The organism is Tsuneonella troitsensis (assembly GCF_001441535.1).
Classification (GTDB): domain Bacteria; phylum Pseudomonadota; class Alphaproteobacteria; order Sphingomonadales; family Sphingomonadaceae; genus Tsuneonella; species Tsuneonella troitsensis.
In genome coordinates this window covers 339231-454573 of record NZ_LMAU01000002.1, presented here as the reverse complement: position 1 = coordinate 454573, position 115343 = coordinate 339231, and the positions used below count along the sequence as shown (strand labels likewise).

The window sequence follows — 115343 nt, the reverse complement described above, 5'->3', positions numbered from 1 at the left end:
CTGGCTGTGGCAGCTGGAGGGTGCGAGCGAGGATGCGCGCCGTGTGGCGCTGCTGCGCACGCTGCTGGTCGATTACACCCAGACCACGCCGGAAGCGATGCAGGCGCTGGCCGGCAAATACCTTGCGGGGCAGTCATTCCGCCTGGCGATCATCCCCGAAGGGCAGCAGCTCGCGACCGTGGTCCCTGCCGCTCCGATGGGTGCGCCAGTCGCGACTGGCGGGCGCTGAGACCGACGCCTCGACACGCAGGCTTGGCCGTAGCCAAGATTATCGCGCTTGGCCGCGCGCCCGCTTTGCAGTTCGGTGGGAAGGCGCTTAAGCGTCAATTCCCGCAACGATCGACGAAGAGACAGTGGCAAGCAACTGGACCCCTGAAAGCTGGCAGTCGCACGAAGCGCGGCACCTGCCGCGATACGAGGACCCCGCCGCACTGGCGGAGGCCGAGGCGACGCTTGCGAATTACCCCCCTCTGGTGTTCGCGGGCGAAGCGCGCGCGCTGAAGGCCGATCTGGCCGCCGTTTCCAACGGCCACGGTTTCCTGCTGCAAGGCGGGGACTGCGCCGAAAGCTTTGCCGAGTTCCACCCGAACAACATCCGCGACACGTTCCGCGTGCTGCTGCAGATGGCGGTCGTCATGACTTTCGCCAGCAAGCGGCCGGTGGTGAAGGTTGGCCGCATGGCAGGCCAGTTCGCCAAGCCGCGCAGCTCGGACACCGAAACGCAAGGGTCGGTCACCCTGCCGAGCTACTTCGGCGATAACGTCAACGGGATCGAATTCGACCCCGAGACGCGCCGCAACGATCCGCAGCGCATGGTCCGCGCTTATTCGCAAGCGGCCGCCACCCTCAACCTGCTGCGCGCGTTCGCGGGCGGCGGCTATGCCAACTTGCGTCAGGTGCATCGCTGGACGCTGGACTTCATGGGCCGCAGCCCCTGGGCCGACAAGTTCAAGGACGTGGCCGACCGGATCGGCGAATCGCTCGACTTCATGGAGGCGTGCGGGGTCGATCCCGAGGTCCTGCCGCAGCTTCAGCGGACTAGCTTCTACACCAGCCACGAGGCGCTGCTGCTGCCGTACGAGCAGGCGCTTACCCGCCAGGACAGCCTTACCGGCGATTGGTACGATTGCTCGGCGCACATGGTGTGGATCGGCGATCGCACCCGCTTTCCGGGCAGTGCACACGTCGAATTCTGCCGCGGCATCGGGAACCCGCTGGGGATGAAGTGCGGACCGAGCCTGGAGCCGGACGACATGCTTCGCCTGCTCGACACGCTCAACCCGGCGCGCGAGGCCGGGCGCATCACCCTCATCAGCCGGTTCGGCCACGACAAGGTGGAATCGGGCCTGCCGCGCCTCGTGAGGGCGGTGGCTCGCGAGGGTCATCCAGTGGTGTGGAGCTGCGACCCCATGCACGGCAACGTCGTCAAATCGGACAGCGGGTACAAGACCCGCCCATTCGACCGCATACTGAGCGAGGTGAAAGGCTTCTTCGCGGTCCACCGTGCCGAGGGCACCCACGCCGGCGGCATCCACATCGAGATGACCGGGCAGGACGTGACCGAATGCGTCGGCGGCGCTGTCGCTATCACCGACGAAGCGCTGGGCGACCGTTATCACACGCATTGCGACCCACGGCTCAATGCCGCGCAGTCGCTCGAACTGGCGTTCCTGCTGGCCGAAATGCTCAACCTGGAAGCGCAAACCCGGCCCGCAGCGGCGGCCTGACGCCCCCTCAAGGTTTCAGGAGCGTCGATCCGGTCGTGCGTCGCCCCTCGAGGTCGCGGTGCGCGGTTTCGACCTGGTCGAGCGGGTAGGTCTGGCCGATCTCTAACTTTACGTTGCCGCTGTCGATCATCTGCCACAGCCTGGCGGCGCCGGCTTCGCGCTCGGCGGGGTCGCGGTAATAGTCGAACAGGGTGGGGCGGCTGACGAACAGCGAGCCGGCCGCTGCCAGCGAGCCGAGGTTCACTCCAGCCACCGGCCCGCTGGCATTTCCGTAGCTGGCGACGATCCCCCGCCGACCAGTGGCCGCTAGGGATGCTTCCCACGTCGCCTTGCCGACACCGTCGTAACTGGCGCGCACGCCCGCGCCGGCAGTGATCTCGCGCACCTGCTGGGCCATGTCTGGCGCATCGGCATCGATGGCGTGCTCGGCTCCCAGGGCCAGGGCGCGGCTCCGCTTTTCGGGCGATCCTGCGGTAGCGATCACGCGGACACCCCGCGCGACGAGCCACTGGAGCAGCAACTGGCCCACGCCGCCCGCCGCCGCGTGAACGAGTGCCCATTCGCCAGGCGCGAGCGGTGCAACCCTCTCGGCCAGCATTTCGGTGGTCAGGCCTTTCAGGAGGGCAGCGGCAGCCACATCCAATCCGATGGATTCGGGCACGGCGAACAGGTCATTCTCTCCCGTCACCTGGTAGTCGGCATAGGCTGCCCGATTGGGTCCGAAAGTGGCTACACAATCTCCAACCTGGAAGCGTGTCACGCCGTCGCCGACGGCCTCGACCGTCCCGGATGCCTCAAGCCCCAAGGTGCCCGGTAGCTCGATCGGATAGAGACCGGAGCGATGGTACGTATCGATAAAATTGAGGCCCACGGCTGCGTGACGGACGAGCACCTGACCCGGACCGGGCGGAGGCAAATCCACCTCCCGCCAGGCGATCACTTCCGGGCCGCCGGTAGCTTCGATCACCGCTTGTCTCGTCCGCATCGCCGTCTCCTTGTCGCTGCGGTGTAACGCGAACCGTCCATGCCGCAAGTCTCTGGAACAAAGTTCGAACGACGGGGTTCACATAGTGCACCGGGTCGCTCATCATGGACCCCTGGACGACACGAAGGGTGGGCGATTGTCGCTGGCACAGGCAACAGAAGAACAGACGAATGGCGATCTCGCCGCTCGCTTTTTCGCGACCCGCGCACTGAGTGAGGCGTTGGCCGCTCCCCTCAGCGATGCCGACGCGACGATCCAGTCGATGGACGATGCCAGTCCCGCGAAATGGCACCTGGCGCATACGACTTGGTTTTGGGACACCTTCCTGCTGCGCGATCACCTGTCCGGCCATCGTCCGTGGCACCAGAAGTGGCCGTTCCTTTTCAACTCGTACTACGAGGCGGAGGGCGAACGCATGGCGCGGCCGAGCCGTGGGCTCCTGTCGCGGCCGACGCTCGAGGAAATTCTCGAATGGCGGGAGCACGTGACTGCTTCAATGGCCCCGCTGCTCGATGATCCGAAGCTGGCGCCCCTGATCGAATTGGGCATCGCGCACGAGCAGCAGCACCAGGAATTGCTGCTGACGGACATCAAGCATGCCATGTTCCAGAATCCGCTCGGTCCGGCGATGTGTGAGGGTACTCCGTCCGTTTCCTCGGCATCTCCAGGAGAAGTTCAATGGCGCTCACACCCCGGCGGGATTGCGATGATCGGCCACGGCGGCGAGGGGTTCGCCTTCGACAACGAAGGACCGGCGCATCGGGTGTTGGTCGAACCGTTCGTTTTGGCCGATCGCCTCGTGACCAATTGCGAATGGCAAGCCTTCGTCGATGATGGTGGATACCGCAGTGCGGCCCTTTGGCTGTCGGACGGATGGGCCTGGGTGAACGCCGAACGTATCGAGGCGCCGCTATATTGGCGGGGGTCCGATCAGTTCACTCATGCAGGGTGGCAGGAGCGTGACCCCCACGCGCCGGTCACGCACATTTCGTATTTCGAGGCGGACGCTTTCGCGACCTGGGCCGACGCCCGACTTCCCACCGAGTTCGAGTGGGAAGCTGCGGCGCATGGCCAGGATTCCGCGGGCGGTAATCAGCTCGATGCAGCGGGTTCGCCCCTGCCAACGGGCGGCACCGAACTGTTCGGAGACTGCTGGCAATTCACGCGCTCGGCCTATCTGCCCTATCCTCGGTTCAAGCCGGCGGCAGGCGCCGTGGGCGAATACAACGGCAAGTTCATGAGCGGGCAGGTCGTCCTGCGCGGCGCGAGCTGCGCCACCGTTCGCGGTCACTCGCGCGCTAGTTACCGCAATTTCTTCTACCCCCACCAGCGCTGGCAGTTCACCGGCTTGCGACTGGCAAAGGACGCCTGATGCGATCTTCCGAAGGACTGAGCCTCGTCGAAACCGACGAGAATGGCGTCGCCACCGCGTTTCGTGCCGATGTGCTGCAAGGGCTGTCCGAGCCGCAGAAGGCGATCCCGGCGCGTTGGTTTTACGACGACATCGGGTCCGAGCTTTTCGAAGACATCACGCGCCTGCCCGAATATTATCCAACGCGAGCCGAGACCGAGATCCTCTCGCGACATGGGGAGGAATTCCGGCAGCTAATCGGGGAAGGGCGCGCGGTCGTCGAGTTCGGGTCAGGCAGCTCGGTCAAGACCCCGCTGCTGCTCGATGCGATCGCTCCGGCCGCTTACGTTCCCCTGGATATAGCCGGCGACTTTCTGCGCGCTTCGGCTGAGACGCTTGCGACCAAGTTTCCGGACCTCCCCGTCCACCCCGTCGAGGCCGACTTCATGCGGGAAGTCGCGCTGCCCGCTGCCGCGGCGCACCTGCCGAAGCTGGGTTTCTTTCCGGGCTCTACCATCGGTAACATGGTCGCTCGCACCGCGACGGATCTGTTGCGAACGATGCGCGCGACGCTGGGCGAAGGTAGTCTTCTGCTGATTGGCATGGACTTGATCAAGGGCCCCGCCGTGCTCGAAGCGGCATATGATGACGCGGCGGGAGTGACCGCGCGGTTCAACCTCAACCTGGCCGAGCGGATCAATCGCGAACTGGACGGCACCATCCCCGTGGATGCCTTGCGACACGTCGCGCGCTGGAACGACGACTTCGCCCGAATCGAAATGCATCTGGAAGCGTCGCGGGACATTGCTTTCGATGTCGCCGGGCGCAGGTTTGCCATGGGGGAAGGGGAAACGATCCACACTGAGAACAGCCACAAGTTTTCGCGTCGGAGTGCCACCTTGCTGCTATTGGCCGGAGGCTGGACACCGCGCGCGCGTTGGCTCGACAGCGAAGGCCGGTTCTCGATGATCCTTGCCGACGCGACGATCCCGCGCAGCGCCCCCTGACAAGATCCGGGACGAGTCATGGCGCGCTCATCCACTGCGATGTAAGGTTGCATCAGGATGGACCTCAAGACCTTCATCGATGCCGCCGCGGACCTCATCAGGGAGATTCCGCATTCGGGCCTGCTAATGGCGACCGTCGCTGCGATCGTCGGCAGTTTTCTGGGTGGCGCCATCGCGCGACGCGGGATCGCAGGTGGACGGGCTTTGGCGAGCGTCAGCACGTTCGCGCTGGCCGGGATCCTGGTCGTCGTGGTGCTGCAGGTGTCGCGTTTCGACCCGCGGCTCGACGTTGCGGTACCACGCTTCGGGCTGCCTGCGCAGACGGTTTCGGGTGGTGAGACTCGCGTGAAGATGGCCTCGGACGGCCATTTCTGGATCGAGGCCGAGGTGAATGGTGTCACGGCCCCGTTCCTCGTCGATTCGGGCGCGACGCTGACTGCGGTATCCGTTCCTTTCGCCGAGCGCGCCCGGCTCGAGCCGCGAGCAGGCGGCATGCCGGTGCGCATTTCGACTGCCAACGGCACGGTGTCGGCCGAACTCACGACCATCGAGGCTTTGCGCTTCGGCAACGTGCTCGCCGGAGGACTCGATGCCGTGATCGCGCCGAATATCGGCGAAACGAACGTCATCGGGATGAATCTGCTCAGCCGTCTCGCGTCATGGCGGGTAGAGGGTGACACGATGATCCTGCGCCCGAACAATCCGCAGCCGCCCGTCGAGTAGGGCATTGCCGCAGGCAACCGGCGCTGGCACGGGCTCCGCATGACCGAAATCGCTGCTCCCACATTTGAAGGCATTCACAATTTCCGCGACTACGGTGGCTACCGCGCTGACGGCGGCACCGTCCGGCGGGGGCTTCTCTACCGGTCGGGTCAGCACGTGGGGGCGAGCGATGCCGACCTTGCGTCACTCGCCGTGCTCGATATCCGCACCGTAATCGACCTGCGTGGCATCACCGAGCGCGAGCTGAACCCCTGCCGCCGACACGACGGCTGGGAGGGCGAGGTCATCGCACACGATGGCGAGACCACTTCGAGTCCGCCGCACATGGATATCGGCCCGGAGGTTACGACTGCCGACTATGCCCGCGACCGGATGCTTGCGGTCTATACCCGGATGCCGGAAAACCCGGCGATGCAGGCGATGTTCGGACGCTACCTGAGAGCGCTGGCCGAACGAGAAGGAGCGAGCCTGGTCCACTGCTTCGCCGGCAAGGATCGCACCGGCGTTGCCGCCATGCTCCTGCTACACATCCTCGGCGCGTCGGAAGAGGACCAGTATGCCGAGTTCCTGCTGACGAACGCCGCTCCGACGCTACATGTACTCCGCGCGCAATCGGTGCCGGGGATCGAGGCGCGGCTGGGCCGTAGTCTCGACGAGGACGCCATTCGCGCATTGCTCGAGGTGCATGAGGATTACCTTACACGTTTCCGTGAAACCGCGTCCGCAATGGCAGGATCGCTCGACGACTGGATAGCGCAATCGGTCGGCGTCGATGACGACCTGCGGAGCAAACTGCGGATTCGCTTCATCGCCTGACGGGGATAGCGATGCGCGGCGACTCGCTTTCGCGGGCGTCGGTTCCTATCTGGCCGCCTGACGGAGGAAATCGATGGCCACTCACAAGACGCGCATGCTTATCATCGGCTCGGGCCCGGCGGGCCTCTCGGCGGCGATCTACGGCGCGCGTGCGATGATGGAGCCGATCGTGGTGCAGGGCCTGCAGCCTGGCGGCCAGTTGACCATCACCACCGACGTGGAGAACTATCCTGGCTTCAAGGACGTGATCCAGGGGCCGTGGCTGATGCAGGAAATGGAGGCCCAGGCCGTCCATGTCGGCACGCGGATGATGTGGGATACCATCGTCGACGTCGATCTGTCCGGCTCGCCGTTCCGCGCGATCGGCGACAGCGGCGACATCTACGAGGGCGACACGCTGGTGATCGCGACCGGCGCGCAGGCCAAGTGGCTTGGCGTACCTGGCGAGATGGAACTGGGTGGGAAGGGCGTATCGGCCTGCGCGACGTGCGATGGGTTCTTCTATCGCGGCAAGAAGGTCGCGGTCATCGGCGGCGGCAACACCGCGGTCGAGGAAGCGCTGTACCTGACCAATCATTCCGACGACGTGACGCTGATCCATCGCCGCGACGAGCTGCGGAGTGAGAAAATCCTGCAGGAGCGCCTGTTCGCCAATCCCAAGATCAAGGTCCTGTGGAACAAGGCGGTCGACCGGTTCGTGGGCGATCCGCTGTCCGGTGGCCTCACGCACCTTGCGCTGCGCGACACGGTTACCGGCGAGACGAGCGACTTTGCCGCCGATGGCGCATTCGTCGCAATCGGCCACGCGCCTGCGACCGAACTTTTCAAGGGCAAGCTGCCGGTAGACGAAGGCGGCTATCTGATCGTCGAGCCGGGCACGCCGAAAACCGCGATCCCCGGCGTTTTCGCCTGCGGTGACGTGATGGACCACACTTATCGTCAGGCTGTCACCGCAGCGGGAACCGGCTGCATGGCGGCGCTCGATGCCGAGCGCTTCCTTTCGGGGCTTAGCATCGATCTGATGGGACACGCCGAAAAGGCCGAGGCGATTTGAGCGCCCCGGCCATTCGCATCGATCAGCCGTGAAATATCGCCATCGCGGCGTGCAGGATCAGCGCGATCAGCGCGAGCGATGAAAGCGAAAACAGCGCGAAGCGCACCATCACGCGGTTCACCGTCGCCTGCCATATCGAGTGGACAATGCGCAGGAAAACATAGATCCACGCGATCGTCGCGTTGAGCCCGTCGCCCTGGCCGATGATCGCCAGCACGAGCGCCACCGCATAGAACACCGTAGGCGCCTCGTGCAGGTGGTTGTAATTGTGCGCCTTCCACTGAATTTTCGGATCGAGCAGTCCTTCCAGTTTCGCGCCTGTCCAGCCCTGGTCGGCTCCCGGCTCGTTCGACTTGGGAAGCTTGTTGATGGCCGGGATTCGGGTCGCATACATCCAGACCCACATGATCATCGTCCAGGCCAGCAGGACGACGACAGGCTTGAGAATTTCCATACCGATCATGAGACAACTCCCGGATTGGCGAACAGGGTGAGTTCTATGCCCCTCAGCGCCAATACGCCGAGGGCGAGGGTCGACAGCGCAAACAACGTGAAGCGGATGGACACGACGTTGACGGTCGCCTGCCAGAACGAATGCACGATGCGCAGGGCCACATAGATCCACGCTGCAAGGATCGCGGTCGGGCTTGCGCCAAGAAGCGCGATGATGAGCGATACGGCATAGAACAGGGTCGGCTGTTCGAGCAGGTGGCTGTAATTGTGCGACTTCCAGTTGGCCCGCTCGTCGATCACCCCTTCAAGGTTCTGTCCGCGACCGCCGCGAGCGGCGTTCTTGAGATCGATACCGGCGCGCCTCATCGCCGGAAAGCGCGTGACGGCTGTCCACACCAGCATGACGAGCGTCCAGGCGACCAGCACCGCTGCCGGCGCAAGCATCTGTGCCTGCATTGTCGATTTCCCCCATAACCCTGTTGCCATGCAAACTGCGCGCGGCCCGGTAGGTTGTCAAACGGGACTATTCGTCCGTCAACAGGCTCCGGGCGAACGCGTCGGCATCGGTATTGCCGCCGGTGATCGTCACGACGGTCCACTCGTCGAGCGGCACCTTGCCCGCCAGCGCGGCCGCCAGCGCCGCGGCGCCTCCCGGTTCGACCACCACCTGGAGCTTGGCGAACGCAAAGCGTTGCGCAGCCCGAACCTCAGCATCTGACACCGTAACGCCTGGAGAAGCGCGCTCCCTGAGTACGCGGAAGTTGATCGGCGCGGTGCTCGGGGTCTGGATGGAATCGCAGATCGTGCGCGGTGGATTGGGGCCGACCCGCTGGATTTCGCCGGTGGCGAGGCTTCGAGCGACATCGTCCCACCCTTCCGGCTCGACCGGATGGATCGCTGCACTCGGGCAGGCGAGGGCTAGGCCCGCGGCAAGACCACCGCCTCCGCAACACACGATGATATGTGACGGCTCCCGGCCAAGCTGCGCGGCTATCTCGATTCCCATGGTCCCTTGGCCCTCGATCACCCAGGGATCCGCATAGGCATGGACCAGCGTGCGCCCCCGTTCGTCGCAGAGCGCGTTGGCGATCGCGTCGCGATCCTCGCCCCCAGCACGGTCGTAGAGGATGATTTCGGCACCCAGCGCGCGGGTTGCATCCAGCTTAACCCGGGGCGCATTGGCGGGCATGACGATCGCGGCCGCTATGCCCAGCTCTCGCGCCGCCCAGGCGACGCCCTGTGCATGGTTGCCGCTCGACACGGCGACGACGCCAGCAGCGCGCTCCTTAGGCGTTAGGTCCGTGAGGCGATGCCATGCGCCGCGGATCTTGAAGGCGCCGATGGGCTGAAGATTGTCGCACTTGGCGTGAATACGCGTGCCGCCGATGTCGATCGGCAAAAGCGGGGTGGGCGGAAGGAGCGCCGCAATCTTGCCGGCTGCACGCATGACCCCGTCTTGGGTCGGCTCTCGGGGGCTTTCGCGAAACATCTGTCCCGACTAGGGCGTTCGTCATCCAGCGCCAATGGGCGCCAGCAGAGTTCTCGGAGAAATCATGTCGACAGTTCTGGTAATCGGTGCGGGCGGGGTCAGCTCGGTCTGCGTTCACAAGATGGCGCTGAACGCCGATATCTTCAGCGACATCCATCTGGCCAGTCGCACCAAGTCGAAGTGCGATGCGATCGCCGCCAGCGTGAAGCAGCGCACCGGTCGTGACGTGGCGACCTATTCGATCGACGCCGAGGAAGTGCCGGCGATGGTCAATTTGATCCGTCAGGTGAAACCCAGCCTCGTGGTCAACCTGGCCCTGCCGTACCAGGACCTGCCGATCATGGACGCCTGCCTCGAAGCCGGCGTCGATTATCTCGATACCGCGAACTACGAACCCAAGGAGGAAGCGAAGTTCGAATACAAGTGGCAGTGGGCCTATCATGATCGCTTCAAGGAAGCGGGGCTGATGGCATTGCTCGGTTCGGGGTTCGATCCGGGCGTGACCAGCGTGTTCACGATGTGGCTCAAGAAGCACAAGCTGAAGACCATCCGCCAGCTCGACATCCTCGACTGCAACGGCGGCGATCACGGCCAGCACTTTGCGACCAACTTCAACCCGGAAATCAACATCCGCGAAGTCACCGCGCCCGCGCGCCATTGGGAAAACGGCGAGTGGGTCGAGACTCCGGCGATGCAGGTGAAGACCGAGTTCGACTTCGAGGCGGTGGGCAAGAAGAACGCCTACCTGATGTACCACGAGGAACTGGAAAGCCTCGCGAAATTCGTGCCAGAGCTTGAGCGTGCACGGTTCTGGATGACGTTCGGCGATGCCTACATCACGCACCTCACCGTGCTGCAGAACGTGGGCATGACCTCGATCGAGCCGATCCGTTACCAGGGCAAGGAAATCATCCCGCTGCAATTCCTGGCTGCGGTCCTTCCCAAGCCCGAAACGCTGGGCGAGACGACCAAGGGCAACACGAACATCGGCGTGATCGCCACCGGCGAGGCGTTGGACGGTTCGGGCGAGAAGACGTTCTACATCAAGAACATCTGTAGCCACGAAGCGGCGTACGAGGAAACCGGCAACCAGGCCGTCAGCTATACGACCGGCGTCCCCGCGATGATCGGCAGTGCGATGGTCGTTACCGGCAAGTGGTCGGGCGACGGCGTATTCAACATGGAAGAAATGGACCCCGATCCGTTCATGGATATGCTCAATTCCGACGGTCTGCCGTGGACGGTCGAGGAGTTGAGCGGCCCGGTGGAATTCTGAGCCATGAGTTGGGCGGCGCTGGTTCCGGTGTTGCTGTTGGCGGCATCGAACGTCGTCATGAACATCGCGTGGTACGGTCACCTCAAGGTTCCGCATCTGGCGCTGTGGCTCGCCGTCCTGGCCGCATGGGGAATCGCCCTGTTCGAATACAGCCTGGCCGTTCCGGCGAATCGTATCGGATCCGCGACCTATTCGCTCGCAGAGTTGAAGACGATCCAGGAAGTGCTCTCGCTCGCGACTTTCGTGGTCGTGGCATGGGTATTGTTCGACCAGCGGCCGGGACCGAGCCAGATTGCGGGCTTCACGCTGATCGCGGGTGGCGCATGGCTTGTTTTCAAGGCGCCGTTCGGCTGACGAGGAAACGATAATGGAAACCAAGGCCGGCGATCCTGGCGCTTTTGCGCATTTCGATCTCCAACGGGTCGATAGCCCGGCATTCGTGGTCGACGCGGCGAAGCTGCGCTCGAACCTCCAGATTCTAGCCGACATCCGCGACGAAGCGGACATCAAGGTGCTCGCGGCGCTCAAGGCGTTCTCGATGTGGTCGGTCGCACCGATCATCGGCGAGTATCTCGACGGCGTATGCACCAGCGGTCTGTGGGAAGCGCGGCTGGCGAGCGAATTTTACGATGGCGAAATCGCGACCTACTGCGCCGCCTACAAGCCGGACGAGCTGGTCGAGGTGTGCCGGCTGTCCGACCACGTCATCTTCAATTCGCCGGGCCAGCTTGAACGATATCGGCCGATCCTGGACGCGGCGCGTGCGGCGGGCCAGACCTTCGACGTCGGCCTGCGGATCAATCCGCTGTGCCCGCAGGGAGAGGTGCCGCGCTACGATCCATCGAGCCCGGGCAGTCGGCTCGGCTTCCCGATCGACCAGCTCACGCCCGAAATCATGAGCCAGGTGCACGGCATCCATTTCCATAACCTGTGCGAACAGGATTTCGAGCCGCTGAAACGCACCTGGGATACGGTTTTCGACGCCATCGAACCGTGGTTTGGCGACCTCAAGTGGATCAACATGGGCGGCGGCCACCACATCACGCGCGCCGACTATCAGCGCGAGGAACTCGTGGAGTTCCTGCGAGATGCGAAGGACGATACCGACGCCGAAATCTATCTCGAGCCGGGCGAGGCCGTGGCGCTGGACGCAGGCATCCTGGTCGGCACTATCCTCGATTCGCACTGGAACGGGCAGGACGTGGCGATCATCGATATTTCGGCAACTTGCCATATGCCCGACGTGATCGAGGCGCCCTATCGCCCGGCGATGTTGCACGAGCGGAAAGATGGGGAATCCGTTCGCCTCGGTGGCCCCTCATGTCTCGCCGGAGACGTGATCGGCGATTACTGCCTGCCGGTCCCGAACGAGCCGGGCGAGCGCATTGCCTTCCTCGATCAGGCGCACTATTCGATGGTAAAGACCAACACTTTCAACGGGGTGCAGCTTCCATCCATCTGGCTGTGGGACAGCGACAGCGACGCGCTGGAGCAGGTCAAGGCCTTCGGATACGAGGATTTTCGCGACCGGTTGAGCTGAGCGTCTTCGACAAGGCGCGCCTTCGCTTTCCAGGCGAGGAGGCGCGAACGAAGTGGTCCGAAACGCGCAATTTTCACTTGCGGTTCACCGACCGGACCTTATAGCCCGCCCCCGCAGCCCCAAGGGGACTTCCTTAACCGCAAGGCTGCCTCGTTCAAACTTGCCGTTTGGGGGTCCCTTGAGTTGCACATCCATCCTGACGCACGGTCTGTAGTTCGCGCGCTCGCGCCGGACGAACCGGTAATCCTCAATCGCCCGCACGCCGCTGCGCGCGCTGCCCGCTTCTTTGTCGAGAAGTTTCCGGGCAAGTCGCTCTACGCAGTGAAGGCCAATCCTTCGCCTGAACTCGTCCGCATCCTGTGGGACAACGGTGTCACGCATTTCGATGTGGCCTCGATTGCAGAGGTGCGCCTGGTCCGCGCCGAGCTGCCGCAAGCCGAGTTGTGCTTCATGCACCCGGTCAAGACGGCGCGCGCGATTCGCGAGGCCTATTTCCAGCACGGCGTGAAGACCTTCAGCCTCGACACGATCGAAGAGCTCGAGAAGATCGTCGATGCGACCACCAGCGATGAAGGCGAGCGCGCGGGAGATCTGCGCCTTCTCGTTCGCCTGCGTGTGTCGTCGGAATATTCCGAGCTGAGCCTTGCATCGAAGTTCGGCTGCGACCTCGCCGACGCGGCGGAACTGCTCCAGACCACCCGTCAGCATTGCGACTGGCTGGGCGTATGTTTCCACGTCGGCAGCCAGGCCATGACGCCGTTCGCCTATGTGCAGGCTATCGAGCGCGTGCGCGCGGCCGTGGCCGAGGCGTCTGTCGTGATCGACGTCGTCGACGTGGGCGGGGGCTTCCCGAGCGACTACCCAGGCATGGAGCCGCCGCCGCTCGAAGATTACTTCGCGATCATCCACCGCCATTTCGAGGCGCTGCCGATCGCCTACAACGCCGAACTGTGGTGCGAGCCCGGCCGTGCGTTGTGCGCCGAGTATTCATCGCTGATCGTGCGCGTCGAAAAGCGCCGGGGCGAAGAGTTGTACATCAACGACGGTGCCTACGGGGCGCTGTTCGATGCCGCGCACGTGGAATGGCGCTTTCCTGTCAAGGCGCTGGAAGACGATCTCGAGCAACCGCTCGCGGAATTCGCGTTCTATGGCCCTACCTGCGACGATGCCGATTACATGAAGGGTCCCTTCATGCTTCCTGCCGATATCCAGGCGGGCGACTACATTGAGATCGGGATGCTTGGTGCCTATGGCGCGGCGATGAAGACCGGGTTCAACGGCTTCGGAAATGCCGCGCAGATCGTGGTCGAGGACGAGCCGATGGCGAGCCTCTACCGCGGCGACCGTGTCGACCCGCGCGCGAGCGACAACGTGGTGAGCCTTCGCTGATCAGGTATATTGTCGTCGGTGCGCATCTAGCACCGACGACACACGCCCGAGCGCCGCGCCGAGCAATTCGGGAAATTGGCCGCGTTCCATTTCGACCACGGAGTTGTGAGCTGTCGCTACGCGTACGGCGTCCGACCAGTCTACGCCCAGTTCGATTGCCCAATCGCGAAACTCGTCTGCCGCGCCGGCCCGAGGCTCCAATGCCTTTGCCAGGGTCGGATGAAAGTCGAGCCGTCCCGTCACGGGCAAAAGCGACACCGGAAATGGTGCGGTCAGGTACGACAGGGTGTCATCGACGTGTATCGTGCGGCTGGCCCGATGATAGGCGAGTACGGAGCTGAAATGCACTGCCTCGTCATCGCAAACAAGCGCGACCCCGGGCGGTAGCGAGAATTCGAGCAAGTCGCCGAAGTGATCGGCCAGTTCGCCGCTTTCGCAGCGGCTGCTCTCCCAGGGAAGGGAGGGCCACTTTTCGTGATGCCGGCGCGTGCCGTACAGCTTCGCTGCGGGAAAAGTCCGGTGCATCCATTCGCAATGGATCGTGTGAAATGGATGCAAGTTGATGATGGCCGCGACGTTGGCTGGTCCGCCGGTTATCCGGTTGACCTGGGCCAGCGTCGACTCCGGCAGAGTGTAGGAATCGAGAAAGACGAATGAGCCGTCAGATCGACTGATCAGTCCGCATTGTGTGCCGATGTTGACGATACCGCCAATACGGAAGCTGCCCCTGATCGACCAGAAGCCTTCCCCGCATTCGAGGATCTCCTCGGTCACGATGGAAAGCCGACGAATCGCGCCGCTTCTCCGATCGGCTTTCGATTGGAAACTACAGCATTCGCCGGAAAACTCTCGTCCGGCCATCCCATCGCAACGGCCTTCATGATCACTTCGTCGTCCGGGATGCCTGCGTGCTCACGCACCACCGGGGATTGCATGATGCCCTGCGAGTTGATCACGCAGCCGAGCCCTCGCGACCAGGCCGCGTTGACCAACGCGGTGGTCACCGCGCCGCAATCGAACTTGCTGTCGTCGCCGTCATCCAGTTCGCGATCGTAAGTTATGATGACGCACACGGGCGCGTCGAACTGACGGAAGCCTCGCAGCACCCAGTCCTGTCGACCATCCTTGTCGTCGCGTTCGATTCCCATGGCTCCGAAAAGCTGTTTGGCGACTTCGACTTGCCGGTCGCGGTGGATTCCGCCGAATGCGCTTCCACGGCGGAACTCCCGGCTATCGGGCACGCCGGCGAGAATGTTTTCGGTATTGCCGCGGCGAATCCGGTCGAGGGGTTCGCCGGTTATGACATGGAAATGCCAGGGCTGGGTATTCATCGACGACGGCGAGCGCATGGCGAGACCGATGACTTCTTCGATCAGCGCGCGCGGCACCGGTTTGTCCAGGTATCCGCGGATCGACCTGCGCCCCAGGACCACTTCGTCATATGTCGGGAGAGAAGCGTTTTGCATGGCAACCGACATAACCGGTCGCTGCCACGAGTAAAGCGATCAGCCGCCGCTGCCGACCTGGACCTGCATGAACTGGGGCGGGCTGGAGGGCGCTTGTTGTCCGAGCGGGGTCGCTCCACCCGCAGCAAACGAGGTCAGCGGCATTCCGGCCGCAGCGAGCGCATAAGGACTGACGCGGTGACGCGTGCAGAGGCCGCCCGCACCGTCGCTGACCAGCGGTGTCTCGAATTCGACGCCCAACTGCGCGCCTTCCGAACGCATCACTTCGCAGACGACCAGCTGGCCGCCCCCGAGATCAAGCACGAACGGAGTGCCCTTTGGAACGCCTACGAGACCTTCGATGAAGGCACCGTTCTTGGACAGATCGCGGATGACCACATCGTAACGATGGTCGCCGTGGATGATTCCGACCTTGCGGAACATCGAGCGACGATCGGCACGGTGCTTGTCGGGACCATTGGGCTCGATCTTGAACTCGCCCGAATGGATGTTGGCCAGCACCACCGCCTGCGGCATCGCCTTGGCGTAGAGCCAGCCCTGGATCAGCTCGGCACCGCGCGCTTTGACGATTTCGAGCTGGTCGAACGCTTCGACGCCCTCGACCGTGGTTTCCATGCCGAGTGCCTTCGACAGTCCGATGATCGCCGTGATGATCTTGGCGCTGTTCTGGTCCTTCTGAGTGCACGAATCGACGAAGCTCTTGTCCACCTTCAGCTTGTCGAAAGGGGCGGAGCGAAGGTAGCTCAGCGACGAATATCCCGTGCCGAAATCGTCGAGCGCAAGGCGTACGCCGATCTTCTTAAGGGCGGCGAACGTCGCGTCGGTCGTTTCACTATCGCCCATGAAGACGCTTTCGGTCAGCTCGAGTTCGAGCCGGTCGGGTGCGAGGCCGCTGGATTCCAGCGCTGCGGCAACGATGTCGACGAAGCCGTTGGCGGTGAACTGGCGCGCGGATACGTTGACCGCGACGCGGACCGTTTCCGGCCATTCGGTTGCGTCCCGGCAGGCGCGGTTGAGCGCCCACTCCCCAAGCGGACCGATGAGGCTCGATTCCTCGGCGACGGGAATGAATGTGCCGGGAGGAACCCAGCCACGTTCCTCGTGCTCCCAGCGCATGAGCGCTTCCATGCCGACGACGTGGTTGTCTGCGATCCTCACCACCGGTTGATAGTGGAGTTGCAGTTCGTCTGCCGCCAGCGCCTCTCGCAAGTCGTCGAGAAGGAGCGCGCGCTCTTCTTCCTCGTCCCTGAGGTCGGCGGAATAGAACCGGAACTGGCCCCGGCCGCCATTTTTCGCGGCGTAGAGCGCCAAGTCCGATGCACGGACCAGCTCTTCCGATTCGAGCCCGTCGTAGGGCGCGATCGCCACGCCGACCGATGTCCCGATGATCGCCCGCTTGTCGTCGATAGGGTAGGGCTGCGAGATGATCTGGATGACCTTGTCCGCCAGTTCGCCAAGCTTGCCACGATCGTCCATGTCCGGAAGGATGATCTGGAATTCGTCGCCGCCCAGTCGGCCGATTTCACCGCGATCTCCGATCACGTTGCGCAGGCGTTCGGCCACCTGCTGAAGCAGGTTGTCGCCCGCCTGGTGGCCCATCGTGTCGTTGACCTGCTTGAAGCGGTCGAGATCAAGCATCATCAGCGCGCAGACGCGCTTGGCCGCCTTGTAGGCCGCCAATACGCTTTCAAGCCGACGATTCATCCGGTGCCGGTTGTAGAGCCCGGTCAGAGAATCGAATTCCGCCAGCCGCTGGTCCTCGATCTTGCGCTGGTATTCGACCGATACGTCCTTTGCCGCCCCGCGATATCCATGGAATTTTCCTGAGGAATCGATCTTCGGTTGGCCGGACAAAGACAGCCAAACCGGCTTTCCGGTTCGGGCTTCGGGCAGGGCGCAACGCACTACGACGTCGGCGATCCGCCCGCGGGTTTTGAGCTGGAAACCGAGCGGCCGACCCGAGCGGTTGTCTGGATCGTCGGGATCGGTCTCGAACAGATTTGCGACTGGTTGGCCGAGCAACGAAGGCAGAGCTACATCGAGCGCCGTGGCGGCTGCCGGGGAGAGGTAGCTTAAAACGCCATCGGCATCGGAAGCCCAGATCCAGGCGATGCCCGTCTGCTCGAAGTCGTCGAGCACGGACGCACGCAGACCATCACTGGTGAGGTTCTCCGCGGAGCCCGCAAAACCCTTGAGAAGATTCCTGACTGCCATGTCCGCCCGTATTGCGCGCCTTCCGGCCATCGGAAAGGTGCATAAAGTCTAGGATGGAATGGTTTACATCAACCTAAGTAAAAGCCCCTATCGACCAACCGCCCCAACCGTTAGCCGGATGGCGGACCGACCTCTGTCAGGCGGCCTCTGCGAGGTCCAGTTCGAGCCGATCCCAGACTTCGAGCAGCGCACTTGTCAGCTCGCGCATCATGGCCTCATCGTGCGAGGGGCCTGGAGTGAAGCGCAACCGCTCGGTCCCGCGGGGCACCGTCGGAAAGTTGATCGGCTGGACGTACATCCCGTACTCGGCGAGCAGGATATCGCTGATCTTCTTGGCGCGCACCGGATCGCCGACCATCAGCGGCACGATATGGGTCACGCTGTCCATCACCGGCAGTCCGGCATCGCGGAACATGGTCTTCAGCATCGCGGCCGCAGCCTGCTGGCCCTCGCGCTCCGCGCTCGATTCCTTCAGGTGACGCACCGACGCAAGCACCCCGGCGACCAGCACCGGCGATAGCGACGTCGTGAAGATGAAGCCCGGCGCATAGCTGCGAATGCAGTCGACGATCTTGCGGTCGGCCGCAATGTAGCCGCCCATCACACCGAACGCCTTGCCCAGCGTGCCCTCGATGATGTCGATCCGGTCAGCGGCTTCGTCGCGCTCCGAGATACCGCCGCCGCGCTTGCCGTACATTCCGACCGCGTGGACTTCGTCGATATACGTCAGCGCGTTGTACTTTTCCGCAAGATCGCAGATCGCATGAATCGGCGCGACGTCTCCGTCCATCGAATAGACGCTTTCGAACGCGATGAGCTTCGGAGCGTCGGAATCTTCCGCTGCCAGCAGTTCTTCCAGGTGCGCGATGTCATTGTGACGGAACACGCGCTTTTCGGCGCCGGAGTTGCGGATGCCCGCGATCATGCTGGCGTGATTGAGTTCGTCGGAGAAAATCACGCAGCCGGGCAGCAGCTTCGCGAGGGTCGACAGGGTCGCGTCGTTCGAAACGTAGCCGCTGGTGAAGATCAGCGCGGCTTCCTTGCCGTGAAGATCGGCGAGTTCGGCTTCGAGCTGGATGTGGTAATGCGTGTTGCCGCCGATGTTGCGGGTGCCGCCGCTGCCTGCGCCGACATCGTGCAGGGCATCTTCCATCGCGGAGATGACTTTGGGGTGCTGCCCCATCGCCAGGTAGTCGTTCGAACACCATACCGTGATCGGCTTGGGGCCGTTGTGACCGTGGAAGCAGCGCGCGTTGGGATAGGCGCCCTTATTCCGTAAAATGTCGATGAATACGCGATAACGGCCCTCGGCGTGGAGCCGGTCGATCGCCTGGTCGAAAACGTGATCGTAATTCACAGGGCTATCCCGTTAGACAGCATTGCCGGCGCCCTACTAGCGCCGTCGCAATATTTCCACCTCGATCTTTGCGAATCGTTCGCGATTAGACGGGAGTGATGGTCGGCAGGCCGTAGCTTGCGAGCACCTCAACGAGCGTCTTCGAAGGGGCGCGATCCCCGGTGAATACGAACCTGTCGGCGGATGTCCGGTCGAATGCGTGTCCTTCGGTCAACGCAGTGATGCGCCGAGCAATCCCGGCGGCACCGTCAACAAACCGGATACCAGCCCCGAAGGCGGCCCGAAGCTCGTCGGTTAGGAGCGGAAAGTGCGTGCAGGCGAGCACCACCGTGTCGATGGCACCGTCACCAGCCTTCGCTTTCAGAGCCTCGACTGCGCCCGTGATCGCGCCCCGGTCGAAGGCGTCGCCCCGCAGCTTGGCTTCGGCCGCCGCGACAAGTTCGGGCGCGCCGTGCCGGACCAGTCGCTTGTCGGCAGCGAATTCTGCTTCGAGTCGGTCGACGTAGACCTGCCGGATAGTTGCCTCGGTGCCCAGCAGGCCGATGACCCCGGTTTTCGTCAGCGCGGCGGCCGGCTTGATCGCGGGCACCGTGCCGACGATCGGTATGTTGAGCACGTCGCGTACCATGCCCAGGGCTATCGTGCTGGCGGTGTTGCAGGCGATGCAGGCGAGGCGCGGTTTGTATCGCTCGCTCAGCACCCCGAGCAGCCCCGCCACCCGCGCGGCGATCTCGGCCTCGGTCTTGCTGCCATAGGGGAGGCCGGCGGTATCGGCCGCGTAGATCACCGGCGCTTGCGGAAGCATTTTGCGCAGTTCGGCCAGAACGGTGAGCCCGCCGACACCCGAATCGAAGAGCAATATCGGTGCGGATGCGTTCAAGTCCGTTCAATCCCTTCGCCGAGCGCTTGTCGCGGTTCCGCTTTTGCTCTTTACCCGCGCTAGATGAATTCGCGTCGGTCGGGCAAGGCCGCTGCCGAAATGCATGGGGTCGCCGATGGAAAACCTGTTCGCCGCAATTCTCAGTTACCTGGCAGGGTCGATCCCGTTCGGCCTGTTGCTGGCAAAGGCGGCCGGTCTGGGCGACGTGAGGACCATCGGTAGCGGTAACATCGGTGCCACCAACGTTCTGCGTACCGGCAACAAGGCGGTGGCGGCCGCAACCCTGCTGCTTGATCTTGCCAAGGGACTGGTTTCGGTTCTTCTTGCCAAGACCTTTTGGCCCGGCTCCGAAGGCATCGCGGCGGTTGCGGTGGTAATAGGCCACTGCTTCCCGGTCTGGCTCGGCTTCAAGGGCGGCAAGGGCGTCGCGACCAACGCGGGTGTCAGCTTTGGTCTCGCTTGGCCGATCGGGCTGGCATACGCGCTGGTCTGGCTCGGGGTCCTCGCACTCGGACGGATCAGTTCGGTCGCCGGCATGAGCGCTGTCGTTGCTGCTGCCATCGCCGCTGCGATACTCGGGTTTACGGGCTACGTGTTTCCCTTGGCGATCATTGCGGCGCTCATAATCTGGCTTCACCGCGCCAATATCCGGCGGCTTATACGCGGGGAGGAACCGCGCGTCGGTAGCAGCAAGAGCAAGGCGGACGCCGAAGCGTGATCGCTCAGGAAGAGGCGTTCGCCCGCATCCGACTGCTGCGCTCCCCGAACATCGGGCCGGTTTCCTATCGCCAGTTGCTTGCTCGTTTCGGATCGGCGGAGGTAGCCATCGAAGCGCTGCCCGATCTCGCGCAGCGCGGTGGCCGCGCCTACGTCGCCGCCCGTCCGGAGACAATCGCCGAGGAGATATCGCAGGTCCGCCGCGCGCGGGCCAAATACCTGTTCCACGATCAACCCGGCTACCCGCGCCTTCTGGCCGAAGCCGCGGGCGCACCGCCGATCCTAACGTGGCGGGGCGATCTTTCGATTGCGGAGCGACCCTGTGTGGCGATCGTCGGGGCCCGCAACGCTTCGGCAGCGGCAGTCAAGTTGGCGCGCGACTTTTCGGCGGCCCTGTCCGCCGCCGGCTTCACCGTGGTGTCGGGTCTGGCGCGGGGTATTGACGGCGCGGCGCATTGGGGTGCCTTGCCGGCGACCGTGGGCGTAATCGCGAGCGGGATCGACGTCACCTACCCGCCCGAACACGCCGAGTTACAGGAGCGGGTCGCAAAGGAAGGCCTGTTGCTGGCAGAGCAGCCACCGGGGACCGAACCGCTGGCGCGCCATTTCCCCAGCCGCAACCGCATCATCGCCGGGCTCGCCGCAGGTACGCTGGTGGTCGAGGCCGCGCCGAAGTCGGGCTCGCTCATTACGGCGCGGCTGGCGGCTGAGTCAGGCAGGGAAGTCATGGCGATCCCCGGAAGCCCGCTCGAAGGCCGGGCGACCGGGTGCAATCAGCTAATCCGGGACGGGGCCGTGCTGGTGCAGACACCTGACGATGTCATCGAGGTGATGACGGGTTTCGATGGTTCGCCAAGATCTATTTTCCGCGAGAGCACTCCGGCTTATGTGTTTGCCGACGATGAACTGGCCGACGCCGAACCCGCAGACGTCACGGCGCTGCTGACTTCCGCTCCCGTCTCGGCCGACGAACTGATCCGCCAGTCCGGAACGAGCGCTTCGGCGGTGCAGATGGCTCTGCTCGAGCTGGAAATCGCGGGCCGCTTGACCCGGCATGCCGGCGGCCGCGTGTCGTTGACGGCTTGACGCGGCGCGCTGCGCCGCACCACCCTCGCGTACACGTATACGCGTAGGGGCATCACGAAACCACAATGCAGCTTGTCATCGTCGAATCGCCGGCAAAGGCGAAAACCATCGAGAAATACCTGGGTTCGGACTACAAGGTCCTGGCCAGTTACGGCCACGTCCGCGACCTGCCGCCCAAGGATGGAAGCGTTCGCCCGGACGAGGATTTCGCGATGGACTGGGAGGTCTATCGGGACAAGCAGGGCCGTGTGAAGGATATCGCGGAACTGGCCAAGAAGGCCGACCGACTGATCCTGGCCACCGACCCCGACCGCGAAGGCGAAGCCATTTCGTGGCACGTGCGCGACCTGCTTGCGAAAAAGAAGGCGCTCCCGAAGGAAGTCGAGCGGGTGACGTTCAACGCGATCACCAAGCAGGCGGTGACTGAAGCTATGGGCCGTCCGCGAGAGCTCGACCAAGACCTGATCGATGCCTACCTGGCGCGCCGCGCGCTCGACTACCTTTACGGGTTCACGCTCTCGCCCGTCCTGTGGCGTCGCCTGCCGGGAGCGAAGAGCGCCGGTCGCGTGCAGTCGGTCGCGCTGCGCCTGATCGTCGAGCGCGAGCGCGAGATTGAGGCGTTCGTCGCGCAGGAATACTGGTCGGTCGTGGCGCATATGCAGCACGACGGGACGGCGTTCGATGCCCGCCTCGTGACATACGACGGCAAGAAGCTGGATCGGCTGTCGATCGGCGAGGAGGGAACTGCCCGCGCGGCCAAGGCTGCGGTCGAGGAAGCGCGCTTCACGGTGGAGGACGTCGAGACCAAGCCGTTGAAGCGCAACCCGGCGCCCCCGTTCACCACTTCGACTCTGCAGCAGGAAGCCGCGCGGAAGCTCGGCTACTCGGCCAGCCACACGATGCGGCTCGCCCAGAACCTCTACGAGCAGGGCGCGATCACCTACATGCGGACCGATGGCGTGCAGATGGATCACAGCGCTATCAGCGCCGCACGCAAGGCGATCAGCGACCGGTTCAGCGGTCACTATCTTCCCGAAAAGCCGCGTATCTACCAGACCAAGGCCAAGAATGCGCAGGAAGCGCACGAGGCGATCCGCCCCACCGATTTCAGTCGCGAAAAGGCCGGGCAGGGCGACGAGGGCAAGCTCTACGATCTGATCTTCAAGCGCGCGATGGCGAGCCAGATGGCCGCCGCCAGCCTCGAGCGGACAACGGTCACCATGCGCGATCCGACCGGTCGGCACGAGCTTCGCGCGACCGGACAGGTGGTCAAGTTCCCGGGCTTCCTCGCGGTCTATGAAGAGAGCTTCGACCAGAAGAGCGAAGACGACGACGATAACCTCTTGCCGCTGATGCGCAAGGGCGACACCCCGACAAAGACCGGGGTCGATGCGACGCAGCACTTCACCCAACCGCCTCCGCGTTTTTCGGAGGCCAGCCTGGTCAAGCGGCTCGAGGAGCTCGGCATCGGGCGCCCGTCGACTTACGCTTCGACGATCCAGACCTTGCGCGACCGCGAGTACGTGCGGATGGAGAAAAACCGTTTCTTCGCAGAGGAATCGGGGCGACTGCTGACGGCGTTTCTCGAACGGTTCTTCGAGCGATACGTGGCTTACGACTTCACCGCCGGGATGGAGGACGAGCTCGATATCGTCTCCGACGGCAAGGAAGACTGGAAGAAGCTGCTCCGGCAGTTCTGGCTCGATTTCAAGCCGAAGACCGAAGACGTGATGGAGCGCAAACCTTCGGAGGTGACCGAGGCGCTCGACGAATATCTCGGCGATTACCTGTTCCCTCCGCGCGCCGATGGCGGCGATCCGCGCCAGTGTCCGTTGTGCGAGACCGAAGGCCGCAGCGGCGGACGCCTGGCGCTTCGCGGAGGCAAATTCGGCGCATTCGTGGCCTGTGCCAACTATCCCGAGTGCAAATACACCCGCCGCTTCGCGCAGCCGGGCGGCAACGGCGATGGTGGCGGCGAGGATGGCTCGATGGGCAAGGACCCGGAGTCCGGCCTCGACGTCATGCGCAAGACGGGCCGCTTCGGTCCTTACGTCGAACTGGGCGAAGGCAAGGAGGCCAAGCGCGCTTCGATCCCCAAGGATCTCCCGGATTTCGATCTGGAGTGGGCGCTGAAACTGCTGTCGCTGCCGCGTGAGATCGGACTCCATCCCGAGACGCAGAAGCCCATCACCGCCAGCATCGGCAGGTACGGTCCGTATCTCGCGCATGACGGCAAGTACGCCAAGCTGCGCGGCACCGCCGATGTGTTCGAGACCGGCATGAACGCCGCCGTCACGCTGCTCGCGGAAGCTGCCAATCGTGGCGGGCGCGGCGAAGGGCGGGCGAAGGCGGAGCCGATCAAGGCGCTCGGCGCTCACCCCACCAGCGGCGGCGAGATGAAGGTCATGCCGGGTCGCTATGGACCCTACGTGACCGACGGGACCACGAACGCGACTCTGCCGAAGGACGTAAAACCCGAGGACGTGACCGAAGCTCAGGCGATCGAGTTGATCGACGCACGCGCAGCCAAGGGTCCGCCGAAGAAGAAGGGCCGCAAGGCACCGGCCAAGAAGGCGCCAGCCAAAAAGAAGGCCGCGCCCAAGAAGGCAAAGGCAAGCTGATGGCTAAAGAGCATTTCGAACGACACAAGCAGCCCTGGAAGGCCGAAGAGGCTGGCCAACTCCGCATGCTGGCCGGCAAGGGCAAGGGCCTCAGGGAAATCGCCAAGGCGATCGGCCGGAGCGAGGAATCGACCAAGGACTTCGCGAAGAAGAACGGAATCGAGATTCTCAAAAAGCGATAGGTGGCTTGCGGTCGTATCGGAACCGATTGCCCATGCGGGGAAGCTCTGATTTATTGCGGTCGCGGTCGCACGCCGGAGCTTCCCTCATATGTTCGATACCGTGCGCAAGATTTTCAGAATTTGGAGCGTGCCTCTCGCTCTGGCGATTGACCTGTCGGCTCAGGCGGCTAGCGCACAGCAAGCGGGAACGCTCGTGTCGGCCGATCCCGTCGTCGACACGCCGCCGGGTCAGCAGGCCTGGCGGGTCAGATATACGACGACCGACGCAAACGGTGCGCCGCGAGTGGTGACGGGAATGGTCGTCGCCCCGCGCGAACAGATTCCGGTCGAAGGACGCAAGGTCATCGCCTGGACCCACGGTACCTGGGGCGTTGCCGAGCGCTGTGCTCCCTCGCTGAGCGCGAACTTTTTCGCCGCCACACCTGCGCTGGCCGACATGGTTGCCCGAGGATATGTGGTCGTAGCGCCCGATTATCCCGGATTGGGTTCCGCCATGCCGCATCCCTATCTGATCATCGAGGATACCGGCCGATCGGTGCTCGACGCGGTGCGCGCTGCCCGCGCCATTCCGGGCGCCGCCAGCGGCACGCGTTTTGCCGTCTGGGGTGAGAGCCAGGGCGGTCACGCTGCCCTTGCGACCGGCGCGCTGGCGCGGCGTTATGCACCCGAGCTTTCGCTTGTCGGAACCGCCGCGGCAGCGCCGCCGACCGATCTGCGCGCGAACTTCAGTCAGGGAAGCGATGCGAACGTGCGCGCGATGCTCACCGCTTTCACGACCTATTCGTGGTCGCAGCATTTCGGAGCTTCGCTGTCGACCGTGTTCAAGCCGGCTCAGCGCGGGATCGTTACGCGGCTGGCCCAGAACAACTGCATCGAGCTGGGCGCCACGCCGCGACTGGGCACGATCTTGGGGGTCGCATCGGTCAAGGCCGCGCTGAAGGGCAAGGATCTCGGCCGGATCGCGCCGTGGGCCGCAATCATGCGGTCCAACAGCATTGATCCGAGACTGGATATCGGGCCGATGCTGATCGCCCAAAGCGTCGACGACCCTATCGTCGCGCCATCGGTCACCCGCGCCTTCGCCAAGCGAGCCTGTCGCGAGCGGCGACGCCTGCGCTTCGTCAGCATCCCGGGAGGAGATCACGGAAACAGTGCCCGCAATAGCGCAACGGAGACGCTGGCATGGATCGACGCGCGGTTCGCCGGAACACTCGCGCCGAGCGACTGCGGCTCGATCTAAAGCCGCGCATATCCGACCGCGACACTGACCGCGAGCGCGACCATGCTCGCGGCAAGGGCCAATGCCGCAGGCTTCGAAGCCGCCCTGCCATATGCGATCGTGATGCCCAGCTTCACGGTCATGTTGGCGAGGATGGTCCCCGCAATAGCCAGAGCCGCGAGGGCCGGAGCGATCGTACCCGGCTCAAGGCCGCCTGCGGTGACGATCGCCGCGTCCACGTCCATGCTACCCATGAGCAGCAGAAGCACGGCGATTCCCTCCTCGCCGAACCGTCCTTCGGCCCAGCGGGCGACGACTGCGGCGGCGGCGACGAATGCGACGAAGCCGAGTGCGGGGAGCAGGGCGATGGGGTTGCCGGGCGGTTCCGCTTTGCCACCGGCGGGCGCCCGCCGATACAGGATGAAGCTCACCAGAAAGGCTATCGCGAGTGGAGGCGCGACGACGATCGCGAACGGGATTATCAGGCTTGTCGCGAGGATGGCCACGAGGACGACGACGCGCAGGTACATGACCGCGCTCGCCAGCGCGATACCGGCTACCTCGGCCGCGTCCCCATGACCATCGCCCAGCCTTTGTGCCAGCGACACGGTGACCGCGGTCGAACTGTAGGCGCCGCCGATGATCGCCGTTGCGATCGTCCCACGCCGCGCACCGAACAGGCGGTTGGCCGCGTAACCGGCGAAGGAAAATCCGGTCACGATTATGACTACGAGCCATAGCGAGCGCGGCTCCCAGGCGTCGTACGGCCCGAAGCGGCCTTCGGGGAGAAACGGATAGACCGCCAGCGCGATCACCGCGTAGCGCGCGAAAGCCTTCACGTCGGCTTCGTCGAGCAGGCCCACCCAGCGGTGCATTTCCGAGCGCAGCGCCAGGATCAGCGTGACGATAGCGGCGCCCGCGATGGCCAGGGCAGGTTGACCCACGCCGGCAAGAAAGGCGAGGCCGAGCGTGGCGGTCGCCGCGATCGCGGTCGTCGCATCGGGCTTGCCCCCCTCGTCGGTCGAGCGCCAGTAACCGATCGCGAGCACGATCACGGCGCCGATGACGATGCCACCGCCGACGAACGCATAATCCATCGCCGACAGCAGACCTGCCACGCCTCCGATCAGGCCTGTGAGCGCGAACGTCCGGATGCCGGCCACCCGCATGCCTTCCTCGGCGCGGCGAAGCGTCCAGCCGCGCTCGACACCGATCAGCAATCCGGCCAGAAGCGCCGCGCCGAGATAGAAGACCTGTCCGGTCGAAATCATCGCCGCGACGGCATCAGCGGACCCAGTCGAGCCCGATCTCTTCGAAGACTTCCTTGTCCTCCGACCAGTTCTCGGAAACCTTGACGTGGAGGAAGAGGTGAACCTTGCGGCCGAGCAGGTCGGTCAGTTCGGCGCGTGCCGCTTCGCCGATCGCCTTGATGCGGCTGCCCCCCTTGCCGAGAACGATGGCGCGCTGGGTGTCGCGACCGACGACGATCTGCTGGTGTATCTCAACGCTGCCGTCCTTGCGTTCGACGTATTTCTCCGGGCGCACGGCGCTGTCGTACGGCAGTTCCTCGTGCAACTGCTTGTAGAGCTGCTCGCGGGTGATCTCCGCCGCCATCAGCCGCTCGCTGGCATCCGAAACCTGGTCTTCTGGGTAGATCCAGTCGCCTTGTGGCATCAGCGCCGCGAGCGCGGCCTTCATCTCGGGAACGCCGTCGCCGCTCTGCGCGGAGACGAAGAACACTTCCGCGAAGTCCGCCTTCCCGGTCAGTTCCTCCGCCAGGACGAGCAGGGGCTCCTTCTTCGCGACGTCGACCTTGTTGAGCACGAGGATCTTGCGCTCGGGGCGCCCGGCGAGGGTTTCGAGCAAAGGTTCGAGCTCATGCCGCCGTTGCTTGACCGGATCGACCACGAGCAACACCGCGTCCGCCGCCTGAGTGCCGTCCCATGCCGCGCTGACCATCGCGCGGTCGAGCCGTCGACGGGGCGCGAAGATGCCGGGCGTATCGACCAGGATCATCTGGGTATCGCCTTCCAGCGCGATTCCCATGAGGCGCGCGCGCGTGGTCTGCGCCTTGGCGGAAACGATCGCGACCTTCTGGCCGACCATCGCGTTGACGAGGGTGGACTTGCCCGCATTCGGCGCGCCAATCACCGCGACGAAACCGCATTGCTGTTGTTTCGGGGACGTCATCCGTAGCGCTCCATGAAAGCCTTGGCGGCGGCCGTTTCGGCCTGCTGCTTGCTGTTGCCCGTAGCCTCGACCTCGCCGACGTTGAGCACGCTCACCCGTACCGTGAAGCTGGCGCTGTGATCGGGGCCCGATCGCTCGAGCAGTTCGTAAACTGGTGGCTTGCGGCGGTTACCCGCGGCCCATTCCTGCAGCGCCGACTTGGGATGCTTCGACCTGCCTCGCCGACCCTCCAACGCCTCCTGCCACAGCAGGCGGATCAGGTCGCGCGTGGCGTCGAACCCGGCGTCGAGGAAGTTTGCGCCAAGTAGCGCCTCCATCACATCGCCCAGCACGTTGTCGCTGTCGTGCGCGCCGTCGTCCCGCGCCTGTTTGCCGAGGCGCATGTGCTCGGGCACGCCGATGTCGCGGGCGGTGCAAGCGCAGGTATCGCGACTGACTAGCGCGTTGAGCCTCTGGGCCAGCAGACCTTCGGGCGCATCGTCGGTCTGGAACAGCCATTCGGAGACCGATAGGCCCAAGACTCTATCGCCGAGCCATTCCAGCCGCTCGTAATTCGCGGCATCGCCCGTGCTGCCGTGGGTGAGCGCAGCGCGCCACATGGCTTCATCCCGAACCGTGAACCCAGTCTTCGCGAGCCACTCGCGTGTCTCTTTGGAAAGGTGGGTCATATTCCATCCCCGATGCGCGACCAGCGAGCCGCGGAGAACCAAGTCCAGGGCTTGACCCAGCTGGCCGATCCATCGGTCGACCAGACCATTACGCTGGCCCGCGCGACCATAAGCTCGGTCGGGATTAATCCGACACCACCGCCGGGCGCGGCCGGGAAGCGGCTGTCCTGCGAATTGTCGCGATTGTCACCCAGCGCAAAGACGCGACCTTCGGGTATGATCAGCGGTCCGAAATCGTCCTGCGGCGTTCGACCGAAATCGAGCGTGTCGTAGGTGACGCCAGAGGGCAGGGTCTCGCGGAAGTGCACATAATTGCAATCGGACCCGGCGATCCGCCCCCCCCATGCGCACGCCGTGTTGGGGGTCTGCGGGATGAGGAAATCGCCGATCCGTTCGCGCTTTACCGGGGTGCCATTAAGGATGAGCTGCCCGCCACGCATCGCGACGCTGTCACCCGGCAATCCGACGACGCGCTTGATGTAGTCGACCTTGTCGACCGGATGCTTGAAGACCACCACATCGCCGCGCTCGGGCAGGCTAGCCAGCACCTGACCGGGGATCAGCGGCAGATTGAACGGCAGCGACCAGCGCGAATAGCCGTAGGGCCATTTGGCGGCGACGAAGTAGTCCCCGTTCCATAGCCGCGGCAGCATGGATTCGCTTGGGATCGTGTAGAACGAGAAGAAGAAGCTGCGGAAAATGAACACCGCCAGCGCCAGTTTCGCCACAAACAGGGTGAAACTGCCCCAGCTTTCGCGCTCGCTATCGTCCTTCGAGGCCTGGGCGACTTCGGCGGTCACGACGGATCGTCCATCGAGGGCATGTCACACTTGTCACACAGTCCTGAGGGAAAAATCATTCCCGGCGCGAATACGACTTCATGGCCTGCAAAAGGTGGCCGGAACGGGAAGGTGCAGCTATCGATCATCTGCGCTCCACTAAGCGCGAGACAGGCCTGTAGGGAAGGAATTTCATGTGAGCGAAGCGGTCCGAGCGGCCTGGAACCGGATCGAAGCCTGCGAGCGCCGTTCGCTCGCCGATCTGTTCGCAGCCGATGGTGACCGGCTGGGCAAGCTTTCGGCCCGTCTCGACTGGGAAGAGGGCGGGGCGATATTCGACTGGTCGAAGACTCACCTGGACGACGAACTCCTGACCGCGTTCGAGGCACTGGCAGAGGCGCAGGATTTCGGCGGACGGCGCTCGGCACTGCTGAAGGGCGAGCGGGTCAACACGACCGAAGATCGCGCGGCGGAACACACTGCCCAGCGCGGCGTCGGCGCGGAGACGTCGGTCGAGGAAGCGGCGCAGCTCCATCACCGGATGCACCTGCTGGTCGATGCCATCCACCGCGGCGTGCTGGGCGAAATCCGCCACCTGATCCACATCGGTATCGGCGGATCGGCGCTTGGCCCCAAGCTGGCGATCGACGCGCTGGGGCGGGACGGCGCGGTGATCGACGTCCATGTCGTGTCCAACATCGACGGACTGGCGCTCGAACAAGCCTTCGCGCGATGCGATCCAGCCACGACGATGATCGCAGTGGCGAGCAAGACGTTCACGACCATCGAGACGATGACCAACGCCGCCAGCGCGCTTGCGTGGCTCGGCCAGAACGGCGTCGGTGACCCCTACGGACGCGTCGTGGCGCTGACCGCCGCTCCGGAAAAAGCAGTCGAGTGGGGCGTGGACGAAACCCGCGTGCTGCCGTTTCCCGAAAGCGTGGGCGGTCGGTATTCGCTGTGGTCCAGCATCGGATTCCCGATCGCGCTCGGCATCGGATGGGACGCGTTCGATGCCATGCTGGGCGGAGCGCATGCGGTCGACGTCCACTTCCGCGATACGGACGGCCGCGCCAATCTGCCGCTGCGCGCCGCGTTCGCGGACTTGTTCTATACCCGGGTGCGCGGCTGCCAGACGCGCGCGGTCTTTGCCTATGACGAGCGGCTGGCCCTGCTTCCGTTCTATCTTCAACAGCTCGAGATGGAATCGAACGGCAAGCGCGTCACGATGGACGGTTCGCCTGTCGATGGTGCCACCGCGCCGATTACCTGGGGCGGGGTGGGGACGGACGGGCAGCACGCCGTGTTCCAGTTGCTGCATCAGGGGACGGTCGAGGTTCCGGTCGACTTCATCGCCAGCATCGCGCCCGGCGACGCGCTCGACCCGGCGCATCACGAAATCCTCCTCACCAACTGCTTCGCGCAAGGCGCGGCGCTGATGGCCGGAGGAAACATGGCCGCCGACGGGCAGGATCCCGCGCGACACTTCCCCGGCGATCGGCCCAGCGCGACGATCCTGTGCGACGACATCGACCCGGCGACGCTGGGCGCATTGCTCGCTTTTCACGAGCACCGCACGTTCGCCAATGCTGTCCTGCTCGGGATCAATCCGTTCGACCAGTTCGGCGTCGAGCTGGGCAAGAAGATGGCCAACGACATCGAGGCGGGCGGGGGGAGCTTCGATGCGAGTACGCAGGCGCTGCTGGCCGCCGCTGGACTGGATTGATTTTTGCGCTGCAGCATTTCGATTGACTTTTCGCCCTTGCACGACCATATGCGCCTCCATCGAGACGCCCTGGCAGCGTGAACAGGTGACCCAAAGTCACCCCGGCCGCGTTTCGGTTCACTTTCCCTGACTTCCCTATCACGCGGGTCGTTGACGGGGCCAAGGGCCAGCCGGCCTGCGGTCCCACCACCCCGCTGCATGCGCGCGCCGTTCGTGGTTGCGCGCTGCCGCTCGCATACGAGTCAAAATTACATGTCATTCGAACAACTCGGGCTTTCGCAGCCCATCCTTCAGGCGTTGGACCAGAAGAACTACACCGTCGCCACCCCGATCCAGCAGCAGGCGATCCCGCTCGTGCTGCAGGGCCGCGACCTCTTGGGCATCGCCCAGACCGGCACCGGTAAGACCGCCGCGTTCATGCTTCCGAGCATCGACCGCCTGCGCGAAGCCGACAACCAGACGCCGTTCAAGTCGTGCCGCATGCTGGTGCTCGCACCGACGCGCGAACTGGCCGGCCAGATCGCCAAGAGCGCCGAAGATTATGGCGGCTTCACCGGCCTGCGGGTCTCGGTCGTCGTCGGCGGCACATCGGTCGGCAAGGACCGCAACAAGCTGCATCGCGGCACCGACATCCTTGTCGCCACGCCCGGCCGTCTGCTCGACCTCGTCGACCAGAAGGCGATCCGGCTCGACGGGATCGAGATCCTCGTCCTCGACGAAGCGGACCAGATGCTCGACCTCGGCTTCATCCACGCGCTGCGCAAGCTCGTCGCTCTGATGCCCAAGGAGCGCCAGACGCTGCTGTTCAGCGCCACGATGCCGAGCTCGATCAAGGACCTGTCGAAGCAGTACCTCAACAATCCTGCGCAGGTTTCGGTCGCTCCAGCTGCGACCACGGCGGAGCGGGTGAAGCAGTTCGTCACGCTCGTCAGCCAGTCCGAAAAGCAGGCCCTGCTCGAGTTGATGCTCAAGAAGCGCTATCCGCAGACCGAGGGCATGGAACGCGTGCTGGTGTTCACCCGCACGAAGCACGGCGCCGACCGCGTCGTGAAGAAACTGGCGCAAGCCGGCATCCAGTCCGACGCGATCCACGGCAACAAGAGCCAGCCGCAGCGCGAGCGGGCGCTGGCCAACTTCAAGTCGGGCCGCGTGCCCGTCCTGATCGCGACCGATATCGCCGCGCGCGGGATCGACGTGACCGGGGTCAGCCACGTCATCAACTACGAACTGCCCAACGTGGCCGAACAGTACGTTCACCGCATCGGGCGGACGGCGCGTGCGGGTGCCGACGGCATCGCGCTGACGCTGTGTGCCGAGGACGAGCGTGCTTACCTGCGCGATATCCAGAAGCTCACCGGCGTGACCTGCGAGCGCCTGCCGCTTCCGGAGAATTTCCGCGCGTTCATCGACGAACTGCCGATCACGCGGCCCAAGGGCAACCCGGGCCAGGTTCAGCAGCCGCGGGCCAAGAAAGTTCACGCCAAGCCGCTCGGCGGCGAGCGTCGCGGCGATCGCGGTCCTCGGCAGGACAATCGCTCGGGCGAGCGTCCGGCCCAGCAAGGTGACCGTCCGGCTCAGCACGGCGGCGATCGGGCGGCCAAGCCTGCAGGCGCCGGGGGCGGCCAGAACAAGCGTCGCCGTTTCGGGGGCAAGGGTCCAGCTGGCGGCGGTTCGGGCGGCAACGGCGGCGGCTTCCAGCGGCGCTCGCGCGGCTGATCGCTGACGGCTACCGGGGATTGCCATTGGCATCCCCGGTCCGGCCCGCCATATGCGCGTCCCTGATAGGAGACGCGCATGGCCGACGGTGAATTCGACTACGACCTTTTCGTGATCGGCGCGGGATCGGGCGGCGTGCGCGCCAGCCGGGTCGCCGCAGCCTATGGCGCGAAAGTCGCGGTCGCGGAGGAATACCGCGTCGGCGGGACCTGCGTGATCCGCGGGTGCGTGCCCAAGAAGATGCTCGTCTATGGCGCGCATTTCGCCGAGGATCTCGAGGACGCGCAGGCGTTCGGTTGGACTATCGACGCACCCAAGTTCGACTGGAAAGTCCTGCGCGACAACGTGCTCAAGGACGTCGATCGGTTGAACGATGCGTACACGACCACGCTCAACAACAACAAGGTCGAGATCATTCTCGAGCGCGCGACGCTGACCGGCCCGCACGAGATCGCGCTTTCGGGCGGTCGCAGCGTCACCGCGAAGCACATCCTGATCGCGACCGGCGCCCGGCCTCATGTGCCGGAGTGTCCGGGTAGCGAGCTCGGCATCACCAGCAACGAGGCGTTCCATCTCGACGCGCTGCCGCCGCGCATCCTGATCGCCGGCGGCGGGTATATCGCCAACGAGTTCGCCGGCATCTTCAACCAGTTCGGCAGCAAGGTGACTATCATCAACCGGTCGGACCAGCTGCTGCGCGGTTACGACGAGGCGCTGCGCGACCGGCTGCTGCAGATCAGCCTGATCAAGGGTATCGACTTCCGCTTCAACGCCACCTTCCGCGGGATCGAGCAAACCGAAAGCGGGTGCCTGCGCGTGTCGATGACCAATCACGAGGACATCGAGGTCGATTGCGTACTCTACGCGACTGGGCGGTTGCCGAACACCGAGGGCCTCGGCCTCGACAAGGCGGGCGTGATCCTTGGCGACCACGGCGAGATCGTCGTCGATCGCTTCAGCAAGACCAGCGTCGATCACATCTACGCCGTGGGCGACGTGACGGGCCGCGTCCAGTTGACCCCGGTCGCGATCCGGGAGGGGCACGCGTTTGCCGACACCGTCTTCGGCGGCAAGCCGACCGCGGTCGATCACGACTGCATCCCCAGCGCCGTGTTCAGCCATCCGCCGCTGGCGGCCGTCGGGATGACCGAAGGGCAGGCGCGCAACGCGTTCGGCGCGGTCAAGGTCTACGAGGCTGACTTCCGTCCGATGAAGCACGTTCTGGCCGGACGGAACGAACGCTGCCTCTACAAGATGGTCTGCGACGAGACCTCCGGTCGCATCCTCGGCATCCACATGATCGGTCCGGAAGCGCCCGAGATCATGCAGGCGGCCTCGGTGGCGGTGAAGGCCGGGCTGACCAAGGACGATTTCGACGCCACGGTCGCGATCCATCCCACGATGTCCGAAGAACTCGTCCTGCTGCGCTAGTCCGATTGCCCTTTGCAACCCGTCCGCGTAGCCTTCGCATGGAAGGGAGATGGGCATGGGTGGGACCGTCCTGGTTACCGGCGGCACGGGTTATATTGCCGGGGAGCTGATCGACCAGTTGCTCGCGAAAGGCTGGACCGTGCGCACGACCGTCCGCAGCACGGCGAAAGGCGAGGGCAAGCTGCGATCCCGCTGGCCCGGAGCCGGCGAACAACTCTCCGTGTTCCAGGCCGAGCTGATGGACGATGCGGGATGGGCGGAAGCGAACACGGGCTGCACCCACGTGGCGCACGTCGCCTCTCCCATCGCGGTCAATTCGCCCAAGCACGAGGACGAGATGATCGTCCCCGCACGCGAGGGCACCTTGCGTGCCCTGCGCTTCGCCCGCGACGCGGGAGCGACGCGGTTCGTCCAGACCAGTTCGATGGCCGCGGTCGCCTATGGTCGCGACGAGAAGGTCTATACCGTATCCGAAGCGGATTGGACGAACGTCGATCATCCGGACGTCTATCCGTACATCAAGTCCAAGACGATCGCCGAGCGCGCAGCGCGCGACTGGGTTGCAGCCGAAGGCGAGGGACTGGAGTTCATCTCGGTCAATCCGTCGATGGTATTGGGCCCGGTATACGACGCTGATTTCAGCCCCTCGGTCGAGGCCATCAAGCAGTTGCTCGACGGGTCGATCCCGATGGCGCCGGACCTGGGTTTCGCGATCGTCGATACCCGCGATTGTGCCGACCTTCACGTCCGTTGCCTCGAAACGCCAGGACTGGCGGGTGAGCGGTTCCTTTCCTCCGGCCGGTTTCTCAAGATGATCGAGGTGGCACAGATCCTCCGCGCGCACCTGCCTGCCGAACAGGCGCGCAAGGTGCCCACGAAGGTGATGCCGAACTGGATGGTATCGACGCTCGCCATGGTCAATCCGGCGGTGCGGTCGGTCAAGGCGGAGATCGGCAAGTCCCGCAACGTCGATTTCAGCCACGCGAAGGAACGGCTCGGCTGGGAAACGCGGCCGCCCGAACAAAGCATCGTCGATTGCGCCAAAAGCCTGATCGCACATGGAGTGGTGAAGGTCCGATGAACCTTTCAGGCAAGACCGTCCTCATCACCGGCGGGACCGCCGGGATCGGCCAGCAGATGGCCCACCAGATGCGCGCGCTGGGCGCCGAAGTCATCGTCACCGGTCGCTCGCCTGAGGGACTCGAGTGGATGCGCTCGCTCGGGTTCGAGGCGATCGCGGCTAATCTGTCCACGCCCGAGGGGTCGCAAGCCATCGTCGACGCACTCGGCGCGCGCCCGATCGAGGTGCTCGTCAACAACGCAGGGCAGGGGGTCGATCACGACTTTCGTGAAGGGCCGCCTGATCCGGATGCGGCGGACGATTGCATCTACGCCAATCTCAACTCCCCGATCCGGCTGACCGTGGCCCTGCTCGACCGGCTGAAGGCGCGGCCCGAGGCGGCGATCGTCAACGTGACCAGCGGCCTTGCCATCGCGCCGCGCGGGGGCGGTCCGGTCTATTGCGCGACCAAGGCGGGCCTGCGCAGCTACACCCAAGCCCTGCGCGCGCAGCTCGCCGGCTCGAACGTTCGCGTAATCGAGGCGCTGCCGCCGGTCGTCGAGACGCGGATGACGGCGGGCCGCACCAGCAAGAAGATGCCCGCCGCCGAATGCGCGCGGCAGATCGTCGAGGCGATCGAAAAGGACCGGACCGAGGCTAACGTCGGCCAGGTAAAGCTGTTGCAAATGGTCCATTCGATCAGTCCGGCGCTCGCGCGGCGGATCATGTTGCGGTTCTGACCGCTTGACGCTGCGCTTTCGCGCGGCCTAACCGCCGTTCTCCAACAGGGAGAGCGCCCAAGCTCCCCGCAGGGAGAAGAAATGTCCGCGAACATTGCCGAAATGGAACGCCGCCGCGCCGCCGCCAAGCTGGGCGGGGGCGAAAAGCGGATCGCCGCACAGCACGCCAAGGGCAAACTGACCGCGCGCGAACGGCTCGACGTGCTGCTCGACGAAGGCAGCTTCGAGGAACTCGACGCCTACGTCGAACATGATTGCGTCGATTTCGGGATGCAGGATCAGAAGATCCCCGGCGACGGCGTCGTCACCGGCTCGGGCACGATCAACGGGCGGCTGGTGTTCGTGTTCAGCCAGGATTTCACCGTGTTCGGCGGCTCGCTGTCCAAGCGCCACGCGGAGAAGATCTGCAAGGTGATGGACAGCGCGATGAAAGTCGGCGCGCCGGTCATCGGCATCAATGACAGCGGCGGCGCGCGCATCCAGGAGGGCGTCGCCAGCCTGGGCGGCTATGCCGAGGTGTTCCAGCGCAATGTGCTGGCGAGCGGGGTCATTCCCCAGATCAGCCTCATCATGGGGCCGTGCGCGGGCGGGGCGGTCTATTCGCCGGCGATGACCGACTTCATCTTCATGGTGAAGGATTCCAGCTACATGTTCGTCACCGGTCCCGATGTGGTGAAGACGGTGACCAACGAGGTCGTGACGCAGGAAGAACTGGGCGGCGCGATCACGCACACGACCAAGACCAGCGTCGCCGACGTCGCGTTCGAGAACGATATCGAGACGCTGCTCGCCACACGCGACTTCTTCGATTTCCTGCCGCTGTCCAACCGCGAGACGGTGCCCGAGCGGCCGACCGACGATGAGTGGGACCGCATCGAGGACAGCCTCGACACGCTGATCCCGGCGAACGCCAACCAGCCCTACGACATGCACGAAGTCATTCGTAAGGTTCTGGACGAGGGTGACTTCTTCGAGATCCAGCCCAAGCACGCGGGCAATATCCTGTGCGGCTTCGGCCGGGTCGAGGGGCGCACGGTGGGCGTTGTCGCGAACCAGCCGATGGTGCTGGCGGGCGTGCTCGACATCAATTCGAGCAAGAAGGCCGCGCGCTTCGTGCGCTTCTGCGATGCGTTCGAGATTCCGATCGTGACCTTCGTCGACGTGCCCGGCTTTCTTCCGGGGACGGCACAGGAACACAACGGCATCATCAAACATGGCGCCAAGCTATTGTTCGCCTATGCCGAGGCGACCGTGCCCAAGATCACCGTGATCACCCGCAAGGCCTATGGCGGGGCCTACGACGTCATGGCGTCGAAGCATCTGCGCGGCGACCTCAACTACGCCTGGCCGACCGCCGAGATCGCGGTGATGGGCGCCAAGGGCGCGGTCGAGATCATCTTCCGCGGCATGAGCGCCGAGGAGCAGGCGGAGAAGACGAAGGAATACGAGGACCGCTTCGCCAACCCCTTCGTGGCGGCGCAGCGGGGGTACATCGACGAGGTGATCTACCCGCATTCGACCCGGCGGCGGATCGCGCTGGGGCTGAGGAAACTTCGCGGGAAGGTACTCGAGAACCCGTGGAAGAAGCACGACAACATTCCCCTGTGAGGTCTGCATGAAGGGTTTGATGCTCCTCGGATTTAGCTTTCTCTATATTTTCCTCTTTCGCAATCAATTGAGGATGAACCGTTCAGGCCGGATCAACCGATATCCTTGGGGCAAGGATTTATCGAGAAATAACAATCCCCGAAGGTTTCGGTTCGCAGCGATCGGCAGCACTGCATTATTCATTGGCTTCGGCGCCCTTTTGGCTTTTGCGTGGTACTCTTTCGCAAATGGAACATTGAAATGAAACTCGGCCGTCTCAATCATATCGGAGTCGCTACCCCTTCGATCGCGGACAGCGTGGTCTATTACCGCGAGGTGATGGGGGCGACGTCGATCACCGAGCCGTTCGACCTGCCCGAACAGGGGGTGAAGGTCTGCTTCGTCGACACGCCCGGTGAGAATGGCACTCACGGCACGCAGATCGAGCTGATCGAGCCGCTGGGGCCAGGCAGCACGCTCACCGGCTTCCTCGCCAAGAACCCGGCGGGCGGACAGCATCACCTCTGCTACGAAGTCCCCGACATCGACGCGGCGCGCGCGTGGTTCGAGGGGCTGGGCAAGCGCATCCTCGGCCCCACCCGCATCGGCGCGCACGGGACGCCGATCTTCTTCCTCCACCCCAAGGACATGATGGGCCAGCTGACCGAAATCATGGAGACGCCAAAAGAGGCGCACTGACTTGACGTAGCGCGCCGTAGCGGACTTGCCACCGATGGACGTTCGCGCCACACCCGTTGCGAAGCGAAACGCATACGGGAGAGCCGCGTGTCCGACTACGAAACCATCCTGACCGAGCGTGTCGGGAGCGTCCTCAAGATCACGTTGAACCGGCCCGAGCGCCTCAACGCCGCATCGCTCGACATGGCGGACGAGCTTGGCGCGGCGTTCTACGACCTGGGCGATGCCCGCGCGGTGCTGATCACCGGGGCGGGCAAGGGGTTCTGTTCGGGCGCGGACCTTGCAGCGCGTGGCGATCGCAGCCCGCTGCAGAACAAGGGCGGCAGCCACCTGGCGCTGCAGAACCACTACAACCCGCTGCTGAGCCAGATCCTGCGCTGTCCCGTACCCGTCGTGACGGCGGTCAACGGCGCGGCGGCGGGCGTCGGCTGCTCGATCGCGCTGGCGGGCGATTTCGTGCTCGCGGGAGAGAGCGCCTATTTCCTGCAGGCTTTCGTCAACATCGGGCTGGTGCCGGACGGCGGATCGACCTGGCTGCTCGCCCGCGCGATCGGCCGCGCGCGCGCCACGCGGATGATGATGCTGGGCGAGAAGATCGGCGCTGCGCAGGCCGAGGAATGGGGCCTGATCTACAAGGCAGTCGACGATGCCGCGCTGATGGACGAGTCGATGGCGCTCGCCACCCGACTGTCCGAAGGGCCGACGGTCGCCTACCGCACGATGAAGGCCAACATCGCCACCGCGCTCGACGGCACGCTGCCGCAGGTCCTGCTTGCCGAAGCCGAGGGCCAGCGGACCGCAGGCGCGAGCGCCGACGCGATGGAAGGCGGCATGGCGTTCCTTCAGAAGCGCAAGCCCGCATTCAAGGGAGCCTGACGTGCTGTTTTACGATAGTGCGAACCCCGCGCCCAACCCGCGCCGCGTCCGCATCTTTGCCGCCGAGAAGGGCATCTCGCTGCCCATGAAGGATGTCTCGATCCTGGCGCGCGAGCAGAAATCACCCGAGTTCGTGGCGAAGAACCCGCGCGGCCAGACCCCTGCGCTCGAACTCGACGACGGCACCGTGATCGCCGAAAGCGTCGCCATCTGCCGCTTTCTCGAGGCGTTGCATCCCGACCCGCCACTGTTCGGGAAAACGCCGACCGAGATCGGGGTGATCGAAATGTGGAACCGCCGGGTCGAGATGATCGCGATGAACCCGATCGGTGCGGTGTGGGTCCACACGCACCGCTTCACTGCCGCGCTGCCCGGTCGCAATGCCGAGTGGGGCGAAGCGAACCGCGATCATGTCGCTCGCGCCTTCGCGTTCTTCGACGGAGCGCTTGCGGAGAACGAGTTCCTTGCCGGTGACAGGTATTCGATGGCGGATATCCTGCTGCTGACCACGGTGGACTTCGCAAAGTTCGTGGGCTGCGGGCCTGGGAACGATCTCGCCGCGTTGACCCGGTGGCACGAAACCGTCAGTGCGAGGCCGAGCGCTTCCGCCTGAGGGTAAGAATGACCGAGAATACGAAGGCCGATTGGCAGGCCGCCGCAGAGAAAGAGGTCAAGGGTCGCGACCTAACCTGGCACACGCCGGAGGGGTTCGCAATCCAGCCGCTCTATATGGCCGAGGATGCGCCTGCAGACCCGGGCCTGCCCGGCTTTGCGCCGTTCACCCGCGGGGTGAAGGCGAGCATGTACGCCGGCCGTCCGTGGACGATCCGGCAATACGCGGGCTTTTCGACCGCCGAGGAATCGAACGCCTTCTACCGCCGCAACCTGGCGATGGGACAGAAGGGCCTGTCGGTCGCCTTCGATCTAGCGACCCACCGCGGTTACGACAGCGACCACAGCCGCGTGGTCGGCGATGTCGGCAAGGCGGGCGTCGCGATCGACACCGTGCGCGACATGGAAATTCTGTTCGACGGTATCCCGCTCGACCAGATGTCGGTCAGCATGACGATGAACGGCGCGGTGATCCCGGTGCTCGCGTTCTTCATCGTCGCGGCCGAGCGTCAGGGCGTGAGCCGCGACAAGCTCGACGGGACCATCCAGAACGACATCCTCAAGGAGTTCATGGTCCGCAACACGTACATCTATCCGCCTGAGCCTTCGATGCGGATCGTGTCGGACATCATCGCCTACACCAGCGCCGAGATGCCCAAGTTCAACAGCATCTCGATTTCGGGCTACCACATGCACGAAGCCGGGGCGACGGCGGTGCAGGAGCTGGCCTTCACCATCGCCGACGGCAAGGAATACGCCAAGCGCGCCATCGCCACCGGCCTCGATATCGACGCGTTCGCAGGCCGCCTGTCGTTTTTCTTCGGCATCGGCATGAACTTCTTCATGGAAGTCGCCAAGCTGCGCGCCGCGCGCACGCTGTGGTGGCGCACGATGGACGGGCTGGGCGCCAAGTCCGAGCGGTCTAAGATGCTCCGCACGCACTGCCAGACCAGCGGTGTCTCGTTGCAGGAGCAGGACCCCTACAACAACGTGATCCGCACCACGATCGAGGCGCTGGCATCGGTGCTGGGCGGCACCCAGAGCCTGCACACCAACGCGCTGGACGAGGCGATCGCGCTGCCGACCGATTTCTCCGCCCGCATCGCGCGCAACACGCAGCTCGTGATCCAGGAGGAAAGCGGCATCTGCAACGTCGTCGATCCGCTGGGCGGTTCGTATTATGTCGAGGCGTTGACCGCCAAGCTGGTCGAGGAAGCCGAGGCGCTGATTGCCGAGGTCGACGCGGCGGGCGGGATGACCGCCTATGTCGCCACCGGGAAGCCCAAGGCCGCGATCGAAAGCGCGGCGGCCGCCAAGCAGGCGAGCGTCGACCGCGGCGAGACGGTGATCGTCGGCGTCAACAAGTATCGCAAGGAGGTGGAGGACCACCTCGATACGCTCGACATCGACAACCACGCGGTGCGCGACGGCCAGATCGCGCGGCTGAAGGCGGTGCGGGCCGGGCGCGATGAGGCGGCATGTCGGGCCGCACTCAAGGCGCTGACGGAAGGCTGCACCAACGGCGGCAATCTCCTGGCGCTCGCGGTCGAGGCTGCCCGCCACGACGCCACGCTCGGCGAAATCTCCTCCGCGATGGAAGAGGCATTCGGACGCTACGGCACGCAGCCGACGCCGGTGAAGGGCATCTACTCCGCCGCCTACGAAGGCGACAGCCGCTACGCGCAGGTCGTCGAGGGTGTCGCTGCAGTGGGTCGCCGACTCGGTCGCGCGCCCAGGGTGCTCGTCGCCAAGATGGGCCAGGACGGGCACGACCGCGGCGCGAACGTGATTGCATCCGCCTTTGCCGACATGGGTTTCGACGTGGTCAGCGGCCCGCTGTTCCAGACCCCGTCCGAGACGCGCGACATGGCGCTGTCCGAAAACGTCGACGCGATCGGTGCGAGCAGCCTTGCCGCAGGGCATAAGACGCTGATCCCCGAACTGATCCAGCTTCTGCGCGAAGCAGGGCGGCCGGACATCAAGGTCGTCGCGGGCGGTGTGATCCCGCCGCAGGATTACGACTTCCTCCGCGAAGCCGGGGTGCAGGGCATCTACGGCCCGGGCAGCAATGTGGTCGAGTGCGCCGCTGACATGCTGCGCTTGCTGGGGCACAACATGCCGCCGGTGGGCGAGGAATTGGAGACTGCGGTATGACCATGATCCGCACCGATTGGACCCGCGAGGAAATCCGCGCGCTGTTCGAGCTGCCGTTCACCGAGCTGCTGTTTCAAGCCGCGACGGTTCACCGCGAAAACCATCCGCCAGCCGAGGTCCAGCTCTGTACCCTTCTCAGCATCAAGACTGGCGGTTGCCCCGAGGACTGCGGTTACTGCTCGCAGTCGGTGAAGGCCGACAGCGGGGTCGAGGCGACGAAGCTAATGGATGTGCGCAGCGTTCTGCAATCCGCCGCGCAGGCGAAGGACAACGGCAGCCAGCGCTTCTGCATGGGCGCCGCCTGGCGCAATCCCAAGGTCCGCGACATGCCGGCGATCGTCGAGATCGTGAAGGGCGTGCGCGCGATGGGGCTGGAGACCTGCATGACGCTCGGCATGCTGACGCCAAAGCAGGCCGACATGCTCGCCGAGGCGGGGCTCGATTATTACAACCACAACATCGACAGCAGCCCGGAATACTACGAGCGCGTCATCACCACGCGCACGATGGACGAGCGGCTCGACACGCTGGCCGAGGTGCGACGCGCCGGTATTAATGTGTGTAGCGGCGGGATCGTCGGCATGGGCGAGACGCGCGAGGACCGCGTCGGCTTCATCCACACGCTCGCCACGCTGCCGCAGCATCCGGAAAGCGTGCCGGTCAACGCGCTTGTGCCGGTCAAGGGCACCGTGCTGGGCGACATGCTCGCCGACACGCCGCTCGCCAAGATCGACGATATCGAGTTCGTCCGCACCGTGGCGGTAGCACGTATCTCGATGCCGCTGAGCATGGTGCGCCTCTCCGCGGGGCGCGAGTCCATGAGCGAGGCGACCCAGGCGCTATGCTTCCTCGCCGGCGCGAACTCGATCTTCACCGGCGACAAGCTGCTCACCGCTCCCAATGCCGGCGACGACAGCGACGCTGCGTTGTTCGCCAAGCTTGGCCTGACCGCACTGAAGGGCGAGGAGCCGATGCGACAATCCCAGGGCAGGAATTGTGCCGCCGCCGTAACGGCGTAACCTCCGCTCATTGACTCACCCGGCACTCGGGAGCAGTCTGTTTGCGCTCGGCTTTGCCGACCACAGGGGCGTCAAAAAGAATTTGTCGGGTCGCTTTTTCCGCAACAAGGGGGAAAGCATTATGACCAGGATGACGATACTCGCCGCTGCGCTCGCGCTCGGCACCGTGACGGCCGCACTGCCCGCCGCCGCGCAGGATGCTTCGGCTACGCCCGAACTGATGAAGGTGGACTGGTACGACGTCCAGTTGATCAAATGGGTGCCGGGCAAGGGTGGCCGGGCACACGAGATCATCGAGATGTTCATGAAGACCGACAAGGAACTCGGCCTTTCCGGCGTGATGGATTTCCATATGCGCACCGGGCCCTGGGACAGCATCGTCGCATTGCCGATGCGCGGCGGAATCGCCGAAGTCGGCTGGGCGAACAATCCCGAAGAGAAGAAGTGGGACGAGGCGTTCGCGAAGCAGGTCGGTGGGCCGGAAAAGGCCAAGGCGATCTACGACGAGTTCAACACCTTGATTTTGCGTTCGGAGCGCCACGTCGGCCATATCGATCGCGACTGACGCGCGCCTTGATGTGAGCTTGAGAGAGCGGCATAGGCGGGATCCTGCCTGTGTCCGCTCTCCCGAGGTCCGATGTTTTCAAAAATACTGATCGCCAATCGCGGCGAGATCGCGTGCCGGGTCATCAAGACGGCGCGGCGGATGGGTATCGCTACCGTCGCGGTCTATTCCGATGCCGATGCGCGGGCGCCGTTCGTGCGGATGGCGGACGAGGCGGTGCATATCGGGCCTTCGCCGGCCGCAGAAAGTTACCTGATCGCTGACAAGATCATCGCCGCGTGCAAGGCGACGGGCGCCGAGGCCGTGCATCCGGGCTATGGCTTCCTGTCCGAGCGGACCAGCTTCGCCGAGGCGCTCGCCGCCGAGGGCATCGCCTTCATCGGCCCGCCGGTGAACGCGATCGCCGCGATGGGTGACAAGATCGAATCCAAGAAGCTCGCCAAGGAAGCGGGCGTCAACACCGTTCCCGGCTCCGCGGGCGAAATCACCAGCACCGAAGAGGCACTGAAGGTCAGCCGCGAAATCGGCTATCCGGTGATGATGAAGGCCAGCGCGGGCGGCGGCGGCAAGGGCATGCGGCTCGCCCATAACGACAAGGACGTGGAGGAAGGTTTCGAGGCGACGCGGCGCGAAGGGCTCAACTCCTTCGGCGACGACCGCGTATTTATCGAGAAGTTCATCCTCAATCCGCGCCACATCGAGATCCAGATCCTCGGCGACCAGCACGGCAACATTGTCTATCTCAACGAGCGCGAGTGCAGCATTCAGCGCCGCCACCAGAAAGTGGTCGAGGAAGCCCCGTCGCCGTTCTCACGCCCACGATGCGCAAGGCGATGGGCGAGCAGTGCGTCGCGCTTGCCCGCGCGGTTGGTTACTACTCGGCAGGCACGGTCGAACTGATCGTCAGCGGTGCGGACCCGACCGGCGAGAGTTTCTACTTCCTCGAAATGAACACCCGCCTGCAGGTCGAACACCCGGTGACCGAAGCGATCACCGGTATCGATCTTGTCGAGCAGATGATCCGCGTCGCGGCGGGCGAGAAGCTGCCATTCGCGCAGGACGACATCGGCATCGACGGCTGGTCGATCGAGAACCGCGTCTATGCCGAGGATCCCTATCGCGGGTTCCTCCCCAGCACCGGGCGGCTTGTTACCTACCAGCCGCCGGTCGAAGGCTGGACTGATGACGGCACCGCCAATGGCCGGCGCGGCGTGGACGGCGTGCGGGTCGACGACGGCGTATACGAAGGCGGCGAAGTGTCGATGTTCTACGACCCGATGATCGCCAAGCTGGTCACCTGGGCACCCACCCGCGACGAGGCAGCGGACCTGCAAGTCGCGGCGCTCGATGCGTTCGAGATCGAAGGGCTGGGCCACAACGTCGATTTCCTGAGCGCGATCATGCAGCATCCGCGCTTTCGCTCGGGCGAACTCACCACCGGTTTTATCGCCGAGGAATACCCCGACGGTTTCCATGGCGCGGCCACAGACACCCGCACAATCGACGTAGTTTGCGCCGTAGCAGGTGCGATCGCCACTGCCGATGCCGACCGTGCGCGGCGGATCGACGGGCAGCTTAACGGACCGCAGCCGGCGCCCGGCGACTGGTCGGTGCGTGTCGCGGGAGAGGACCACGCGGTCAGCCTGGAAGAAGACGCGATTACGGTGGATGGCAAGCCAGTCGCGATCGCGCTCGAATACACGCCCGGCGACAAGTTCGTTTCGGTCGAGTTGTACGACGTCGATGCCGACGACGAGGCCGATCCGCTGGATACTTTCGGCATCCAGCTTGCGCGGACCCGCAGCGGATATCGGATGACCACTCGGGGCGCGAAGCACGATGTGCGGGTTCTTCCGGCACACGTGGCCCCGCTGGCGGCGCACATGATCGAGAAAGTGCCGCCCGACCTGTCGAAGTTCCTCATCTGTCCGATGCCGGGCCTTCTGGTGGCGCTCCATGTCGGCGAGGGCGACGAGGTCCAGCCGGGCCAGCCGCTCGCCACGGTCGAAGCGATGAAGATGGAGAACATCCTCCGCGCCGAAAAGTCCGGCATGGTCAAGAAGGTCAACGCCGCGCAAGGAGCAAGCCTGGCGGTGGACGAGGTGATCCTCGAACTCGAGTAGCGCGGTCCCCATATCGAGCGAATGGCGACGATCTTCACTATCGGATACGAACAAGCGACCCAGCCGTCCCTTGTGGAAGCGCTCCAGCATGCGAAGGTCGATATGCTCGCCGACATTCGCTACCTGCCGCTCTCTCGCCGCCCGGGTTTCTCAAAGAGCAGCCTGAAAGCGGCGGTCGAGGAGGCGGGTATAGACTATCGCCACTTCCGCCACCTGGGCACCCCGGCCGACGGACGAGCGGCCGCCCGGCGCGGCGACCATGCGAGCCTTGCCCGCATCTATTCCGGCCAGCTCGAACTTCCCGAGGCAATGGCGCAAATGGGCGAGTTGCGAGCCTTGGCTGCGGACCACCGCGTTGCGATGCTATGCTACGAACGCAACGCCGCCGAGTGCCACCGCGCGCTCCTGTACGATGTGCTGTTCCCCGACTTCGAGCGAACCGATTTACTGCCGAAGCAGTAGTGGGCGAAATTGGGCTAGCGAACCGCCGCCAATTCCTCGTCCAGGAACGTGCGCACATCCGTCAGGTCGACGTTTTTCGCCACGAACGCCTCGCCGATACCATGCAGCAAAATGAAGGGCAGGCGGCCAGCATCCATCTTCTTGTCGTGCAGCATGTGATCGACCAGCCGCGCACCGTCGCAATCGAGACCGAGCGCGGAAAGCGAAGCGGGCAGACCAGCCGACTCGACTGCGGTTGCGACAGTCTGCGCATCGCCGGCATCGATCAGGCCCAGCCGGGCCGAAAAGCGAGCCGCGAGCACCATGCCGAGCGCCACACTTTCTCCGTGTAGAAGACGACTCGAGAAACCCGTCTCCGCCTCGAGGGCGTGACCAAAGGTATGTCCAAGGTTCAGCAAAGCGCGTTTGCCGGAAGTTTCGCGTTCGTCCTGAGCCACGATCGCGGACTTCATCGCGACACTTGTCGCGACCGCGTGCCCGAGCGGCTCCTCGCGAAGGGCAAGAACCTCAGCGCCATGTTCGTTCAGCCAGTCGAAAAACGCTCGGTCACCGAGCACGCCATACTTCAGGACTTCGGCATAACCCGCGCGCAGTTCCCTTGAAGAGAGAGTGTCGAGAGTAGCCAGATCGGCGATTACCAGCGCGGGCTGGTGGAACGCTCCGACGAGGTTTTTACCTGCGCGGGTGTTTATCGCGGTCTTGCCGCCGACCGAGCTGTCCACCTGCGCCAGAAGCGTCGTCGGAAGCTGGACGAAGCCGCAGCCGCGTTTGAGGATAGCGGCGGCGAAACCCGTCAGGTCTCCGACCACGCCCCCGCCGAACGCAATAACATGGTCGCCCCGCTCGATGCCCTGGTCGAGTAGCCAGTCGCACAAGGCCGCGAGACTCTCCCAGGTCTTCGATCCCTCGCCGGGGGCGACTTCGAACACCGCCGCGCTTCGACCGGCTTCGGCAAGTGCCGCCTCCACCCGCCTGCCGTGCGCTGCCCATGCCGCGCTGTCGGCAACAATGGGGACCTGCGTCTTGCGCATGAATGGCGCGGCCAGAGTGCCGAGACTGTCGATCAGTCCGCGCCCGACGTGGACTTCGTAGCTGCGCCCGGCGAGCGCGACGGGAATCACAGCCATTGGTCGATCGCCTCGATAATGTGCAGTGCGGTATCGAGGTGAGGACCCGGCGCGCTCGTCACGTGGATGGGTGCCTCGGCGTAAAAGCCTGCGCGTTCGCGGTGAAGCCTGCGCAGGATCTCGCCCGGATCGCCTGCCTTCAGCAGAGGACGCGTGTCGCGCCTCGCGGTGCGCTCGACAAGGATGTCGATCGGGCAATCGATCCAGACCGCGATGGCGCGTCCGATCAGCAGCGCGCGAGTCTCGTCGTTGACGAACGCACCGCCGCCGGTCGCAATCACGCCATGGCCCTCATCGATCAGGCGCGCGATGACGCGTCGCTCGCCGTCGCGGAAGTGAGCCTCGCCGAATCGTTCGAACATTTCCGAAACCGTCATTCCCGCCGCTTCTTCGATCGCTTCGTCGGCATCGACGAAATCGGCTCCGATCAGCGCGGCCAGCTTGCGCCCGACGGTGGATTTGCCGACCCCCATCAGTCCGACGAGCGCCACCGGACGGTCGATCCGGGCGGCGATCCTGCCGATTGCGGCGTCGCTGAGGCTCGGGTGGGCGGAGTGCATTGCCGCTGCGACTATAGATGGGCTAGGGCGCGTGCAACCAACCACACCTTGAGGGACGGGCAGGCAGACTTGGCAAAGCGGATTGGGCGATGACGGACTCGCGTATAAAGTGGATTGCCGGGTCGCTGGTCGCGCTCGTGCTTGCCTACGCATGGATCGACGGCGGCGAGGAGCCCTTGCGTCCGATCGCCGAACCGGTCAGCCTGCCGGAAGCAAAGCAATGAAACGTATCGTTTTGTCTGGCGGAGCGGCGGCGCTCGCACTCGTATCGGGGCTTGCGCTGGCGCAGGGCGCGCCGGAATCCATTCTCCCGCCGGGCTTCGACGATCCCGCGCCGGCGCCCAGCCCCACGCCCTCGCCACGCCCCACTGCCGCTGCTCCGGCGAGCCCGTCGGCTCAACCAGGCTCTACGTCCGTACCCGTCGTCCAGCCGGTGCCAGGCACGGGGGCACAAAGCTCGTCGCCCGCGATCGATCTGACTGATGTGGGAGGAAAGTTCCCGACGCTCGAAGAACTCGAGCGGATGTCGACCGACGAACTCGACGAACTGCTCGGCCTGAAGCCGAAAGTGGACATTCCGCCAGGTTCGCGTCGCTCGACGGAACGGATCGGCGTACTGGCCCCGGACGAGGGCGGGTTGCCTGTGTATTCGCTGTCCAACCAGCCGGCCTCGCTAGTCCGGGCCGCTCTTTCGGGCACTACTCAGCCGATGGTCTCGCGCTGGGGCCATATCCTTGTGCGTCGGGCGCTGGCGAGCAGGCTCGAAGCGCCCGCTTCGATGAATGCCGTCGAGTTCGCGGCGCTGCGGATCGCCGCGCTGAATGCGATGGGCGAATTCGCCGTGGCCCGCGCGGTGGCGCAGGATATCGACACTGCGGACTGGACCCCCCAACTCACTTCTGCAGCGCTCGATTCCTACATAGGCACGGCCGACCTCGTCGGTCCGTGCCCGGCGGTTCGCCTTCAGGGCAATCTCCGAGAGGACGGAACCTGGCGGCTGTTCCAGGGAATCTGCAACGCCTACGCCGGCGAAGCCGCCCGGGCGAAAACCGATATCGAACGGGTTCGCTATCGCGGAGAAGCCGCCAACATCGATGCGCTGCTTGCCCAGCGTTTCGCTGGCGCCGCCGGGCAAGGGCGCGGGGCGGTTACCATCGAATGGGACAAGGTCGAAGATATGACCCCGCTTCGCTTCGCCTTGGCGAACGCGGTGGGCGAGCCCATCCCCGACGCACTGATGGAGGATGCTGAGCCCTATTATGCGCGCTCGGCAGCACTGGCACCGATGCTTGCCTTGCCGCAGCGCATCGCGGCATCGGACGTGGCAGCGCGAGAGGGTATCTTGTCTTCCTCCGCGCTCGTCGATCTCTACTCTCAGCTCTACGGCGAACAGGAGGCCGAAGGGCCGGAAGTGAACCGTGCCGCGTCGCTCAGGCAAGCTTACGTGGCACGCGACGCCGCCGCGCGCATGGCCGCCATCCGCGAGCTCTGGGCGCCGGGTGCGGGCGGGGCGATCGATTACGCGAGGCTCGTGCTGACGGCATTCGCTGCCGCGCGCGTTCAACCGAGCGAAGATCTCGAAGACGACGCGGGGACGCTCATCGCATCGATGCTGTCCGCCGGGTTCGAACGCGATGCGCTGCGCTGGGCAGAAGTCGTGCCCTCGGGCAGTCTCGGCTGGGCCCAACTCGTCTTCGCGGCGCCGCGTGCCAGCCAGGAAGTCTCTTCGGGTGCAATCGACGATTTCGTCGGTGACGACGGCAGCCCTGAGCAGCGCAAGTCGCAGTTTCTCGTGGCCGGCTTGGCCGGGCTCGGCCGGATGGATGCGGGTGACGTCGACGGGTATTCGGATGATTTCGGCATGAACCTGGGTGCTGCAACCAAGTGGACCCGCGCCATCGACGCAGCGGCGAATGTCGAGAACCGCGCGCTGGTCGCGCTGCTGGCCGGATTGGGAATGCAAGGCAGCGGATGGGACAAGATGACCCCTCGGCACCTGTATCACATCGTATCGGCCCTCAATCGAGTAGGTTTGACGGCGGAAGCGCGCATGATCGCCGCGGAGGCGGTCGCGCGCGGCTGATGTCCGCATAGCCATGAGCGCGGTCGAGGAATTCCTGGCGATGCTGGCCGCGGAACGCGGCGCAGCGGCGAACACCCTGTCTGCCTACCGCCGCGATCTGGAGGGCGCGGAAGCTGCCATCGGCGACCTCGCAGGGGCCGACGGTGCCGCGCTGGGGCGTCTCGGCACCGTTTGGGCCGATCTTGCGCCCTCCAGCGTTGCCAGGAAGGCGTCCGCGCTGCGGCAGTTTTACGGCTTCCTCGTCGACGAAGGCGTGCGCGGTGATGACCCGTCGAGCGCATTGCCGCGCCCCGCCACGCGGCGTCCGCTGCCCAGGATACTCACTCACTCGGAGATAGAGGACTTCTTCCGGCGCGCCGAAGATGAGGCTCGGTCAAACTTGCCGGCGGCCGTCCGGCTCCTGACGCTCATCGAACTGCTCTATGGCTCCGGCCTGCGGGCGACCGAGCTTGTCTCGCTACCGCTGTCGGCGGTTCCCCGCGATGCGCCGTTCGTAACCGTGACCGGCAAAGGCGGTCTTGCGAGAATGGTCCCGGTCGGCGGCCGCGCGCAGTCGGCCTTGTCGCGGTGGATCGCAATCCGACCCGAAGGCCGGTTCCTCTTTCCCTCGCGCGGCGGCAAGCACCTGACACGGGTCCGCCTGTTCCAGCTGGTCAAGGACCTGGCGGTGAGGGCCGGGATCGCGCCTGAAAAGGTCAGCCCCCATGTGCTTCGCCATGCGTTCGCGACCCACCTCCTCGAGGGCGGGGCGGACCTGCGTGTGTTGCAGACACTGCTCGGCCATGCCGACATCGCGACGACGCAGATTTACACTCATGTGGATTCGGCCCGCTTGGTGGCGTTGGTGAACGAGCGTCACCCGCTTGCGCGCGGCGGCCAGCGCGACTAGCTGCCTGCCGATGCAATCCTACCTCGACTTCGAGAAGCCCGTCGCCCAGCTCGACCGGCGTATTGCCGAGCTTCGATCTGCCGCCGAGGGCGACGAGGTCGATATTTCGGCCGAACTGGCGCGATTGGAAACCAAGAGCACCGAACTTCTTGCCGCCACCTACTCCGCGCTGACCCCGTGGCAGAAAACCCAGGTTGCGCGTCATCCTGCGCGACCGCACTTTCGCGATTACGTCGAGCACGCCTTCGACGAGTTCGTGCCCTTGGGCGGCGACCGGCTGTATGGCGACGATCAGGCGATCATGGGCGGGCTGGCAAAGCTCAACGGTCGCCGCGTGGTGCTGATCGGGCACGAGAAGGGCAACGATACCGAAAGCCGCATCCGGCACAATTTCGGCATGGGCAAGCCCGAGGGATATCGCAAGGCGATCCGCCTGATGGAACTCGCGGGACGATTCGACCTCCCGGTCGTCACTCTCGTCGATACGTCCGGCGCGTTTCCCGGAATCGAGGCCGAGGAGCGCGGTCAGGCCGAGGCGATCGCTCGGTCGACCGAGGCCTGTTTGGCATTGCCGGTTCCCATGGTCGCGGTGATCGTGGGCGAGGGCGGTTCGGGCGGCGCGGTGGCGCTGGCAAGTGCCGAGCGTGTCCTGATGTTCGAACATGCGGTTTATTCCGTAATCAGTCCGGAAGGGTGCGCTTCGATCCTCTGGCGAACCGCCGAAAAAGCTCCCGAGGCCGCAGAGGCGATGAAGGTCACCGCGCAACACCTTGCGCGGCTCGGCGTGATCGACCGGATCGTGCCGGAACCCGTTGGTGGCGCTCACCGCGATCCTCTGGCCGCTTCGAAGGCGCTTGGAGACGCCATTGGCGAAGAACTGGACGCACTGCTGGCGCTCGAACCTGCAACTCTCCGGCGATTGCGCGAGGAAAGATTCCTCTCACTCGGTGCCGAATGATCGTGCCTGTCTGAGGGAACAAAGCGCCCATCAGAGGGGTTCCATCGCGAGAAATCATGAAACCTGCGACGCGGGGTGGATCGTCGCAATCGCCTTGGAGATCACACAATGACCCGAAGCCGCCATTCCGTGCACGTGCACGCTTTGCTTGCCGGCGCTGCCGCGATCTCGCTGGGAGGTTGTTCGACGACCGCGGAGGCTCAGAGCACGGCGACCCAGATCACGCAGGCGGAAGCTCGCCAGGGTGCCGAGGCGCATCCGCAGCTCCTTCAGGAGTTTGGCGGCGCAATGTCCGGGCCCCAGGCTCAGTACGTCGAGCAGGTCGGACAGAATATCGCGGTGCAGTCGAGCCTTTCGAATGCGCGCAACTCGTTCACCGTGTCGTTGCTGAACAGCTCCGTGAACAACGCGTTCGCGATCCCGGGCGGATATATCTACACGACGCGGCAGCTCGTGGGACTGATGAACAATGAGGCGGAACTTGCTGGCGTCCTGGGTCACGAGGTCGGTCACGTTGCCGCGAGGCACTCCCAGCGCCGCCAACAGGCCGCCACGCGCAACTCGATCATCGGGCTTCTCGGATCGGTCCTTACTGGAGCGGTGCTCGGGAACAGCCAGGTCGGCCAGCTTCTGACACAAGGCATTCAGCAGACGTCGCAGATGCTGACTTTGAAGTTCTCCCGTTCGCAGGAAATCGAAGCGGATCGGCTCGGCATCCAGTACCTCCGCAGCGCCGGCTACGATCCACGCGCGATGTCGACCGTGCTGCAGAGCCTCGCAAACCAGAATGCTCTCGACGCGTCGCTGCAGGGACGCAACGATGCCCGACTTCCGGAATGGGCGTCGACGCACCCCGACCCCGCAAGCCGCGTTCGCAACGCCGCCAATCTGGCCGGCGCCGGGACCGGAACGACGAATCGCGACACGTTTTTGACCCGTATCGACGGGTTGATCTATGGTGACGATCCCGCTCAGGGCGTCATCGAAGGGCGGCAGTTCATCCACCCGGACCTGCGACTGTCGTTCACCGCTCCGAGCGGGTTTTACATGGTCAACGGCACGCGGGCCGTGTCGATCAATGGCCAGAGCGGCCAGGCGCAGCTGACGACCGCGCAATTCAACGGTAACCTCGAAACCTATGTGCGGCAGGTCTTTGCCGGCCTCAGCCAGCAGCAGCAGGTCGCGCCGCAATCGCTTCAGCGTACCACCGTCAACGGCTTGCCGGCGACCTACGGAACCGCGCGCGTGAATTCGGGCAACGGTCAGGTCGACGTCGTGGTGTTCGCCTATCAGTTCTCGGCAAACCAGGCGTATCACTTCCTTACGATCAGCCAGGCGGGTCGTTCGGGAGTCTTCTCGCCGATGTTCAATTCGATGCGCCGCATCACCGCGAATGAAGCGGCTCAGGTTATCCCGCGTGTCATCGACGTGGTGACCGTAGGACCCCGGGACACCGTGCAATCGCTCGCCGCCCGGATGGCCTACACCGATGCGCAGGAACAGCGGTTCCGCGTACTCAATGGTTTGTCCTCGGGCCAAGGCGTGACTGCCGGACAGAAGGTGAAGATCGTCGTTCGCGGTCGTTGATTCCGGTCCGATATAAGGTAAGGGCGGCGGGATTGCTCCCGCCGCCCTGACTTTCTCAGATGAGCGCTGGGTTATCCGCCGGCGCCTTCGGCGCTTTCCATCTTGTCGCCGATAGTGGTGAACGTACCGCTGAGGTTGTTACCCAGGCTGGTCATCGCCGTGATGGCGGCAACGGCGATCAGAGCGGCAATGAGGCCGTACTCGATGGCGGTGGCGCCAGCTTCGTCGCGGACGAGATTCTTGATGAACTGCATGTGATGTCTCCTGGTTCAGTCTTCGCTACCCGGCCCTAACCGCACCCAAATTCACGGAAGGGGCTGATCGTAAGAAATACGGGCGGTATGTTGATAATTTCCTAACCGCCGGACTTCAGTCTGATGCTTCGTCCATCTTGTCGGAGACGCCGTTCCACATGGCGATGGACGTGTTCCCGAAATTCTGGATTGCCGCGAGCATGGCGAGGAAGATCAACGCCAAGATCAGGCCGTATTCGACGGCGGTGGCCCCCGAGATGTCGCTGGCAATAGCCTTTAAGAGCTTGCGCATCGGCATTGGTTGTTGTCCGTCGAATACTGTCTGACAGGATGCTTTCTGACCGTCGCGGGTTAAAAAAAGGTTTCCGGGAGCGATCGGCTTGGAAAGAATTCCGACATGGATATCAGTGGTCGCGGGCGCGATTATGAACGGGGAAGGCCATTTGCTCCTTCAGCAGCGGCCCATCGACAAGCAGCATGGAGGTCTCTGGGAATTTCCCGGTGGCAAGGTCGAGCCGGGCGAAACCCCGCGAAATGCGCTGGTTCGAGAGCTTAACGAGGAGTTGACTATTCGCGTCGATCCGGACGCCCTCTTCGCCTGCGGATTTGCGGAAAGCGCGCCTGAGGGAGGGCATCTCGGAATTGTAATTCTCCTTTACACGGTTCCCAGATGGGCCGGCGAGCCCAAGACCGATCACGGTGCCGAACTCGGTTGGTTTCCCTTCGACGAGGCGAGTCGCCTCCCTTTGCCCCCGCTCGACGTCAGCCTCTTGGAGGGACTTCGCGGTCGCATGCGATAGGGTGTTGCCAAGGCTGGCGTGCCTGCCTATGTGGCGCCCTCTCAAGCGCGCCCGTAGCTCAGCTGGATAGAGCACCAGACTACGAATCTGGGGGTCGGACGTTCGAATCGTTCCGGGCGCGCCAATTTACAAGGCCGCCTCCCCGTAAGGGGAGGCGGCCTTGTAAGTTTCCGGCCTTCTGGCGCCAATCGCGCTATTGAAACTCTCGCCAACCTCGCCGGTTCAGCCTAGGCAGGGACAAAATGGCATGGGGGTAAACTTGGCCGGATCGCCATCCAACACCGACGAAATCCAGTACACCGACTATTCGACCGAACCGGGGGTATGGCGTTACGCGCATGCCGATCGCGCCAGCGTGATCGTCGATGCCGAGGACTATTTCGCGCTGATGCAGAAGGCGATGCTCGCCGCTCGGCGCAGGATCATGCTCATCGGGTGGGACTTCGATACCCGCATACATCTGGCTGTGGGGCGTCGCTGGTTCAGCCGGGCCTTTCGCCGTGAACATCCGCGAAGACTGGGAAGCTTCCTCGTCTGGCTGGCCAAGCGACGTGACGGACGGGAGATCCTCATCCTCAAGTGGGGTGTGGGTGTCGTTCAATTCATCACCCGCGGTTACATGATCGTCGACGTTTTGCGGATGGCCTCGAAGAAGGGGATCACATTCAACTTTGACGGCCATCACCCGGTAGGGTGCTCCCACCACCAGAAAATCGCGGTCCTCGACGATCGGCTCGCTGTGTGCGGTGGTATAGACATGACCCAGGACCGCTGGGACACGCGGGAGCACCTGGAGCACGACCGCCGCCGCCGCCGTCCGCACGGGCGCAAGTATGGCCCGTGGCACGATGCGACGATGATGATCGAGGGCGATGCTGCGCGTCACCTGGGTGCGCTGAGCCGCGATCGCTGGCACCGCGCCGGTGGCGACACGCTCGAAGAAGTGCCGATTCCGGAGCGGAGCCTTTGGCCGGAAGAGCTAAAGGTGCAGTTCGAGAACGTCGAGATCGGCATCGCGCGCACGCGCGCCGAATACAAGGACACCAGCGAGATCAGGGAGATCGAGCGTCTGCTGATCGACCAGATCGGCGCGGCGAAGAAGTTCATATATTCGGAGAATCAGTATTTCACGTCGCCGCGGATCGCCGAGGCGATTACCAAGCGCCTGAAGGAAGACGATCCGCCCGAGATCGTCATGGTCCAGCCGGATGCGGCCGACGGTTGGCTCGAGCAACAGGCGATGGATCATGCGCGCAATATCCTGCTGCACGCGATCGAGGAGATCGATCACAAGAAGCGCTTCGCATTGTTCGTACCCTTCACGGGCGAAACGAAGATTTACGTCCACGCCAAACTGACCATCTTCGACGATCAGATCCTGCGGATCGGGTCCGCGAACTGGAACAACCGATCGATGGGGCTGGATAGCGAGTGCGATGTGTTCATCGACTGCAACCGCCCCGGAAACGCACACGCTTGCCACGAGATAGCGGCGCTACGCCATTCGCTTCTGGGCGAACATTGCGGGTTGAAGCCGGAACAGGTTGCCGAAGCGCTCGAACGCGATCCGTCGATGCTGCGCTTCATCGAGCAGCACGGTACCGTGAATGGACGGCAATTGCGCCGCTTCGTCCCGCCCGAGGTCGGTGACGTAGAAGAGAAACTCGCCGGCTCGCAAGTGCTCGATCCGGAGCATCCGGACGAAATGTTCGAACCGTTTGCCAAGGGCGGATTGTTCAAGCAGGGCAGCCGAATCAACCGCGCATGGACAAGGGTCCGCCACAGGAGGACGAAAGCGTCATGAATAGCCTCGTCGGCCCCGAAGAGCTGGATGCTCGCGGAAAACGCCTGGTTCCCGACCACGTCCAGGCCGCGGTCCGTACGCTTATCGAATGGGCTGGCGACGATCCGACGCGCGAAGGATTGCTGGACACCCCATCGCGCGTCGCGCGCGCATGGAAAGAATATTGCGTCGGGTATGAAGAGGATCCGTCGATCCATCTAAGCCGCGTGTTCGAGGAAGTCGGCGGATACAACGAGATCGTCCTCCTCAAGGATATCCCGTTCCAGAGCCACTGCGAGCACCACATGGCGCCCATCATCGGAAAGGCGGCAATCGCCTATCTCCCTACCGACCGGGTCGTGGGGATCAGCAAGCTCGCCCGTGTCCTCCACGGTTTCGCGCGCAGGCTGCAGGTCCAGGAGCGCCTGACCGCAGAAGTGGCGGACTGCATCTGGGAGCATCTCAAGCCGCAGGGCGTCGCGGTCGTGATCGAGGCGTCGCATTCGTGCATGACCGCACGCGGGGTGCGTACTCCCGGCGTCGGGATGATCACGAGCCGGATGATGGGGACGTTCCTCGACGATCCACGCAGCCGTGAGGAAGTCCTCAAGTTGATGGGATACTGATCAGCTACTCAGCCCAGCAATCGTCGGAATAGACAAGCCAAGGGCGGCAAGCGTCTGCACGCTGCCGCCCTTATGCCGTATGGATTGCCGGTCGGTCAGCTACTAGAGCTGACCAAGCAGATGCTCCGCGCTCGACACCGAGAAATCGCCCGGTGCCTCGACGTTGAGTTCCTTGACCACGCCGTCCTCGACGATGGCGGACCAGCGCTGACCGCGCTTGCCAAGGCCGAAGCCCGACATGTCTGCGGTAAGGCCCATCGCGTCGGCGAATTCGCCGTTCCCGTCGGCCAGCATCGTGATGTCGCCCGATCCGGCAGCCTTGTTCCAAGCGCCCATTACGAACGGGTCGTTCACCGCGGTGGCGACGATTTCGTCGACGCCCTTGGCTTTCAGGTCGTCGGCCTTTTCCACGTATCCGGGCAGGTGACGCGCCGAGCAGGTCGGCGTGAAGGCACCGGGGACCGAGAAGATCGCGACCTTCTTGCCAGCGAAATAATCGGCACTCTGCACCGCTTCGGGTCCTGCCTCGGTCGCCTTGACCAGCTTAACGTCGGGCAACTTGTCGCCAACCTTGATCGCCATTTCGAATGTTCCCTTGATTATGAGCGGTACGTCCGCTGGCCGAGATAGCGCGTGAGATTGCGGGTGCAAGGGAAGGGCCGGGCTGCATTGCCGATTCAGCGCACCTTCGAGCCTTCGAACCTGGCATTCGGCCACCATGCGATCCAGCGGCAGCAATTGCGAAGCGGGATCAGGCGAGACATATAAAGGAAGCTTTATATTTGCTTTTGAGCGTTCCCGCAGGTAGGGGCGCGGCCATTCCGAGATTCTGGAGAATACCCGTGGCAACCACCGCCGACACCCTGACCCGCGATTACGTCATCAAGGACATCAGCCTGGCCGATTTCGGCCGCGACGAGATCGCGATCGCCGAAACCGAGATGCCCGGCCTGATGGCGCTGCGCGAAGAGTACGGCGCGTCGCAGCCGCTAAAGGGCGCGCGGATCACCGGTTCGCTGCACATGACGATCCAGACGGCAGTTCTGATGGAAACGCTGATCGCGCTCGGCGCTGAACTGCGCTGGGCAACCTGCAACATCTATTCGACGCAGGACCACGCGGCGGCGGCCATGGCGGCAGCCGGCATCCCGACTTTCGCCATCAAGGGTGAAAGCCTTGCCGATTACTGGGACTATGTCGGTCGCATCTTCGACTGGACCAGCGAAGCCGATCAGGACCGCACCTGCAACTTGATCCTCGACGACGGCGGCGATGCCACGATGTTCGCGCTCTGGGGCGCGCGCGTCGAGGCCGGGGAAGATCTGTTCGAGCCTTCGAACGCCGAGGAAATCGAGTTCGTACGCGCGCTCAAGGCTTTCCTGAAGGCCAAGCCCGGTTACCTCACCGCCACCGTAAAGGCGATCAAGGGTGTGTCGGAAGAAACGACCACCGGCGTTCATCGCCTTTATGCCCTCGCCAAGCAGGGCAAGCTGCCGTTCCCCGCGATCAACGTGAACGACAGCGTGACCAAGTCGAAGTTCGACAACCTCTACGGCTGCAAGGAATCGCTGGTCGACGCGATCCGCCGCGCCACTGACGTGATGCTGGCCGGCAAGGTCGCTTGCGTTGCCGGCTTCGGCGACGTGGGCAAGGGCAGCGCCGACTCGCTCCGCAACGGCGGTGCGCGCGTGATGGTGACCGAAATTGACCCGATCTGCGCGCTGCAGGCGGCGATGGAAGGCTATGAAGTCGTGACGATGGAAGAGGCCGTGAAGCGTGCCGACATCTTCGTCACCGCGACCGGCAACGAAGACGTCATCACCGCCGAGCACATGAAGGCGATGAAGAACATGGCCATCGTGTGCAACATCGGTCACTTCGACAGCGAAATCCAGATCAGCGCGCTCGACAATTACGACTGGAAGGAAATCAAGCCGGGCACCGACCTGGTGACCTTCCCCGATGGAAAGCAGATCCTTATTCTCGCCAAGGGCCGCCTGGTGAACCTCGGCTGCGCTACCGGACACCCGAGCTTCGTGATGAGCGCAAGCTTCACCAACCAGACGCTGGCGCAGATTGAACTGTTCACCAAGAGCGACCAGTACAAGAACGACGTCTACGTCCTGCCCAAGCACCTCGACGAAAAGGTCGCGGCGCTGCACCTCGACAAGCTGGGCGTGATGCTGACCCAGCTCAGCAAGCGGCAGGCCGACTATATCGGCGTTCCGGTCGAAGGCCCTTACAAGCCCGATCATTACCGCTACTGATTCGACACCCAAACACGTTGCATAGTGCGGTCAGCCCGCATAGCTGACCGCACATGCAACTGTCCGCTACCGCGCTCGCGCTCCTCGGCGTCCTGCTGGCCGCCTGGGTCGCGGGCGCAGCGTGGATGATGATCGCCGCCAGCGGTAAAGCGCGCCGCGCCGAGGCGACTCGCAAGGCCGCCCGGCGGATGGTGCGGATGATCGATGAATCGCCGGCGATCCCCGTGATCGTCCGCGTCGACGGACGGATCGAAGCGAGCGAGCGACTGGCCGGCTGGCTCGGCCTGCCGAAGCTCCCGCAATATCTCAGCGAACTCGACGGGGGGGCGGGCGGCAAGGGCCTATCGGCAGACCAGCTTGCCGAACTCACTGCGCAGGTGGCGCGCACCCAGAAGACAGCCGCGCCTTTTCGCATGGCGCTCACCCCGCCCGGTTCGCAACGTAGCCTGGCGGTGCGCGGCGTGCTGGCGGACCCGCAGGTCTCGCCCGGCGGTGCAGCGCTACTTTGGATATTCGATTTTTCCGAAAGCCAGAACGAACTGTCGCGCCTGCGTGCCGAAGCCGCGCGCGCCAAGGGCGATTTCGCCGCGCTGGTCGGCCTGATCGAGGCTGCTCCGCTGCCGATGTGGTTCCGGGGTCCCGACGCCCGGCTGAAGCTCGTAAACAAGGCCTATGTCGATGCAGTCGGGGGCGACAGTGCGGAGGCGGTGGTCGAGGCGCAGGTCGAACTAATCGAACCGGTAGACGGGCTGACGGCCGCGCAGATCGCTGCTCAGGCCGCGCAGGCGAAGTCGCCGGTCGAACGGATCGTCGCCGCCACGATCAAGGGAGAACGCCGCTCGCTGCGGGTAAGCGACCTGCCGCTGGGTGACGAAGGGGTCGCGGGCTACGCGGTCGATATCGAGGAAATGGAGGAGCAGGCGCGCGCGTTCCGCGCCTTCCGCGATGCCCAGCGGGAAATGCTCGATCGACTGTCGGTGGGCGTCGCCCAGTTCGGTTCGGATCGACGGTTGCTGTCCGCGAACGAACCCTTTCGGCGTATCTTCGCAATGCGGCCGGGAGCCACCGAAGGTATCGAATTCGAGCGGCTGCTTCGCGAGTCGCGCGAAGCCGGGCGCACGCCCGAGGTTCGCGACTTTCCGGCCTGGCGCAGCGAGCGGACCGACTGGTTCGTGGCCGACGACGCGATCGAGGAGGCGTGGCCTCTCAGCGACGGCACGCACCTGCGCGTGGTGGCCCAGCCGATGCCCGACGGCGGGCTTGCGATGATTGCGGAGGACCGTACCGAAAGTCTCGCGCTGTCGGCAACACGGGACACCTTGTTGCGGACCCGAACTGCCACGTTCGACAGTCTGTTCGAAGCTCTCGCCGTGTTCGCCCCGGACGGGCACATGCAGCTCTGGAACCGGCGCTTCGCCGGTGCGTGGGGACTTGAGCAGGAGGCTTTCGAAGGCCATCCCACCGCGGACGAGATTGTCGAGACGATCGCGCCCCAGCTTGCCAATCCCAAGCAAGCCAAGGCGATCGGCGACGTAGTCCGCGGAGCGACGCTGGATCGCGCGCAGACCGGGGGCAGGGTGTCGCTTGCCGATGGGCGAACGCTGGAAATCGCCGGCGTTCCGCTGCCCGATGGGAACGGGTTGCTTACCGTGCTCGACATCAGCGACTCGCAGAACGCCGAAGATGCCCTGCGCGAGCGCGCGCAGGCGCTCGAAGCGGCCGACGAGGTGAAGACTCGGTTCCTCGCCAACATGAGCTACGAATTCCGCGTGCCACTCACTTCGATCGGCGGCTTTGCCGAACTGCTGGAAGCAGGCGTGGCGGGCGAGTTGAGTCCGCAGGCGAAGGACTACGTGGGAGCCATCATTGAGGCTGTCCACCGACTCACCGACCAGGTCGAGAACGTGCTCGACCTGTCGCAGAGCGAAGCAGGCCTCTTGCCATTGGCGAAGGAAAAGCTCGACCTGCTGCCGTTCGTCACCCAGATCGTGCGCGAGCGCGAGGCCGCGATCGTTTCTGCCGGTCTGAGCCTCGATTTGCGTGGTGGTGGCACCTCGAAGGTAGATGCCGATCCGCGGCAACTCGGGCGAGCCCTGGGTCACCTGCTCGACAATGCGATTGCTGCTACTCCCGAGGGGGGCAAGATCCTGGTCGACCTGTCGCGGAAGAAAGACGGCGTGCGCATCGTCGTGTCGGACAACGGTCGTGGGATGGGCAAGGGCGAACTCCGCCGGGCGCTCGAAGGGCTGACGATCGGCAAGGACGGAAAGCCCGAGCGGCGCCAGGGCCTTGGAATCCCTCTCGTCCGACAGCTGGTCGAAGCCCATGGGGGCACGTTGGAGATCGTATCGCGCCGGGGCGAGGGGACCTTCGCGACGATTCACCTTCCGTGAGGATCGAATTGCCCGATCTCGGCGCGATGGACGCGCTGGGTGCAAGTATCGCCGCCCGGTTGCGCGCGGGCGACGTAGTCGCTCTGACGGGCGGCCTCGGTGCCGGGAAGACGACCCTTGCCAGGGCGATCATTGCGGCGCTCGGGCATGGCGGCGAGGTTCCGTCGCCAACGTTCACGATCCTCGAAACCTACGACGCTCTCGACCCCCCATTGGTCCACGCGGATTTCTACCGCCTGAAGACCCCCGCCGAGGTCGAGGAACTGGGGCTCGACGACTACCGGGAAGGCGCCGCATTGCTGGCCGAGTGGCCGGACCACGCAGGCGGCTTCGCGCATGAGACACAGTGCCTCGGAATCACGTTGGAAACTATGGGCAACGGCCGCCTGGCGATTGTCGATCCGGGTCCGGATTGGCTAGGGCGCATGCCATGAATTCGCTGCCAGATGGCTTGACCGACTTTCTCGCGCGATCCGGTTGGGCCGGCGCTGCGATCTATCCCATTCCCGGGGACGCGTCGTTCAGGCGCTACTTCAGGGTGCAACATGGCGGTCGCAAGGCGATGCTCATGCATGCGCCCCCGCCGCACGAGGACCCGGGACCATTCCTGCACGTCGCAGACTGGTTAATGACGAACGAGCTGCGCGCGCCCGAGATATTTGCTGCGGACCGGGGAGAGGGCTGGGTCCTGCTCGAAGACTTCGGCGACGACCGGATGCGCGACTGGCTCGATGCGAACCCCGACGGCGAACTGGGCGCCTACGCCACCGCGATCGACACCCTTGCCGAGCTTCATGCGCGCGATCCGGGCCCGTTCGCGCCGTATGACATGGACGCTTATCGGCGCGAGGTCGCGCTGCTGACCGAATGGTATTGCCCCGCCGCCGGCCTCGACGTCGACGAAGCGTCCTATTTCGCAGCCTGGAAAGAAGTCCTCGCGCCCGTGCTGTCCCGCCAGAATCCGGGCGTTACCGTGCTGCGAGATTATCATGCGGAAAACATCATGCTGCTGGCAGAAGGGGCGCAGGGGCTGATCGACTTTCAGGACGCGCTCGTAGGCCACCCGGCATACGATCTGGTCAGCCTGTTGCAGGACGCGCGGCGCGACGTCTCGATCGAACTGGAACGGGCCATGCTCGACCGATATCAGTCGAAAGTCGATGCCGGCGAGGACTTCGAGGCCGACTACGCCCGGCTCGGCGCGCAGCGGAATGCGAAAATCGTCGGTATCTTCGCCCGGCTTCACAAGCGCGACCGGAAACCGCGCTATCTCGACATGATCCCGCGTGTCTGGACGGCGATGGAGCGCGATCTTGCCCATCCGGCGCTGGCGCCGGTGGCAGCCTGGTTCGATGCCAACATCCCGGCAGACCTGAGGCGCCAGGGCGGAGGGTCGATCGCTTGACCGGACTTGCCAGCGATACGGCAATGGTCATGGCTGCCGGCCTCGGCAAGCGGATGCGCCCACTGACCGCGACCCAACCCAAGCCGATGGTGCGCGTCGCCGGAAAGCCCCTGATCGATCATTCTCTGGACCGCCTCGCAGAGGCGGGTGTGGCAAAAGCGGTGGTCAACGTCCACTACATGTCGGAGCCGCTTATCGCGCACCTGGCGCTGCGCGATAGACCGTCGGTTACGGTCTCCGACGAACGCGACCTTTTGCTCGAAACGGGCGGGGGCATGGTGAAGGCGCACCGGGCCGACCTGCTACCTGACCCGTTTTTCTGCCTGAATTCCGACAATATCTGGCTCGACGGACCGCAAAACGCGTTCGCCGACCTGTCGGCGCGGTGGAACCCGGACGAAATGGACGCATTGCTGCTGGTCGTCAGCCATGCGCGCGCGGTGAACTTTCGCGGGGCTGGCGACTTCCACATGGACGCAGTCGGCAGGCTGAGCCGGCGAAAGCCGGGGCGGATCGCGCCGTTCATCTACACCGGCATCCAGATCGTTTCGCACGGACTGCTAGGCGATGCGCCCGATGGCCCCTTCGGCACGATGACCCTGTGGGAGCGGGCGATGCAACAGGGGCGTCTGTTCGGCACGAGCTTCACCGGATTGTGGTTCGAAGTTGGCACACCGCAGGCGATCAAGCCCACCGAGGAGGCGCTGACGGGTGGGTGAGGGCAACCCATGAGCGGGGTCGCACCGCAGGTCTATTCGATCGCCGCACATCGCGGCTTTGCGGATGCGCTCGTTGCGGGACTGATCCCGCGCTATTCCGAACCCGAGATCGGACTTGCCCGGCTGACGCTGCTTCTCCCATCGACGCGTGCCGCGCGCACGCTTCAGGAAGCGTTTGTCCGCGTCAGCAATGGCGGCCTGCTCATGCCGCGGATGGCGGTCGTCGGCGATCTCGATCTCGACGAGACGCTGGGTGCATTGCTCGACCCGCTTGGCAACGCCGACATTCCTCCGGCCGTCGACCCTACACGGCGGTGGCTTCGCCTCGCCGAGATTCTGCGAGAGGAGATGGGCGACACGGCACCGCGCGGACCTGCCCTCCTGCGCCTGGCACGCGAGACTGCGCGCACGATGGACCGCATGCTGGTGGAAGACATCGGCCCGGAGGAATTGCTGAAGGATCGCGTACTCGATCTGGTCGGGGACATGGCGGAGCATTGGCGCGCCGCGCTACAGCGCTTTGCACGAGTCCAGCAGCGCTGGCTTGCGGAACTCAATGCCGCGGGCCTGCTCGACGCGTCTGCGCGGCGCAACCGCCTGTTCGAACATGCTGCCCGCCGGTGGGAAGCCGATCCACCATCCACACCGATCGTGGCAGCGGGGGTTACTTCGGCGGCCCCGGCATTGGCGGATCTCCTCAAGGTGGTGAGTCAGCTTCCGGGTGGAGCGGTCGTCCTGCCGGATCTCGACCTGTCGATGGCAGACGATGTCTGGGACGAACTCGGCGCAGCGGGTGCGGGCGAAAATCCGGGCGATCCACCTTTCGGGGCGGGCGATGCGGTGACGCATCCGCAATACCATCTCAAGCTGCTGCTCAACCGGATGGGTGTAAACCGTGCCGAGGTGCAGCAGTGGCACCGCGCTGGGATAGGCAAGGGCCCGCCGGAGCGCAGCCACGCGATTTCCTCGCTGTTTCTTCCGCCGCGAGCAAGCCGGGCGTGGGTCGATCTTCCTGCCGACAAGCGGCGCCTGTCGGGCGTGCGCATCATGCAAAGTGCGAACCTCGAAGCGGAAGCCCAGGCGATTGCCTTGCTCATTCGCGAGGCTGTGGAGGTTCCCGAGAAGCGGGTGGCGCTGGTCACGCCAGATCGCGGCTTGGCCCAACGTGTCGTGCAGCATCTTGCACGATGGAACCTTGCGGCCGACGATACCGCCGGTCGGCCGCTCTCCGAAACGACCGCCGGCCGGTTCTTCCTGCAGCTTGCCGAGCTTGCGGGAGAGACGGCGGCACCGGTGCCGCTGGTCGCCGCGCTCGGAAATCCGCTGGTGCGCGCGGGCGAGGATCGAGCAAGTTGGCTCGGCGGCCTTCGGACTTTCGAAAAGGAACTTCGCGGTCCGCGGCCAGCCCCCGGGCTGGCGCCACTGGGCGCAATTGCGGCACGCGCGCGGGTATCGGACTGGTGGCGCGACGCGGCGGATATTCTCGAACCGTTAGTGGGCCAGGACCTGCTGCCACTCGCCGATTGGCTCGACCGACTGTCTCTTGCTGGAGAAGCGCTTGCAGGTCAGGAGGTGTGGAGCCGCGAGGACGGGCGCGCACTGGCTGCGTTCGTCGAAGACCTGCGCTTTCACGCACGCGATGTCGGCACCGTACTGGACGCAGAAGACCTCCATGCGGTTCTGCGCGATGCGATGGAGCCGATCGCAGTGCGGCCCTCCTATGGCGGCCACCCGCGCGTGGCGATCTACGGCCTGATCGAATCGCGCATGGCGCGGGCCGACCTGGTGATCGCAGCCGGGCTCAACGAAGGTACCTGGCCCGCGCGCCCGGCGACCGATCCCTTGCTCGCCCCCGCGGTCTTGCGCGCGTTAGGCGTACCGGGCGCGGATTTCCGGATAGGTCTCTCGGCGCACGATCTTGCGGCGGTGCTGGGTGCGCCCGAGGTCGTGCTCAGCCGTTCCCGCCGCGACGAACGCGGACCCGCCATCGCGTCGCGCTTCCTGCTGAGGGTGCAGGCCTTGCTGGGAGAGCTGGGCGCGGCCCACAGGGAGGAGGCGGCGCCCAAGTTTGCCGCCTCGCTGGATCGCACTGCCCCTTCCGAACCCTATCCGCGGCCCGAACCCAGGCCAAACGCAGAGCAACGCAAGGTCGCATTGTCGGTGACCGGACTCGACCGACTGCGGGCCGATCCCTATCAATTCTACGCTTCCAGCATTCTTCGTCTGCAAGAGCTCGACGGCCTCGACGCTGATCCCAGCCCGGCATGGCAGGGAGAGCTTGCCCACGCGATCCTGGAGGAATGGCACAAGTCTGGACGCCCCCTGTCGGACATAGCGACCGAAAAGCTGGCGGACATGAATCCCCATCCGCTTACCCGTGCGTTGTGGCGGCCGCGATTGCTCAAGGCGCTGGAATGGGTCGCTGAAACGATCGCCGAAGAACCGGAAAGAAAGACCGCTCTTGTCGAAGCGATGGGCGAAATGGTCCGGCGCGGGGTCACGCTCAAGGGGCGGATCGACCGCCTCGACGAATTGCCCGACGGGACGTTCGCGGTGGTCGACTACAAGACCGGCAAGCCGCCGGGTCGCAGCCAGGTCGCCGCCGGATACGCCTTGCAGCTCGGCACCCTGGGCTTGATGCTCGAAGGCGGCGCATTCGGATCGGTTCGGGGTACTGCAAGCGCCTTCGAATACTGGTCGCTCGCCAGGCATGGCGACGGATTCGGCTATGTCGCGCATCCGTACGTGACGAATTCGCGGCAGAAGGGGCTGTCGATCGAGGAGTTCATCCCGCGCACGCGGGAATGGCTGGACGAGGCGCTCGACTCGTGGATTCTCGGCGATGAGCCTTTCAAGGCGCGGCTCAATCCGGATGCCCCCGGTTACGCCACCTACGACCAGCTCATGCGGCTCGACGAGTGGGTCCGGCGCGAGGACGATCCGTCATGAGCGGTAAGGTTTTTCCGCTCACCCCGGATCAGGCAAGTGCCGTGGTCCCAAGCCGCAGCGTCTGGCTTTCCGCGTCGGCCGGGACGGGCAAGACGCAGGTCCTTTCGGCACGGGTCCTGCGGCTGCTGCTGAGGCCCAATGTCGTACCGGGGCAGATCCTGTGCCTGACGTTCACCAAGGCGGGCGCGGCGGAAATGGCCGAGCGGGTCAACTCCGTCCTCGCGCGGTGGGTCAGGCTGGAGGAAACGAAGCTAGCGCGCGAGCTGATCGCCATCGGTGCGCCGGCGGATCGCGACACGATCGACCGGGCGCGCACACTGTTCGCCAGCGTGCTCGACTGTCCGGGGGGTGGGCTCAGGATCGATACCATCCATGCGTTCTCGCAGTGGCTGCTGGCGGCGTTTCCCGATGAGGCCGACCTTGTGCCCGGTACCCGCCCGATGGAAGATCGGGATCGCGAAGTGCTGGCTCACAAAGTGCTGGCAGCGATGGTTGCGGAGGCCGAACAGCTTGGGGACGCAGCCGTCCTTCGTCCGCTCGAGATGCTCAGCGAGCGGATGGGCCCGTCCGAGGTTCCGGGATGGCTGATGCGCTGCGCGGAGGCACGCGATCTGTGGTTCGGCCCGGGAAGCTGGCAGCCGCCGATGCGCGACCGCGTACTTGGGCTCCTCGGCCTCCCCGCCGACGCGGACGAAGACAGCCTGGCCGAATTATGTGCGGACGGGGTCTTTGACTGCGCTGCTCTGGAAAGCGTGCGCATTGCGAACGCCAGTTGGGGCACGGCAACAGCGCTGAAGTCGCTCGACGCGATCGCGGACTTTCTCGGCGCGAGCGGAATGGGGCGGGTGTCGGCTGCCGTTCCTTTGGAGGCTGCGCTGTTCACACAGAAGGGCGATCCGCGGTCGCTCGCCAGCCTCGAGAAGCACGATCCCGATTACGCCATCCACGCTATTGCGGTGGCAGAGTCGCTCGGGCGATTGCGCGAACGGCGGGCGCTACTCGCGCTAGCTGCGCTCATCGCGCCCGCACTCGAAATCGGGAGGAAATTCGCGCTTGCGTGGGAGGAGGCGAAGACGCGCGAAGGGCTGATCGACTTCGACGACCAGATCCGGCGCGCTGCGGCGCTCCTTTCGCGATCGGACATATCGGACTGGATCCGATACAAGCTCGACCGCCGGTTCGATCACGTCCTCGTCGACGAAGCGCAGGATACCAATCGTGCGCAGTGGGATATCGTGCGCGCGATCACGGACGACTTCTTCTCAGGCGAGGGTCAGCGCGAAGGGGTTCAGCGCACGCTGTTCGTCGTGGGCGATTACAAGCAGGCGATCTTCGGGTTTCAGGGGACCAGCCCGAAGAACTTCGCGGCGGCTCGGCAATATTACGCAGATCTCATCGATTCGCTCGCCAGAGGAGAACCATCGGTCGAGCCATTGCTCCCGCTCGGACTGGGCCGGTCCTACCGCACGTCGCAGCCGGTGCTCAATTTCGTCGACGCCGCGATCTCTGCGATCGGGCAAGAGGCGTTCGGCATCGGGGCGGGCGAAATCGTCGAACGGCATGTGGGTTACGACCGTCCCGGCCTCGTCACCTTGTGGCGGCCCATCAGCGCGCGCGGTGACGACGAGGACGACGAGGGGCCGGAGGATTGGCTGTCCGAGCCGGAGCGCGCGATGGCCAATCGGATCGCCGACCAGGTTGCGGCATGGTTGAAACGTGGGTTCCCGCTCGAAAAGGATGGCGGCCGCAACGCCTTGCCCGGCGATATCATGATACTCGTCCGCAAGCGTCGCGAGCTTGCGGGACTCATCGTTGCGCGTTTGCACGCAGCCGGTGTGCCCGTGGCGGGCGTCGACCGCTTGCGCCTCGGCGCGCCGCTGGGTGTGAAGGACCTGATGGCCGCGTTGCGCTTTGCCGCCCAGCCGCTCGACGACCTGAGCCTGGCGAACCTGCTCGTCAGCCCATTGATGGGTTGGACGCAGGATGATCTGCTTCAGCATGGGTTTCGCGGGCAAAAGCGGCTTTGGGATCATATCCGCAGCGGCACGGCCCCGCTTCAGCAAGCCACGGCCGACAAGCTGAGAGACCTGTTGCGCATCGCGGATTACGACCCCCCCCAGGCCATGTTGCGCTGGATTCTGGTCGGGCCTTGGCAGGGTCGGAAAGGACTCGTCAGCCGGCTCGGGCCGGAGGTTAACGATCCGGTCGACGAGCTTCTGAACGCGGCGTCCGCCTACGCGTCGACTTCGACGGCCAGTCTTGCGGGTTTCATCGCTTGGTTCGATAGCGGCGACGGCGAATTGAAGCGCGAAAGCGAGGGCGGGGGCGGCCTGGTCAGGGTCATGACCGTGCACGGATCGAAGGGCCTGCAGGCGCCGATCGTCATCTTGGCCGACGCCGCGGGAAACCCCGACACGTCGCGCGTCCGCGGCATTTCCCTGACGGAGAGTTTGCCGGGCGGGAGCGCATTCAAGGTTCCGCTGCCTGCATTGCGCAAGGAAGAGCGCGCCGGCCCGGTCCTGGAGGCGGAGGCTGCCGCCAAGGCCGCGGAGCGTGAGGAGCACTGGCGCCTGCTTTACGTCGCGATGACGCGTGCCGAAGAGGCTTTGTTCATCGGCGGCGCCCTGGGCAAGCGAGAGACCGAACCGGCCGCCGACTCGTGGTACGCACGCCTTGCAGCGTTGATGGATGGCGAAGCGCTTGACGATCCGATCTGGGGGATGCGCAAGGAATGGGGGTCGCTACGGCCAGTGGTTTTCGAAGCCACTCCCTCCCAAGACGATATCGGCATCCCGCTTCCTCGATGGGCGACGTCACCGGTCGGCCCGGAGCCGCGACCCCCGCGTCCGCTCGCGCCCTCGGCCGCCGGTGCCGAACGGGGCAGCGATCCGCCACTTCCGCCTGACGCGATCCGGATCGCCGCCCGCAGGGGCGTAATCGTCCACCGCCTTCTCGAGCGCCTGCCCGATGTACCCGCACAGGAACGATCGGATGCGGCGCGCAGGTGGCTCGCCCGCCAGGCACCCGATCTGGACGAGGCCGACCGCGAGGAGATGGCTGCGAGCGCGATCGCCGTGCTCGATGAACCGGATTTTGCCCATGTCTTTGCTCCCGGCGCGCTGGCCGAGGTGCCTCTGGCGGCCACGGTCGGTGGTCAGGTCATCGCCGGCACCGCCGACCGCCTGCTGGTCGAACCGCACCGGATTACCGTGGTCGATTTCAAGACCGCGCGTCGCCCACCTGCCTCGTTGGCGGAGGTCTCCGAAGCTACTTTGCGGCAGATGGCGGCCTACGGAGCGGCAATCGGCGCGATCTATCCGGGACGGGAAGTGCGCGCTGCGCTGCTCTATACGCAGGTTCCGCGGCTGATAGAGGTGCCGTCCGCCATGCTGGACGATCGCAAGGCGCTCTTGTCGGGAAAATCGGAAAGCTTTCCGCCCGCGCCCGTTGAGTGAACGGCGCGAGTACCTAGATTGATGCCCGAAACAGGAGATACCCCATGCCGACCATCGCCGTTACCGACGCCAGCTTCAAATCCGACGTGCTAGACAGCGACAAGCCCGTGCTCGTCGATTTCTGGGCCGAATGGTGCGGACCGTGCAAGATGATCGGCCCCGCGCTCGAGGAAATCGCCGACGAACTGGCCGACAAGGTGACCATCGCCAAGATGGACATCATGGAGAATACTGGCGTCCCGGGCGAGATCGGCGTCCAGTCGATCCCCCTGATGGTGCTGTTCAAGAACGGCAAGCCCGTGGCACAGAAGCTAGGGGCCGCTCCCAAGAGCCAGCTGAAGGGCTGGCTCGAAGGCGAACTTTAAAGCTTAGCGTACAGCGCCGCGAGCCCGTCCCACAACGACGGGCTTGCGGCGCCGATCATTCCGGTCCGCTCGATTTCGTCGACACGGTACGCTGAGCCGTCCGGTCGGCACACCTTGCCGCCTGCTTCGTTGAGGAAGAGCACCCCCGCGGCGTGATCCCACGCCAGCGTGCGTTCGAAGAACGATACGTCGTTTTCGCCGAGCACGAGGCGCGGATACTGTTCGGCGGCACAACGCGGCGTTTCGACGACGCGATAATGCGGTGCGACATGGCTGTTCACCGACTCCCGGCGCGCCTCGTCGAGGAAAATGACCGAAATTGCTGCGACGGGTGGCTCGCTGCCGGTAGGGCGCGCCACAATCCGCCCCCCGTTCACGAACGCGCCTTCACCGCGTCGGGCATGGCAGAACCGGTCCTTTACGGGATCGTAAATCCAGCCTGCGATCGCTTCCCCGCCGTCGGCCAGCGCAACCATGATGCCGAAGGGCGTGCGTCCGTGCGCGTAGTTATGTGTGCCGTCGATCGGGTCGACGATCCAGCAGGGACCGGAGAGGCGATCGAGCACGGACGAATCCGCGTGCGCCGCTTCCTCGCCGACGATCGGCACGTCCGGAGCCAGCTTGGCCAGCGCCTCCGCCAGGAATTCCTCAGCCTCGCGATCGGCGATGGTGACGAGCTCGTTCTGGGACTTCTCGATCACGTCTTCCGTCGCGAGATTGCGCCAGCGCGGCATGATCGTGCGCTCGGACACGAAGCGCATCAACGCCAGCATCTCGTCGTCGAGCGCGCTCACGTCAGGAACGGTAGTCGGCGTTGATCGAGATGTAACCGTGTGTCAGGTCGCAGGTCCAGACGGTCGCCCGGCCGTCACCGATCCCCAGGTCGATTTCGATCCGGACCTCGCGTCCCTTGAGGTGCGTAGCGACCGGCGCCTCGTCGTAATCGGCGAGAGGCTGTCCGTCCCGCGCTGCCCATGTACCGCCGAAACCGATCGAAAGAGTGTCGCGGTCGGCTGGCTCACCCGCCTTGCCCACCGCCATAACAACGCGGCCCCAGTTGGCATCCTCGCCCGCGATGGCTGTCTTGACCAAAGGCGAATTGGCGACGGCAAGACCGATCCGGCGCGCACTTTCGTCGCTTTTCGCCCCCGTCACCGCAATCTCGATGAATTTCTGCGCACCTTCGCCGTCGCGCACGACGAGCTGGGCCAACTGACGGCAGACATCGTGCAATGCAGCGGCAAAAGCGTCCGCGCCGAGATCGTCGAACGACGCGAGCGGCGCATTGCGGGCGTTGCCCGTCGCGAAGGCGAGAACCGTGTCGCTGGTCGAGGTGTCGCCATCCACGGTGATGCAATTGAAGGTGTCGTCGCTTGCCGCACTAAGCAGGCGCTGCAGGAAGGCCGGATCGACGGCGGCGTCGGTGAAGACGTAGCCGAGCATCGTCGCCATGTCGGGCGCGATCATTCCGCTTCCCTTGACGATGCCGACAAGCGTCACCTTGGTATCGCCGATCATGGCTGTCGCCACCGCACCCTTCGAGAATGTGTCGGTGGTACCGATGGTTGCGGCGGCTTCCTCCCACGAACATTCAGGTGCCACGAACACCGCGTCGAGCCCCGCGCGCGCCTTGTCCTTGGGCAGGGGAACGCCGATCACCCCGGTGGACGACACGAATACGTCGCTCGGCTCGCAGCCCAGATGTGCGGCGACCTGGCCCATGATCGCCTCGACCGCCTCGCGTCCCCGATAGCCGGTGAATGCGTTCGAATTGCCCGCGTTGACGACCAGTGCCCGCGCGCGGCCGAGCACGACCTGCTCGCGGCCGAGCTCCACCTCGGTGGAGCAGCAGACGTTCCGCGTGAACACACCAGCTACGCTGGTGCCTTCTGCCAATTCGACAAAGGTGAGGTCGCAGCGACCCCAGTCCTTGTACCCTGCGCGAGCGACGCGCGGAGTCACCCCGGCCACCATCGGGGCGCTCGGAAAGGGAAGGGCGAGGGGAGAGGTGTCCATGGATTCCCCTCTAGCCAGTGTTGTCTTATCGGCAAGTGGGGGCGTCACGCTTGCCGAAGACCTGTAAGCGTTCTCGCCCGACGCCCTTGCGACACCAGCCTTTCTCGGGCAGTCAGGGATAGTGCCGGCTCGCTATAAGCTCATCATGTGGTTGTCCGTTATCGGCCTCATTTCTTTGATGATTTGGGCAGATGTCATGGTCAAGATAGCAGGGCCCACCGATGCTCTGGAGCCGCTAGATAGGCAGGATGTGCGCCAAGTGGCCGCAGTGCCATTCGAGCCCGGGACTTCTCGGCCTGCCAGACCGATCGGAAATCCCGGAAACTGGCTTGGAACCGCGGACTACCCCGCGAGCGCCCTTCGCGGCGAGAAGGAAGGCTTGGTGCGATTTACCCTCGCTATCGATCCGTTCGGCGAAGTCGCCGAATGCCGGATTACCGAATCAAGCGGTCTACGCCAGTTCGATGACCGCGCTTGTGCGGCGCTCAGAACGCGGGCTCGGTTCCACCCTGCGCTCGATGCGGACGGGCAACCGGTGGCTGGCACCTTCAACAGCTCAGTGCGCTGGGAGATTGTGGACTAGGGTAGCAGTGCGGTGTGCCGTCACTGGACGAACGACGCCCAAAGGATTATCTAGCGGCATCATGTTGCGTCGCTTCCTCGCCTGTCTTGCGATCCTTACCGGTCTGGCGTCCGTCGCCACGCCGGCGCAGGCGCGCATGATTGCGGTGATGTCGCAGTCGGTGGTCGAGGGTGCGCAGACCCAGCAGGCGCCTACCGCCGCATCGTGCGAGATCGTACAGAAAGAGCGTGCGAACCTGCGATCGCGGGTCTCCAGCCAGCCCTCGTGCCGTCAACGCAAGCGCGTGATCGTCGTCATTCCGACGATCCAGTTCGGTCCCGACCGCGCGCTCGAATAGCGCGCCGACCATTCCATACGATCCACGTTCGCCGTCCGGAGCACTTTGCTCGGGCGGCCGGACTTATATGACACTCCAGCCCCAGGGGCATCCATGATCCAGAACATAGCCAAGGCCCTTTTCGGGTCTTCGAACGACCGTTACGTCAAGTCGCTCGAAAAGATCGTCCGCCAGGTGAACGCGCTCGAACCGCAGATTCAGGCGCTCTCCGATGCCGAACTGGCCGCGCAGACCGCCAAGTTCCGCGAGCAGCTCGAAAGCGGCAAGACACTGGACGACATCCTGCCGGAAGCATTCGCGACCGTGCGCGAGGCGTCGGTTCGCGTTCTGGGCATGCGGCACTTCGACGTGCAGATGGTGGGCGGCATGGTCCTCCACCGCGGCGAGATCGCCGAGATGCGCACGGGCGAAGGCAAGACGCTGGTCGCCACTCTCGCGACGTATCTCAACGCGATCGAGGGCAAGGGTGTCCACGTCGTTACGGTCAACGATTACCTCGCTCGCCGCGACTCCGAGTGGATGGGCCGCATCCACAAGTTCCTGGGCCTGACCGTGGGCGTCATCGTCCCCAACATGGGCGAGTTCGAGCGACGCGAAGCCTACGCCAGCGACGTGACGTACGGCACGAACAACGAGTTCGGGTTCGATTATCTGCGCGACAACATGAAGCACGAACGCAGCCAGATGGTGCAGCGCCCCTTCAATTTCGCGATCGTCGACGAGGTGGATTCGATCCTGATCGACGAGGCACGCACGCCGCTGATCATATCGGGTCCGACGGAGGACAAGACCGATCTCTACGTCACGATCGACGCTATCGTGAAGGACATCGACGAGAGCTATTACGACGCCGACGAGAAGACGAAGAACATCAGCTGGACCGAGGAAGGGGCCGAGAAGATCGAGGCCCTGCTCGCGAACACCGGCCTGCTGGTCACCGACAACCTCTACGACGTCGAGAACACGCAGGTGGTCCACCACCTCGACCAGGCACTGCGCGCGAACAAGATGTTCAAGCGGGACATCGACTACATCGTGAAAGACGAAAAGGTCGTCATCATCGACGAGTTCACGGGCCGCATGATGGACGGTCGGCGCTGGTCGAACGGCCTGCACCAGGCGGTCGAGGCCAAGGAGGGCGTGAAGATCGAGCCCGAGAACCAGACGATGGCCTCGATCACCTTCCAGAACTATTTCCGCATGTATCCCAAGCTCTCCGGCATGACCGGCACCGCCGCGACCGAGGCGGCCGAGTTCTGGGACATCTACAAGATGAACGTGGTCGAGATTCCGACCAACGTTCCCGTCGCGCGGATCGACGAGGAGGACGAGTTCTACAAGAACACGAACGACAAGTTCCAGGCGATCGCCAAGGCCATCGCCGAGAAGAGCCAGATCGGCCAGCCCGTGCTGGTCGGCACCGTCTCGATCGAGAAGTCGGAACTGCTGAGCACCTTCCTCGAGAAGGAGGGGGTGAAGCACTCCGTCCTCAACGCCCGCTTCCACGAGATGGAGGCGCACATCGTCGCACAGGCGGGCCGCATGGGCGCGGTGACGATCGCCACCAACATGGCCGGGCGCGGCACCGACATCCAGCTCGGCGGTAACGCAGAATTCCGGATCGAGGACGAACTCAAGGATGTGCCCGAGGGGCCGGAGCGCGAAGCGGCGATCCAGCGGATCCGGGACGAGGTCGCGGCCGAACGGCAACAGGTGCTTGAAGCCGGCGGTCTGTTCGTACTGGGCACAGAGCGGCACGAGAGCCGCCGCATCGACAACCAGTTGCGCGGCCGTGCCGGTCGTCAGGGCGACCCGGGATTGAGCCGGTTTTACCTCTGCCTAGAGGACGATCTGCTGCGGATCTTCGGGCCGGACACCCTGTTCTCCCGGATGATGAATTCCAACCTCGCCGATGGCGAGGCGATCGGCAGCAAGTGGCTGTCGAAGGCGATCGAGACCGCGCAGAAGAAGGTCGAGGCGCGCAACTACGACATCCGCAAACAGGTCGTCGAATACGACGACGTGATGAACGACCAGCGCAAGGTGATCTACGAGCAGCGCGCGGAGATCATGGACAGCGAGGCGGTCGACGACGTGGTCGTCGACATGCGCCACGACACGGTCAACAATATCGTCGGCGAGGCGTGCCCGCCCGAAACATATCCCGAGCAGTGGGACGTCGCGGGCCTCAAGCAGCGGCTGACCGACGTTCTGGGTCTCGAGCCGCCGATCGATTCCTGGCTCCAGGAAGACGAAGTCGATCCCGAGATGCTGGAACAGCGCATCGCGGCGATGACCGACGAACTGATGGAGAAGAAGATCGCCGAGACCGACCCGGCGATGTGGAAGAGGCTGGAAAAGCAGATACTCATCGAACGGCTCGACCACCACTGGAAGGAACACCTCGCCACGCTCGACGCGCTGCGGCAGGTCATCTTCCTGCGGGCCTATGCGCAGAAGCAGCCGATCAACGAATACAAGCGCGAGGCATTCGTGCTGTTCGAGCGGATGCTCGAGACGCTGCGCGAAGATGTGACGGGGATCCTGCTCAAGGCCCAGTTCCAGTTCGCTCCGCAGACCCAGCCGCTCTCGCTGCCCGATCTGCCGGACTTCCTGACCGGCCACATCGATCCGCTGACCGGCTTCGAAAACTCGGACGATGGCGATGGATCGCGCAACCGGGAGGCGCTGTTCGGGTCGCTCGCAGGTTCGGCCATGGCCGCTGCAAGCCCGGGCGGGATCGCCGATAATCCGTGGGCGGACCAGGATATCAGCCGCAATGCTCCGTGCCCCTGCGGGTCGGGCAACAAGTACAAGCACTGTCACGGCGCGGTGGGTTCCAAGCCGGCAGGCTCGGCGGTCGCCTGATCCCGGCCCGGCGAGCCTGAGGCATCGTGCCCCTGCTCGCCGTCGCATTCGCGCTGACCGCGCTGCTCTACGCGGCGGTGGGGTTCGGCGGCGGATCGACTTACAGTGCATTGCTGGCGCTGGTGGGGGTCGACTATCGGCTCCTCCCGGTGGTGTCGCTGCTTTGCAATGTGGTCGTGGTCGCGGGCAGCACGGTGCGGTTCGCGCGAGCGGCCATCACGCCTTGGCGTGGCGCCCTGCTGCTGACGGGTGTCGCGGCTCCAGCGGCTTTCCTTGGTGGTCTCACCCCGATCAGCGAAGCGGCTTTCCTCGCCCTGCTGGGCGCCAGCCTCGTGTTGGCCGGTCTTACGCTACTCGTCCCGGTGCCATCCGGGTCGGAGGGGCGCCCCTCTCGCGCCGCACGCTGGATGCCCTGGCTCGCTGCACCGATCGGCTACCTCGCAGGATTGGTCGGGATCGGCGGGGGGATTTTCCTCGCTCCGTTCCTCCACCTCACGCGCTGGAACGGCGCTCGTGAGGTCGCGGCAACCGCAGCCTTCTTCATCCTCGTCAACTCAATGTTCGGTCTTGCCGGGCAACTGCTGAAAAGCGGGCCCGACATTGTCGGCGCGGCGTTCGCTTTCGGACTGCCGCTGCTGATCGCGGTCGCCATCGGCGGCCAGATCGGCAGCCTGCTCGCTGTGAAAGTCCTGCCGCAGAAGCTCATCCGCTGGCTCACCGCGGCGCTGACCATCTGGGTCGGCGCGCGGCTATTGCTGGGCTAAGGCTGAAAAGTGGCTCCCCGAGTTGGATTCGAACCAACGACCAAGTGATTAACAGTCACCTACTCTACCGCTGAGCTATCGGGGAGCAGCCAGATCGGCAGGAGCGCGCCTATATGTGGGCGCCTGCGGCTTGGCAACCCTATACGGCGAATTGCTCCGCTACGATGCGCTCGTCGAGCGCGTGGCCGGGATCGAACAGCAGGGTGAGCTGGTTTTCCCGAGCGATTTCAAGGTGGACTTCGGCAATGTCGCGGAACTCCTTCTGATCGGCGACGGCCGAGACCGGACGCTTCGCCGGTTCGTTGACCTTCAAGGTGATCCGGCTGCGTTCTGGCAGGACCGCGCCCGACCAGCGGCGCGGGCGAAACGGGCTGATCGGCGTCAGCGCGAGAAGCTGCGAATCGAGCGGCAGGATCGGGCCGTTGGCGGACAGGTTGTAGGCGGTGGAGCCGGCCGGAGTCGCCACCAGCACGCCGTCGCAGACCAGTTCCTTCAGGCGGACCTTGCCGTCGAGCGAGATTTCGATCTTGGCGGTCTGCCGCGTTTCGCGCAGCAGCGAAACCTCGTTGATCGCACACGCGACGTGACGCGATCCGTCCTGACCGATCGCCTCCATCCGTAACGGGGCGATGTCGAACCGGCGCGATTTGCCCAGCCGATCGAGCAGCTTCGCCGGACCGCGATAGCGATTCATCAGGAAACCCACGGTGCCGCAGTTGACACCGTACGCCGGAATGACCCGCTCCTCGTCGAGCATCTGGTGCAGCGTGTGGAGCATGAAGCCGTCCCCGCCCAGAACGATGACAGCCTGGGCATCGGCCATATCGACGAAGTCGATACTGCCGCGCAGTTCCTCCGCGGCTTCCTCCGCGCGGTCGGTAGGCGAGGCGACGAGGGCCAGCCGCTTCCCGTCGAATTCCACGGTCACTCAAGTCTCCCGCCGCACGTCGGCCGGGGTCGACGCTAGTTGGCGCTGTCCCATTTGGCAACGCGGGCGGCACGGGGGCGGCGGGCTGTCGCAATTCGCGCTATCCCGGGGGCATATGAGGGCCCATTTCCACCAAACCGAGCTATCGGGGCGCGATGCCCTGACAGGACTTGCCGATGCCGCCGCACTGGAAGGCCAGCTTGCCACATGGCGCGCAGCGCACTGTGATGGAGATGGGCCGGCTCCGGTCCACGCCATGCTCGTCGGTCTCGGTCGGTTCGATGCGGTAAACCTGGCATACGGCGAAGCGACTGGCGACGGTGCCCTTGTCGAACTCACGAAGAGGCTGCTGCATCTCGCGGAAGACGAACTGTCCGACGGCGATTGGTTCGCAGCGCGCCTGGGCGGCGGGAAGTTCGCCCTAGTCGCACGCCAGCCGATAAGCCGCGAACGATGGCAGTGGCTGGGCGAGGCGGTTGCCGAAGCGGTTGCCGCACCGATCGTAGCTGTCGACGGCGCGGGAACAGTGCGCCTTTGGCCGCGAATCGCGCTGATGCGGGTGCTTCCGGGCGAGACGCCGGGCCATGTCGTCGACAGACTGGCGGCCACGCTGGAACGAGCGCACGATCGGCCGGGGGCACGCGTCCTGTGGGCCGACCGTCGATATGCGCCCGAGGGCATTCGCGCGGCAGAACTCGAGGCCGATCTGCTGGCCGCGCTCGATCGCGACGAGATCGAGATCGCGTTCCAGCCGCAATATTCCCTGGCTGACAATCGTCTGGTCGGCGCAGAGGCGCTTGCACGCTGGCAACACCCCCGTGTGGGCCTGATCGGGGCCCATGCACTGTTCGCTATCGCCGAACGAACCGACCACGTCGCGCAGCTTTCGCGGCACATTGCTCGGACGGCTCTTGGTGCCGCGCGGGAATGGCGAAGCGATCTGAGGTTGTCGCTCAACGTTACGCCGGCAGATCTGGCGAGCAGCGACTTCGCGCGCGATTTCGGTGCGCTCGTTGAAAAGGCGGGCTTCGCGGCCGACCGACTGACGCTCGAGATAACCGAGCAAGTCCTGCTGGATGACCTCGAGCGTGTCGCACCGATGCTCGCGGTTCTGCGCGGGCGGGGCATGCGGATCGCGCTCGACGATTTCGGCGGGGGTTTCTGCAATTTCCGCTACCTGAAGTTGCTGGCGCTCGACATGCTCAAACTCGACCGGTCGATGATCGAGGGGATCGAAGTGGATCCGCGCGATCGCGCAGTGCTTCGCGCCATCGTCGCGATGGCCGGGGCGCTGGACTTGACGGTCGTGACCGAGGGTATCGAAAACGAGGCGCAGCGGATGATCGCCGCCGAGGAAGGGTGTACCCTGTATCAGGGCTACTTCGGCTCGCCGCCCCTGTCGCCTCAGGCCTTCCTCGATCTGGTCGGCGACTGACCGCTGTTGGCAAAACGCGGCTGATGCGTGACGCGCCGCAGAGCATGGGCTAGGGAATCGGCGCTGCCATGCTGACGCGCCTGTCCATCCGCAACATCGTGTTGATAGAGGCGCTCGACCTCGAATTCCGCAGCGGGCTGGGCGTGCTGACCGGAGAGACCGGGGCGGGCAAGTCGATCCTGCTCGACGCGCTGGGCCTCATCCTCGGCAACCGTGCCGAAAGCGGTCTGGTCCGCGCGGGTGAGGACAAGGCGAGCGTCGTCGCTGCGTTCGAGTTCGCACAGCTTCCCGCGTGGATCGGCGCGATACTGGAAGACGCCGAGATCGAACTTGATCCAGGCGAGCCGCTGATCCTGAAAAGGACGTTGCGCGCCGATGGGGGCAGCAAGGCCTTCGTCAACGACCAGCCGGTCGGCGTTGCCCTTCTCCGTGAACTCGGGAACTCGCTCGTCGAACTGCATGGGCAGCATGACGATCGCGGGCTGGTCAATCCGAAGGGGCACCGCGCCTTGCTCGACAGGTTTGCAGGTGGCGAAGTCGACGGCGTTTCGCGCGCCTGGACCGAGTGGCGCGCCGCCGAAAGTCGCCTTGCCGCGGTACGTGACAGGGTCGAGACTGCACAGGCCGACCAGGATCTCTTGCTGGCGCACCTTGCGGAGCTGGCCGCCATCGAACCGCAGGCGGGAGAAGAGGCTCGTCTGGCCGAGACCCGCTCCTCCATGCAGAAGGGGGAACGCCTCTCCGGCGATCTCGAGGAACTGCGACACCTGTGGGAAGGCTCGGACTCGCCGCTGGCCTATCTACGGGTTGCTGCTCGGCGACTGGACCGAATTGCGGCCGAACATCCCTTGCTTACCGAAGCGCTGGCGGCGCTCGATCGCGCGGTGATCGAGGCAGGCGAGGCGGAGGACAAGCTGTCAGCCGCTGCGGAGGCGCTCGTTCACGATCCGCTGGCGCTTGAGCGCGCCGAAACCCGGCTGTTCGATTTGCGCGCCATCGCCCGCAAACACCGCTGCGAAGTCGACCAGTTGCCCGACAAGATGCGCGAATTCCGCCACGCCCTCGATGCGATCGAAGGTGGCGAGGCGGAACTCGATGCGCTGGCTCTCGCGGCTCGTTCCGCAGGAGAGAACTATCGAACGCGTGCGCGCGCCCTCCACGCAGTGCGGCTGGAGGCGGCAACGCGGCTCGATGAGGCGGTAGCGGCCGAGCTTGCCCCTTTGAAGCTAGATGCGGCGCGCTTCCGCACGGCAGTAATCGAATTGCCCGAGGATCGCTGGGGACCGCACGGAATCGATTCGGCCGAATTCCTGATCGCGACGAATCCCGGGGCAGATTTCGCCCCGCTCAACAAGATCGCGAGCGGGGGGGAACTGTCGCGCTTCATCTTGGCGCTCAAGGTCGCTCTTGCCGAGCGCGGAGGAGCAGCGACGATGATCTTCGACGAGATCGATCGAGGGGTCGGGGGCGCCGTTGCGAGTGCGATCGGCGAGCGGCTGTCGCGCCTTGCCGAAGGGGCTCAGGTGCTCGTGGTCACCCACTCGCCCCAGGTCGCGGCGCGCGGCCGGACGCATTACGCCATCCACAAGACCAGCGAGGGGACGGTGACCCGGACGTCGGTCAGCTTGCTCGATGCGGCGGAACGACAGGAGGAGATCGCGCGAATGCTGTCGGGAGCCGAAGTCACACCAGAGGCCCGCGCACAGGCCGATCGTTTACTGGAGGGCGTGTGACGTGCGCTTTCTCCTGCCCTTCGTCCTTGCCGCAAGCGCCGGCTGTTCGGTGAGCGAGCCGGTGTCTGTGCCGTCCGCCAAGGGTGCAATGTGGGGCACGGATGCCAACCTTGCGCCGTCGAAGCCGGATGCGGTCCTGCGCTATGCCGATCATCCGCGCGGATTTGCTGAATTGCGCCTGCCGCAGGGCGAGGGGCCGTTCCCATTGGCGGTCATATTCCACGGTGGTTGCTTCAAGACGGGTGTGGCCGATCAGGCCTACATGAGCCCCCTCGCGACCCGCTGGCAGGAACAGGGCGTGGCAAGCCTGAACGTCGATTACCGCGAAGTGGGCGACGGCGGAGGATGGCCGGGTTCGTTTACCGATTGGCGCGCTGCGGCACGACTGATCGATACGGTAGCCGAAGCATATCCGATCGATCGCGACCGCGTGACGCTGGTCGGTCATTCGGCAGGCGCGTTGCCGGCCTTGTGGCTGGCCACTCCGCAAGGCGGTGAAGGGCCGGCCGGCAGGAATGGGGCGGTGCGGGCGCGCGCGGCCATCGTTCTCGATGGCCCCGGAGATCTCGGCTCCGAACGTGACGCCTTCGATGCCTTGTGCCAGTTTTCGTCGGTAGGTCCGTTCATGGGAGGGACGAGCCGGGAGCGCTTCGAAGCGATCGCGCCTCGACCCGAACTCGCCGAAGTTCTCTTCGTACAGGCGAAACTTCCGGCTCCCCCGACCGCTTCGCTGGAATTGGTCGCCGGCGGCGGTGCGGCAGTTTCGGTGCAGGAAAATCCGGGCGCAAGTCACTTCGCGATCATCACGCCCGCGGATCCGGCGTATGTCACGAACGAACCCGCCATGCTGGACGTGTTGAAAGCCCGATGAGCGAGCCGACCGAGGCCGAAGCCGCGAACGAACTGATGCGGCTCGCAAAGGCGATCGCGCATCACAACCGCCTCTATCACGCCGAAGACACGCCCGAGATCTCGGATGCAGAATACGATGCTCTCGTCCGCCGCAATGAAGCGCTGGAGGCGGCATTTCCGCATCTGATCAGGCCCGATTCACCCAGCCGGATCGTCGGGCACGAAATCGCTGCATCGCCGCTTTCGAAGGTGCGTCACGAGGTTCGCATGATGAGCCTCGAGAATGCGTTTTCCGACGACGAAGTTGATGAATTCGTCGCGCGGATTCGTCGATTTCTCAACCTTTCCGACGATGCTCCGCTAGATTTTACGGCCGAGGACAAGATCGACGGCCTTTCGTGCTCGCTGCGATACGAAGATGGGAAACTCGTCCGCGCCGCCACGCGCGGTGACGGGGAGGTGGGAGAGGACGTAACCGCGAACGTCGCGCACGTTCCCGATGTCCCCCAGACACTGCGCGGCGACGTGCCCGCCGTGTTCGAGGTGCGCGGCGAGATTTACATGGCGAAGCAGGATTTTGCCGCCCTCAACGCGGCGCAGCAAGAAGCGGGCGGAAAGATATTCGCGACCCCTCGCAACGCTGCGGCTGGATCGCTGCGGCAAAAGGACCCTGCGATCACTGCGCACCGGGCCTTGCGCTTCTGGGCGCACGGCTGGGGTGCGGCGAGCGCGGTGCCGGAAGGCAGCCAATTCGCGATGATGCGGCGCATGAGCGAATGGGGCTTGCCCGTCAGCCCCGACCTCGTGCTGTGCCATTCGGTCGAAGATCTGCTGCGACATTACCGAGGCATCGGCGATCGACGTGCCGGGTTGCCGTACGACATCGACGGCGTCGTCTACAAGGTGGACGACCTGGCACTCCAGGGACGTCTCGGCTTTGTCGCAAAGGCGCCGCGATGGGCGCTGGCGCATAAATTCCCCGCGGAGCGAGCGGAAACGACGCTCGAGCGGATCGACATCCAGGTCGGCCGCACCGGCAAGCTGACCCCGGTGGGACGCCTATCGGGTGTGCTTGTTGGTGGCGTCACGGTGACCAACGTCACGCTGCACAATCGTGATGAGATCGCGCGTTTGGGGCTCCGCGAGGGCGACCGGATCGTGATCCAGCGGGCCGGGGACGTAATTCCCCAGGTCGTCGAGAACCTGACACGCGACGAGCCGCGCGCGGCCTTCGTGTTTCCCGATCACTGCCCGGTTTGTGGGAGCGAGGCAGTCGCGGAAGAGGGCGAGGTCGATGTGCGATGCACGGGCGGGCTCGTGTGCCGTGCCCAGCAGTTCGAACGCCTCCGCCACTTCGTAAGTCGCGGGGCGCTCGACATCGAAGGGCTCGGTGAGAAGTCGATCGCCGAGTTTCTCGAACTCGGCTGGCTGGCCAACGGTCCGGGTGATATCTTCCGCCTCAAAGACCATCGGAGCGAACTGGTGGGACGTGAAGGGTGGCAGGACAAGTCTGTGGACAACCTGTTGGCTGCGATCGAGGCCAAGCGCGAGCCGGATGCGGCGCGGCTTCTATTCGGCCTCGGCATTCGGCACGTCGGCGCAGTAACCGCGCGCGACCTGATGAAACGTTTCGGCGACCTGGGCGCGCTAAGGCTTGCCGCCGAGCGCGCCCACGCCGGCGATGCGGACGCACTCGCGGAACTGACTGCCATCGACGGCGTCGGCCCGGTCGTTGTCGAGGCGTTGGGCGACTTCTTTCACGAAGAGCACAACAAGACGGTTTGGGACGATCTCCTTTCCGAAGTCGACCCGCCGCCATACGTGGTCGAGACGACCGCCAGTGCCGTCAGCGGCAAGACGGTGGTCTTCACGGGCAAACTCGAAACGATGAGCCGCGACGAGGCCAAGGCCCAAGCGGAACGGCTCGGCGCAAAGGCAGCCGGATCGGTCAGCCCGAAAACCGACCTGGTAGTCGCGGGGCCCGGTGCGGGGAGCAAACTGAAGAAGGCTGCAGAACTCGGTATCGAAGTGATCGACGAAGCGGCCTGGGCAGAAATCGTCAAGGCCGCAGGCTAATCCGGAACCGGCTTCGGGGTGAGGCGTAGGTCATGAAATAGCCAAGCCCAAAGGGTCGCATTCCGATGACTGCCGAATTGTCCAGCTTGCTGGGCCACCTGCTGCGCGCGGGTGGGTTCCTGCTCGTCCTCAATGAAATACGCGGCCTGGTTATGGCTGGCCCGGTACTGTGGGCGCTGGTTCAAGCGGGCTGCACGCTTGCCGCGGTTTACGCGGCGGTTTGCTCGCTCCTGGGGATACTCGCGTCCGTGCTCATTCCCTTGTTCGGGCTACGCAAGCTCGACAAGATGCGGCTTCGAGCGATTTCGCAAGCCTAGCCGCCGAGTCCGATCGACCAGTCCCGGCCGCCGCTCGTGCCGCAGAACCGTGCGTAGGCGTCCGGGTTCTGCACGATCCACAGGAAGCCTTCGATATCTTCCTGCGCAAGCGGGGGGTCGAAAGCCAACCCGCATTCGCCCGCGCGGCACCACACGACCGTTCCGTAGGCGCGCAGTTCGTGGAAATGCAGCATCGCGGTCCTGTCGGTCTGGATCGGCTTTTCGACACGAATCCTGGCGCCGTTGGCCGAGACGTCGACGATGCGGCAGCGGTGAGTTCGGTAGGGGAGAACCAGTCCAGCAGGCACACCGAGCCGAAGCCGGTTGCCGAGCCGCTTGCCCCGCGGTCGATGCCTGTGCGCCTTCCCAAACATTGCCTCGGGATAACCGCCATCTCTTAAGCATTGCTTGAGCCGTTCAATGGCGAACCCACCTCATCACGCCGCCCGCGAACGGCGTCCAGACGCCCGTCCTCACCCCGGCGGCGGCGAGCGTATCGCTCGTCCACTGGTTGCAGGTATTGCCCAGGTGATAGGTGCCGGGCGCGTCGTAGAAGACGTCCCAGTCCTCATAGCCGAGAAATGTCCTGCGCATGTCGGCAGGCACAACCTGCGCCTCTATCGCCGAGACCAGTCGGACGTATTCCTCGGGACGGAGGCGAAGGATGCGGGCGTTCTCGTCAGGCGCGGGCCGGACGTAATGGGCGACGTGGAGCAAGCCATCCCCGCCGGTCGCTGCGCGCAAAGCAGTCAGCGGCGACAGATCGGCCCAGGTCGGTGTATCGAGAAACACCTCGCGCTCGCCCCAGCTTACCGAGACGTGGGTGTAGGGCCGCTCGGCTGCAGGAATGTCGGATACCGGAAAGTCGCCGCGCCAGTCCTTTTGCGCGGTGACCAGCGGCAGGACGATCGCGGTGTGGATGCCGTTCGTCTCGACCATGATCTCGACACCGCTCGCGGGCTCAGTCCATTTGGAATTGCGCGGGATCGCACTTCCGACCCAGGCGGCGATCATGAACAGGCCGACCGCAGCGAATGCCCAGGCGAGAGCCTTGACCGCGATCCTCAGCGCACGGCGCGGCGGCGTAGCCACAGGATCGACCAGTCGCCGTTGACCATTCTGGCCGCAAGGCGGAAGCCCGCCCGGCGATAGGCGGCGCGGACGGTTGGCTCCTGCGTTTCGAGCAGGCCTGCGAGCAGGACGCTGCCACCGGCAGGCACCGCGTCCGCGAAGTCGGGGGCCAGTTCCACCAGCGGTCCGGCCAGAATGTTGGCGATCAGCAGGTCGTAGGGTCCGCGTGCTTGCAGCAGCGCGTCGTCCATCCCTGCGGCGACAACCATCGTCAGCGCGCCACGTCCCGCACCGAGCGAAACGTCGTTCGCGCGGGCATTGGCTTCGACCACGCCGGTGCAGACCGGGTCGATGTCGCTCGCCGTCGCAAGCGCGCGGGGCCACAGCGCGAGGCCGGCGAAGGCGAGCAGGCCCGTGCCTGTTCCAATGTCCGCCAGGTTGCGTACGACCATGCCGCGCGCCTTCATCGTCGCCAGCATCGCGAGGCATCCCTCGGTGGTCGCGTGATGGCCGGTACCGAACGCCTGGCTTGCGGGAATCACGAAATCGATCGTGCCGGGCTCGGGCGCGAACTCGGCAGTACGGACGCGGAACGGTCCTGCGACGATCGGGTCGAGGCCCTGCTGGCTCAGCGTGACCCAGTCCCGCGCAGCGACTTTCGATATAGCCAGTTTCGGCGGACGCGGACCGAACAGCGCCCCGACAAAGGCCGCATCGCTCGCCGAAGGCTTATGCGGGAGATAGGCTTCCACGAACCAATCGTCCGGCCGATCGTCGGCGATCTCCATGCCGACCAAAACCCATTCGGACGGCCAGTCTTCGGCTTCCTCATGCGCGAGCAGCGCCGCGCGGGCGATTTCGCGCGGCACGTCGGCCCGGATGGTCCAGCTGTCAGCCACCCTTGGTTTTCTCGTCAGCGATGCGTTTGTCGAGGGCAGCACCCTGACGCGTCGCATAATCCCGGCACTGTCCAACCGGCTCCAAGTTGTTCGCACGCAACCGGGCGATAAGATTGCTGCCCGATGGATGCGGCGTGATCAGGATGTCACACGGCAAGGCAGCAACTTTGGCAAAACTCCTGCGGAAGGACGCGACCCATGCGGGATGGTCGGTGAACCGGTAATCGTCGGCCGACACCGCCGAAAGGCTGTCGACATAGGCGATACGGCGGCAGACCGGGGGTTCGCCGGGAGAATTGCAGGCGGCCCATGTCCAGCTGAGTGCACCCGCGGTGTGGCCGGGTGTCGCCTGGGCCTTGAGCCGGTTCTCTGTCATCGACGGATCGACGTTCAGGGCGATCTCTTCGCCGTCGCGCACGATCCGATCGACCACGACTGGTGCCATGGCCGGGTGATCCAGATCGGCCTGCGGATCGTCGGGGCCGGTCCTGCCGGTGCGAAACACGTCGGCAGCCTCGGCCGAGGATACGACCTTGGCACCCGTAGCGCGAACCAGCACGGCGTGACCGCCGACATGGTCGAAGTGTTCGTGGCTCGCCAGGATGTAGCGAATGTCTGTGGGGTCGACGCCGATGGTGCGCAGGTTCGCCAGCACCACTTCGGCGCCCTTTTCGGTGCCGCTATCGATCAGGATGTGGCCCGAAGGGTCAGCGACTAGGATGGAAGAGATCCCGCAGGTCCCGACATACCAGGTGCCGCCCAGCACCTGAAACGGAGGAGCGGGCTTGTCCCAGTCGTCCCACTCCTTGCAGGCCTCGACGAACGCGGCGGCGCCGTTCGCGTCGGCCAGGCGGTTCGGCATCTCTGCCGTTGCAGGTCCGCTATCGCTGGGAGGGGGCACCGGAGCGCATCCGGCAAGCAAGGCGAGGGCGGGCAAACATCTAGCGAACATAACTGGCTCCGTTGGCATCCATCGTCGCGCCGGTCATGCTCGGCGGGGCGTCGAGTGCACAAAACACGATCATCGTCGCGATTTCCTGCGGCGTTGCGACACGGCCCAACGGAATGTCCGCGAGCAGGCCAGGTCCGCCGCGGCTCGCGAGGTAGTCCCCGGCCATGTCGGTATCGGTAAATCCCGGTGCGATCGCATAGCTGAGGATGCCGTTCGCAGCGTACTGGCGGGCGATCGTCTTGTGGAGGGCGAGCATTCCGCCTTTGGCCGCCGCGTAATGCCAGTGCGCCGGCGAATCGCCGCGGTGCCCCGCGCGGCTTGCCACGTGAACCACGCGTCCCGGCCGGCCATCGGCTTGCCAGTGCCGCACCGCGAAGCGCGAGAGTTGCGCGGCGGAGGTAAGGTTGATCCGCAACGTATCCTCCCACCCGTCGAGCCAGGCGATGTCGGACGAATCGAGCGGGTTTGCGGCGAACAGGCCGGCGTTGTTCACCAGCACGTCTATCCGTCCGCCTGCCATCTCCAGCGCGCTTTCCCACAGAGCCTGCGGAGCCTGCGGGTCGGCGAAATCGGCAGCGATGATGCCGGTTTCGGCGCGCGTCGCCTGTCCGATGACGCGGCAGCCGCGCGCCTCCAGCGCCTCGCGCGCCGCGGCCCCGATTCCACGCGATGCGCCGGTGAGAAGGATGGTGGTCATGTGTTCTCTTTCCTTCATCGTCCGTTGCGTGTCGAGCGCTTGCGCCATGCGGTCAACGCGTTAAGGGGAGGGCGCATTCGAAACGGGACCCTTTCATGGCCAACCGCCCACTTTCTCCGCATCTGCAAATCTGGAAATGGGGACCGCACATGGCGGTCTCGATCCTGCACCGGATAACCGGCGACGGCATGGCGCTGGTGGGACTGGGCGTGCTGGTTTGGTGGCTCGCGGCGCTTGCGGGCGGTGCCGAATCCTACGCGAACTTTCAGGAAATCATGGGTTCGGTGCCCGGCATGATCGTGCTCGTCGGCCTGTCATGGGCGTTTTTCAGCCACATGAGCAGCGGCCTTCGCCACTTCGTGCTCGATATCGGGGCGGGTTACGAACTGGCCACCAACAAGACCTGGTCCATCGTCGTTCCGCTGCTCGGGGTCCTGCTGACGGCAGGCTTCTGGGCGCTGGTCCTGAGCTGAGGAGAGCGAAGCAATGGGCAACGGTACTTCGATCGGCAAGGTGCGCGGGCTCGGCTCGGCGCACCACGGCACTCACCACTGGCTGCTGCAACGCTTCACCGCGATCGGCAACCTGATCCTCGGGCTGTTCCTGGCATTCAGCCTGGCGCTGCTTCCGTCGCATGACTATGCGGCGCTGCGTGCCTGGGCGGCCGAGCCATTGCCGGCGGCGGCGCTGGCGATCTTCTCGGTCAACGTGTTCTGGCACGCCCGCCTCGGCCTGCAGGTTCTGGTAGAGGATTACGTCCACACGCCCGGCAACAAGTTCGCCGCCATCGCGGCGCTCAACATTCTGGCGGTGGCCGGGGCCGGCATTGCCGTGTTCTCGATCGTCCGCATAGCACTCGCAGGAGCCGCCTGATGGCCGCCCAGAATACCAGTGTTTCAGCTTACAAGATCATCGACCATACCTATGATGTCGTAGTGGTCGGCGCGGGCGGTTCGGGCCTGCGCGCGACTATGGGCGCGGCCGAGGCCGGGCTGCGGACCGCGAACATCACCAAGGTTTTTCCGACCCGCAGCCACACGGTCGCGGCGCAAGGCGGCATTGCCGCCTCGCTCGGCAACAATTCGCCGGACCACTGGACCTGGCACATGTACGATACCGTCAAGGGATCGGACTGGCTCGGCGATCAGGACGCCATCGAATACATGGTGCGCGAAGCTCCCCAGGCCGTGTACGAGCTGGAGCACGCAGGCGTCCCATTCAGCCGGAATCCCGACGGCACGATTTACCAGCGCCCCTTCGGCGGTCACATGCAGAACATGGGCGAAGGCCCGCCGGTTCAGCGCACCGCTGCCGCGGCAGACCGCACCGGGCACGCGATGCTCCACGCGCTCTACCAGCAGAGCCTGAAGTACGATGCGGACTTCTTCATCGAATACTTCGCGATCGACCTAATCATGAAGGACGGCGCCTGCGTCGGCGTGATCGCGCTGTGTCTCGACGACGGATCGATCCACCGCTTCCGTGCCAAGTCGGTCGTGCTGGCGACCGGAGGCTATGGCCGCTGTTATTTCACCGCGACCAGCGCGCACACTTGTACCGGAGACGGCGGCGGCATGGTCCTGCGCGCCGGGCTGCCGTTACAGGACATGGAGTTCGTCCAGTTCCACCCGACCGGCATCTACGGCGCGGGCGTCCTCATCACCGAGGGTGCGCGCGGCGAAGGCGGCTACCTTACCAATTCGGAGGGCGAGCGTTTCATGGAACGCTATGCCCCGAGCGCGAAGGACCTCGCCAGCCGCGATGTCGTGAGCCGCTCGATGGCGCTCGAAATCCGCGAAGGCCGGGGCGTCGGCCCGAACAAGGACCACATCTTCCTGCACCTCGACCACATCGATCCGAAGATCCTGGCCGAGCGGCTGCCGGGCATCACCGAAAGCGGCAAGATATTCGCCAATGTCGACCTGACGCGCCAGCCGCTGCCGGTGTCGCCTACGGTCCACTACAACATGGGCGGCATACCCTGTAACTATCACGGCGAAGTCGTGACCATCGGCGCCGACGGAAACCCGGAAACGGTGGTGCCCGGGCTGTTCGCGGTGGGCGAGGCGGCTTGCGTCTCGGTCCATGGTGCGAACCGCCTCGGCTCGAACTCGCTGATCGACCTCGTGGTGTTCGGCCGCGCGACGGGTCATCGTCTCAAGGAACTGATCAAGCCGGGCACCGCGCATGACGAACTGCCCAAGGACAGCGCCGATCTGGCGCTGACTCGCCTCGACCGCTTCCGCAACGCCAAGGGCGGGGCGCCGACCGCGGAAATCCGCCGCAACATGCAGCAGGCGATGACGCAGCACGCGGCTGTCTTCCGCAACAACGACTTGATGAAGGAAGGCGTCGACAAGCTGACGGGCATCTATGCCTCGATGCAGGACATCGCGGTTACCGACCGCTCCCTGATCTGGAATACCGATCTCGTCGAGACGCTGGAACTGGACAACCTCATCGCACAAGCAAGCGTGACGATGGCGAGCGCCTACAACCGCAAGGAAAGCCGCGGGGCCCACGCGCACGAGGATTTCCCCGAGCGCGACGATGCAAACTGGATGAAGCACACCGCCGCCTGGTTCGATGGCTGGGGCGGCCAGGGCGGATCGGTGAAGATCGATTACCGCCCGGTGCACGAATACACGCTCACCGACGACGTCCAGTACATCAATCCCAAGAAGCGGGTTTACTGACGGACCGGACGCCGCCGAAGGAGGATCGTCGTTTGCCCGCCTAGGCAGGGTTGGCGATCTCTCCTGCCGCGCGCGCGAACAGGCGCGACGACAGGAACCAGAGCGAAGCGAAGAACAGGTCGATCACAAGCGTGAAGTGCCCGTCGATCAGGTGGAGTGCGCTGAACAAAACCTGCACACCCAGCACGACCAGCATGGCCCGCGCCATCAGTATGGCCTTGCCCTGCGCCACGGCTGAGACCGAGATCGCGATCAGGACCATCGCGATGTAGGTCCAGTTGGCCGGGTTGTCCTCGCTGCCGATGATACCGACGGCGAGCGTGATCCACAGTTGCAGGAAGGCGCTCGCCACCGCGACGACCACCGCCGCGCGATAGGCGATGTTGGCGCTGGCGCGGGCCGCGAGTTCGAACAGTCCGCCAACCACCGCGAACACGACCCCCGCGAAGATGAAATCACTAGCCGTCCAGTTCACTTCCTTGGTGAATTGCATGGCCACTGCAGGCAGCGCCAGCAGGGCGATGGCAAGCGTCCAGCCGGCGATCCGCAGGTTGCGCGTCGTCCGGTCACTCATCAGGTTTGCAGTCATTCGAATTCTCCTCGTCATTGCGAGGAGCCGTTTGGCGCTCTTGGCCGATGAGGGTCATGAGCCTTCGATGATGGATCGCTGAAATCCGCGCTCAGGATGTTTGGGAAAGCCTTCGGGACCAGAGAAGTGCTGCCGTCACGAAGCCGGCGAACAGCGCGGCCTCCATCGCCGTCGCGGTCGACAGCATCAGCGGGGTGAGCGTCTCGAGCCGCAGATTGGTTTGCGGAAATTCGGCGGCCAGCGATGCCAGGCTGCCGATCATCAGCCGACCGCCGCTCAACGCAATTCCGACGCCAGTGATGGCTCCGATTGCCGCAGCGATTCCGGTTCGCAGCACGGGAGACGTGCGCCCCGGACGCAAGGCGAGCCACGCGGCAAGGCCGGTCGCCGCACCCACGGTCAATCCCTCGAACGCTCCGGTGATCGATCCAGGCGCGCGGCCGAAAAACAGGGTCAATAAATCGCTGCCGACAGTTCGCCCGATGGCGCCGACCACCAGCCCTCCCAGCGCGGCGCCGACGATCATGGCCGGCGACGCCCTTCCGTTTCGGCCGGCAATCGCCATCCCGGCACCGACGAAAAGCCCGCCAGCGAGCCCGAGAAGCAAGTTGACACTCACCAGTACGAGCAGCGTGGAGGCTGCACCTATGCCCGGCGAAACGAGGCCTGCCGCGACATAGGCCAGTGCGCCGACCACGCCGGCTATCGCACCGCCGAGTGCCGCGGCGCCGCTGTCGCGTGCGATGTCGGTCCACGGAAAACGCCGCGCGTTATTCGCCACCGACTGATCAGGTCGTGGGGCATCCGACAGCGCGATAAAGCGATACCCGTAGCGCGGCACTGTTTCGATGAATCGCGGGTTTGCCGCATCGTCGCCCAGCGCACGGCGGAGGGCCCGAATGCACTGGGTCAAAGCTTCGTCCGTGACCGGCACGCCGCGCCAGACCTCGTCCATGAAGCGATCTTTGCTGACCAGCCGCCCAGGTTCGGACACCAGCAGAATCAACGCGTCGAGATATCGCCCGCTGACTTCGATCGCAGCGCCCTCGCGCGTTAGCCTGCGCTCGTCCGCATCGAGATGGAAAGGGCCGAAACGGTATTCGCCATCGGGCATGGCGCATTCGATACGGAAAAAAGCACCTGCCGCCAGCCTGTTCGGTCAGTCTGCTGTGGACGCTATCGTCGGCGGAGCATGTCCCGGTTCAGCTCGGCGACCGATCGAACACCCATGAGCCGCATTCCCCGCTCGATCTCTTGGCGCAGGATCGCGATGGCTCGCTCCACGCCAGCTTCGCCCGCCGCAGCGAGCGCGTAGAGGTAAAGACGGCCCCCCGACGCCGCAGCGGCGCCGGTCGCGAGCGCCTTGAGCACGTGCGTGCCGCGGCGGACGCCGCCGTCGCAAATCACTTCGATCCGGTCGCCGACGGCGTCCACGATCTCTTCCAACTGGTCGAAGGGGGCGCGGCTGCCGTCGAGCTGCCTGCCACCATGGTTGGACACCATGATCGCGTCGCAGCCGATATCGGCGGCGCGGCGGGCATCGGCTACGCTCATCACGCCCTTGAGGCAGAACGTGCCGCCCCAGTCGTCGCGCAACTTCTCGACCGCAGTCCAGTCCATGTCGGGATCGAGCATCCCGTTGAAATAGTCCTGGATCGATATCGCCCGCCGGCTGCCCTCGGCGACATGTGTTTCGAGGTTCGGCAGGCTGAAGCGCTCGCGGAACAGGAAGTTGAGCGCCCACGCGGGTCTGGTCGCGTACGACAGGAAGCTGGACGGGGAAAGGCGGGGAGGGGTGGTGAAGCCGCTCCGTTTGCACCGTTCGCGGTTGCCCGAAACGATCGTATCGACGGTCAGCGCGATGGCATCGAACTTCGCCGCGCGGGCGCGCTCGACCAGCGCCGCATTCAGCCCGCGATCCTTGTGGTAATAGTACTGCAGCATCTTGGGACCGGCATAATTCGCGCCGATCTCCTCGATACTGACGCTCGAGAGGCTGGAGATGCCGAACCACAGGTTGTGCCGCTCGGCCACGCGGGCGACGGCCCGCTCGCCCTGCCAGTGGAAGATGCGTTGCAAAGCCGTGGGGCTGAGGATCAGCGGCAGGCTGGTCTCGCGGCCCATGAGAGTGGTGGAAGTATCGATAGTGCCTACACCGGCGAGAACATTCGGCACGAGGTCGATGTCATCGAAAGCAGCGGTATTGCGCGCCAATGTTCGTTCGTCGTCGCCACCGCCGTCGATATAGTGAAACACCGGATAGGGCAGCCGGCGCCTGGCCAGCGTGCGGAAATCCATGATGTTGTGACAGTCGCCCAAGCTGTGCACGGCGTGGGACATGGGTCGATCGCGGTCCATTGCGTTTGTCTAGTTGTCGCAAGAGGACCTGAACAGCCATTCATCCACGCTTCAGGTTTACAGGCGTAGTCGATACAGCTACAGATGTAATCGACGTCGGGGAGGGCACGATGGCAGATACGGACATACCGTCGGAACGGATCAGTGAAGCCGAACACGCGGTCATGGAAGCTCTGTGGTCGGAAAGCCCGCTAACGGCGGTCGACGTGTGCGAACGCGTCTGTGCCGAGCGCGACTGGTCGATGCCCACGGTCAAAACCCTACTGGGCCGGCTGGTGTCGAAGGGCGCGGTTGCAACCGAACCCGACGGGCGGCGCTTTTTATATTCACCGCTGGTGGAACGCTCCGACTACCTCGGCAGCGAATCGAAGCGACTGGTCGAACGCCTTTTCGGTGGACGAGCCGCCCCGCTGTTCGCCCACCTGGCCGAATCCGAAGCCCTTACCGAGGAGGACCTCGCCGAGATCGAGGCGCTGGTGAAGGAGCTACGCCGATGACCTGGCTTCTCGACACGCTCGTCTGGACAGGGGTGCTGATCGCCCTCGTCCTTGCGGTTCGCCAGCCGGTCGCTCGGCATTTCGGGGCAAAGATTGCCTATGCGCTATGGGCCTTGCCGCTCATGCGACTGATCATGCCGCCGCTCGTACTGGAGGCCCCGACCCCGTCAGCCTTGCCAGCTGCTCAATCGGTCGAGGCCACGCCGGAACTGATTGCAGCCCTCGCGGCAATGGAAGCGGCAAGCGCTCCCTCCGCGCAGGCGCCCGCCGCTTGGTGGGAAAGCCTGACTCCGCTGCTGGTCGCGGTGTGGTTGCTGGGTGCGGCGACGTACATCGCATTGCGGCTTTTGGCCTACCGGCAATTGCGACGCGATTTGCTGGACGGTGCGTACACAGTAGGCAGCGCCGGCAACATTCGGCTTGTCGAGACCTACGCCACCCGGTCGCCGTTGGCGTTCGGGTTGTTCGACAAAGTCATTGCGATGCCGGTCGGCTTCATGGCGCTTCCGGATCGCGCGGCGCGGGATCTTGCCCTCGCGCACGAGCTTGCCCACCATCGCGCGCACGATTTGTTCGCCAACTTCGCTGCCCTGCCGCTGTTTGCGATTCACTGGTTCAATCCGCTCTCCAGGCTCGGCTGGAACGCCATGCGCCGCGACCAGGAGGCAGCCTGCGATGCCCGCGTCGTCCACGGACGGGACCGGGTCGAGCGGGCGCACTACGCAGCACTCATCGCCGGTGCAGCGGCCGCCCCCCGAGCCGCGCTTGCCGCGCCGATGGCCTGTCCGGTGCTGGGCGAGAAATCCATAATCCACCGTTTGAGGAACCTGACGATGACCGATCATTCCATCCGCCGCCGCCGCATGGGCGGTACCCTGATCGGCTTTGCGGCGCTCGCGCTGCCGCTGACCGCATCGATCACCTACGCGCAGAGCGAGGCTCCCGAAGCACCACTCCCACCCGAAGCGCCGGTTCCGTCGGCAGCACCTGATGCGCCGGAAGCGCCGACCCCGCCGCTACCGCCCGAGAGCCCGATTTCGGTGCAGCGTATCGTCATCGAAAGCGGCGATGAGGGCGAGGCCAAGGACGGCGTGAAAAAAGAGCGCCGCGTCGTCATCATTCGCGATGGCAAGGCCGAGCACCTCGGTGCGAAGGGCGCCGGCGAACACGATGCGATGCGGTTTCATTTTCGCGGGATCGACGGCAAGGAATTTAACCCCGACGACCCGAAGTTCGCAGAGGCGATGAAGCGCCTCGAGGAACGGATGGCCAATCTCGACAAGGAGATCGCTGGCACGATCGTCATCGACTCGAAGAAGATGGCGGAGCTGGGCGAAAGGTCCCGCAAGATGGCGGAGCTCAGCGCGCGTATGGCGCCTCGCGTCGAAATGTCGTGCGATGACAAGGGCGGCTCGAGCGAGGCGAAGACCGAAGACGGACGGCGCGTGTTCCGGTTCTGCCAGAAGTCGGTGCTGATGGGCGCGGCCGGTGGCCTCCGTGCGGCTCGTGCGACGATTGCAGGGAATTCCGCGATGAGCGAGGAAGTCCGCAAGGAAGTCCTCGAAGACCTCGACCGCGAAATCGAGCGGCTCGAGCGCGAGAACAAGGGCTGACGACCCTCCTACCTGGCATACCCGCGAACAGTCCCCGGTTCGCGGCGGAGGGGCGGGGACGGCGCGGCCGTCCCCGTTTTCAAATCAGCGGCGATTTCCCCGAGGCTGCGCGCCGGTTTCTTTGGAGATATCTTGGACCACCGGTTCGGAAACGAAACCAGGCGTTTCGCTCGAGGGGGCGGCGGCAGGCCCTGTATTCTTCCCGCTTGCCATTTCAACCCGGGCGAATGCCGGGCGGGCAGGATACGGGCAGTTCCGCTGTTCGCCCAAGCCTTTGAGGTAGCCGCGGCGCACCGCGCCGGCATAAATGGCGGCCTGGAAATTGCGCTGGTGTTCCGCAGCGCCCGTGAGTTCACGCAGGATGCCGCGAAACGGGATGAACGAGGCCACCACGCTCTTGGCCACCGAACCTGCGCTGATCCGGTCGTTTTCGCTTTCCACGACGTCCATGTCCGGACCCAGCGCCGCGTCGAGCGGCGCGATCGCGGCGGCAATGTCGTCGCACGTCCGAATCCCGACGCTGGCGTAGGGACCGGCCTGGGCAGCCAGCAGCGCGGACGGAATCTCATCCTTCGCCAGATTGAGGTCGGTGATCGGGGTCATCGCCACGTCCTCTGCATTCGGAGTGCGGTTCGCCGCCGGCTCGTCCTGATCCTGAGCGAGCGCGGGTGAGGAGAGCAGCGAGAGGGCGAGGGCAGCCGCAAGGGCGGCGTCAGATCTGGACATAGCGGTCACAAACAGTGTCATCGGCGGACTGAATTCCGGCGCGTAGGGCTTCGGATCGTTGTGCACTGGTGCCGTGAGTGAAGTTCTCCGCGCTGACCCGACCTCCGGTCAGGTTGTCGTCGCCGATGGCGCTGGCTGCGGTCATGCCTTCCTCGAAATCTCCCGGTTCAATGAGGTTTCGGTTCTTTCCGGCCCAGACCCCCGCATAGCAGTCGGCCTGCAGTTCCATGCGAACCTGCAACTGGTTCGCCGCTTGGGGATTCTGGCTTTGAACGCTGCGTATCTGACTCGCCACGCCGGTCAGCGTCTGAATGTGATGACCGTACTCGTGGGCGATGACGTAGTATCGGGCGAAATCCCCCTGAGCGCCGAGCTGGCGGGCCATCTGATCGTAAAACGCGGTATCGATGTAAATGGTTTGATCTGCAGGGCAGTAGAAAGGGCCCATCGCGCTCGAGCCCGGTCCGCAAGCGGTGTTCACCCCGCCTCCCGATATAAACCAGAGCCGCGGTTGCTTGAACGGAATGCCTGCTGCCGCAAAGGCCGGCTGCCAGGTTTCGTCGAGCGACTGGAGCGCGTTGCACGACTCGGTTGCGTATTCGTTCGCGGTGCACAGCTCCTGCGCTGACTGGGGCGACCCCTGCTCCTGCGTCGCCACCGGCCCGCTCTGCTGAAGTCCTCCAAGCATCGCGGCCGGGTCGACACCGAATACGAGCGCGGCAACCAGCGCGATTGCGATCGTCCCGCATCCGATTCCGCCACCCGCGCCGCCGGGAAAACCGCCACCGCCCCCGCCGACGTTGATTTTCGAAGCATCGAACGGATTGAGCCGCATGCGTAAACCCCCATCTATCGAGCGGCATCGCCGCAATGTATCTGGACAGGTGCCCTGCGGCTCGCAAGAGCGCAAGCGCAGTCCTGTCGACCGCTCAATCTGCGAAGGAGGTCAAATGTTCCTGTCCGGCAAACGCGCGCTCGTTACTGGCTCGACGTCCGGCATCGGCCTCGCCGTAGCTCGTGCCCTGCATGCCGAAGGCGCGCAGATCGTCCTGAGCGGATTCGGTGACGAGACTGAGATCGAACGCTTGTGCGAAGAACTGTCCGCGCAGCACGTCGCCGCCGATCTCACGACCCTTGAAGGATGCGAGGCGCTGATGTCAGGGGCGGGGCCCGTGGACATTCTGGTCAACAACGCCGGAATGCAGCACGTTAGCCCGATTGAGGATTTTCCGACCGACAAATGGGACGCAATCATCGCGCTGAACCTGACTGCGGCGTTCCACACCATCCGCCTGGCAGTGCCCAACATGAAGAAGGCGGGCTGGGGCCGCATCATCAACACGGCCAGCGCCCATTCCAAGGTCGCCTCCCCGTTCAAGTCCGCTTACAATGCGGCCAAACACGGCCTCGACGGACTGACCAAGACGGTCGCGCTGGAAGTTGCACCCCATGGCGTCACCGCAAACTGCATCAGCCCGGGCTATGTCTGGACGCCACTGGTAGAGAAGCAGATTCCCGATACGATGGCGGCGCGCGGATTGACGCGCGATCAGGTCATCAACGACGTTCTGCTCGTCAAGCAGGCGACCCGCAAGTTCGTCCAGCCTGAAGAGGTCGGTGCTCTGGCCGTGTTCCTATGCCGCGACGAGGCCCAGAACGTGACCGGCGCGAACTGGAGCATGGACGGCGGGTGGACGGCCGAGTAGCATCGGGACGAAAGGAAAACCGGGGGCAATCAATGCGGTACGCGTGGCTCTTGGGTGTCCTTATGCTTGCCGGTTGTGCTGGCTCGCGCCCGCCGTCCGCCATTCCTTCGTCCGACACGGCACTTCAGGCTGCCCTGACGCGGCATATTTCGGTTTTGGCTAGCGACGAGTTCGGAGGGCGCGAACCAGGCACCGAGGGTGAGGCGAAGACGCTTCGATACCTCGCTCGCGAGTGGCAGGCCGCAGGGCTGGTTTCGGGCACCAACGATCCCGCCAATCCGTGGTTCGCACCGGTCGAAATCGCCAGCAGCACGCCCGAACGCAGCACCCTTCGCTTTTCGCGGAACGGACGGGCTGTGGCCCTCCCGTCGGACGAAGCGATAATCTTCGCTTCGGGCACGCGTGGCCTGATCGAACGAGCGCCGGTGGTATTCGTCGGAGAGCAGGGCGCGCAACTTGACACGGCGGCACTGGCCGGTCGGGTCGTGCTGATGGGATGGGGTCACCCCGGGCGCACCGAGCAACGCGAGGCGTTGCTGCGCGGCGGGGCGGCGGCGGTAATCGCCATTGTCGACACCCGCGAGGAGTTCGACCGAATTGTCGGTCAGCGGAGGGACGGCAGCTACCGCCTTGCGGCCACGGACGCGGCTGACACGATCGATGGGTACATCACGCGCGGCGCGGCTGCGTCACTGATCGGGGCAGACCGGTTTGACGCATTGATGCGCGGTATGGGAGACGCGCAGTTCCGACCCGCGACCCTTGATCTTCTCGCCACGCTCGAGGCCGTTTCGACGCAAGGCAGGGTCCGGACATTCAACCTAGTCGCCAAGTTGCCGGGCAGGCGGGCGGACGCAGGTGCCGTGGTCTTGCTGGCTCATTGGGATCACTTCGGTCGCTGCGGTTCGCCCACCGATCCGGCTGCGATATGCAACGGCGCCGTCGACAACGCCAGCGGCCTGGCGGTAGTGACGGAGCTCGCGCGGCGCCTTGCGGCGGGGCCGCGCCTGCAACGCGACGTCTACTTCGTGGCGACCACTGCCGAAGAGTGGGGCCTGCTGGGCGCACAGGCCTTTGCCGAGAACCCGCCCATCCCCCTCGATACGATCGTCGCAGCGTTCAACCTCGATACGATCGCCGTCGCCCCCAAGGGCACACCGGTCGCGATCGTCGGCAAGGGGATGACCGGTCTTGACCCTGGCATCCAGCAGGTGCTCAAGGAAGCAGGGCGCCGCGAAAGCGACGAAGCGCTGGCGCAAGGATACCTGCGCCGCCAGGACGGCTGGGCATTGCTCCAGCGTGATGTCCCGACTGTATCGGTGACTAGCGCGTTCGGGTCCGCAGAAGCCCTGAAACTTTACGAGACCGAGCGGTATCACAGCCCTGCCGACAAGGCTGAAGGGATCGAACTGGGCGGTGCGATCGAGGACCTCTATCTGACCCAGGCTCTGGTCCGGTACTTCGCCGATCCGGCGCGCTGGACGGCCACCTCCGGAAAAAGCGTCACCGCCCCCTAGCCGCTGAGGCAACCTGCCGTTAGATGGGCCGCCACGAATCTCCCGGCGGAAAGCGCGAACTGTGGCACATGACGATATCCCCCTTGGCCTGACCTTTGACGACGTCCTGCTGCGTCCGGCGGAAAGCGATATCCTGCCGAGCATGGCCGACACCAGCACCATGCTGACGCGCGGGATCGGCCTGAACATTCCCGTGATCTCGGCAGCGATGGACACCGTGACCGAGGCGGACATGGCGATCGTCATGGCGCAGCTCGGCGGAATCGGGGTGCTGCACCGCAATCTCGACATCGAAACGCAGTGCGCTGCGGTGCGCGCGGTGAAGCGTTTCGAAAGCGGAATGGTCGTCAATCCGATCACCATCGGCCCCGATGCCACGCTGGGCGAGGCGCAATCGCTGATGACCGTCAACCGGATCAGCGGGATTCCCGTGACCGATACGAGTGGAAAGCTCGTCGGCATCCTGACCAATCGCGACGTGCGCTTTGCGGAAAATCCACGCCAGCCGGTTCGCGAACTGATGACGCATGACGATCTCGCCACCGTTCGCATCGGTACCAGTCAGGAAGACGCGCGCCGCCTGCTGCACCAGCGCCGTATCGAGAAGTTGCTGGTCGTAGACGACGATTACCGCTGCGTCGGTCTGATAACGGTCAAGGACATCGAGAAAGCGGTCACCTATCCCAATGCCACCAAGGACGGGAGCGGCCGGTTGCGGGTCGCAGCCGCCTCGACGGTGGGCGAAGCGGGTCTGGAGCGGACGCGTGCCCTCATCGAGGCAGAGGTCGACGTGGTGATCATCGACACCGCTCACGGCCACAACAAGGATGTCGGCCGTGCGGTCGAGGCGGCGAAGAAGCTGTCGAATTCGGTGCAAATCGTAGCGGGCAACGTCGCGACCGCAGAGGCGACTCGCGCATTGATCGATGCCGGTGCCGATGCGGTTAAAGTGGGCATCGGACCTGGTTCGATCTGCACCACGCGCGTCGTCGCCGGCGTCGGCGTGCCCCAATTGACCGCGGTGCTCGAATGCGCTGCCGAAGCCGCCAAGTCCGGCGTGCCGGTCATTGCCGACGGTGGCCTCAGGACTTCGGGCGATGCCGCAAAGGCACTTGCCGCCGGGGCCGCCTGCGTGATGATCGGATCACTGCTTGCGGGCACCGAGGAAAGCCCGGGCGAGACGTTCCTGTACCAGGGCCGTAGTTACAAGGCTTACCGCGGCATGGGCAGCGTGGGCGCGATGGCACGGGGATCGGCCGATCGCTATTTCCAGCAGGATGTGTCCGCTCTGAAGCTCGTGCCCGAGGGGATCGAGGGTCAGGTGCCCTACAAGGGTCCGGCGCGCGACGTGATCCACCAGCTCGTCGGCGGGATCAAGGCCGCGATGGGCTATACCGGTTCGGCAACGCTCGCCGACCTGCGCACGCGCGGCAAGTTCGTACGCATCACCAACGCCGGTCTCGCCGAAAGCCACGTTCACGACGTTGCGATCACGCGCGAGGCGCCGAACTACCCGACGCGATGATGACGGCATGACGCCTGCCGCACGGGTCCAGGCTGCGATCGAGGTGCTCGACGCGGTCATCGCGGCGGCAAGCGGCGCCGGAGCGCCGGCCGACCGGATCGTTTCCGATTACTTCCGCACGCGGCGCTATGCCGGGTCGAAGGACCGGCGTGCCGTGCGTGAGCTCGTCTATGCGGCGATCCGGGCCTGTGGTCCCGTGCCGGCCTCGGGACGGGCGGCGATGCTTCGCCTGAGTCAACTCGACCCCTCGATTGTAGCCCTGTTCGATGGGTCGGCCCACGGACCGGCGGCCGTCGGTAAGGGCGAAAGCCCGGCGGAAGGGGGGCTCGCGCCTGACTGGCTGGTAGCCGAACTGGGCACTTCCGGCGTCGCAGGCGAGGAAGCGGCGGCGTTGCTGGGACGAGCGTCGCTCGATTTGCGCGTGAACACCCTGAAAGCAAGCCGTGACTCGATTGAATTGCCGACGGAATGGCAATCGACTGCCGCTGTGAACGGTATTCGCGTGGAACCCGGCAGTCAGGTCGAGCAATGGGATGCGTTCCGCGACGGATTGATCGAGGTGCAGGACACCGGGTCGCAGTTGGCCTGCCAAGCGGCTGCGACACGCCCCGAAGAGATAGCCATCGATCTGTGCGCTGGCGCGGGCGGCAAGACGCTCGCGCTTGCCGCCGCGATGGAAAACCGGGGAACCCTCCTCGCCTCCGATACGGACCGGCAGCGCCTCTCGCGTCTCGCTCCCAGAGCCGCACGGGCGGGGGCCGGTATGATCGAGACGCGCTTGCTCGACCCGGGCAAGGAACTGGATGCGCTATCCGAATTCGCGGGCAGGGCCGACCTCGTTCTCGTCGACGCGCCGTGCTCCGGGAACGGAACCTGGCGACGGAACCCCGAGGCGCGCTGGCGCCTCACCCCAGAGCGGCTTGCACGATACGTCGAAGCGCAGGAGCGATTGCTGGCAATCGCGGCGGAACTTGTGGGGCCGCAGGGCCGATTGGTGTACGTCACATGCTCGCTCCTCGATGCTGAGGGTGCGGCTCAGGTCGATCGCTTTCTGGCCGGGCACAGCGAATTCTCTGCGGATCAGATCGCGCTTCCTCTGGGAAGGCCGCGAGGCAAGGGGTGGCGACTGTCCCCGTATCATGACGAAACGGACGGATTTTTCATCGCGAGTCTATCTCGCGCATGATACCCCTCGCGATTATGGCCGAGCACGAACCCGCCCGGACTGGTCGTGGCCGATGGGCCGTGAAGGAGTTGCTGATGCGTTTTGCCGCCCCCGCCGCCGCGCTTGCCGCCGTTTTCGCGATAACAGCTAGCGTGGGCCAAAGCGCCGACCACGTAACCGATCCCCGGGCTGCAGCCCTGGTCGCAGAAGGCCGCGCCGCGCTTGCCGCGGGTGATTCCGACCGCGCGGTCGATGCATTCGAGGCTGCGTTGACGATCGACCCGGCGGCGACCGGAATCCTCCTCGATCTTGCCAATGCGGCGCGCAGCAATGGTCTGCAGGGCAAGGCGATCGGCTATTATCGCGAAGCTCTGGTGCGGGAGCCGGATAACCTGGCGGCCATTTCGGGCGAGGGCGCCGCGATGGTGGAGAAGGGTGCGGTCGAGAAGGCTCGCCGCAATCTGGCGCGGCTTCAGACGATTTGCGGTGAAAACTGCGCGGAAACCCGCGCCCTTGCCGCCGCGATCGCAAAGGGACCGCAGCCGCGCGTCCTGACTGCCGAAGCGGTGATGCCCGACGCAGTGGTGACCCAACAGAACTGAACGGACGCGGCGCTCAGACGAGCGAGCGAAAACCTTCTACGACGGTGCGATAGACGCGCTTTTTGAAGGGCACGATCAGGTCCGGCAACTCGTCAGGCGCAACCCAGCGATATTCGCAGAATTCTGGCGGATCGTGCGCGTCGAGGTCGATATGATGGTCCGCGCCTGCAAAGCGGGCCAGGAACCAAGTCTGCTCCTGGCCGCGATATTTGCCGCCCCACAACTTGCCGACGAGATCTTCCGGTAAGTCGTACCGCATCGGCTCGTCGATGCGACCGATCAGCGACACGAGATTGGAACTGATGCCGGTTTCCTCCGCCAGTTCGCGCAGCACCGCGTCGGCCAGGTCCTCGTCGGGATCGACCCCGCCTTGGGGCATCTGCCACCAGTCCCCCTCGCGATTGTCGATTCGCTTGCCTACGAACACGAGGCCGTCGGCATTGACCAGCATAATGCCCACACATGGGCGATAGGCGAGTTCGCTCACGAATGGCGCTCCAGCATCAGGCGGATCGCGCCGATCAATGCCGTGACGTCCTCTTGGGCGCTGGGCAATGCTTTGCGCATGTTGATGAAGCCGTGAATCGAGCCACGCGCTTCGAGATAGACCACATCGACCCCCGATCCGATCAAGTGCGCAGCATATTCGCGGCCCGAGTCGCGAAGGGGATCCAGCGACGCGGTGATAAGGACCGTGGGCGGCGTTGCAGCGTGATCGTCGTGCAGGATCGGGTAACGGCGCTTGTGGCCTTCGTCCGCGCGGTAGCTGGCGTCGAAGAACTCCATCGAACGGGCGGTGAGGAAGTATCCTTCGCCGAAGCTCTTGTAGCTGCCCGTCTCGCCGACCGGGCTGGCGATCGGGTAGATTGGTGCCTGGACCAGAACCGGAACGGCCGCCGGTCCGTCCATGAGCGCGTGCGTCACGACAATGGCCAGGTTGCCGCCTGCGCTGTCTCCCGTAGTGACGAGGCCGGTGACCTGGAAACCGAGTTCTGCAGGGCTGCCCGCGACCCAACGGCTCGCGGCCTCGCAATCGTCGGGCGCGGCGGGGAACGGCGCCTCGGGTGCCAGGCGGTAATGGACTGCGATCACCGGCAGATCGAGCCCGCGAGCGAGCTCGGTGCAGAATGCGTTGTGCGTTTCCAGGTCGCCGATCACGAACCCGCCGCCGTGGAAGAACATGACTGCCGGCCCTGGCTCGCGGCTTTCTCGGGCATCGTACAGTCGGAGCGGTATCTCTCCGTCTGGTCCGGGACAAACGAAGTCGCGGACCACGGGGAGGGGATGCGGGTCCAGTTCGGCGACCTGCGCCATCATGACATAGGCTGCGCGCGCTTCCTCGACCGGCATTTCGTCCATGTGCGGGCGGGCCATCGCCTCCAGCATGGCAAGGAAGCCGCGCACGTCCTCGCGGACGAAGTGCACTGGATCGGTCATATGGGGTAGGGCTCCTGGGCAAACGAGCGTCGACGTTAGTTGCGCCCCTTCGTCTTTTCCACTCGACATTTTGCTGCACGAGGAGAAAAACTTGTTGGCGGGAGTGTGGGGCGGGTCCTAGGTGCCGGCCTCGCCCAAGACTAGGCGCCGTTCTCCGGCGCATGACAAGGATGCCTGATGGCTGACCAAGCCGTTTCGAAGTCGCAAGCAGCGGCTTCCACCGCTGCCCCCGATGCGGTCGTCGTTCGATTTGCCGGGGATTCCGGCGACGGGATGCAGTTGACCGGCGGACAGTTCACGCTTTCCACCGCGCTCGCCGGAAACGATCTTTCGACTTTCCCGGACTTCCCGGCCGAAATTCGCGCCCCGCAGGGTACCCTGTTCGGAGTGAGCGCGTTCCAGATCAACTTCGGATCGACCGCCATCGAGACCGCGGGCGATGCTCCCGACGTGCTTGTGGCGATGAACCCGGCGGCTTTGAAGACCAATCTCGCGGCCGTGAAGCCCGGCGGCCTCGTCATCATCGACACCGGCGAGTTCACGAAGCGCAACCTCGAAAAGGCGAAATACGACGTCAGCCCGCTCGACGACGGCAGTCTTGCCAAATGGGACGTTCTTGCGTTCGACATCAGCGCGCAGACGATCGAGGCGGTCAAGCCGTTCGGCCTTGGCAACAAGGACGCATTGCGCTGCAAGAATATGTGGACGCTGGGTCTGGCACTGTGGATGTTCGATCGGCCGCGCGCGCCGATCCACGCCTGGCTAAAGCAGAAGTTCGCCAAATCGCCCGACCTCGCCGATGCCAACATCGCCGCGCTCGACGCAGGCCATGCCTATGGCGAGACTGCCGAGCTTTCGGGACCGCTGCGGCAGGTCCATGTGGACGCGGTGCCGACCGCTCCCGGACTATATCGGACGATCACCGGTGCCGAGGCGGTGGCGCTGGGCCTTGTCGCGGGTGCGCGGCTCCTCCGCCTTCCGCTGTTCTTCGGCGGCTACCCGATCACCCCGGCGAGCGCGATCCTGCACCACCTGGCGCGGCTCAAGGAATTCAACGTCACGACGTTCCAGGCCGAAGACGAGATCGCCGCGATCTGCTCGGCGATCGGCGCGTCCTATGCGGGGCAGCTCGGCGTTACGTCGTCGTCGGGCCCCGGCATCGCGCTGAAGGGCGAAGCGATGGGCCTTGCCATCATGACCGAACTGCCGCTCGTCATCGTCAACTCGCAGCGCGGCGGGCCATCCACGGGCCTTCCGACCAAAACCGAGCAGAGCGATCTGTACCAGGCGGTCTATGGCCGGAACGGCGACGCGCCCATGCCGGTCATCGCCGCGCGCAGTCCGACCGACGTGTTCGAATGCGCCATCGAAGCGTGCCGCATTGCGGTTCAATACATGACCCCGGTCATGCTCTTGACCGACGGTTACATCGCGAATGCAGCCGAACCTTGGAAGGTGCCCGACCCGGACGTGTTCGAGCGGATGCCGGCCGAATTCCTCGACCAGCCGAATGGCCCGGACGGCACGCTGCTGCCCTACAAGCGCGACGAGCGTGGTGCGCGTCCGTGGATCAAGCCGGGGACGCCGGGCCTGATGCATCGGATCGGCGGCATCGAGAAGGCAGTCGATACCGGCCACATCGACTACTCGCCCGGCAACCACCAGGCGATGACCGACGCCCGCCAGAACAAGGTGCTCGACATCGACGTTCGCAACCAGGACGTTAGCCTGGGTAACACCTCGGGCCGGCTCGCGGTCGTCGGATGGGGATCGACGTATGGTCCGATCCACCAGGCTGTCCGCCGCGCCCGCGCGCGCGGCATGGACGTAAGCCATATCCACGTCCGCCATATCTGGCCTCTCCCCGCGAACTTGGGCGGTCTGCTGCGCGGATTCGAGAAGGTGCTCGTGCCCGAGATGAATACCGGCCAGTTCAAGACCGTGCTGCGCGATCAGTATCTCGTCGATGCACAGCCTCTGACGAAGACGAGCGGTCAGCCTTTCCAGATCGCCGAACTCGAAGCCGCGATCGCGACCTTCTTCGATGGCGTTCCGGGCGACGCCGGCGGTGACGAGGTTCCGCCCAACGAACAGCAGCTCCCCAGCCTGAAGGCGGTGAACCCATGAACGACATGACCCCCATCGTCACCACGCTCAAGGACTGGGAAACCGATCAGGAGGTACGCTGGTGCCCCGGCTGCGGCGACTATGCGATCCTGAAGGCCGTGCAGCGCACCTTGCCGCAATTGGGCGCAGATCCGGCAAAGACCGTGTTCATCAGCGGCATCGGCTGTTCCAGCCGGTTCCCCTACTACATCGAAAGCTACGGCTTCCACACCATCCACGGTCGCGCGCCTGCCGTGGCGACCGGTGTGAAGCTCGCCAACCCGGAGCTCGACGTATGGTTGGTGACGGGCGACGGCGATGGCCTGTCGATCGGCGGCAATCACCTGATGCACGTCCTGCGGCGCAACGTGAACATGCAGATCATGCTGTTTAACAACGAGATTTACGGCCTGACAAAGGGACAGGCCTCGCCCACCAGCCGCGAAGGCACGCGCAGCCCGTCAACGCCGTACGGATCGGTCGATCATCCGGCGCGGCCAGCCGCGTTCGCCCTCGGCTCGGGCGCGCGTTTCGTGGGGCGCGGGTTCGACGTATCCAAGCATCTGCCCGATGTCCTGAAGGCGGCGCATGCTCACCAGGGCGCCGCATTCATCGAGATTTTCCAGAATTGCGTCGTTTACAACAAGGACGTGTTCGAAGATTTCGCCCAACCGAAGGGCGCCGAGGACCGCCAGCTCTGGCTGGAGCACGGCGAGCCGATGCTGTTCGCGGGCGGTACCAAGGGTATCACGCTTGATCGGCAGGCGCTGCGCCTCGCAGTCGTCGATGTCGTCGATGGAGATTGGCAGGCTGCCGACGTGATCGTTCACGACGTGACCAACCGGTCGATCGCGCACATGCTGGTCGAGATGCCGTTCGGAGCCTTCCCGATGGCTCTAGGCGTCCTCTACGACGATCCGCGACCCACTTTCGAAGCGGCAGTTGCGGAGGAGCGCGAGAAGGCCAGCGCTGGCAAGGAGCCCAACCTAGCCCGCCTTCTCGCAACTGGTCAGACCTGGACCGTGGGTGACAACGCTGCCGATCCGGTCAGCAGCCGGCCGCCGGGGCAAGGTGCGCCGAATGCAGACGATCCGCGCTGACGTCAGAATTCGCTGTCCTACAAGCGGATGGGAATGGCAGATTTAGCGGGATGATCGCTGCCGACCGCCATCACCCGCCTATCGCAAGACGACACGTTCGCGCGGCAAGGCTACACCTTGTCACACAAGGTGACGCTAAACCCTTGGACTGTGTGACAAGTGTGACATGCCCTCGGCAATCGGACCGGATTCAGGCCGATGGATAACCTGACGCACAGCCTTGTCGGCGCGCTCATCGGACAAGCGGGCCTCAAGCGGAAGACAGGCCTTGCCATGCCCGCGCTGATCGTCGGCGCGAACATTCCCGATATCGACGCTGCCTGTTTCTTCTGGCTCGAAGGGGTCGAACATCTCGCGTTCCGCCGAGGGATCACGCACGGGCCGATCGCCTGTGTCATATTGCCGCTGCTCCTGGCCGCCGGTCTGTGGTGGTTCGACCGTTGGCAGGCCCGGCGCGGCAAGCGGCCGGATCGTCGATTGCCGGTGCATTTCGGGTGGCTTTATGCGCTCAGCCTTCTGGCAACGCTGAGTCACCCCGCGCTCGACTGGCTAAACGTCTATGGCGTGCGCCTGCTCGAACCATTCTCGGGCCGCTGGTTCTACGGCGACATCCTGTTCATCATCGACATCTGGCTGTGGTTGTCGATGGGCTTTGCAACCTGGTTCTCGCTACGCCGTGAGAAGAGCGGCGGTGACTGGAAGCGACCGGCGCAAGCGGCTCTGGCTGCGGTGCTGGCCTACATTGGGATCAACGCAGGCATCACCGCTGCCGCCGAGTCCGGACCGGTCGAAGCGCCGACGGGTGCCCAAATGGTGATCGCCAGCCCACCGCCCTTCGACTTCACGCGGCGCGAAGTCATCACGGGTGGTAACGGGTTGTATGCGGTCGACGGTGTCGCCCTGCCGGGTGTCCCGCTTGCCCGCTGCAATCTTCAGGCAATTGCTGAGCGCGACCCTCAGGTCCGTGCTTTCCTGAAATGGTCGCGCACACCCTTCATCGAACCGGGGCTCGATGGGGTATATCGCCTGCGCGATGCCCGCTATTACGATCCGCGGGCGCGCGATCGCTTTACGGTCGATCTGCCCGGTCTTCGATGTGCGGCGAACTAGCCGTGTCGAAGCCATCGGCGACTGCGCTTTCGGCGGCCGCTTTCGCCGGTGCGTACAGCAGCGCCGCCGCCAGGAACGCCCAGCCGGCGCCGCCCAGCCAACCGGCGATCACGTCGCTCGGGAAATGAACCCCCAGCATGACCCGGCTCCACGCGATCATCGCCGACAGCACCATCGCGGTCGCTACCAGGGTGTAGCGCACCGAATGCCGCCTGCTCATCGCCGCGAACGCCAATGCCATCGCGACGTACACGACCGCCGCATTGAAGCTGTGGCCGCTGGGAAAGCTTTCCCCGCCCGCTTCCATCAGGTGCGGCACGATCTGCGGCCGCTCGCGGCCGACGATGCCTTTCAGCGCGCTGTTAGCTATCCAGCCGCCGACCACCGTCATCGCGAACAGCGCCGCTTCTCGCCTGAGCGAGAGGAACAGCAGCGCAGCCACCGCGCCGATCGCGAACAGGTTGCGCAGGAACACGCCGCCAAGCGCGGTCGTGTCGCGAACTATTTCGAGCATCAGGTGACTGCCGGCAAAATCGAGATCGCCGTCGCGCCGCGCGGCGAGCAGACCCATTTCGTCGAGTCCGCCGGTGCGCCCGGTCAGCACCAGCCAGACCATAATCGCAAAGCCGGTCCAACAGATAGCGGCGGCAAACAGCGCCTTGCGCCGGTCGATGCCGAAGCCGCGTTCGGGCAGGCGGATACCCTCGGCAGGAAGATGATGTGGGTCGCGGATGATGTCGTCCATCGTGCGGGAACACTCGCAACAGCCAGAGTGTTCCGCAAGCGATGACTTCCCCCCAGATCGTCTGGCTGCGCCGTGACCTGCGCCTCGCCGACCAACCGGCGTTTCATGCCGCCGCAAAGGTCGGCCCGGTCATCCCGGTCTATGTGCTCGACGATGCGGCAGCGGGCGACCACGCCATCGGCGGGGCGGGGCGGTGGTGGCTGCATCACTCGCTCGAAAGTCTGGGGCGCGACCTCGCGGAGATGGGTTCGCGCATCGTCTTCCGACGAGGCGATGCCGCGCAGGAAATCGCCAAAATCGCGAAAGAGATCGGGGCGAAGACGGTCCAGGCTGTTCGGCACTACGAACCGTGGTGGCGCGCGGCGCAAGAGAGGCTGGCAAAGGAGGTCGACCTCGTCCTGCACGACGGCAACTACCTGCTGCCTATAGGCGCGGTGACGACCGGGGCGGGCGATCCGTACAAGATCTACACGCCGTTCTCCAAGGCCGTGCTGGAGCAGATGCCGCCCAGGGAGCCGATGCCGGCTCCCGACGCGCTCGACGCACCAGCTAAATGGCCCAATGGAGACGAGCTAACTGACTGGCAGCTTTTGCCCGCAAAGCCGGACTGGGCCGGGGCGATGCGCGACTTCTGGTCGGTGGGCGAGGCAGCCGCACACGATCGGCTCAAGTACTGGTCGGACTTGGTTTCGCAATACAACGAGGGTCGCAACCTGCCGTCTATCGACGGTTCGTCGCGCTTGTCTCCGCACCTTCACTGGGGCGAGATTTCTCCTGCTCAAGTGTGGCATCGCCTCCAAGGGCGCCGGGGACAGGGTTGGGCGACGTTCGCCAAGGAATTGGTCTGGCGCGACTACGCCCAGAACGTGATCGCGCAATATCCTCGCTATACCAAGGATAGCTACCGCGACGGATACGACGGTCTTTGGCGGTCCGGCCGGGACGCTCAAGCTGACTTGAGGCTGTGGCGGAAAGGGATGACCGGCTACCCGATCGTCGATGCGGGCATGCGTCAGCTTTGGCAGACGGGCTGGATGCACAATCGCGTACGGATGATTGCGGCAAGTTTCCTGGTGAAGCACCTGCTGATTGATTGGCGCGAGGGCGAACGCTGGTTTTGGGACTGCCTCGTCGATGCCGACTACGGCAACAACGGCGTCAACTGGCAGTGGATTTCCGGCACGGGCGTGGACAGCAACATGTTCCCCCGGATCATGGCTCCGCTGTCGCAGAGCGAAAAGTTCGATGCGGCCGAATATATCCGGGAATATGTGCCTGAAATCGCTCATCTGGGCGACGATGCGATCCATGACCCGGACGATGACAAGCGCGGCGAATACCCTCGCAAGATAATCGCCCACCGCGAGGCGCGCGAACGTGCGCTGGACGCCTACCGTGCCTCTCGCACCTAGTTGCCGCAGCCGAGCGCCCGGTCCATAGCCGAATCATGCACGCCAAGGGGGTAGAGAGGGGCGGCTCGCTTTTATCGGCGGGCTCGCGATTCGAGCGCAGTCCGGGCCCTGTGGCTCGTCTGATCGCTCCGGGTTTTCACAAGCTGCTCGACAGTATCGACGCGGCGCTGGAAACTGGTTCGATCCGCGCTCGCCTGCCCGATGGAAGCAACCGCGTTCTCGGCGGACGCGCACCCGGTTTCGACGCTGATGTCGATTTGCGCGAGTGGCGGGCGCTCGTCCGGCTCGCGACCAACGGGTCGATCGGATGGTATCAGGCATGGGACGCCGGTGAATGGGACAGCCCCGATCCGGTACCATTGTTCGCCCTGTTCATGGCGAACGGCGAGTCGCTCGGCGGCACCGCCCGTGCACGCGGACCCTTCCGGCTCGCCGCACGCTTTGCGCATTGGCTCAACCGCAATACCCATTCGGGCGCCGAGCGAAACATCCATGCGCACTACGACCTGGGGAATGACTTCTATGCCGCCTGGCTTGGTCAATCCATGTGCTATTCCAGTGCCGTGTTCGGCGGACCTGACAGTCCTTCGAGAATGCAGCAGTTCCTCACGCCCTTGGATTACGCCCAGTTGACCAAGGCGACGGCGATGCTGAATCGCGTCGATGCGAGCGATGCCGAACGCCTGCTCGAAATCGGCTGCGGGTGGGGCATGCTCGCTCACGCCGCTGCGCAAGGCGGTCGGACGCGGGTCGATGCCATCAGCTTGTCGGACGAGCAACTGGCCTATTGCCGCAGCAAGTCCGCCAGCCCGGCCAATCCCCGCTTTCTGAAGCAAGATTACCGCGACACATTCGGCGAATACGACGCCATCGTCAGCGTCGAGATGGTGGAAGCTTTGGGGCGAGAATACTGGCCGGCTTTCATGGATTGCATTGCCCGCAATCTGCGACCGGGCGGTAAGGCCGCGATCCAGTACATATCGATGAAGGAAAGCCTGTTCGAAGCCTATGCCGGTAGCGCCGACTTCATCCAGGCGTATATCTTCCCAGGCGGCCTGCTGATCAAATCGAGCGAGTTCCGGTCACTCGCAGAGGAACGCGGGCTCGAATGGACCGGCCAGGTCGATTTCGGAGCCGACTATGCCGAGACCCTGCGCCTCTGGCGTGAGAACTTCGATCGCGCCGTGACGGAAGGTCGTCTCCCCGCGAGATTCGACGAGCGTTTCGTGCGGCTTTGGCGCTATTACCTTATGTATTGCGAGGGCGGCTTCCGCGGAGGCGGAATCGATGTCCACCAGATTACGTTGTTCAAGTCGGTTTAGCGTAATCGGAATGCCATCAGGCGACCGGCCGGAAGACGGTTCCCCCGGTATAGCGCGCAAGGATGTTGTCATGAACGATCGGGCTCAAAAGCTCGGAGAACGCGCATCCGGCGATGCAATTGTCCCACCAGATGACCTCCGCCTGCAGCGATTCGAGACCTGGAAGGGTCAGCCAGCAGAACTGCCCGACATGCATGCGGTTGATCGCCGCTGCGGAAAAACCTGAAATCGACAGGTCATGGACGACTGTCCGGAACGGACGTCCGCCCGACGCCCGCAATTGAGCGGGAATGCTGATTTTCGTGCGCGGCGCGCAACGGTCTTCCTGTGCGGCCAAAGCATATCGGTCGGTCGTATTGATCATGCGCTGGTGCCTTCGTTCGCGTCCCTCAGGGGTCGTCCTGTCGGGGGCCACCGACCAGACTTTGCGCACGGTGCACCAACCTGCTTTCCGAAAGATTGCGTTGTTTGGTTAAGAAGCCGTCAAGGACGTGCGCGGGTCCGAGTAGGGAAGTCCTTCTGCAGGAGGCCCACGACCAGCGCAGCCACATCTTCGGGCGGCTTCACGCTTGCGGGATCCTCTCCCGGATAGGCCTTCGCCCGCATGGCAGTTCGTGTCGCCCCTGGATCGACAATTGCAACGCGTGTGTCGCCCAGCTTCTCGACCTCTAGGGCGTAGCAATCCAGAAGTGTCTCGAACGCCGCCTTGCTTGCCGCGTAGGCGGACCAGAACGCGCGAGGCGCAGTTCCGACCGAACTGGTAAGACCGATCACGCGGGCGTGACCTGCTCGTTTCAACAATGGATCAAATGCGGCCAGCAGAGCCTGAGTAGCGAGCACATTGACCGTAAGCGCCTGGCCGAGCTGCTTGGAGTCGACTTGGGTAACGGGCGTCAATGTCGGCAGGTAAGCAGCGTTGATCACCATGATATCGAGCTTGTCCCACCGTTGCGCCACGGCTGCGGCGAGGCGGGGGATGCCGTCCGGCTCGGAGAGGTCCAGCGGAGCAATAGTCGAACTGCCGCCAGCATCGTGGATCGCATCTTCCACCGCCTCGAGCGCCTTCACATCGCGTCCGGTCAGGACAACGTGTGCACCATCTCTGGCAAGAGCAATCGCTGTCGCAGCGCCAATTCCCCGACTGGCGCCGGTGACGAGCGCAATTCGGCTCTGAAGCGATGCTGTGTCAGACATTTAAGCGACCTTGTTGACGGGAAACGGCAACTGCGCGTCTTGCGGCTCGCGCGCCGCTAGATCTGTCAGGGATGTGGGATAATCGCCGCTGAAACATGCGTCGCAAAACTGCGGTCGAAGCGGGTTGCGCGCCGTTTCGCCGACCGCACGATAGAGCCCGTCGATCGAGACGAAGGCGAGGCTGTCGGCCTTGATGAACTCGCGCATCGGCTCGAGGTCCATCCGCGCCGCAAGAAGTTTCGACCGCTCAGGGGTATCGACGCCGTAGAAACACGAATGCGCCGTCGGTGGGCTGGCAACGCGGAAATGGACCTCGGTAGCACCGGCATCGCGCATCATCTCGACGATCTTCATTGAAGTCGTGCCGCGAACGATCGAATCGTCGATTAGGACGATCCGCTTGCCTTCCACAAGACCGCGATTGGCATTGTGCTTGCGCTTGACGCTGGAATGCCGCGCGCCGTCGCCCGGCTGAATGAACGTCCGTCCCACATAGTGCGAGCGGATGATGCCGAGTTCGAACGGTACTCCCGATTCCTGGGCGTATCCGATCGCCGCAGGCACCCCGCTGTCGGGAACTGCGACGACGAGGTCAGCCTTGACCGGAGCCTCGATGGCAAGTTCGCGCCCAATGGCCTTGCGCGCTTCGTAAACCGAGCGACCGTCGAAAATGGAGTCCGGCCGGCTGAAATAGACATGCTCGAAGATGCAGGGTCGGGCCTGACGCGTGCCGAAAGGATGCGTCGAAACGATCTTTCCGTCGAAATCGACCTGTACGATCTCGCCCGGGTCGACCTGTCGAACGAAATCGGCGCCCACCACGTCGAATGCGACCGTCTCGCTGGCGAACACGGTCGCATCGCCGAGACGGCCCATGACAAGCGGGCGAATGCCGAGGGGATCCCGGCAGACGATCATCCCTTCGGGCGTCATCACGATCAGCGAATAGGCGCCTTCGACGAGCCTTAGCGCATCGATCAGCCGGTCGATCGTGGTCGGATATCGGCTCGTTGCAACGAGGTGGATGATCACCTCGGTATCGGACGTCGACTGGAAGATCGCGCCCTTGCGGACGAGTTCGTCACGCAAGGTCTGCGCGTTCGAGATGTTGCCGTTGTGGGCCACCGCGAACCCGCCCGCGGCTAGATCGGCATAAAGCGGTTGGACATTGCGCAGGCCCGACCCGCCGGTCGTGGAGTATCGAACGTGACCCGCCGCCATGATACCGGGAAGTTCGGCGAGAGCTTCCTGCGACGAGAAATTCTCGGCAACATGACCCGTCCCGCGACGAGAATAGAATTCCTGTCCGTCGAAGCTGGTGATGCCGGCCGCCTCCTGCCCACGATGCTGGAGTGCATGAAGGCCAAGTGCGGTGACCGTCGAGGCATCGGGCGCGCCGATGGCGCCGAAGACGCCGCATTCTTCGCGGAGCTTGTCGCCGTCCGCGGCTTCGAACGGATGGTAAAAGTTCATGGGGCTTGGGGCCTCGCTGCTCGCGCCGCTCAATGGCGATGTTACGTCCCAAAGACAAGGGGCGGTGGTCTGTGCGATGCATCCGTTCGCCCATTGCGCCGTTCATAATCGGCCCCTAAACGCGGGGTCCCATCGCATCCCTGAACGAGACGCGCGCACCTTGCTGCTTTCCCCTTTCGAATGGACAATCGCCAAGCGCTACATGCTGCCTGGCAAAGGCGAGGGCTTCATCGCGCTCGTCGCCGGCATCAGTGTCGGCGTCGTCATGCTGTCGGTCGCGCTGCTCGTCGTGGTGATGAGCGTGATGAACGGGTTCCGCGCCGAACTGCTCGACAAGATCGTGGGCCTCAACGGTCATGCGATCGTCCAGGCCTACGGCGGTCGGCTCGATAACTGGCAGGGCATTCTGCAGGACATTCGCAAGACGCCTGGGGTAACCAGCGCGAGCCCGCTGATCGAGCAGCCCTTGCTGGTAACATTCAATGGCCGCGTCGAGGCTGTGCTGATCCGTGGCAATACCGCTGAGGATATCGCCGCGCTGGAAGAGAAAGTTGTCACGGGCAGCCTTGCCACTTTGAAGCCGGATGCCGCTGAAGTGGCGATAGGCGTGCGCCTTGCGGAGAATATAGGGGCACAGGTCGGCGATACCATCACGGTCATCAATCCGGCCGGGCGCTCCACGCCGTTCGGAACGGTGCCCCGACAGGTTGGCTACCGGGTCGCGGCCATATTCGAGATCGGTG

At 64.6% G+C, this 115343-nt stretch carries 107 protein-coding genes, 2 tRNA genes and 1 pseudogene (2 of these 110 cut by a window edge); 72 read left to right on the top strand and 38 right to left on the bottom strand.

Annotation, left to right across the window (positions count from 1 at the left end):
* Together AR323_RS05770 and AR323_RS05765 are read left to right on the top strand one after the other, a co-directional pair.
* Positions 1–229: the end of a M16 family metallopeptidase gene (locus AR323_RS05770; protein WP_057882987.1), read on the top strand. It extends 2723 nt beyond the left edge of the window; only the last 229 of its 2952 coding nucleotides appear in the window; the start codon falls outside the window, past its left edge; the stop codon is at positions 227–229.
* Between the two features lie 124 nt (positions 230–353).
* A complete protein-coding gene (locus AR323_RS05765) occupies positions 354–1727 on the top strand; it encodes a class II 3-deoxy-7-phosphoheptulonate synthase (RefSeq protein ID WP_057882986.1) in 1374 nt (457 codons plus the stop codon).
* A gap of 7 nt (positions 1728–1734) precedes the next feature.
* Here AR323_RS05765 and AR323_RS05760 read toward each other — a convergent pair whose 3' ends face one another.
* Positions 1735–2712 carry a quinone oxidoreductase family protein gene (locus AR323_RS05760; protein ID WP_057882985.1) on the bottom strand — a complete coding sequence of 326 codons (978 nt, stop codon included), beginning with the start codon at positions 2710–2712 and terminating at the stop codon, positions 1735–1737.
* Positions 2713–2854: 142 nt separating this feature from the next.
* Between AR323_RS05760 and egtB the strand changes: the two genes are divergently transcribed.
* From egtB to trxB, 5 genes are all read left to right on the top strand, one after another.
* The gene (gene egtB, locus AR323_RS05755; RefSeq protein ID WP_235510484.1) at positions 2855–4084 is read left to right on the top strand and encodes an ergothioneine biosynthesis protein EgtB; all 1230 of its coding nucleotides are present in this window, start codon (positions 2855–2857) and stop codon (positions 4082–4084) included.
* The gene (egtD, locus tag AR323_RS05750; RefSeq protein ID WP_057882983.1) at positions 4084–5070 is read left to right on the top strand and encodes an L-histidine N(alpha)-methyltransferase; all 987 of its coding nucleotides are present in this window, start codon (positions 4084–4086) and stop codon (positions 5068–5070) included. The genes egtB and egtD overlap by 1 nt, the downstream gene beginning before the upstream one ends.
* A gap of 57 nt (positions 5071–5127) precedes the next feature.
* A complete protein-coding gene (locus AR323_RS05745) occupies positions 5128–5793 on the top strand; it encodes a retropepsin-like aspartic protease family protein (RefSeq protein ID WP_057882982.1) in 666 nt (221 codons plus the stop codon).
* A 39-nt stretch (positions 5794–5832) separates the two neighbouring features.
* Positions 5833–6609, top strand: a complete 777-nt coding sequence (locus AR323_RS05740; RefSeq protein WP_057882981.1) for a tyrosine-protein phosphatase — start codon at positions 5833–5835, stop codon at positions 6607–6609.
* Between the two features lie 73 nt (positions 6610–6682).
* Positions 6683–7663 carry a thioredoxin-disulfide reductase gene (gene trxB / locus AR323_RS05735; protein WP_057882980.1) on the top strand — a complete coding sequence of 327 codons (981 nt, stop codon included), beginning with the start codon at positions 6683–6685 and terminating at the stop codon, positions 7661–7663.
* Positions 7664–7685: 22 nt separating this feature from the next.
* On the opposite strand, the gene AR323_RS05730 is transcribed toward trxB, so the two are convergent.
* From AR323_RS05730 to AR323_RS05720, 3 genes are all read right to left on the bottom strand, one after another.
* A complete protein-coding gene (locus AR323_RS05730) occupies positions 7686–8126 on the bottom strand; it encodes an MAPEG family protein (RefSeq protein WP_057882979.1) in 441 nt (146 codons plus the stop codon).
* A complete protein-coding gene (locus AR323_RS05725; RefSeq protein ID WP_057882978.1) occupies positions 8123–8572 on the bottom strand; it encodes an MAPEG family protein in 450 nt (149 codons plus the stop codon). Before AR323_RS05725 ends, AR323_RS05730 begins: the two co-directional genes overlap by 4 nt.
* A 67-nt stretch (positions 8573–8639) precedes the next feature.
* Complete coding sequence (locus AR323_RS05720) at positions 8640–9563, bottom strand: threonine ammonia-lyase (protein ID WP_235510465.1); 924 nt, start codon at positions 9561–9563, stop codon at positions 8640–8642.
* A 106-nt stretch (positions 9564–9669) separates the two neighbouring features.
* Here AR323_RS05720 and AR323_RS05715 point away from each other — a divergent pair, with 106 nt between their 5' ends.
* From AR323_RS05715 to AR323_RS05700, 4 genes are all read left to right on the top strand, one after another.
* Positions 9670–10881, top strand: coding sequence for a saccharopine dehydrogenase family protein (locus AR323_RS05715; protein ID WP_057883194.1), 1212 nt, complete (start codon positions 9670–9672; stop codon positions 10879–10881).
* A gap of 3 nt (positions 10882–10884) precedes the next feature.
* Positions 10885–11235, top strand: a complete 351-nt coding sequence (locus AR323_RS05710; RefSeq protein ID WP_057882976.1) for a DMT family protein — start codon at positions 10885–10887, stop codon at positions 11233–11235.
* 13 nt (positions 11236–11248) lie between these two features.
* Positions 11249–12421, top strand: coding sequence for a carboxynorspermidine decarboxylase (locus AR323_RS05705; protein ID WP_057882975.1), 1173 nt, complete (start codon positions 11249–11251; stop codon positions 12419–12421).
* A 183-nt stretch (positions 12422–12604) separates the two neighbouring features.
* Positions 12605–13810, top strand: a complete 1206-nt coding sequence (locus AR323_RS05700; protein ID WP_057882974.1) for a type III PLP-dependent enzyme domain-containing protein — start codon at positions 12605–12607, stop codon at positions 13808–13810.
* Here AR323_RS05700 and AR323_RS05695 read toward each other — a convergent pair whose 3' ends face one another.
* The 5 genes from AR323_RS05695 to murI all read right to left on the bottom strand — a co-directional run bounded on the left by AR323_RS05695 (position 13811) and on the right by murI (position 19727).
* On the bottom strand, positions 13811–14584 hold the full coding sequence (locus AR323_RS05695; protein ID WP_057882973.1) for a hypothetical protein: 774 nt from the start codon (positions 14582–14584) through the stop codon (positions 13811–13813).
* Entirely contained in the window at positions 14581–15276 is a 696-nt protein-coding gene (locus tag AR323_RS05690; RefSeq protein WP_057883193.1) for a nitroreductase, read from the bottom strand. The genes AR323_RS05695 and AR323_RS05690 overlap by 4 nt, the downstream gene beginning before the upstream one ends.
* A gap of 39 nt (positions 15277–15315) precedes the next feature.
* Positions 15316–17490 (bottom strand): EAL domain-containing protein, encoded by a 2175-nt coding sequence (locus AR323_RS05685; RefSeq protein ID WP_057882972.1) that lies wholly within the window; start codon positions 17488–17490, stop codon positions 15316–15318.
* Positions 17491–17626: 136 nt separating this feature from the next.
* Complete coding sequence (hemA, locus tag AR323_RS05680) at positions 17627–18847, bottom strand: 5-aminolevulinate synthase (protein ID WP_057882971.1); 1221 nt, start codon at positions 18845–18847, stop codon at positions 17627–17629.
* A gap of 85 nt (positions 18848–18932) precedes the next feature.
* Positions 18933–19727: a glutamate racemase gene (gene murI / locus AR323_RS05675; protein ID WP_057882970.1), complete on the bottom strand. Its 795-nt coding sequence runs from the start codon at positions 19725–19727 to the stop codon at positions 18933–18935.
* Positions 19728–19830: 103 nt separating this feature from the next.
* Between murI and plsY the strand changes: the two genes are divergently transcribed.
* The 5 genes from plsY (at position 19831) to AR323_RS05650 (ending at position 25573) form a co-directional block, all read left to right on the top strand.
* Positions 19831–20445, top strand: a complete 615-nt coding sequence (plsY, locus tag AR323_RS05670) for a glycerol-3-phosphate 1-O-acyltransferase PlsY (RefSeq protein WP_235510464.1) — start codon at positions 19831–19833, stop codon at positions 20443–20445.
* Positions 20442–21530 (top strand): DNA-processing protein DprA, encoded by a 1089-nt coding sequence (dprA, locus tag AR323_RS05665; protein WP_057882969.1) that lies wholly within the window; start codon positions 20442–20444, stop codon positions 21528–21530. The genes plsY and dprA overlap by 4 nt, the downstream gene beginning before the upstream one ends.
* A 65-nt stretch (positions 21531–21595) precedes the next feature.
* On the top strand, positions 21596–24151 hold the full coding sequence (gene topA / locus AR323_RS05660) for a type I DNA topoisomerase (protein WP_057882968.1): 2556 nt from the start codon (positions 21596–21598) through the stop codon (positions 24149–24151).
* The gene (locus tag AR323_RS05655) at positions 24151–24333 is read left to right on the top strand and encodes a hypothetical protein (protein ID WP_057882967.1); all 183 of its coding nucleotides are present in this window, start codon (positions 24151–24153) and stop codon (positions 24331–24333) included. Before topA ends, AR323_RS05655 begins: the two co-directional genes overlap by 1 nt.
* A gap of 88 nt (positions 24334–24421) precedes the next feature.
* Complete coding sequence (locus tag AR323_RS05650) at positions 24422–25573, top strand: alpha/beta fold hydrolase (RefSeq protein ID WP_057882966.1); 1152 nt, start codon at positions 24422–24424, stop codon at positions 25571–25573.
* On the opposite strand, the gene AR323_RS05645 is transcribed toward AR323_RS05650, so the two are convergent.
* From AR323_RS05645 to lepB, 4 genes are read right to left on the bottom strand one after another with little or no spacing between them, the layout of a single operon-like run.
* On the bottom strand, positions 25570–26823 hold the full coding sequence (locus AR323_RS05645) for an MgtC/SapB family protein (protein ID WP_057882965.1): 1254 nt from the start codon (positions 26821–26823) through the stop codon (positions 25570–25572). The genes AR323_RS05650 and AR323_RS05645 overlap by 4 nt on opposite strands.
* 13 nt (positions 26824–26836) lie before the next feature.
* On the bottom strand, positions 26837–27742 hold the full coding sequence (era, locus tag AR323_RS05640; RefSeq protein WP_057882964.1) for a GTPase Era: 906 nt from the start codon (positions 27740–27742) through the stop codon (positions 26837–26839).
* Positions 27739–28410, bottom strand: coding sequence for a ribonuclease III (rnc, locus tag AR323_RS05635; protein ID WP_057882963.1), 672 nt, complete (start codon positions 28408–28410; stop codon positions 27739–27741). Before rnc ends, era begins: the two co-directional genes overlap by 4 nt.
* On the bottom strand, positions 28407–29210 hold the full coding sequence (gene lepB / locus AR323_RS05630) for a signal peptidase I (protein ID WP_057882962.1): 804 nt from the start codon (positions 29208–29210) through the stop codon (positions 28407–28409). Before lepB ends, rnc begins: the two co-directional genes overlap by 4 nt.
* 175 nt (positions 29211–29385) lie before the next feature.
* Here lepB and pgi point away from each other — a divergent pair, with 175 nt between their 5' ends.
* The 14 genes and pseudogenes from pgi to AR323_RS05560 all read left to right on the top strand — a co-directional run bounded on the left by pgi (position 29386) and on the right by AR323_RS05560 (position 45959).
* A complete protein-coding gene (pgi, locus tag AR323_RS05625; RefSeq protein ID WP_057882961.1) occupies positions 29386–30915 on the top strand; it encodes a glucose-6-phosphate isomerase in 1530 nt (509 codons plus the stop codon).
* A 252-nt stretch (positions 30916–31167) separates the two neighbouring features.
* On the top strand, positions 31168–32631 hold the full coding sequence (locus AR323_RS05620) for a DEAD/DEAH box helicase (protein WP_057882960.1): 1464 nt from the start codon (positions 31168–31170) through the stop codon (positions 32629–32631).
* Positions 32632–32709: 78 nt separating this feature from the next.
* Positions 32710–34062 carry a glutathione-disulfide reductase gene (gor, locus tag AR323_RS05615; RefSeq protein ID WP_057882959.1) on the top strand — a complete coding sequence of 451 codons (1353 nt, stop codon included), beginning with the start codon at positions 32710–32712 and terminating at the stop codon, positions 34060–34062.
* Between the two features lie 55 nt (positions 34063–34117).
* Positions 34118–35143 (top strand): NAD-dependent epimerase/dehydratase family protein, encoded by a 1026-nt coding sequence (locus AR323_RS05610; RefSeq protein ID WP_057883191.1) that lies wholly within the window; start codon positions 34118–34120, stop codon positions 35141–35143.
* Positions 35140–35862, top strand: coding sequence for an SDR family oxidoreductase (locus AR323_RS05605; protein ID WP_057882958.1), 723 nt, complete (start codon positions 35140–35142; stop codon positions 35860–35862). Before AR323_RS05610 ends, AR323_RS05605 begins: the two co-directional genes overlap by 4 nt.
* A gap of 81 nt (positions 35863–35943) precedes the next feature.
* Positions 35944–37470, top strand: coding sequence for an acyl-CoA carboxylase subunit beta (locus tag AR323_RS05600; protein WP_057882957.1), 1527 nt, complete (start codon positions 35944–35946; stop codon positions 37468–37470).
* 240 nt (positions 37471–37710) lie between these two features.
* On the top strand, positions 37711–38148 hold the full coding sequence (gene mce, locus AR323_RS05595; RefSeq protein ID WP_057882956.1) for a methylmalonyl-CoA epimerase: 438 nt from the start codon (positions 37711–37713) through the stop codon (positions 38146–38148).
* 87 nt (positions 38149–38235) lie between these two features.
* On the top strand, positions 38236–39024 hold the full coding sequence (locus tag AR323_RS05590) for an enoyl-CoA hydratase-related protein (protein ID WP_057882955.1): 789 nt from the start codon (positions 38236–38238) through the stop codon (positions 39022–39024).
* Position 39025: 1 nt separating this feature from the next.
* Positions 39026–39637, top strand: coding sequence for a glutathione S-transferase family protein (locus AR323_RS05585; protein ID WP_057882954.1), 612 nt, complete (start codon positions 39026–39028; stop codon positions 39635–39637).
* 8 nt (positions 39638–39645) lie between these two features.
* Positions 39646–41790, top strand: a complete 2145-nt coding sequence (gene scpA / locus AR323_RS05580; protein ID WP_057882953.1) for a methylmalonyl-CoA mutase — start codon at positions 39646–39648, stop codon at positions 41788–41790.
* Complete coding sequence (gene bioB, locus AR323_RS05575; protein ID WP_057882952.1) at positions 41787–42809, top strand: biotin synthase BioB; 1023 nt, start codon at positions 41787–41789, stop codon at positions 42807–42809. The genes scpA and bioB overlap by 4 nt, the downstream gene beginning before the upstream one ends.
* Positions 42810–42939: 130 nt before the next feature.
* Positions 42940–43374 (top strand): hypothetical protein, encoded by a 435-nt coding sequence (locus tag AR323_RS05570; protein ID WP_057882951.1) that lies wholly within the window; start codon positions 42940–42942, stop codon positions 43372–43374.
* Positions 43375–43446: 72 nt separating this feature from the next.
* Positions 43447–45497: pseudogene (locus AR323_RS05565) on the top strand (ATP-binding protein).
* Between the two features lie 21 nt (positions 45498–45518).
* Positions 45519–45959 (top strand): DUF488 domain-containing protein, encoded by a 441-nt coding sequence (locus AR323_RS05560; RefSeq protein WP_057882950.1) that lies wholly within the window; start codon positions 45519–45521, stop codon positions 45957–45959.
* Between the two features lie 14 nt (positions 45960–45973).
* Here AR323_RS05560 and aroB read toward each other — a convergent pair whose 3' ends face one another.
* Positions 45974–47086: a 3-dehydroquinate synthase gene (gene aroB / locus AR323_RS05555; protein WP_057882949.1), complete on the bottom strand. Its 1113-nt coding sequence runs from the start codon at positions 47084–47086 to the stop codon at positions 45974–45976.
* Positions 47077–47646, bottom strand: coding sequence for a shikimate kinase (locus AR323_RS05550; RefSeq protein WP_057882948.1), 570 nt, complete (start codon positions 47644–47646; stop codon positions 47077–47079). Before AR323_RS05550 ends, aroB begins: the two co-directional genes overlap by 10 nt.
* Positions 47647–47735: 89 nt before the next feature.
* Between AR323_RS05550 and AR323_RS15255 the strand changes: the two genes are divergently transcribed.
* The 5 genes from AR323_RS15255 (at position 47736) to AR323_RS05530 (ending at position 53163) form a co-directional block, all read left to right on the top strand.
* Positions 47736–47870: a hypothetical protein gene (locus AR323_RS15255; protein ID WP_268810495.1), complete on the top strand. Its 135-nt coding sequence runs from the start codon at positions 47736–47738 to the stop codon at positions 47868–47870.
* A complete protein-coding gene (locus tag AR323_RS05545; protein ID WP_057882947.1) occupies positions 47867–49729 on the top strand; it encodes a hypothetical protein in 1863 nt (620 codons plus the stop codon). The genes AR323_RS15255 and AR323_RS05545 overlap by 4 nt, the downstream gene beginning before the upstream one ends.
* A 13-nt stretch (positions 49730–49742) precedes the next feature.
* On the top strand, positions 49743–50618 hold the full coding sequence (locus AR323_RS05540) for a tyrosine recombinase (RefSeq protein WP_057882946.1): 876 nt from the start codon (positions 49743–49745) through the stop codon (positions 50616–50618).
* Positions 50619–50628: 10 nt separating this feature from the next.
* Positions 50629–51576, top strand: coding sequence for an acetyl-CoA carboxylase carboxyltransferase subunit alpha (locus AR323_RS05535; protein WP_057882945.1), 948 nt, complete (start codon positions 50629–50631; stop codon positions 51574–51576).
* A gap of 108 nt (positions 51577–51684) precedes the next feature.
* Positions 51685–53163, top strand: coding sequence for a M48 family metalloprotease (locus tag AR323_RS05530; protein WP_057882944.1), 1479 nt, complete (start codon positions 51685–51687; stop codon positions 53161–53163).
* A gap of 71 nt (positions 53164–53234) precedes the next feature.
* On the opposite strand, the gene AR323_RS05525 is transcribed toward AR323_RS05530, so the two are convergent.
* Together AR323_RS05525 and AR323_RS05520 are read right to left on the bottom strand one after the other, a co-directional pair.
* Positions 53235–53417: a Flp family type IVb pilin gene (locus tag AR323_RS05525; protein WP_057882943.1), complete on the bottom strand. Its 183-nt coding sequence runs from the start codon at positions 53415–53417 to the stop codon at positions 53235–53237.
* 115 nt (positions 53418–53532) lie between these two features.
* Positions 53533–53715 (bottom strand): Flp family type IVb pilin, encoded by a 183-nt coding sequence (locus AR323_RS05520; protein ID WP_057882942.1) that lies wholly within the window; start codon positions 53713–53715, stop codon positions 53533–53535.
* 127 nt (positions 53716–53842) lie between these two features.
* Here AR323_RS05520 and AR323_RS14320 point away from each other — a divergent pair, with 127 nt between their 5' ends.
* From AR323_RS14320 to folE, 4 genes are all read left to right on the top strand, one after another.
* Positions 53843–54217 (top strand): (deoxy)nucleoside triphosphate pyrophosphohydrolase, encoded by a 375-nt coding sequence (locus tag AR323_RS14320; protein ID WP_235510483.1) that lies wholly within the window; start codon positions 53843–53845, stop codon positions 54215–54217.
* Positions 54218–54264: 47 nt separating this feature from the next.
* Positions 54265–54341 (top strand) — tRNA-Arg (locus tag AR323_RS05515).
* A 123-nt stretch (positions 54342–54464) separates the two neighbouring features.
* The gene (locus AR323_RS05510; RefSeq protein ID WP_057882941.1) at positions 54465–56021 is read left to right on the top strand and encodes a phospholipase D-like domain-containing protein; all 1557 of its coding nucleotides are present in this window, start codon (positions 54465–54467) and stop codon (positions 56019–56021) included.
* On the top strand, positions 56018–56626 hold the full coding sequence (gene folE / locus AR323_RS05505) for a GTP cyclohydrolase I FolE (RefSeq protein ID WP_057883190.1): 609 nt from the start codon (positions 56018–56020) through the stop codon (positions 56624–56626). The genes AR323_RS05510 and folE overlap by 4 nt, the downstream gene beginning before the upstream one ends.
* 102 nt (positions 56627–56728) lie before the next feature.
* On the opposite strand, the gene AR323_RS05500 is transcribed toward folE, so the two are convergent.
* Positions 56729–57208: a peroxiredoxin gene (locus tag AR323_RS05500; protein WP_057882940.1), complete on the bottom strand. Its 480-nt coding sequence runs from the start codon at positions 57206–57208 to the stop codon at positions 56729–56731.
* 260 nt (positions 57209–57468) lie between these two features.
* Here AR323_RS05500 and ahcY point away from each other — a divergent pair, with 260 nt between their 5' ends.
* Genes ahcY through trxA form a run of 8 tightly spaced genes read left to right on the top strand, consistent with a single transcriptional unit; the run spans position 57469 to position 70179 of the window.
* On the top strand, positions 57469–58893 hold the full coding sequence (ahcY, locus tag AR323_RS05495) for an adenosylhomocysteinase (RefSeq protein ID WP_083495254.1): 1425 nt from the start codon (positions 57469–57471) through the stop codon (positions 58891–58893).
* A gap of 53 nt (positions 58894–58946) precedes the next feature.
* Positions 58947–61286, top strand: coding sequence for a PAS domain-containing sensor histidine kinase (locus AR323_RS05490; protein ID WP_057882939.1), 2340 nt, complete (start codon positions 58947–58949; stop codon positions 61284–61286).
* A complete protein-coding gene (gene tsaE, locus AR323_RS05485) occupies positions 61283–61720 on the top strand; it encodes a tRNA (adenosine(37)-N6)-threonylcarbamoyltransferase complex ATPase subunit type 1 TsaE (protein ID WP_057882938.1) in 438 nt (145 codons plus the stop codon). The genes AR323_RS05490 and tsaE overlap by 4 nt, the downstream gene beginning before the upstream one ends.
* Positions 61717–62691, top strand: coding sequence for an aminoglycoside phosphotransferase family protein (locus AR323_RS05480; RefSeq protein WP_057882937.1), 975 nt, complete (start codon positions 61717–61719; stop codon positions 62689–62691). The genes tsaE and AR323_RS05480 overlap by 4 nt, the downstream gene beginning before the upstream one ends.
* A complete protein-coding gene (locus AR323_RS05475; protein WP_057882936.1) occupies positions 62688–63410 on the top strand; it encodes a nucleotidyltransferase family protein in 723 nt (240 codons plus the stop codon). Before AR323_RS05480 ends, AR323_RS05475 begins: the two co-directional genes overlap by 4 nt.
* Before the next feature lie 9 nt (positions 63411–63419).
* Entirely contained in the window at positions 63420–66359 is a 2940-nt protein-coding gene (addB, locus tag AR323_RS05470) for a double-strand break repair protein AddB (protein ID WP_057882935.1), read from the top strand.
* Complete coding sequence (gene addA, locus AR323_RS05465) at positions 66356–69814, top strand: double-strand break repair helicase AddA (protein WP_057882934.1); 3459 nt, start codon at positions 66356–66358, stop codon at positions 69812–69814. The genes addB and addA overlap by 4 nt, the downstream gene beginning before the upstream one ends.
* Before the next feature lie 44 nt (positions 69815–69858).
* Positions 69859–70179 carry a thioredoxin gene (gene trxA / locus AR323_RS05460; RefSeq protein WP_057882933.1) on the top strand — a complete coding sequence of 107 codons (321 nt, stop codon included), beginning with the start codon at positions 69859–69861 and terminating at the stop codon, positions 70177–70179.
* Here trxA and AR323_RS05455 read toward each other — a convergent pair.
* Together AR323_RS05455 and argJ are read right to left on the bottom strand one after the other, a co-directional pair.
* Complete coding sequence (locus tag AR323_RS05455) at positions 70176–70952, bottom strand: inositol monophosphatase family protein (protein ID WP_057883188.1); 777 nt, start codon at positions 70950–70952, stop codon at positions 70176–70178. The two genes, trxA and AR323_RS05455, sit on opposite strands and share 4 nt — an antisense overlap.
* Positions 70953–70974: 22 nt before the next feature.
* Positions 70975–72195 (bottom strand): bifunctional glutamate N-acetyltransferase/amino-acid acetyltransferase ArgJ, encoded by a 1221-nt coding sequence (argJ, locus tag AR323_RS05450; RefSeq protein WP_057882932.1) that lies wholly within the window; start codon positions 72193–72195, stop codon positions 70975–70977.
* Positions 72196–72316: 121 nt separating this feature from the next.
* Here argJ and AR323_RS05445 point away from each other — a divergent pair, with 121 nt between their 5' ends.
* The 4 genes from AR323_RS05445 to AR323_RS05430 all read left to right on the top strand — a co-directional run bounded on the left by AR323_RS05445 (position 72317) and on the right by AR323_RS05430 (position 76747).
* Positions 72317–72778 carry an energy transducer TonB gene (locus tag AR323_RS05445; protein ID WP_057882931.1) on the top strand — a complete coding sequence of 154 codons (462 nt, stop codon included), beginning with the start codon at positions 72317–72319 and terminating at the stop codon, positions 72776–72778.
* A gap of 61 nt (positions 72779–72839) precedes the next feature.
* Positions 72840–73115 (top strand): hypothetical protein, encoded by a 276-nt coding sequence (locus tag AR323_RS05440; protein WP_057882930.1) that lies wholly within the window; start codon positions 72840–72842, stop codon positions 73113–73115.
* A 93-nt stretch (positions 73116–73208) separates the two neighbouring features.
* On the top strand, positions 73209–75983 hold the full coding sequence (secA, locus tag AR323_RS05435; RefSeq protein WP_057882929.1) for a preprotein translocase subunit SecA: 2775 nt from the start codon (positions 73209–73211) through the stop codon (positions 75981–75983).
* Positions 75984–76009: 26 nt separating this feature from the next.
* Positions 76010–76747 carry a sulfite exporter TauE/SafE family protein gene (locus tag AR323_RS05430; protein WP_123321820.1) on the top strand — a complete coding sequence of 246 codons (738 nt, stop codon included), beginning with the start codon at positions 76010–76012 and terminating at the stop codon, positions 76745–76747.
* Between the two features lie 10 nt (positions 76748–76757).
* Here AR323_RS05430 and AR323_RS05425 read toward each other — a convergent pair.
* Both AR323_RS05425 and AR323_RS05420 read right to left on the bottom strand, forming a co-directional pair.
* A tRNA-Asn gene (locus AR323_RS05425) sits at positions 76758–76832 on the bottom strand.
* 54 nt (positions 76833–76886) lie between these two features.
* On the bottom strand, positions 76887–77675 hold the full coding sequence (locus tag AR323_RS05420) for an NAD kinase (protein WP_083495253.1): 789 nt from the start codon (positions 77673–77675) through the stop codon (positions 76887–76889).
* A 115-nt stretch (positions 77676–77790) separates the two neighbouring features.
* Between AR323_RS05420 and AR323_RS05415 the strand changes: the two genes are divergently transcribed.
* From AR323_RS05415 to AR323_RS05395, 5 genes are all read left to right on the top strand, one after another.
* Entirely contained in the window at positions 77791–79110 is a 1320-nt protein-coding gene (locus tag AR323_RS05415; protein WP_057882927.1) for a GGDEF domain-containing phosphodiesterase, read from the top strand.
* Positions 79111–79178: 68 nt separating this feature from the next.
* A complete protein-coding gene (recN, locus tag AR323_RS05410; protein WP_057882926.1) occupies positions 79179–80843 on the top strand; it encodes a DNA repair protein RecN in 1665 nt (554 codons plus the stop codon).
* 1 nt (position 80844) lies between these two features.
* Positions 80845–81714, top strand: coding sequence for an alpha/beta hydrolase (locus AR323_RS05405; protein WP_057882925.1), 870 nt, complete (start codon positions 80845–80847; stop codon positions 81712–81714).
* Complete coding sequence (gene ligA, locus AR323_RS05400; protein WP_057882924.1) at positions 81711–83771, top strand: NAD-dependent DNA ligase LigA; 2061 nt, start codon at positions 81711–81713, stop codon at positions 83769–83771. Before AR323_RS05405 ends, ligA begins: the two co-directional genes overlap by 4 nt.
* Before the next feature lie 65 nt (positions 83772–83836).
* The gene (locus AR323_RS05395) at positions 83837–84088 is read left to right on the top strand and encodes a hypothetical protein (protein ID WP_057882923.1); all 252 of its coding nucleotides are present in this window, start codon (positions 83837–83839) and stop codon (positions 84086–84088) included.
* On the opposite strand, the gene AR323_RS05390 is transcribed toward AR323_RS05395, so the two are convergent.
* Genes AR323_RS05390 through AR323_RS05370 form a run of 5 tightly spaced genes read right to left on the bottom strand, consistent with a single transcriptional unit; the run spans position 84085 to position 87707 of the window.
* A complete protein-coding gene (locus AR323_RS05390; protein WP_057882922.1) occupies positions 84085–84462 on the bottom strand; it encodes a PilZ domain-containing protein in 378 nt (125 codons plus the stop codon). The two genes, AR323_RS05395 and AR323_RS05390, sit on opposite strands and share 4 nt — an antisense overlap.
* A 43-nt stretch (positions 84463–84505) precedes the next feature.
* The gene (locus tag AR323_RS05385) at positions 84506–85180 is read right to left on the bottom strand and encodes a DUF2459 domain-containing protein (RefSeq protein ID WP_235510463.1); all 675 of its coding nucleotides are present in this window, start codon (positions 85178–85180) and stop codon (positions 84506–84508) included.
* The gene (locus tag AR323_RS05380; protein ID WP_235510462.1) at positions 85153–86058 is read right to left on the bottom strand and encodes a 50S ribosomal protein L11 methyltransferase; all 906 of its coding nucleotides are present in this window, start codon (positions 86056–86058) and stop codon (positions 85153–85155) included. The genes AR323_RS05385 and AR323_RS05380 overlap by 28 nt, the downstream gene beginning before the upstream one ends.
* Positions 86051–86959 carry a subclass B3 metallo-beta-lactamase gene (gene bla / locus AR323_RS05375; RefSeq protein WP_235510461.1) on the bottom strand — a complete coding sequence of 303 codons (909 nt, stop codon included), beginning with the start codon at positions 86957–86959 and terminating at the stop codon, positions 86051–86053. Before bla ends, AR323_RS05380 begins: the two co-directional genes overlap by 8 nt.
* A 40-nt stretch (positions 86960–86999) precedes the next feature.
* A complete protein-coding gene (locus tag AR323_RS05370) occupies positions 87000–87707 on the bottom strand; it encodes an SDR family NAD(P)-dependent oxidoreductase (protein ID WP_057883184.1) in 708 nt (235 codons plus the stop codon).
* A gap of 95 nt (positions 87708–87802) precedes the next feature.
* On the opposite strand from AR323_RS05370, the gene sdhC reads away from it, so the two are divergent.
* Genes sdhC through sdhA form a run of 3 tightly spaced genes read left to right on the top strand, consistent with a single transcriptional unit; the run spans position 87803 to position 90403 of the window.
* Entirely contained in the window at positions 87803–88180 is a 378-nt protein-coding gene (sdhC, locus tag AR323_RS05365; protein ID WP_057882920.1) for a succinate dehydrogenase, cytochrome b556 subunit, read from the top strand.
* Positions 88181–88193: 13 nt separating this feature from the next.
* Complete coding sequence (gene sdhD, locus AR323_RS05360; protein ID WP_057882919.1) at positions 88194–88580, top strand: succinate dehydrogenase, hydrophobic membrane anchor protein; 387 nt, start codon at positions 88194–88196, stop codon at positions 88578–88580.
* Entirely contained in the window at positions 88580–90403 is a 1824-nt protein-coding gene (gene sdhA, locus AR323_RS05355; protein ID WP_057882918.1) for a succinate dehydrogenase flavoprotein subunit, read from the top strand. Before sdhD ends, sdhA begins: the two co-directional genes overlap by 1 nt.
* A 40-nt stretch (positions 90404–90443) precedes the next feature.
* On the opposite strand, the gene AR323_RS05350 is transcribed toward sdhA, so the two are convergent.
* The 3 genes from AR323_RS05350 to AR323_RS05340 all read right to left on the bottom strand — a co-directional run bounded on the left by AR323_RS05350 (position 90444) and on the right by AR323_RS05340 (position 93332).
* The gene (locus tag AR323_RS05350) at positions 90444–90992 is read right to left on the bottom strand and encodes a hypothetical protein (RefSeq protein ID WP_057882917.1); all 549 of its coding nucleotides are present in this window, start codon (positions 90990–90992) and stop codon (positions 90444–90446) included.
* A 91-nt stretch (positions 90993–91083) separates the two neighbouring features.
* Positions 91084–92106: a winged helix-turn-helix domain-containing protein gene (locus AR323_RS05345; protein WP_057882916.1), complete on the bottom strand. Its 1023-nt coding sequence runs from the start codon at positions 92104–92106 to the stop codon at positions 91084–91086.
* 62 nt (positions 92107–92168) lie between these two features.
* Entirely contained in the window at positions 92169–93332 is a 1164-nt protein-coding gene (locus AR323_RS05340) for an alpha-hydroxy acid oxidase (RefSeq protein ID WP_057883183.1), read from the bottom strand.
* A 128-nt stretch (positions 93333–93460) separates the two neighbouring features.
* On the opposite strand from AR323_RS05340, the gene AR323_RS05335 reads away from it, so the two are divergent.
* Together AR323_RS05335 and AR323_RS05330 are read left to right on the top strand one after the other, a co-directional pair.
* Positions 93461–93847 carry a BlaI/MecI/CopY family transcriptional regulator gene (locus AR323_RS05335; RefSeq protein ID WP_057882915.1) on the top strand — a complete coding sequence of 129 codons (387 nt, stop codon included), beginning with the start codon at positions 93461–93463 and terminating at the stop codon, positions 93845–93847.
* Positions 93844–95460 (top strand): M56 family metallopeptidase, encoded by a 1617-nt coding sequence (locus AR323_RS05330; RefSeq protein WP_057882914.1) that lies wholly within the window; start codon positions 93844–93846, stop codon positions 95458–95460. The genes AR323_RS05335 and AR323_RS05330 overlap by 4 nt, the downstream gene beginning before the upstream one ends.
* Before the next feature lie 84 nt (positions 95461–95544).
* Here AR323_RS05330 and AR323_RS05325 read toward each other — a convergent pair whose 3' ends face one another.
* A complete protein-coding gene (locus tag AR323_RS05325; RefSeq protein ID WP_200956679.1) occupies positions 95545–96063 on the bottom strand; it encodes a hypothetical protein in 519 nt (172 codons plus the stop codon).
* 109 nt (positions 96064–96172) lie between these two features.
* Complete coding sequence (gene ypfJ, locus AR323_RS05320; RefSeq protein WP_057882913.1) at positions 96173–97021, bottom strand: KPN_02809 family neutral zinc metallopeptidase; 849 nt, start codon at positions 97019–97021, stop codon at positions 96173–96175.
* A 115-nt stretch (positions 97022–97136) separates the two neighbouring features.
* Here ypfJ and AR323_RS05315 point away from each other — a divergent pair, with 115 nt between their 5' ends.
* The 5 genes from AR323_RS05315 to AR323_RS05295 all read left to right on the top strand — a co-directional run bounded on the left by AR323_RS05315 (position 97137) and on the right by AR323_RS05295 (position 102701).
* Positions 97137–97892, top strand: coding sequence for a 3-hydroxybutyrate dehydrogenase (locus AR323_RS05315; RefSeq protein WP_057882912.1), 756 nt, complete (start codon positions 97137–97139; stop codon positions 97890–97892).
* Between the two features lie 155 nt (positions 97893–98047).
* Complete coding sequence (locus AR323_RS05310) at positions 98048–99409, top strand: M28 family peptidase (protein ID WP_057882911.1); 1362 nt, start codon at positions 98048–98050, stop codon at positions 99407–99409.
* 61 nt (positions 99410–99470) lie between these two features.
* A complete protein-coding gene (guaB, locus tag AR323_RS05305; protein ID WP_057882910.1) occupies positions 99471–100934 on the top strand; it encodes an IMP dehydrogenase in 1464 nt (487 codons plus the stop codon).
* 7 nt (positions 100935–100941) lie between these two features.
* Complete coding sequence (locus tag AR323_RS05300) at positions 100942–102120, top strand: RsmB/NOP family class I SAM-dependent RNA methyltransferase (RefSeq protein ID WP_057882909.1); 1179 nt, start codon at positions 100942–100944, stop codon at positions 102118–102120.
* A gap of 74 nt (positions 102121–102194) precedes the next feature.
* Positions 102195–102701 (top strand): tetratricopeptide repeat protein, encoded by a 507-nt coding sequence (locus tag AR323_RS05295; RefSeq protein WP_123321853.1) that lies wholly within the window; start codon positions 102195–102197, stop codon positions 102699–102701.
* 13 nt (positions 102702–102714) lie between these two features.
* Here AR323_RS05295 and AR323_RS15100 read toward each other — a convergent pair whose 3' ends face one another.
* A complete protein-coding gene (locus AR323_RS15100) occupies positions 102715–103152 on the bottom strand; it encodes an RNA pyrophosphohydrolase (RefSeq protein WP_057882908.1) in 438 nt (145 codons plus the stop codon).
* A 32-nt stretch (positions 103153–103184) separates the two neighbouring features.
* Entirely contained in the window at positions 103185–104138 is a 954-nt protein-coding gene (locus AR323_RS15095) for an alpha/beta hydrolase (RefSeq protein ID WP_057882907.1), read from the bottom strand.
* A gap of 177 nt (positions 104139–104315) precedes the next feature.
* On the opposite strand from AR323_RS15095, the gene AR323_RS05280 reads away from it, so the two are divergent.
* The 3 genes from AR323_RS05280 (at position 104316) to AR323_RS05270 (ending at position 108454) form a co-directional block, all read left to right on the top strand.
* Entirely contained in the window at positions 104316–106265 is a 1950-nt protein-coding gene (locus AR323_RS05280) for a 2-oxoacid:acceptor oxidoreductase subunit alpha (protein WP_057882906.1), read from the top strand.
* Positions 106262–107344 carry a 2-oxoacid:ferredoxin oxidoreductase subunit beta gene (locus tag AR323_RS05275; protein ID WP_057882905.1) on the top strand — a complete coding sequence of 361 codons (1083 nt, stop codon included), beginning with the start codon at positions 106262–106264 and terminating at the stop codon, positions 107342–107344. Before AR323_RS05280 ends, AR323_RS05275 begins: the two co-directional genes overlap by 4 nt.
* Before the next feature lie 198 nt (positions 107345–107542).
* Positions 107543–108454 (top strand): metal-dependent hydrolase, encoded by a 912-nt coding sequence (locus AR323_RS05270; RefSeq protein WP_057882904.1) that lies wholly within the window; start codon positions 107543–107545, stop codon positions 108452–108454.
* Here AR323_RS05270 and AR323_RS05265 read toward each other — a convergent pair.
* Positions 108414–109199: a phosphatase PAP2 family protein gene (locus tag AR323_RS05265; RefSeq protein WP_057882903.1), complete on the bottom strand. Its 786-nt coding sequence runs from the start codon at positions 109197–109199 to the stop codon at positions 108414–108416. The two genes, AR323_RS05270 and AR323_RS05265, sit on opposite strands and share 41 nt — an antisense overlap.
* Before the next feature lie 41 nt (positions 109200–109240).
* Here AR323_RS05265 and AR323_RS05260 point away from each other — a divergent pair, with 41 nt between their 5' ends.
* Together AR323_RS05260 and AR323_RS05255 are read left to right on the top strand one after the other, a co-directional pair.
* Positions 109241–110611, top strand: a complete 1371-nt coding sequence (locus AR323_RS05260) for a cryptochrome/photolyase family protein (RefSeq protein WP_057882902.1) — start codon at positions 109241–109243, stop codon at positions 110609–110611.
* Positions 110612–110646: 35 nt separating this feature from the next.
* The gene (locus tag AR323_RS05255) at positions 110647–111933 is read left to right on the top strand and encodes an SAM-dependent methyltransferase (protein WP_057882901.1); all 1287 of its coding nucleotides are present in this window, start codon (positions 110647–110649) and stop codon (positions 111931–111933) included.
* A gap of 16 nt (positions 111934–111949) precedes the next feature.
* Here AR323_RS05255 and AR323_RS05250 read toward each other — a convergent pair whose 3' ends face one another.
* The 3 genes from AR323_RS05250 to purF form a co-directional block, all read right to left on the bottom strand.
* Entirely contained in the window at positions 111950–112297 is a 348-nt protein-coding gene (locus tag AR323_RS05250) for a PilZ domain-containing protein (RefSeq protein WP_057882900.1), read from the bottom strand.
* 119 nt (positions 112298–112416) lie between these two features.
* Positions 112417–113127 carry an SDR family NAD(P)-dependent oxidoreductase gene (locus tag AR323_RS05245; protein ID WP_057882899.1) on the bottom strand — a complete coding sequence of 237 codons (711 nt, stop codon included), beginning with the start codon at positions 113125–113127 and terminating at the stop codon, positions 112417–112419.
* Positions 113128–114600 (bottom strand): amidophosphoribosyltransferase, encoded by a 1473-nt coding sequence (purF, locus tag AR323_RS05240; RefSeq protein WP_057882898.1) that lies wholly within the window; start codon positions 114598–114600, stop codon positions 113128–113130.
* A gap of 160 nt (positions 114601–114760) precedes the next feature.
* Here purF and AR323_RS05235 point away from each other — a divergent pair, with 160 nt between their 5' ends.
* Positions 114761–115343: the 5' portion of a lipoprotein-releasing ABC transporter permease subunit gene (locus tag AR323_RS05235; protein WP_057882897.1), read on the top strand. 659 nt of this gene lie beyond the right edge of the window; 583 of the gene's 1242 nt are visible here — the first part of the coding sequence; the start codon lies at positions 114761–114763; its stop codon lies off the right edge, out of view.

What these genes read in the sequence shown, in the direction of transcription:
- AR323_RS05260 (WP_057882902.1), top strand. Translation starts at nt 109,241, where the DNA reads ATGACTTCCCCCCAGATCGTCTGGCTGCGCCGTGACCTGCGCCTCGCC.
- AR323_RS05340 (WP_057883183.1), bottom strand. Translation starts at nt 93,332, where the DNA reads ATGTCCCACGCCGTGCACAGCTTGGGCGACTGTCACAACATCATGGAT.
- AR323_RS05295 (WP_123321853.1), top strand. Translation starts at nt 102,195, where the DNA reads ATGCGTTTTGCCGCCCCCGCCGCCGCGCTTGCCGCCGTTTTCGCGATA.
- AR323_RS05705 (WP_057882975.1), top strand. Translation starts at nt 11,249, where the DNA reads ATGGAAACCAAGGCCGGCGATCCTGGCGCTTTTGCGCATTTCGATCTC.
- AR323_RS05605 (WP_057882958.1), top strand. Translation starts at nt 35,140, where the DNA reads ATGAACCTTTCAGGCAAGACCGTCCTCATCACCGGCGGGACCGCCGGG.
- AR323_RS15100 (WP_057882908.1), bottom strand. Translation starts at nt 103,152, where the DNA reads ATGCTGGTCAATGCCGACGGCCTCGTGTTCGTAGGCAAGCGAATCGAC.
- AR323_RS05250 (WP_057882900.1), bottom strand. Translation starts at nt 112,297, where the DNA reads ATGATCAATACGACCGACCGATATGCTTTGGCCGCACAGGAAGACCGT.
- AR323_RS05335 (WP_057882915.1), top strand. Translation starts at nt 93,461, where the DNA reads ATGGCAGATACGGACATACCGTCGGAACGGATCAGTGAAGCCGAACAC.
- AR323_RS15255 (WP_268810495.1), top strand. Translation starts at nt 47,736, where the DNA reads ATGACGGACTCGCGTATAAAGTGGATTGCCGGGTCGCTGGTCGCGCTC.
- sdhD (WP_057882919.1), top strand. Translation starts at nt 88,194, where the DNA reads ATGGGCAACGGTACTTCGATCGGCAAGGTGCGCGGGCTCGGCTCGGCG.
- AR323_RS05345 (WP_057882916.1), bottom strand. Translation starts at nt 92,106, where the DNA reads ATGCCCGATGGCGAATACCGTTTCGGCCCTTTCCATCTCGATGCGGAC.
- addA (WP_057882934.1), top strand. Translation starts at nt 66,356, where the DNA reads ATGAGCGGTAAGGTTTTTCCGCTCACCCCGGATCAGGCAAGTGCCGTG.
- egtD (WP_057882983.1), top strand. Translation starts at nt 4,084, where the DNA reads ATGCGATCTTCCGAAGGACTGAGCCTCGTCGAAACCGACGAGAATGGC.
- secA (WP_057882929.1), top strand. Translation starts at nt 73,209, where the DNA reads ATGATCCAGAACATAGCCAAGGCCCTTTTCGGGTCTTCGAACGACCGT.
- AR323_RS05530 (WP_057882944.1), top strand. Translation starts at nt 51,685, where the DNA reads ATGACCCGAAGCCGCCATTCCGTGCACGTGCACGCTTTGCTTGCCGGC.
- AR323_RS05455 (WP_057883188.1), bottom strand. Translation starts at nt 70,952, where the DNA reads ATGCTGGCGTTGATGCGCTTCGTGTCCGAGCGCACGATCATGCCGCGC.
- scpA (WP_057882953.1), top strand. Translation starts at nt 39,646, where the DNA reads ATGACCGAGAATACGAAGGCCGATTGGCAGGCCGCCGCAGAGAAAGAG.
- AR323_RS05520 (WP_057882942.1), bottom strand. Translation starts at nt 53,715, where the DNA reads ATGCCGATGCGCAAGCTCTTAAAGGCTATTGCCAGCGACATCTCGGGG.
- AR323_RS05255 (WP_057882901.1), top strand. Translation starts at nt 110,647, where the DNA reads ATGCACGCCAAGGGGGTAGAGAGGGGCGGCTCGCTTTTATCGGCGGGC.
- AR323_RS05655 (WP_057882967.1), top strand. Translation starts at nt 24,151, where the DNA reads ATGGCTAAAGAGCATTTCGAACGACACAAGCAGCCCTGGAAGGCCGAA.
- topA (WP_057882968.1), top strand. Translation starts at nt 21,596, where the DNA reads ATGCAGCTTGTCATCGTCGAATCGCCGGCAAAGGCGAAAACCATCGAG.
- AR323_RS05725 (WP_057882978.1), bottom strand. Translation starts at nt 8,572, where the DNA reads ATGCAGGCACAGATGCTTGCGCCGGCAGCGGTGCTGGTCGCCTGGACG.
- AR323_RS05760 (WP_057882985.1), bottom strand. Translation starts at nt 2,712, where the DNA reads ATGCGGACGAGACAAGCGGTGATCGAAGCTACCGGCGGCCCGGAAGTG.
- AR323_RS05490 (WP_057882939.1), top strand. Translation starts at nt 58,947, where the DNA reads ATGCAACTGTCCGCTACCGCGCTCGCGCTCCTCGGCGTCCTGCTGGCC.
- aroB (WP_057882949.1), bottom strand. Translation starts at nt 47,086, where the DNA reads ATGGCTGTGATTCCCGTCGCGCTCGCCGGGCGCAGCTACGAAGTCCAC.
- AR323_RS05440 (WP_057882930.1), top strand. Translation starts at nt 72,840, where the DNA reads ATGTTGCGTCGCTTCCTCGCCTGTCTTGCGATCCTTACCGGTCTGGCG.
- AR323_RS05690 (WP_057883193.1), bottom strand. Translation starts at nt 15,276, where the DNA reads ATGCAAAACGCTTCTCTCCCGACATATGACGAAGTGGTCCTGGGGCGC.
- AR323_RS05545 (WP_057882947.1), top strand. Translation starts at nt 47,867, where the DNA reads ATGAAACGTATCGTTTTGTCTGGCGGAGCGGCGGCGCTCGCACTCGTA.
- AR323_RS05525 (WP_057882943.1), bottom strand. Translation starts at nt 53,417, where the DNA reads ATGCAGTTCATCAAGAATCTCGTCCGCGACGAAGCTGGCGCCACCGCC.
- AR323_RS05720 (WP_235510465.1), bottom strand. Translation starts at nt 9,563, where the DNA reads ATGCGTGCAGCCGGCAAGATTGCGGCGCTCCTTCCGCCCACCCCGCTT.
- rnc (WP_057882963.1), bottom strand. Translation starts at nt 28,410, where the DNA reads ATGACCCACCTTTCCAAAGAGACACGCGAGTGGCTCGCGAAGACTGGG.
- recN (WP_057882926.1), top strand. Translation starts at nt 79,179, where the DNA reads ATGCTGACGCGCCTGTCCATCCGCAACATCGTGTTGATAGAGGCGCTC.
- folE (WP_057883190.1), top strand. Translation starts at nt 56,018, where the DNA reads ATGAATAGCCTCGTCGGCCCCGAAGAGCTGGATGCTCGCGGAAAACGC.
- AR323_RS05510 (WP_057882941.1), top strand. Translation starts at nt 54,465, where the DNA reads ATGGGGGTAAACTTGGCCGGATCGCCATCCAACACCGACGAAATCCAG.
- AR323_RS05740 (WP_057882981.1), top strand. Translation starts at nt 5,833, where the DNA reads ATGACCGAAATCGCTGCTCCCACATTTGAAGGCATTCACAATTTCCGC.
- AR323_RS05535 (WP_057882945.1), top strand. Translation starts at nt 50,629, where the DNA reads ATGCAATCCTACCTCGACTTCGAGAAGCCCGTCGCCCAGCTCGACCGG.
- AR323_RS05370 (WP_057883184.1), bottom strand. Translation starts at nt 87,707, where the DNA reads ATGACCACCATCCTTCTCACCGGCGCATCGCGTGGAATCGGGGCCGCG.
- AR323_RS05620 (WP_057882960.1), top strand. Translation starts at nt 31,168, where the DNA reads ATGTCATTCGAACAACTCGGGCTTTCGCAGCCCATCCTTCAGGCGTTG.
- AR323_RS05270 (WP_057882904.1), top strand. Translation starts at nt 107,543, where the DNA reads ATGGATAACCTGACGCACAGCCTTGTCGGCGCGCTCATCGGACAAGCG.
- AR323_RS05710 (WP_057882976.1), top strand. Translation starts at nt 10,885, where the DNA reads ATGAGTTGGGCGGCGCTGGTTCCGGTGTTGCTGTTGGCGGCATCGAAC.
- AR323_RS05560 (WP_057882950.1), top strand. Translation starts at nt 45,519, where the DNA reads ATGGCGACGATCTTCACTATCGGATACGAACAAGCGACCCAGCCGTCC.
- AR323_RS05350 (WP_057882917.1), bottom strand. Translation starts at nt 90,992, where the DNA reads ATGACTGCAAACCTGATGAGTGACCGGACGACGCGCAACCTGCGGATC.
- mce (WP_057882956.1), top strand. Translation starts at nt 37,711, where the DNA reads ATGAAACTCGGCCGTCTCAATCATATCGGAGTCGCTACCCCTTCGATC.
- sdhA (WP_057882918.1), top strand. Translation starts at nt 88,580, where the DNA reads ATGGCCGCCCAGAATACCAGTGTTTCAGCTTACAAGATCATCGACCAT.
- AR323_RS05315 (WP_057882912.1), top strand. Translation starts at nt 97,137, where the DNA reads ATGTTCCTGTCCGGCAAACGCGCGCTCGTTACTGGCTCGACGTCCGGC.
- AR323_RS05685 (WP_057882972.1), bottom strand. Translation starts at nt 17,490, where the DNA reads ATGGCAGTCAGGAATCTTCTCAAGGGTTTTGCGGGCTCCGCGGAGAAC.
- AR323_RS05650 (WP_057882966.1), top strand. Translation starts at nt 24,422, where the DNA reads ATGTTCGATACCGTGCGCAAGATTTTCAGAATTTGGAGCGTGCCTCTC.
- AR323_RS05245 (WP_057882899.1), bottom strand. Translation starts at nt 113,127, where the DNA reads ATGTCTGACACAGCATCGCTTCAGAGCCGAATTGCGCTCGTCACCGGC.
- AR323_RS05300 (WP_057882909.1), top strand. Translation starts at nt 100,942, where the DNA reads ATGACGCCTGCCGCACGGGTCCAGGCTGCGATCGAGGTGCTCGACGCG.
- AR323_RS05745 (WP_057882982.1), top strand. Translation starts at nt 5,128, where the DNA reads ATGGACCTCAAGACCTTCATCGATGCCGCCGCGGACCTCATCAGGGAG.
- bioB (WP_057882952.1), top strand. Translation starts at nt 41,787, where the DNA reads ATGACCATGATCCGCACCGATTGGACCCGCGAGGAAATCCGCGCGCTG.
- purF (WP_057882898.1), bottom strand. Translation starts at nt 114,600, where the DNA reads ATGAACTTTTACCATCCGTTCGAAGCCGCGGACGGCGACAAGCTCCGC.
- AR323_RS05480 (WP_057882937.1), top strand. Translation starts at nt 61,717, where the DNA reads ATGAATTCGCTGCCAGATGGCTTGACCGACTTTCTCGCGCGATCCGGT.
- AR323_RS05415 (WP_057882927.1), top strand. Translation starts at nt 77,791, where the DNA reads ATGAGGGCCCATTTCCACCAAACCGAGCTATCGGGGCGCGATGCCCTG.
- argJ (WP_057882932.1), bottom strand. Translation starts at nt 72,195, where the DNA reads ATGGACACCTCTCCCCTCGCCCTTCCCTTTCCGAGCGCCCCGATGGTG.
- AR323_RS05265 (WP_057882903.1), bottom strand. Translation starts at nt 109,199, where the DNA reads ATGGACGACATCATCCGCGACCCACATCATCTTCCTGCCGAGGGTATC.
- AR323_RS05330 (WP_057882914.1), top strand. Translation starts at nt 93,844, where the DNA reads ATGACCTGGCTTCTCGACACGCTCGTCTGGACAGGGGTGCTGATCGCC.
- trxB (WP_057882980.1), top strand. Translation starts at nt 6,683, where the DNA reads ATGGCCACTCACAAGACGCGCATGCTTATCATCGGCTCGGGCCCGGCG.
- AR323_RS05610 (WP_057883191.1), top strand. Translation starts at nt 34,118, where the DNA reads ATGGGTGGGACCGTCCTGGTTACCGGCGGCACGGGTTATATTGCCGGG.
- era (WP_057882964.1), bottom strand. Translation starts at nt 27,742, where the DNA reads ATGACGTCCCCGAAACAACAGCAATGCGGTTTCGTCGCGGTGATTGGC.
- ypfJ (WP_057882913.1), bottom strand. Translation starts at nt 97,021, where the DNA reads ATGCGGCTCAATCCGTTCGATGCTTCGAAAATCAACGTCGGCGGGGGC.
- AR323_RS05715 (WP_057883194.1), top strand. Translation starts at nt 9,670, where the DNA reads ATGTCGACAGTTCTGGTAATCGGTGCGGGCGGGGTCAGCTCGGTCTGC.
- gor (WP_057882959.1), top strand. Translation starts at nt 32,710, where the DNA reads ATGGCCGACGGTGAATTCGACTACGACCTTTTCGTGATCGGCGCGGGA.
- addB (WP_057882935.1), top strand. Translation starts at nt 63,420, where the DNA reads ATGAGCGGGGTCGCACCGCAGGTCTATTCGATCGCCGCACATCGCGGC.
- AR323_RS05645 (WP_057882965.1), bottom strand. Translation starts at nt 26,823, where the DNA reads ATGATTTCGACCGGACAGGTCTTCTATCTCGGCGCGGCGCTTCTGGCC.
- AR323_RS05570 (WP_057882951.1), top strand. Translation starts at nt 42,940, where the DNA reads ATGACGATACTCGCCGCTGCGCTCGCGCTCGGCACCGTGACGGCCGCA.
- AR323_RS05275 (WP_057882905.1), top strand. Translation starts at nt 106,262, where the DNA reads ATGAACGACATGACCCCCATCGTCACCACGCTCAAGGACTGGGAAACC.
- AR323_RS05540 (WP_057882946.1), top strand. Translation starts at nt 49,743, where the DNA reads ATGAGCGCGGTCGAGGAATTCCTGGCGATGCTGGCCGCGGAACGCGGC.
- AR323_RS05390 (WP_057882922.1), bottom strand. Translation starts at nt 84,462, where the DNA reads ATGTTTGGGAAGGCGCACAGGCATCGACCGCGGGGCAAGCGGCTCGGC.
- AR323_RS05550 (WP_057882948.1), bottom strand. Translation starts at nt 47,646, where the DNA reads ATGCACTCCGCCCACCCGAGCCTCAGCGACGCCGCAATCGGCAGGATC.
- AR323_RS05730 (WP_057882979.1), bottom strand. Translation starts at nt 8,126, where the DNA reads ATGATCGGTATGGAAATTCTCAAGCCTGTCGTCGTCCTGCTGGCCTGG.
- AR323_RS05280 (WP_057882906.1), top strand. Translation starts at nt 104,316, where the DNA reads ATGGCTGACCAAGCCGTTTCGAAGTCGCAAGCAGCGGCTTCCACCGCT.
- AR323_RS05325 (WP_200956679.1), bottom strand. Translation starts at nt 96,063, where the DNA reads ATGACCCCGATCACCGACCTCAATCTGGCGAAGGATGAGATTCCGTCC.
- AR323_RS05600 (WP_057882957.1), top strand. Translation starts at nt 35,944, where the DNA reads ATGTCCGCGAACATTGCCGAAATGGAACGCCGCCGCGCCGCCGCCAAG.
- trxA (WP_057882933.1), top strand. Translation starts at nt 69,859, where the DNA reads ATGCCGACCATCGCCGTTACCGACGCCAGCTTCAAATCCGACGTGCTA.
- sdhC (WP_057882920.1), top strand. Translation starts at nt 87,803, where the DNA reads ATGGCCAACCGCCCACTTTCTCCGCATCTGCAAATCTGGAAATGGGGA.
- AR323_RS15095 (WP_057882907.1), bottom strand. Translation starts at nt 104,138, where the DNA reads ATGACCGATCCAGTGCACTTCGTCCGCGAGGACGTGCGCGGCTTCCTT.
- plsY (WP_235510464.1), top strand. Translation starts at nt 19,831, where the DNA reads ATGGGGTCGCCGATGGAAAACCTGTTCGCCGCAATTCTCAGTTACCTG.
- AR323_RS14320 (WP_235510483.1), top strand. Translation starts at nt 53,843, where the DNA reads ATGAACGGGGAAGGCCATTTGCTCCTTCAGCAGCGGCCCATCGACAAG.
- AR323_RS05500 (WP_057882940.1), bottom strand. Translation starts at nt 57,208, where the DNA reads ATGGCGATCAAGGTTGGCGACAAGTTGCCCGACGTTAAGCTGGTCAAG.
- ligA (WP_057882924.1), top strand. Translation starts at nt 81,711, where the DNA reads ATGAGCGAGCCGACCGAGGCCGAAGCCGCGAACGAACTGATGCGGCTC.
- AR323_RS05395 (WP_057882923.1), top strand. Translation starts at nt 83,837, where the DNA reads ATGACTGCCGAATTGTCCAGCTTGCTGGGCCACCTGCTGCGCGCGGGT.